This window comes from Micromonospora pattaloongensis, assembly GCF_900107255.1.
Lineage (GTDB): Bacteria > Actinomycetota > Actinomycetes > Mycobacteriales > Micromonosporaceae > Micromonospora_I > Micromonospora_I pattaloongensis.
The window spans coordinates 173015-287663 of the sequence record NZ_FNPH01000003.1 but is presented as its reverse complement, the minus strand read 5'-3'; the positions used below and the strand labels follow the sequence as shown (position 1 = coordinate 287663).

104 protein-coding genes, 1 tRNA gene, 1 other RNA gene and 2 pseudogenes (2 of these 108 cut by a window edge) are annotated in these 114649 nt (G+C 72.0%); 71 read left to right on the top strand and 37 right to left on the bottom strand.

Annotated elements, in window-relative coordinates:
- Window positions 1–394, bottom strand: partial view of a 2-phospho-L-lactate transferase gene (cofD, locus tag BLW47_RS10750; RefSeq protein WP_091555765.1) — the 5' portion only. Its footprint begins 557 nt before the window's first position; 394 of the gene's 951 nt are visible here — the first part of the coding sequence; it begins with the start codon at window positions 392–394; the stop codon falls past the left edge of the window.
- Window positions 395–538: 144 nt separating this feature from the next.
- On the opposite strand from cofD, the gene BLW47_RS10745 reads away from it, so the two are divergent.
- From BLW47_RS10745 to BLW47_RS10735, 3 genes are all read left to right on the top strand, one after another.
- On the top strand, window positions 539–1495 hold the full coding sequence (locus BLW47_RS10745) for a polyadenylate binding domain-containing protein (RefSeq protein WP_091555117.1): 957 nt from the start codon (window positions 539–541) through the stop codon (window positions 1493–1495).
- Window positions 1496–1597: 102 nt separating this feature from the next.
- A complete protein-coding gene (locus BLW47_RS10740; protein ID WP_091555115.1) occupies window positions 1598–4147 on the top strand; it encodes a bifunctional FO biosynthesis protein CofGH in 2550 nt (849 codons plus the stop codon).
- 567 nt (window positions 4148–4714) lie between these two features.
- Window positions 4715–4972, top strand: a complete 258-nt coding sequence (locus BLW47_RS10735) for a WhiB family transcriptional regulator (RefSeq protein ID WP_091555113.1) — start codon at window positions 4715–4717, stop codon at window positions 4970–4972.
- A 161-nt stretch (window positions 4973–5133) separates the two neighbouring features.
- On the opposite strand, the gene BLW47_RS10730 is transcribed toward BLW47_RS10735, so the two are convergent.
- Window positions 5134–5586 (bottom strand): metallopeptidase family protein, encoded by a 453-nt coding sequence (locus BLW47_RS10730; protein ID WP_091555110.1) that lies wholly within the window; start codon window positions 5584–5586, stop codon window positions 5134–5136.
- Between the two features lie 124 nt (window positions 5587–5710).
- Between BLW47_RS10730 and BLW47_RS10725 the strand changes: the two genes are divergently transcribed.
- Window positions 5711–6079, top strand: a complete 369-nt coding sequence (locus BLW47_RS10725) for a DUF3499 domain-containing protein (RefSeq protein WP_091555764.1) — start codon at window positions 5711–5713, stop codon at window positions 6077–6079.
- Window positions 6080–6097: 18 nt separating this feature from the next.
- Here BLW47_RS10725 and BLW47_RS10720 read toward each other — a convergent pair whose 3' ends face one another.
- Window positions 6098–7444, bottom strand: a complete 1347-nt coding sequence (locus BLW47_RS10720) for an aspartate aminotransferase family protein (RefSeq protein ID WP_091555108.1) — start codon at window positions 7442–7444, stop codon at window positions 6098–6100.
- 154 nt (window positions 7445–7598) lie between these two features.
- Window positions 7599–8111 (bottom strand): Lrp/AsnC family transcriptional regulator, encoded by a 513-nt coding sequence (locus BLW47_RS10715; protein WP_091555106.1) that lies wholly within the window; start codon window positions 8109–8111, stop codon window positions 7599–7601.
- Window positions 8112–8339: 228 nt separating this feature from the next.
- Between BLW47_RS10715 and BLW47_RS10710 the strand changes: the two genes are divergently transcribed.
- Genes BLW47_RS10710 through speB form a run of 6 tightly spaced genes read left to right on the top strand, consistent with a single transcriptional unit; the run spans window position 8340 to window position 14706 of the window.
- The gene (locus BLW47_RS10710; RefSeq protein ID WP_091555104.1) at window positions 8340–9566 is read left to right on the top strand and encodes an ABC transporter substrate-binding protein; all 1227 of its coding nucleotides are present in this window, start codon (window positions 8340–8342) and stop codon (window positions 9564–9566) included.
- 6 nt (window positions 9567–9572) lie between these two features.
- Window positions 9573–10724, top strand: a complete 1152-nt coding sequence (locus tag BLW47_RS10705; RefSeq protein ID WP_091555102.1) for an ABC transporter ATP-binding protein — start codon at window positions 9573–9575, stop codon at window positions 10722–10724.
- Complete coding sequence (locus BLW47_RS10700; RefSeq protein WP_091555101.1) at window positions 10721–11641, top strand: ABC transporter permease; 921 nt, start codon at window positions 10721–10723, stop codon at window positions 11639–11641. Before BLW47_RS10705 ends, BLW47_RS10700 begins: the two co-directional genes overlap by 4 nt.
- Window positions 11641–12438, top strand: a complete 798-nt coding sequence (locus tag BLW47_RS10695; protein WP_091555098.1) for an ABC transporter permease — start codon at window positions 11641–11643, stop codon at window positions 12436–12438. The genes BLW47_RS10700 and BLW47_RS10695 overlap by 1 nt, the downstream gene beginning before the upstream one ends.
- Window positions 12439–12463: 25 nt before the next feature.
- Window positions 12464–13690: a saccharopine dehydrogenase family protein gene (locus BLW47_RS10690; RefSeq protein ID WP_091555096.1), complete on the top strand. Its 1227-nt coding sequence runs from the start codon at window positions 12464–12466 to the stop codon at window positions 13688–13690.
- Between the two features lie 2 nt (window positions 13691–13692).
- Window positions 13693–14706, top strand: coding sequence for an agmatinase (speB, locus tag BLW47_RS10685; protein ID WP_091555762.1), 1014 nt, complete (start codon window positions 13693–13695; stop codon window positions 14704–14706).
- A 17-nt stretch (window positions 14707–14723) separates the two neighbouring features.
- On the opposite strand, the gene BLW47_RS10680 is transcribed toward speB, so the two are convergent.
- From BLW47_RS10680 to BLW47_RS10660, 5 genes are all read right to left on the bottom strand, one after another.
- Complete coding sequence (locus BLW47_RS10680; protein WP_091555093.1) at window positions 14724–15098, bottom strand: DUF779 domain-containing protein; 375 nt, start codon at window positions 15096–15098, stop codon at window positions 14724–14726.
- A complete protein-coding gene (gene adh, locus BLW47_RS10675) occupies window positions 15098–16603 on the bottom strand; it encodes an aldehyde dehydrogenase (RefSeq protein WP_091555090.1) in 1506 nt (501 codons plus the stop codon). The genes BLW47_RS10680 and adh overlap by 1 nt, the downstream gene beginning before the upstream one ends.
- A 37-nt stretch (window positions 16604–16640) precedes the next feature.
- Window positions 16641–17936 (bottom strand): GAF domain-containing protein, encoded by a 1296-nt coding sequence (locus BLW47_RS10670; RefSeq protein WP_091555087.1) that lies wholly within the window; start codon window positions 17934–17936, stop codon window positions 16641–16643.
- A 139-nt stretch (window positions 17937–18075) separates the two neighbouring features.
- Complete coding sequence (gene gabT / locus BLW47_RS10665) at window positions 18076–19353, bottom strand: 4-aminobutyrate--2-oxoglutarate transaminase (RefSeq protein ID WP_091555760.1); 1278 nt, start codon at window positions 19351–19353, stop codon at window positions 18076–18078.
- Between the two features lie 2 nt (window positions 19354–19355).
- Entirely contained in the window at window positions 19356–20792 is a 1437-nt protein-coding gene (locus tag BLW47_RS10660) for a gamma-aminobutyraldehyde dehydrogenase (RefSeq protein WP_091555084.1), read from the bottom strand.
- Window positions 20793–20951: 159 nt separating this feature from the next.
- Here BLW47_RS10660 and BLW47_RS10655 point away from each other — a divergent pair, with 159 nt between their 5' ends.
- Window positions 20952–22391, top strand: a complete 1440-nt coding sequence (locus tag BLW47_RS10655) for an aldehyde dehydrogenase family protein (protein WP_091555081.1) — start codon at window positions 20952–20954, stop codon at window positions 22389–22391.
- Here BLW47_RS10655 and BLW47_RS10650 read toward each other — a convergent pair whose 3' ends face one another.
- Window positions 22392–23657, bottom strand: coding sequence for an SUKH-3 domain-containing protein (locus tag BLW47_RS10650; RefSeq protein WP_091555079.1), 1266 nt, complete (start codon window positions 23655–23657; stop codon window positions 22392–22394).
- A gap of 155 nt (window positions 23658–23812) precedes the next feature.
- Here BLW47_RS10650 and BLW47_RS10645 point away from each other — a divergent pair, with 155 nt between their 5' ends.
- The 15 genes from BLW47_RS10645 (at window position 23813) to ahcY (ending at window position 41185) form a co-directional block, all read left to right on the top strand.
- Window positions 23813–24238 (top strand): YbaB/EbfC family nucleoid-associated protein, encoded by a 426-nt coding sequence (locus BLW47_RS10645; protein WP_091555076.1) that lies wholly within the window; start codon window positions 23813–23815, stop codon window positions 24236–24238.
- Window positions 24231–24557 (top strand): hypothetical protein, encoded by a 327-nt coding sequence (locus BLW47_RS10640; RefSeq protein ID WP_091555074.1) that lies wholly within the window; start codon window positions 24231–24233, stop codon window positions 24555–24557. Before BLW47_RS10645 ends, BLW47_RS10640 begins: the two co-directional genes overlap by 8 nt.
- A 42-nt stretch (window positions 24558–24599) precedes the next feature.
- Window positions 24600–30044, top strand: coding sequence for a WXG100-like domain-containing protein (locus tag BLW47_RS24675; protein WP_139307241.1), 5445 nt, complete (start codon window positions 24600–24602; stop codon window positions 30042–30044).
- Window positions 30045–30059: 15 nt separating this feature from the next.
- Window positions 30060–30383: a toxin-antitoxin system YwqK family antitoxin gene (locus BLW47_RS10615; RefSeq protein ID WP_175543589.1), complete on the top strand. Its 324-nt coding sequence runs from the start codon at window positions 30060–30062 to the stop codon at window positions 30381–30383.
- Between the two features lie 374 nt (window positions 30384–30757).
- Window positions 30758–31192, top strand: coding sequence for a hypothetical protein (locus BLW47_RS10610; protein ID WP_091555060.1), 435 nt, complete (start codon window positions 30758–30760; stop codon window positions 31190–31192).
- A gap of 101 nt (window positions 31193–31293) precedes the next feature.
- Window positions 31294–31755, top strand: a complete 462-nt coding sequence (locus BLW47_RS10605; protein WP_091555058.1) for a hypothetical protein — start codon at window positions 31294–31296, stop codon at window positions 31753–31755.
- A 405-nt stretch (window positions 31756–32160) separates the two neighbouring features.
- On the top strand, window positions 32161–32451 hold the full coding sequence (locus BLW47_RS10600; RefSeq protein WP_175543588.1) for a toxin-antitoxin system YwqK family antitoxin: 291 nt from the start codon (window positions 32161–32163) through the stop codon (window positions 32449–32451).
- A gap of 4 nt (window positions 32452–32455) precedes the next feature.
- On the top strand, window positions 32456–33127 hold the full coding sequence (locus tag BLW47_RS10595) for an endonuclease V (RefSeq protein ID WP_091555054.1): 672 nt from the start codon (window positions 32456–32458) through the stop codon (window positions 33125–33127).
- Between the two features lie 111 nt (window positions 33128–33238).
- Window positions 33239–34195 (top strand): hypothetical protein, encoded by a 957-nt coding sequence (locus BLW47_RS10590; protein WP_139307238.1) that lies wholly within the window; start codon window positions 33239–33241, stop codon window positions 34193–34195.
- A 75-nt stretch (window positions 34196–34270) separates the two neighbouring features.
- Complete coding sequence (locus tag BLW47_RS10585) at window positions 34271–35653, top strand: phosphomannomutase/phosphoglucomutase (protein ID WP_091555050.1); 1383 nt, start codon at window positions 34271–34273, stop codon at window positions 35651–35653.
- Between the two features lie 66 nt (window positions 35654–35719).
- On the top strand, window positions 35720–35950 hold the full coding sequence (locus BLW47_RS10580; RefSeq protein ID WP_091555047.1) for a Trm112 family protein: 231 nt from the start codon (window positions 35720–35722) through the stop codon (window positions 35948–35950).
- On the top strand, window positions 35950–37146 hold the full coding sequence (locus BLW47_RS10575; RefSeq protein WP_091555044.1) for an SIS domain-containing protein: 1197 nt from the start codon (window positions 35950–35952) through the stop codon (window positions 37144–37146). Before BLW47_RS10580 ends, BLW47_RS10575 begins: the two co-directional genes overlap by 1 nt.
- Complete coding sequence (locus BLW47_RS10570; protein ID WP_091555041.1) at window positions 37143–38168, top strand: cation diffusion facilitator family transporter; 1026 nt, start codon at window positions 37143–37145, stop codon at window positions 38166–38168. The genes BLW47_RS10575 and BLW47_RS10570 overlap by 4 nt, the downstream gene beginning before the upstream one ends.
- 2 nt (window positions 38169–38170) lie before the next feature.
- A complete protein-coding gene (gene manA, locus BLW47_RS10565; protein ID WP_091555039.1) occupies window positions 38171–39346 on the top strand; it encodes a mannose-6-phosphate isomerase, class I in 1176 nt (391 codons plus the stop codon).
- Between the two features lie 342 nt (window positions 39347–39688).
- Complete coding sequence (gene ahcY / locus BLW47_RS10560) at window positions 39689–41185, top strand: adenosylhomocysteinase (RefSeq protein WP_091555037.1); 1497 nt, start codon at window positions 39689–39691, stop codon at window positions 41183–41185.
- 54 nt (window positions 41186–41239) lie between these two features.
- On the opposite strand, the gene BLW47_RS25080 is transcribed toward ahcY, so the two are convergent.
- A complete protein-coding gene (locus BLW47_RS25080; RefSeq protein ID WP_175543587.1) occupies window positions 41240–41389 on the bottom strand; it encodes a hypothetical protein in 150 nt (49 codons plus the stop codon).
- A gap of 94 nt (window positions 41390–41483) precedes the next feature.
- Window positions 41484–42620 carry an RDD family protein gene (locus tag BLW47_RS10555; protein WP_245736575.1) on the bottom strand — a complete coding sequence of 379 codons (1137 nt, stop codon included), beginning with the start codon at window positions 42618–42620 and terminating at the stop codon, window positions 41484–41486.
- A gap of 41 nt (window positions 42621–42661) precedes the next feature.
- Here BLW47_RS10555 and BLW47_RS10550 point away from each other — a divergent pair, with 41 nt between their 5' ends.
- Complete coding sequence (locus BLW47_RS10550) at window positions 42662–43627, top strand: stage II sporulation protein M (RefSeq protein WP_091555035.1); 966 nt, start codon at window positions 42662–42664, stop codon at window positions 43625–43627.
- 70 nt (window positions 43628–43697) lie between these two features.
- Here the strand turns inward: BLW47_RS10550 and BLW47_RS10545 are convergent, their stop codons facing one another.
- The 6 genes from BLW47_RS10545 to BLW47_RS10520 form a co-directional block, all read right to left on the bottom strand.
- Window positions 43698–44390, bottom strand: coding sequence for a DUF559 domain-containing protein (locus BLW47_RS10545; RefSeq protein ID WP_139307236.1), 693 nt, complete (start codon window positions 44388–44390; stop codon window positions 43698–43700).
- Between the two features lie 188 nt (window positions 44391–44578).
- Window positions 44579–45883: a DUF58 domain-containing protein gene (locus BLW47_RS10540; protein WP_091555758.1), complete on the bottom strand. Its 1305-nt coding sequence runs from the start codon at window positions 45881–45883 to the stop codon at window positions 44579–44581.
- A 16-nt stretch (window positions 45884–45899) separates the two neighbouring features.
- Window positions 45900–46829, bottom strand: a complete 930-nt coding sequence (locus BLW47_RS10535) for an AAA family ATPase (protein ID WP_425435390.1) — start codon at window positions 46827–46829, stop codon at window positions 45900–45902.
- Window positions 46830–46888: 59 nt separating this feature from the next.
- A complete protein-coding gene (locus tag BLW47_RS10530; protein WP_175543585.1) occupies window positions 46889–48247 on the bottom strand; it encodes a DUF4350 domain-containing protein in 1359 nt (452 codons plus the stop codon).
- Window positions 48244–48891 (bottom strand): DUF4129 domain-containing protein, encoded by a 648-nt coding sequence (locus BLW47_RS10525; protein ID WP_091555028.1) that lies wholly within the window; start codon window positions 48889–48891, stop codon window positions 48244–48246. The genes BLW47_RS10530 and BLW47_RS10525 overlap by 4 nt, the downstream gene beginning before the upstream one ends.
- Entirely contained in the window at window positions 48888–49733 is an 846-nt protein-coding gene (locus tag BLW47_RS10520) for a hypothetical protein (RefSeq protein WP_091555026.1), read from the bottom strand. The genes BLW47_RS10525 and BLW47_RS10520 overlap by 4 nt, the downstream gene beginning before the upstream one ends.
- A 220-nt stretch (window positions 49734–49953) precedes the next feature.
- Between BLW47_RS10520 and mtrA the strand changes: the two genes are divergently transcribed.
- From mtrA to hpf, 5 genes and pseudogenes are all read left to right on the top strand, one after another.
- Complete coding sequence (gene mtrA / locus BLW47_RS10515) at window positions 49954–50643, top strand: MtrAB system response regulator MtrA (protein ID WP_091555025.1); 690 nt, start codon at window positions 49954–49956, stop codon at window positions 50641–50643.
- An 89-nt stretch (window positions 50644–50732) separates the two neighbouring features.
- A pseudogene (gene mtrB / locus BLW47_RS10510) lies at window positions 50733–52375 on the top strand (MtrAB system histidine kinase MtrB); the annotation flags it as partial.
- Window positions 52376–52399: 24 nt separating this feature from the next.
- Complete coding sequence (locus tag BLW47_RS10505) at window positions 52400–54172, top strand: LpqB family beta-propeller domain-containing protein (protein ID WP_425435389.1); 1773 nt, start codon at window positions 52400–52402, stop codon at window positions 54170–54172.
- Window positions 54173–54189: 17 nt separating this feature from the next.
- Window positions 54190–54903: a ComF family protein gene (locus tag BLW47_RS10500; protein WP_091555020.1), complete on the top strand. Its 714-nt coding sequence runs from the start codon at window positions 54190–54192 to the stop codon at window positions 54901–54903.
- Between the two features lie 242 nt (window positions 54904–55145).
- Window positions 55146–55793: a ribosome hibernation-promoting factor, HPF/YfiA family gene (gene hpf / locus BLW47_RS10495; protein ID WP_091555018.1), complete on the top strand. Its 648-nt coding sequence runs from the start codon at window positions 55146–55148 to the stop codon at window positions 55791–55793.
- 31 nt (window positions 55794–55824) lie between these two features.
- Here hpf and BLW47_RS10490 read toward each other — a convergent pair whose 3' ends face one another.
- Complete coding sequence (locus tag BLW47_RS10490) at window positions 55825–57021, bottom strand: GNAT family N-acetyltransferase (RefSeq protein ID WP_091555017.1); 1197 nt, start codon at window positions 57019–57021, stop codon at window positions 55825–55827.
- A gap of 161 nt (window positions 57022–57182) precedes the next feature.
- Here BLW47_RS10490 and secA point away from each other — a divergent pair, with 161 nt between their 5' ends.
- Window positions 57183–60041: a preprotein translocase subunit SecA gene (gene secA / locus BLW47_RS10485; protein ID WP_091555015.1), complete on the top strand. Its 2859-nt coding sequence runs from the start codon at window positions 57183–57185 to the stop codon at window positions 60039–60041.
- Window positions 60042–60115: 74 nt separating this feature from the next.
- Here the strand turns inward: secA and BLW47_RS10480 are convergent, their stop codons facing one another.
- Together BLW47_RS10480 and BLW47_RS10475 are read right to left on the bottom strand one after the other, a co-directional pair.
- A complete protein-coding gene (locus tag BLW47_RS10480) occupies window positions 60116–60712 on the bottom strand; it encodes an Rv3235 family protein (protein WP_091555013.1) in 597 nt (198 codons plus the stop codon).
- Window positions 60713–60847: 135 nt separating this feature from the next.
- Window positions 60848–61075, bottom strand: coding sequence for a helix-turn-helix domain-containing protein (locus BLW47_RS10475; RefSeq protein WP_091555754.1), 228 nt, complete (start codon window positions 61073–61075; stop codon window positions 60848–60850).
- A 246-nt stretch (window positions 61076–61321) separates the two neighbouring features.
- On the opposite strand from BLW47_RS10475, the gene BLW47_RS10470 reads away from it, so the two are divergent.
- On the top strand, window positions 61322–61822 hold the full coding sequence (locus BLW47_RS10470; protein WP_091555010.1) for a DUF6912 family protein: 501 nt from the start codon (window positions 61322–61324) through the stop codon (window positions 61820–61822).
- A gap of 28 nt (window positions 61823–61850) precedes the next feature.
- Here the strand turns inward: BLW47_RS10470 and BLW47_RS10465 are convergent, their stop codons facing one another.
- Window positions 61851–62858, bottom strand: a complete 1008-nt coding sequence (locus BLW47_RS10465) for a hypothetical protein (protein WP_091555008.1) — start codon at window positions 62856–62858, stop codon at window positions 61851–61853.
- Window positions 62859–63151: 293 nt separating this feature from the next.
- On the opposite strand from BLW47_RS10465, the gene pruA reads away from it, so the two are divergent.
- Complete coding sequence (pruA, locus tag BLW47_RS10460; protein WP_091555752.1) at window positions 63152–64780, top strand: L-glutamate gamma-semialdehyde dehydrogenase; 1629 nt, start codon at window positions 63152–63154, stop codon at window positions 64778–64780.
- 13 nt (window positions 64781–64793) lie between these two features.
- Here the strand turns inward: pruA and BLW47_RS10455 are convergent, their stop codons facing one another.
- Complete coding sequence (locus BLW47_RS10455) at window positions 64794–67196, bottom strand: helicase C-terminal domain-containing protein (RefSeq protein ID WP_139307234.1); 2403 nt, start codon at window positions 67194–67196, stop codon at window positions 64794–64796.
- A gap of 63 nt (window positions 67197–67259) precedes the next feature.
- On the opposite strand from BLW47_RS10455, the gene BLW47_RS10450 reads away from it, so the two are divergent.
- From BLW47_RS10450 to BLW47_RS10400, 11 genes are all read left to right on the top strand, one after another.
- Complete coding sequence (locus BLW47_RS10450) at window positions 67260–68078, top strand: tryptophan 2,3-dioxygenase (protein ID WP_139307232.1); 819 nt, start codon at window positions 67260–67262, stop codon at window positions 68076–68078.
- 548 nt (window positions 68079–68626) lie between these two features.
- On the top strand, window positions 68627–69142 hold the full coding sequence (locus BLW47_RS10445) for a PadR family transcriptional regulator (protein WP_091555751.1): 516 nt from the start codon (window positions 68627–68629) through the stop codon (window positions 69140–69142).
- Window positions 69143–69230: 88 nt separating this feature from the next.
- Window positions 69231–70352, top strand: coding sequence for a peptide chain release factor 2 (prfB, locus tag BLW47_RS10440; RefSeq protein ID WP_091555001.1), 1122 nt, complete (start codon window positions 69231–69233; stop codon window positions 70350–70352).
- A 303-nt stretch (window positions 70353–70655) separates the two neighbouring features.
- Window positions 70656–71336, top strand: coding sequence for a cell division ATP-binding protein FtsE (ftsE, locus tag BLW47_RS10435; RefSeq protein WP_091554999.1), 681 nt, complete (start codon window positions 70656–70658; stop codon window positions 71334–71336).
- Window positions 71337–71406: 70 nt separating this feature from the next.
- Complete coding sequence (gene ftsX, locus BLW47_RS10430) at window positions 71407–72282, top strand: permease-like cell division protein FtsX (protein WP_091554996.1); 876 nt, start codon at window positions 71407–71409, stop codon at window positions 72280–72282.
- Window positions 72283–72431: 149 nt separating this feature from the next.
- A complete protein-coding gene (locus BLW47_RS10425) occupies window positions 72432–73685 on the top strand; it encodes a M23 family metallopeptidase (RefSeq protein WP_091554994.1) in 1254 nt (417 codons plus the stop codon).
- Window positions 73686–73770: 85 nt separating this feature from the next.
- Window positions 73771–74247, top strand: a complete 477-nt coding sequence (smpB, locus tag BLW47_RS10420) for an SsrA-binding protein SmpB (protein ID WP_091555749.1) — start codon at window positions 73771–73773, stop codon at window positions 74245–74247.
- Between the two features lie 61 nt (window positions 74248–74308).
- On the top strand, window positions 74309–75019 hold the full coding sequence (locus tag BLW47_RS10415) for a cellulose binding domain-containing protein (protein WP_139307230.1): 711 nt from the start codon (window positions 74309–74311) through the stop codon (window positions 75017–75019).
- Between the two features lie 49 nt (window positions 75020–75068).
- On the top strand, window positions 75069–76157 hold the full coding sequence (locus BLW47_RS10410; protein WP_091554989.1) for an SRPBCC domain-containing protein: 1089 nt from the start codon (window positions 75069–75071) through the stop codon (window positions 76155–76157).
- 146 nt (window positions 76158–76303) lie between these two features.
- Window positions 76304–76677: a transfer-messenger RNA gene (gene ssrA / locus BLW47_RS10405) on the top strand.
- A gap of 237 nt (window positions 76678–76914) precedes the next feature.
- The gene (locus tag BLW47_RS10400; RefSeq protein ID WP_091554987.1) at window positions 76915–77613 is read left to right on the top strand and encodes an aspartate/glutamate racemase family protein; all 699 of its coding nucleotides are present in this window, start codon (window positions 76915–76917) and stop codon (window positions 77611–77613) included.
- 307 nt (window positions 77614–77920) lie between these two features.
- Here BLW47_RS10400 and BLW47_RS10395 read toward each other — a convergent pair whose 3' ends face one another.
- Window positions 77921–78754, bottom strand: a complete 834-nt coding sequence (locus BLW47_RS10395; RefSeq protein WP_091554984.1) for an alpha/beta fold hydrolase — start codon at window positions 78752–78754, stop codon at window positions 77921–77923.
- Between the two features lie 174 nt (window positions 78755–78928).
- Here BLW47_RS10395 and BLW47_RS10390 point away from each other — a divergent pair, with 174 nt between their 5' ends.
- Window positions 78929–79885 carry a sigma-70 family RNA polymerase sigma factor gene (locus BLW47_RS10390; RefSeq protein ID WP_091554981.1) on the top strand — a complete coding sequence of 319 codons (957 nt, stop codon included), beginning with the start codon at window positions 78929–78931 and terminating at the stop codon, window positions 79883–79885.
- Here BLW47_RS10390 and BLW47_RS10385 read toward each other — a convergent pair.
- The 3 genes from BLW47_RS10385 to BLW47_RS10375 all read right to left on the bottom strand — a co-directional run bounded on the left by BLW47_RS10385 (window position 79796) and on the right by BLW47_RS10375 (window position 81681).
- Entirely contained in the window at window positions 79796–80197 is a 402-nt protein-coding gene (locus tag BLW47_RS10385; RefSeq protein ID WP_175543583.1) for an STAS domain-containing protein, read from the bottom strand. The genes BLW47_RS10390 and BLW47_RS10385 overlap by 90 nt on opposite strands.
- Window positions 80198–80396: 199 nt before the next feature.
- The gene (locus tag BLW47_RS10380) at window positions 80397–80933 is read right to left on the bottom strand and encodes a VOC family protein (protein WP_091554978.1); all 537 of its coding nucleotides are present in this window, start codon (window positions 80931–80933) and stop codon (window positions 80397–80399) included.
- A gap of 4 nt (window positions 80934–80937) precedes the next feature.
- A complete protein-coding gene (locus BLW47_RS10375) occupies window positions 80938–81681 on the bottom strand; it encodes a helix-turn-helix domain-containing protein (RefSeq protein ID WP_091554974.1) in 744 nt (247 codons plus the stop codon).
- A gap of 139 nt (window positions 81682–81820) precedes the next feature.
- Between BLW47_RS10375 and BLW47_RS10370 the strand changes: the two genes are divergently transcribed.
- From BLW47_RS10370 to BLW47_RS10355, 4 genes are all read left to right on the top strand, one after another.
- Window positions 81821–82372 carry a GNAT family N-acetyltransferase gene (locus BLW47_RS10370; protein WP_091554972.1) on the top strand — a complete coding sequence of 184 codons (552 nt, stop codon included), beginning with the start codon at window positions 81821–81823 and terminating at the stop codon, window positions 82370–82372.
- Window positions 82373–82561: 189 nt separating this feature from the next.
- The gene (locus BLW47_RS10365) at window positions 82562–83074 is read left to right on the top strand and encodes a hypothetical protein (protein WP_139307227.1); all 513 of its coding nucleotides are present in this window, start codon (window positions 82562–82564) and stop codon (window positions 83072–83074) included.
- Between the two features lie 40 nt (window positions 83075–83114).
- Window positions 83115–84062 (top strand): hypothetical protein, encoded by a 948-nt coding sequence (locus tag BLW47_RS10360; protein ID WP_091554967.1) that lies wholly within the window; start codon window positions 83115–83117, stop codon window positions 84060–84062.
- 3 nt (window positions 84063–84065) lie between these two features.
- A complete protein-coding gene (locus BLW47_RS10355) occupies window positions 84066–84389 on the top strand; it encodes a response regulator (protein WP_091554965.1) in 324 nt (107 codons plus the stop codon).
- Between the two features lie 18 nt (window positions 84390–84407).
- Here BLW47_RS10355 and BLW47_RS10350 read toward each other — a convergent pair whose 3' ends face one another.
- Window positions 84408–85187: an S-methyl-5'-thioadenosine phosphorylase gene (locus BLW47_RS10350; RefSeq protein ID WP_091555747.1), complete on the bottom strand. Its 780-nt coding sequence runs from the start codon at window positions 85185–85187 to the stop codon at window positions 84408–84410.
- Window positions 85188–85301: 114 nt separating this feature from the next.
- Between BLW47_RS10350 and BLW47_RS10345 the strand changes: the two genes are divergently transcribed.
- From BLW47_RS10345 to BLW47_RS10330, 4 genes are all read left to right on the top strand, one after another.
- A complete protein-coding gene (locus tag BLW47_RS10345) occupies window positions 85302–85658 on the top strand; it encodes a VOC family protein (RefSeq protein WP_091554963.1) in 357 nt (118 codons plus the stop codon).
- A gap of 47 nt (window positions 85659–85705) precedes the next feature.
- On the top strand, window positions 85706–86260 hold the full coding sequence (locus BLW47_RS10340) for a YqgE/AlgH family protein (protein ID WP_091554961.1): 555 nt from the start codon (window positions 85706–85708) through the stop codon (window positions 86258–86260).
- A 99-nt stretch (window positions 86261–86359) separates the two neighbouring features.
- Window positions 86360–86432 (top strand) — tRNA-Ala (locus BLW47_RS10335).
- A gap of 554 nt (window positions 86433–86986) precedes the next feature.
- The gene (locus BLW47_RS10330) at window positions 86987–87142 is read left to right on the top strand and encodes a hypothetical protein (protein ID WP_245736574.1); all 156 of its coding nucleotides are present in this window, start codon (window positions 86987–86989) and stop codon (window positions 87140–87142) included.
- A gap of 40 nt (window positions 87143–87182) precedes the next feature.
- Here BLW47_RS10330 and BLW47_RS10325 read toward each other — a convergent pair whose 3' ends face one another.
- Window positions 87183–87509 (bottom strand): hypothetical protein, encoded by a 327-nt coding sequence (locus tag BLW47_RS10325; protein ID WP_175543582.1) that lies wholly within the window; start codon window positions 87507–87509, stop codon window positions 87183–87185.
- A 164-nt stretch (window positions 87510–87673) separates the two neighbouring features.
- Here BLW47_RS10325 and BLW47_RS10320 point away from each other — a divergent pair, with 164 nt between their 5' ends.
- Window positions 87674–87826, top strand: coding sequence for a helix-turn-helix transcriptional regulator (locus tag BLW47_RS10320; RefSeq protein WP_175543581.1), 153 nt, complete (start codon window positions 87674–87676; stop codon window positions 87824–87826).
- A 300-nt stretch (window positions 87827–88126) separates the two neighbouring features.
- Here the strand turns inward: BLW47_RS10320 and BLW47_RS10315 are convergent, their stop codons facing one another.
- Window positions 88127–88390, bottom strand: coding sequence for a response regulator transcription factor (locus tag BLW47_RS10315; RefSeq protein WP_091554955.1), 264 nt, complete (start codon window positions 88388–88390; stop codon window positions 88127–88129).
- A 300-nt stretch (window positions 88391–88690) separates the two neighbouring features.
- Here BLW47_RS10315 and BLW47_RS10310 point away from each other — a divergent pair, with 300 nt between their 5' ends.
- From BLW47_RS10310 to BLW47_RS10290, 6 genes are all read left to right on the top strand, one after another.
- The gene (locus BLW47_RS10310; RefSeq protein ID WP_091554952.1) at window positions 88691–92725 is read left to right on the top strand and encodes a LamG-like jellyroll fold domain-containing protein; all 4035 of its coding nucleotides are present in this window, start codon (window positions 88691–88693) and stop codon (window positions 92723–92725) included.
- A 29-nt stretch (window positions 92726–92754) separates the two neighbouring features.
- Window positions 92755–99048, top strand: a complete 6294-nt coding sequence (locus tag BLW47_RS10305; RefSeq protein ID WP_091554951.1) for an RHS repeat-associated core domain-containing protein — start codon at window positions 92755–92757, stop codon at window positions 99046–99048.
- 52 nt (window positions 99049–99100) lie between these two features.
- Window positions 99101–99634, top strand: coding sequence for a hypothetical protein (locus BLW47_RS10300; RefSeq protein WP_139307226.1), 534 nt, complete (start codon window positions 99101–99103; stop codon window positions 99632–99634).
- The gene (locus tag BLW47_RS24670; RefSeq protein WP_139307224.1) at window positions 99634–99813 is read left to right on the top strand and encodes a hypothetical protein; all 180 of its coding nucleotides are present in this window, start codon (window positions 99634–99636) and stop codon (window positions 99811–99813) included. Before BLW47_RS10300 ends, BLW47_RS24670 begins: the two co-directional genes overlap by 1 nt.
- A gap of 308 nt (window positions 99814–100121) precedes the next feature.
- Window positions 100122–100604, top strand: coding sequence for a nitroreductase family deazaflavin-dependent oxidoreductase (locus tag BLW47_RS10295; protein WP_217634829.1), 483 nt, complete (start codon window positions 100122–100124; stop codon window positions 100602–100604).
- Between the two features lie 31 nt (window positions 100605–100635).
- Window positions 100636–101268 (top strand): CG0192-related protein, encoded by a 633-nt coding sequence (locus BLW47_RS10290; protein ID WP_091554947.1) that lies wholly within the window; start codon window positions 100636–100638, stop codon window positions 101266–101268.
- Between the two features lie 88 nt (window positions 101269–101356).
- On the opposite strand, the gene BLW47_RS10285 is transcribed toward BLW47_RS10290, so the two are convergent.
- The 4 genes and pseudogenes from BLW47_RS10285 to BLW47_RS10270 form a co-directional block, all read right to left on the bottom strand.
- Entirely contained in the window at window positions 101357–101788 is a 432-nt protein-coding gene (locus BLW47_RS10285) for a VOC family protein (protein ID WP_091554944.1), read from the bottom strand.
- Between the two features lie 9 nt (window positions 101789–101797).
- Entirely contained in the window at window positions 101798–102256 is a 459-nt protein-coding gene (locus BLW47_RS10280) for a helix-turn-helix domain-containing protein (protein WP_091554942.1), read from the bottom strand.
- A gap of 38 nt (window positions 102257–102294) precedes the next feature.
- Window positions 102295–103389 (bottom strand): annotated as a pseudogene (locus tag BLW47_RS10275) (YibE/F family protein); the annotation flags it as partial.
- 350 nt (window positions 103390–103739) lie between these two features.
- A complete protein-coding gene (locus tag BLW47_RS10270) occupies window positions 103740–104681 on the bottom strand; it encodes a diacylglycerol/lipid kinase family protein (RefSeq protein ID WP_175543580.1) in 942 nt (313 codons plus the stop codon).
- A gap of 456 nt (window positions 104682–105137) precedes the next feature.
- On the opposite strand from BLW47_RS10270, the gene BLW47_RS10265 reads away from it, so the two are divergent.
- Window positions 105138–105422 carry an adhesin gene (locus BLW47_RS10265; protein ID WP_091555741.1) on the top strand — a complete coding sequence of 95 codons (285 nt, stop codon included), beginning with the start codon at window positions 105138–105140 and terminating at the stop codon, window positions 105420–105422.
- 65 nt (window positions 105423–105487) lie between these two features.
- On the opposite strand, the gene BLW47_RS10260 is transcribed toward BLW47_RS10265, so the two are convergent.
- A complete protein-coding gene (locus tag BLW47_RS10260) occupies window positions 105488–105772 on the bottom strand; it encodes a DUF427 domain-containing protein (RefSeq protein ID WP_091554937.1) in 285 nt (94 codons plus the stop codon).
- Window positions 105773–105840: 68 nt separating this feature from the next.
- On the bottom strand, window positions 105841–106389 hold the full coding sequence (locus tag BLW47_RS10255; RefSeq protein ID WP_091554936.1) for a hypothetical protein: 549 nt from the start codon (window positions 106387–106389) through the stop codon (window positions 105841–105843).
- Window positions 106390–106538: 149 nt separating this feature from the next.
- On the opposite strand from BLW47_RS10255, the gene BLW47_RS10250 reads away from it, so the two are divergent.
- From BLW47_RS10250 to BLW47_RS10215, 8 genes are all read left to right on the top strand, one after another.
- Window positions 106539–107666, top strand: a complete 1128-nt coding sequence (locus tag BLW47_RS10250; RefSeq protein WP_091555739.1) for a hypothetical protein — start codon at window positions 106539–106541, stop codon at window positions 107664–107666.
- The gene (locus BLW47_RS10245) at window positions 107663–109171 is read left to right on the top strand and encodes a hypothetical protein (protein ID WP_091554934.1); all 1509 of its coding nucleotides are present in this window, start codon (window positions 107663–107665) and stop codon (window positions 109169–109171) included. The genes BLW47_RS10250 and BLW47_RS10245 overlap by 4 nt, the downstream gene beginning before the upstream one ends.
- A 337-nt stretch (window positions 109172–109508) precedes the next feature.
- Complete coding sequence (locus BLW47_RS10240; RefSeq protein WP_091554932.1) at window positions 109509–110891, top strand: MFS transporter; 1383 nt, start codon at window positions 109509–109511, stop codon at window positions 110889–110891.
- 59 nt (window positions 110892–110950) lie between these two features.
- Window positions 110951–111661: an MBL fold metallo-hydrolase gene (locus BLW47_RS10235; RefSeq protein WP_091554930.1), complete on the top strand. Its 711-nt coding sequence runs from the start codon at window positions 110951–110953 to the stop codon at window positions 111659–111661.
- Window positions 111662–111810: 149 nt separating this feature from the next.
- Entirely contained in the window at window positions 111811–112251 is a 441-nt protein-coding gene (locus BLW47_RS25785; protein WP_281247251.1) for a gas vesicle protein, read from the top strand.
- Window positions 112244–113200: a gas vesicle protein gene (locus BLW47_RS10225; RefSeq protein ID WP_091554928.1), complete on the top strand. Its 957-nt coding sequence runs from the start codon at window positions 112244–112246 to the stop codon at window positions 113198–113200. The genes BLW47_RS25785 and BLW47_RS10225 overlap by 8 nt, the downstream gene beginning before the upstream one ends.
- Complete coding sequence (locus BLW47_RS10220) at window positions 113184–113507, top strand: gas vesicle protein K (protein WP_091554927.1); 324 nt, start codon at window positions 113184–113186, stop codon at window positions 113505–113507. The genes BLW47_RS10225 and BLW47_RS10220 overlap by 17 nt, the downstream gene beginning before the upstream one ends.
- A complete protein-coding gene (locus BLW47_RS10215; protein WP_175543579.1) occupies window positions 113504–114292 on the top strand; it encodes a GvpL/GvpF family gas vesicle protein in 789 nt (262 codons plus the stop codon). The genes BLW47_RS10220 and BLW47_RS10215 overlap by 4 nt, the downstream gene beginning before the upstream one ends.
- Before the next feature lie 110 nt (window positions 114293–114402).
- Here BLW47_RS10215 and darG read toward each other — a convergent pair whose 3' ends face one another.
- Window positions 114403–114649, bottom strand: partial view of a type II toxin-antitoxin system antitoxin DNA ADP-ribosyl glycohydrolase DarG gene (gene darG / locus BLW47_RS10210; RefSeq protein ID WP_091554924.1) — the final stretch only. Its footprint extends 830 nt past the window's final position; only the last 247 of its 1077 coding nucleotides appear in the window; the start codon falls outside the window, past its right edge; it ends in the stop codon at window positions 114403–114405.

Sequence of the window (114649 nt, the reverse complement as noted above, 5' to 3'; positions counted from 1 at the left end):
GCAGGCGTACTCCGGGTCGCCAACGCGCGCAGAGCGCCTCGGTGACGGCCGAGAGCGGGTATCCGGCGTTCATCATGGTCGTGCGGACCAGGTGCGTGGCGATGTCCCGGTCGCCCAGCCCGAACCAGGTGGGCTCGGCCCCGTACGCGGCGAGCTCCTCCTTCACCGTCCAGGTCTCGGCGGCGCGGCCCCAGCCGCGTTCCGGATCGGCGGCCCCGCCGAGCGTGTACATCACGCTGTCCAGGTCGGGGCAGATCCGCAGGCCGTGCATGATCGCGTCGTCACCGACGTTGACCACGGCGGTCACCTCGGCACCGATCTGACCCGCGTACGCGCGCACGCCGGTCAGGAAGCGGGCCCCGCCGATGCCCCCGGCAAGTACCACGATGTGCATGCCGCCCATCCTCGCCTACGTCGGGATCCGCGCCGCACGGCGGGTTGCGCGGTTTCGATGGCGCTCACTTCGGGGATTCAACGGACAGCCCGTCCGGCTACGCTCACGGGCGCATCCGTCCGCCATCTGTGCACAGGGGGATCATTGACCACCCAACCCGGGGCCGCGCCCACCGACGGTGCGCCGGCCAGTGAGATCACGAAGCCCCTCCGCGAGCTCGCCGCCCTGGTACTCCTCGGCGCCAACGCCGTCTTCATGTTCGTCGCGCTGCTCCGACTGCTCTTCTCGGACACCGAGTTCACCGCACCGTTCACGTTGCGCGCGGCCGGCAGCTTCGACGGCTTCGTCAGCCTGACCACCATCGCGCTGCCGATCGTGGCGGTGCTGCTCGCCACCCACGTCCGGCCGGCCGTCCGCCGGGCCAAGCTGATCACGCTGATCGCCCTGGTCGAGTACGCCGTCGCCGCGTTCTTCGGGGTGCTCTTCGGGGTGCTGATCGGACTGGTGGCGCTCATGGAGCGCAGCGTGTGGCTCGGCTTCCTGACCCTGCTGGTCCGGCTCGCCTGGCTCGCCGTTCTCGGCGTCGCCGCGTACGCCGTGTTCAAGCTCTGGCGCACCCTCTACTACGTGCCCAAGCCGAAGCCGCAGCCCGGTGTGTACGGCCAGCCGCACCCGTACGGCCAGCCCGGCTACCCGCAGCAGTACGGCGCACCGCAGGGCGGCCACCCGCAGGGCTACCCGTACGGTCAGCCCGGCTACCCCGCGCCGCCGTACGGGCAGTCCGGCGCGCCCGGTCAGCCGCAGTTCGGTGCCCCGTACCCGGGCGCCCCGCAGTCGTTCCCGCCCGCGCCCCAGTCGGCTCCGCCGGCGCCGCACGCCGCGCCCCCGGCGCAGCCGGGCGCGGCGCCTGTCTCGACGCCGCCCGCGGCCGAGCCGACCCAGTCGATCCCGGTGCCGCCGCAGCCGACCGGCGACGGCGAGACGGGGGAGCGCACGCAGGTCATCAAGCCGCTCGGCGCGCAGCCGGGCGGGGAGCAGCCGAGCGGGTCGGAGGACGACGGCCAGCGCACCCAGGTGATCAAGCCGGAGGATCCGCGGTAACGCCGGCGGTGACATTCGTGGCGGGTGCCCCGTGGGGCGCCCGCCACGTCCATGTGGCGTTCACCGCACTGCGTCGACGGTGGCAGGGCCTAGGCTTTCCGGGTGGCTGATCGCACGCAATCGGGATCGAACCAGGCACTCGCGCGGCCGGACGGGTCCGCGCCGACGGAAGCGGCGTTGCGGCGCGCGCTGCGGCGGGCGGCGGACGGCCGCGGGCTCGACGTGCAGGAGGCGGCGGTGCTGCTCGCCGCGCGCGACGGGCACCTGGACGAGTTGCTGGGTGTCGCCGGCGCGGTGCGCGACGCGGGGCTGCGCGAGGCGGGCCGGCCCGGCGTGGTGACGTACTCGAAGAAGGTCTTCATCCCGCTGACCCGGCTCTGCCGGGACCGCTGCCACTACTGCACGTTCGCGACGGTTCCGCACCGGCTGCCCGCGGCGTTCCTCGACCGCGACGAGGTGCTGGCGATCGCCCGCGCGGGCGCGGCGCAGGGGTGCAAGGAGGCGCTGTTCACGCTGGGGGACCGGCCGGAACAGCGGTGGCCGGCGGCCCGGCAGTGGCTGGACGAGCGGGGATACGACTCCACCCTGGACTACGTGCGGGCCAGCGCGATCGCGGTGCTGGAGGAGACCGGGCTGCTGCCGCACCTCAACCCGGGCGTGTTGTCCTGGGCGGAGCTGCAGCGGCTCAAGCCGGTCGCGCCGAGCATGGGCATGATGCTGGAGACGACCGCGACGCGGCTCTGGTCGGAGCCCGGTGGCCCGCACTACGGCTCCCCGGACAAGGAGCCGGCGGTGCGGTTGCGGGTGCTGGAGGACGCCGGCCGGGTCGGGGTGCCGTTCACCACCGGCATCCTGATCGGCATCGGCGAGACGCTCGCCGAGCGGGCCGACGCGCTGTTCGCGATCCGCCGCGCGGCCCGCGAGTACGGGCACATCCAGGAAGTCATCGTGCAGAACTTCCGCGCCAAGCCGGACACCGCGATGCGGGGCATGCCGGACGCGGAGCTGCGTGAGCTGGCGGCGACGATCGCGGTGGCCCGGGTGGTGCTCGGGCCGAAGGCCCGGATCCAGGCCCCGCCGAACCTGATCGACGACGAGTACGCGCTGCTGCTGCGCGCGGGGATCGACGACTGGGGCGGGGTGTCGCCGGTGACGCCCGACCACGTCAACCCGGAGCGGCCGTGGCCGCAGATCGACGAGCTGGCGGCGCGGTCGGCCGCGGCCGGGTTCACGCTGCGGGAGCGGCTGACCATCTACCCCGAGTACGTGCGGCGCGGCGATCCGTGGCTCGACCCGCGGCTGCTGCCGCACGTGTCCGCGCTGGCCGATCCGGCGACGGGTCTGGCGGTCGAGGCGGCGCGCCCGGTGGGGCGGCCGTGGCAGGAGCCGGAGGAGGCGTTCGTTCCGGGGGGTCGCACGGATCTGCACCATACGATCGACACGACCGGCCGCACCGGCGACCGCCGCGGCGACTTCGACTCCGTCTACGGCGACTGGACGGAGGTTGCCGCGCACCTGACCGGCGCGCCGTCCGTCGCCGCGCTCCCGGCGGATCTGCGGGCCGGGCTGCGGCTCGCCGGCGACGACCCGGCCGCGCTGCTGGAGCCGCGGCACGAGGCGGCCGCGCTGGCGCTCTTCGCCGCCGACGGGGCGGCGCTGGACGAGCTGTGCCGGATCGCCGACGACGTGCGGCGCGACGTGGTCGGCGACGACGTGACCTACGTGGTCAACCGGAACATCAACTTCACCAACGTCTGCTACGTGGGCTGCCGGTTCTGCGCGTTCGCGCAGCGGGAGCGGGACGCCGACGCGTTCCGGCTGTCGCTGACGCAGGTCGCCGATCGGGCGGAGGAGGCCTGGCGGGCGGGGGCGACCGAGGTGTGCATGCAGGGCGGCATCGACCCGAAGCTGCCGGTGACCGCGTACGCGGATCTGGTCCGGGCCGTCAAGGAACGGGTCCCCGGTCTGCACGTGCACGCCTTCTCGCCGATGGAGATCGTCACCGCGGCGGGTAAGGCCGGCGTTCCGGTGCGCGAGTGGCTCGGACTGCTGCGGGACGCGGGGCTGGACACGATCCCCGGCACCGCCGCCGAGATCCTCGACGACGACGTGCGCTGGGTGCTGACCAAGGGCAAGCTCCCGGCCGCCACCTGGGTCGAGGTGGTGAGCACGGCGCACGAGCTGGGGATCCGGTCGAGCTCGACGATGATGTACGGCCACGTGGACCACCCGCGACAGTGGCTCGGGCACTTCCGGGTGCTGGCCGACGTCCAGGACCGCACCGGCGGCTTCACCGAGTTCGTCGCGCTGCCGTTCGTGCACACCAACGCCCCGATCTATCTGGCCGGGATCGCCCGCCCCGGTCCGACGTGGCGGGAGAACCGGGTGGTGCACGCGATGGCGCGGCTGCTGCTGCACGGCCGGATCGCCAACATCCAGTGCTCCTGGGTGAAGCTCGGCGACGAGGGCACGGTGGCGATGCTGCGCGGCGGCTGCAACGACCTCGGCGGCACCCTGATGGAGGAGACCATCTCCCGGATGGCGGGCTCGGAGAACGGCTCCGCCCGCACGGTGGCCCAGCTGGAGGCGATCGCGGCGGCCGCCGGGCGTACCGCGCGGCAGCGCACGACGGCGTACGGCCAGCTGCGCTGAACGTCGCGGCGCCCGGGGGTCCGCGTCGGTGGCGCGGTGGCGCGGTCGCCGAGTTCGGCCGGTCGTTGCGGCGGCCGGTGCTCATCGACCAAATGGAGTGATCGGGTTACTGTCCGTGCCGGGTGCGGATCGGCCGATCGGGTGGAAATCGCGGGTTGCGGCGTGTTTTGCGGCGTCCCGGAGGCCGGCCCTTCGTCGTTCCGCTGACACCTCGCGGTGAGGTGTGCCAGCATGATCGCCGAACGTGACCTCATACTTACGGTCCGCCACGGCCGGTTTTTTGCGCGACTCGCCGGGGTAACCGTTACCGGTTTGGGGTTTCGGTCGATAGGGCAGATTGCGGGAGCGGTTTCGGCCCCGTCGCGGCTCCCCCCGGGACGGTGTCAGGAGAAGCCCCCCATTTATCAGGTTCCGCTTGACTACGCACGCATTACACGCGTGTAATTTCGGTGGGGTCGTTCGAACGGGACGGGCGAAACGCGGACCGTACGGACGAATTGGACACGCCTTCCGCGTGGGGGGTTGCGCCGGCGTACGACGCGGGCGCGCGATAAGGAGGCACTGACGATGGACGGCCGACTCGAAGTGGCCGACCTGCTCGGGAACGCGCCGGAGTGGCAGGAGCGGGCGCTCTGCTCGCAGACCGACCCCGAGGCGTTCTTCCCGGAGAAGGGCGGCTCCACCCGTGAGGCGAAGCGCATCTGTTCGCGCTGCGACGTGAAGGCCGAGTGCCTGGAGTACGCGCTGGGCCACGACGAGCGGTTCGGCATCTGGGGTGGACTGTCCGAGCGGGAGCGGCGCAAGCTCAAGCGGCGGGTCGCCTGAGGCGTCCGGCGACGTCGACGGCGGACAATGTCCGCGGGAGCCGCTGGCGGACATGACCGCGGGATACGCGTACCAAGTCGGACGTCGGCCGGGTGGCCTCCACCCGGCCGACCGCCGTTTCCGGCCCCGGTGCGCCGTCGCGGGGCGTCCCGGCGGGCGCGCTAGGCGAGTTCGTCCGGGTCCACCCCGAGCAGGTTCGCCACCTGCTCGATGATCACGTCGTGCACCAGGTCGGCCAGGTCTTCGCGGTCCATCGCGCGGAACTCCAGCGGTCGCCGGTACAGCACGATGCGCGGCGGCACCTCCTGCCGACCCGGCCGGCCGGGCAGCAGCCGCGCCAGCGGCACCTCGCCGTCCTCCAGCACGTCCGAGTCGTAGACGTTCAGGTCCGGCGGCACGTCCTCCACCGCGAACTCGACCCCGGCCAGTTCCTTGGCGAAGCGGCGTTCGAGCGTCTCGACGGTGTCCAGCACCAGGTCGTCGAAGACCTCCGCCTTCGTCCGCGCCAGCGGCACGGTCGCGGGCACCAGGCGGCCCCGCAGGCCGCGCCCGTGCCGGTCCCGCCGGATCCGCCGGGCCGCGTCACGGCGGCGGTGTTCTCCGCCCGTGGTCAATGCCTCGCTCACGAACGCCAGAGTAGTCCGGCGGTGGCGACGGAAATGTGGCGGATCACGGTTGCCGGCGTGTCGCAACGCCAAGCGGACCGCCGGAGGCGGCCGGGGCGATAACGTGCCCGCCGTGAGGTCACCACGGCGTTGCTCCCGAAACGGCTGCCCCCGTCAGGCCGTCGCCACGTTGACCTATGTCTACAACGAGTCGACGGCGGTCGTGGGGCCACTCGCGGCATTTGCCGAGCCACACACGTACGACCTGTGTGAGCCGCACGCCCGCAACCTGACCGCCCCGCGCGGCTGGGAGGTCGTGCGGCACGAGGGCGAGTTCGAGCCCCCGCCGCCGACCACCGACGACCTGGTCGCGCTCGCCGAGGCGGTGCGCGAGGCGGCGCGCCCGGCCCCGCCCCGCGCCGACGAGTTGCCCGAGGACCCGCAGTCCGGGCAGCAGACCGGCCGCCGCGGCCACCTCCGCGTCATCCCCCCCACCCACTAAAGGGTCGGATATTCGGCGTCAGAGCCGCTGCCACGCCTCGGTCAGGACCGCGCGCAGGATCTGCTCGATCTCATCGAACTGGGCCTGCTCGGCGATCAGCGGCGGGGCGAGCTGGACGACCGGGTCGCCGCGGTCGTCGGCGCGGCAGTAGAGCCCGGCCTCGAACAGCGCGCCGGAGAGGAAGCCGCGCAGCAGGCGCTCGGACTCCGCCTCGTCGAACGTCTCCCTGGTCGCCTTGTCCTTGACCAGTTCGATCCCGTAGAAGTAGCCGTCGCCGCGGACGTCGCCGACGATCGGCAGGTCGGTCAGCTTCTCCAGGGTGGACCGGAAGGCCCCCTCGGTGGCGCGCACGTGCCCGACCAGGTCCTCACGGGCGAAGACGTCGAGGTTGGCGAGCGCCACCGCGCACGAGACGGGGTGCCCGCCGAAGGTGATGCCGTGCGCGAACATGCTGCTGTCGTGCAGGAACGGCTCGATCAGCCGGTCTGAGGCGATCATCGCGCCGAGCGGGGCGTAGCCGGAGGTGATGCCCTTCGCGGTGGTGATGATGTCGGGTTGGTAGCCGTAGCGCTGGGCCCCGAAGTACTCGCCGAGCCGGCCCCAGGAGCAGATCACCTCGTCGGAGACGAGCAGTACGTCGTACGCGTCGCAGATCTCGCGGACCCGCTCGAAGTAGCCGGGCGGCGGCGGGAAGCAGCCGCCGGAGTTCTGCACCGGCTCCAGGAAGACCGCGGCCACCGTCTCCGGCCCCTCGCGCTCGATGGCCCGGCCGATTTCGTCGGCCGCCCACCGGCCGAACGCCTCGGGGGAGTCCCCGTGCTCCGGCGCGCGGTAGAAGTTGGTGTTGGGCACCTTGATGCCGCCCGGGACGAGCGGCTCGAAGTCGCTCTTGATGCCCGGCAGTCCGGTGATCGACAGGGCCCCCATCGAGGTGCCGTGGTAGGCGATGTAGCGGCTGACGACCTTGTGTTTGGTGGGCTTGCCGGTCCGCTTGAAGTAGGCGCGGGCGAGTTTCCACGCCGACTCGACCGCCTCGGATCCACCCGTCGTGAAGAAGATCCGGTTGAGGTCGCCGGGGGTCAACGCCGCGATCCGCTCGGCCAGCTCGACGGCGGTCGGGTGGGCGTACGACCAGAGCGGGAAGTACGCGAGCTCGGAGGCCTGCTTCGCGGCGGCCTCGGCCAGCTCGGTGCGGCCGTGGCCGGCGTTGACGACGAACAGCCCGGCCAGTCCGTCGAGGTAGCGGCGTCCCCGGGAGTCCCAGACGTACGCGCCCTCGCCGCGGACGATGGTCGGCACCTCGCCGTCGCGGTAGCTGGACATCCGGGTGAAATGCATCCAGAGGTGGTCGGTGGCGTTGGCCATGTCAGCCCCATCGCGTCGTCGGGCCGGTGCGGGTCAGCGCCGGCCGCTCTGGTCACGGTTATCGCACAGCGGTCCGCCCTGATGCAAGTGTTACCGACAGCCATAACGGCGACAGGCGACGAAATCAGTGGCCCAGCTCGCCTTCAGCCACGAATTACGCAGTGCCCCAGCTGTAGGTCTGCTTACGGAGCTTGAGGTAGACGAACGCCTCCGTCGACACCACGCCCTCCACGGCCCGCAGCCGCTGCAGGATCTCCAGCAGGTGGTCGTCGTTGCGGCAGACAACCTCGGTGAGCAGGTCGAACGACCCCGCGGTGATCACGACGTAGTCCACCTCCTCCAGCTCGGCCAGCCGGTCCGCGACCCGCTCCAGGTCGCCGGAGGTGCGCAGGCCGATCATCGCCTGCCGGGGGAAGCCGAGCTGGAGCGGGTCCGTCACCGCGACGATCTGCATCACGCCGGCGTCGAGCAGTCGCTGCACGCGCTGGCGCACCGCCGCCTCGGAGAGCCCGACCGCCTTGCCGATCGCCGCGTACGGCCGCCGGCCGTCCTCCTGCAGCTGCTCGATGATCTGTTTCGCGACGTCGTCGAGGAGCGCGTTGCTCCCCTCCCGCAGCACCACCCGGCGCCCGCCGCCGCGACGATCGTCGCCATGCCGGTTGATCATGTCGTTTCCCCCGTATGTCCCGGTCGTTTCGAGTGTGCTGCCCGGCGGCCCCGCGATCGCGGACGGCGCGTGCGATTGTGGCGCATTTCGTAGGCGGGAGCGATATTCACGACGGAATCCCTTGTGATGCCGGTTACAGCATGTCAAGATCGGGCCTCGGATCGCACCCTGGCTTACGCCGACCGGCACACCCCGTCACGTCTGTCGACCCCTCTCGGGAGCCCGCACATGCGCAAGCGACCTCGTCTGTCACCCTCACCGGAAACCGCGGCCGTGCTCGGCCTGGCGCGCGCGTCGCGGCGCGCCGTCATGCGGGGCATCCTCGCGTCCGGGGCGCTGCTCGGCGCCGGCGTCACATTGGCCGGCTGCGGCACCGCGGGCGCGCGCAAGGCCGAGGGCAGCTGCGTCAGCGACGACCTCTCCGCCGGTGAGAAGACCATCAACTTCTCCAACTGGCCGCAGTATATCGACGTCGACGAGAAGGACGAGTCGAAGCGACCGACGCTGCTCGCCTTCCAGCAGCAGACCGGCATCCAGGTCACGTACAACGAGGACATCAACGACAACAACGAGTTCTTCGGCAAGGTGCGCAACCAGCTCGCCGGCTGCCAGCCCACCGGACGGGACATCATGGTCCTCACCGACTGGCTCGCCGCGCGGATGATCCGGCTCGGCTGGCTGCAGAAGCTCGACAAGACCAACCTGCCCAACGTCGAGGCCAAGCGGCTGCTGTCGCTGCGGGCCCGCTCCTTCGACACCAACGACGAGTACGGCGTGCCGTGGCAGTCCGGCATCGCCGGCATCGCCTTCAACGGCACCGTCGCCAAGGACGTGCGTACCGTCGACGAGCTGCTCACCCGCCCCGACCTGAAGGGGAAGGTGACCGCGCTGTCGGAGATGCGCGACACGATGGGCCTGCTGCTGCAGTCGAACGGGCACGATCCGACCAAGTTCACCGACGCGCAGTTCGACGACGCGCTGGAGAAGCTGCGCAAGGCCGTGGCCGGCGGCCAGATCCGCCGGTTCACCGGCAACGACTACGCCCCGGAGCTCGCCAAGGGGGACATCGTCGCCTGCATCGGATGGTCCGGCGACGTCGTCCAGCTCGCCGCCGACAACCCGAAGATCCAGTTCGTGGTGCCCGAGTCCGGGGCGATCATGTTCTCGGACAACATGGTCGTGCCGAACAGGTCGAGCCACAAGAGCAACGCCGAGAAGCTCATGAACCACTACTACGACCCGAAGGTGGCGGCCGAGGTCGCGGCGTACGTCAACTACATCTGCCCGGTCGAGGGCGCGCAGGCCGAGGCCGAGAAGATCGACCCCGAGCTCGCGAAGAACCCGCTGATCTTCCCGGACCACACGATCCTCGCCCGCACCAAGGTCTTCATGGCCCTCGACGAGGCGCAGGAACGGTCGTACGAGCAGAAGTTCCAGCAAGTGATCGGGGCGTAGTCGACGATGGCGAACAACGGGCCGGCGGGCGACCTGCGCCTGGCAAACGTCACCAAGCGGTTCGGGATCTTCACGGCGGTGGACGATCTCAGCCTCACCATCCCCCAGGGATCGTTCTTCGCGCTGCTCGGCGCCTCGGGCTGCGGCAAGACGACCACGCTGCGGATGGTCGCCGGCCTGGAGCAGCCCACCTCCGGACAGATCCTGCTCGGCGGGGCGGAGATCAGCCGGCTGCGGCCGTACAAGCGGCCGGTGAACACGGTCTTCCAGAGCTACGCGCTCTTCCCGCACCTCGACATCTTCGAGAACGTGGCGTTCGGACTGCGCCGCCGCCGCGTGAAGGAGATCGCCGGGCAGGTCGAGCGGATGCTGTCGCTGGTGCAGCTGGAGGGGTACGGCAAGCGCCGGCCCAACCAGCTCTCCGGCGGCCAGCAGCAGCGGGTCGCGCTGGCCCGGGCGCTGATCAACCACCCGCAGGTGCTGCTGCTCGACGAGCCGCTCGGCGCGCTCGACCTCAAGCTGCGCCGGCAGATGCAGATCGAACTCAAGCGCATCCAGACCGAGGTCGGGATCACGTTCGTGCACGTCACCCACGACCAGGAGGAGGCCATGACGATGGCCGACACGGTCGCGGTGATGAACGCCGGGCGCATCGAGCAGCTCGGCGCGCCCGCCGAGATCTACGAGTTCCCCGCGACCGCGTTCGTGGCGAACTTCCTCGGCCAGTCCAACCTGCTCGCCGGGACGGTCACCGGGACGTCCGGCGCGGACCTGCTGATCGAGGCGTACGGGTCGCGGTTCTCGGTGCCGGTCGAGCGGGCACGGGTCCGGCAGGGCGACGTCCACCTGGGCGTACGCCCGGAGAAGCTCTTCCTGGCGCCGGCCGGCGACCCGCTCCCCGCCGGACACCAGGGCGTGAACGGCGTGGTGACCGACTCCTCGTACGTCGGGGTGAGCACCCAGTACCTGGTCCGCACCGCCTGGGGCGCGGAGCTCGCCGTCTTCGCCCCCAACACCGGGATCGGCGGCCAGGTGCCGATCGGCACCCCGGTGACCGCGCACTGGCACCCCGCGCACGCGTTCGTGCTGCCGCGCGAGGCCGGGGCCGGCGACCGGACCGCGCCGATCCTGCCGGACGCGGTGGCGGCGGCGTCATGAGCGTGCTGTCGCACGTCGGTGCGCCGGTCGGCGGGCCGAAGGACACCGTCCGGGAGCCGGTCGCCGGGCAGCGACGCCGCCGGCTGCTGCCGTACCTGCTGTTGCTGCCCGGCGCGCTGTGGCTGGCGTTGTTCTTCGCGGTGCCGGCGGTGCAGCTCGCCGCGACCAGCCTCTACGACCCCGCCGGCTCGCTCGACCTGGGTTACGCCATGACCTGGGCGTTCGGCAACTACCCGGACGCGCTGGCGGCGTACTGGCCGCAGTTCGCGCGCTCGTTCGCCTATGCCGGCATCGCCACGGTGCTCGCCGTGCTGCTGGGCTACCCGCTGGCGTACGCGATCGCGCAGAAGGCCGGCCGGTGGAAGAACCTGATGCTGGTCTGCGTCGTCGCGCCGATGTTCACCAGCTTCCTGCTGCGCACGCTCGCCTGGAAGACGATCCTGTCGGACAACGGCTGGCTGGTGGGCCTGCTGCGCGACCTGCACCTGCTCGCCCCCGACGGCCGGCTGCTCGCCACGCCCGCCGCGGTGGTGCTCGGCCTGACCTACAACTTCCTGCCGTTCATGGTGCTTCCGCTCTACGCCAACCTGGAACGGTTGGACTACCGGCTGCTGGAGGCGGCGAGCGACCTGTACGCCAGCCCCGTGCGCGTCTTCCGCCGGGTGACGCTGCCGTTGTCGATGCCGGGGCTGGTCGCCGGGACGCTGCTCTTCTTCATCCCCGCGTCCGGTGACTACATCAACGCCGAGCTGCTCGGCACCCCCAACGAATACATGATCGGCAACGTCATCGACTCGGCGTTCCTGGTGCGGCTGGACTACCCGCAGGCCGCGGCGCTCTCCTTCCTCTTCATGGCGGTGATCCTGGCGATCGTCTTCGTGTACGTGCGCCGGGCCGGTACCGACGAGGTGGTGTGATGAGGTTCGGACGCTGGATCGCGGAGCGCTGGGTGCTCGCGCTCGCGCTGCTCGTGCTCGGCTACCTGTTCCTGCCGATCGCCGTGGTGGCGGCGCTGTCGTTCAACCGCCCCTCGAACCGGCTCTCCTACGACTTCAACGAGTTCACGCTCGACAACTGGCGCAACCCCTGCGGCCCCGGCGACATGTGTTCGTCGCTGCTACTCAGTGTCCAGATCGGACTGCTCGCGACGCTCGTCGCCACGCTGCTCGGCACGCTGATGGCGTTCGCGATGGTCCGGCACCGTTTCCGCGGCCGGGCCGCCACCAACCTGCTGATCTTCCTGCCGATGGCGACGCCCGAGGTCGTGATGGGCTCGTCGCTGCTCGCGCTCTTCGTCGCCGCCGGGATGCCGCTCGGGTTCTGGACCGTGGTGATCGCCCACGTGATGTTCTGCGTCTCCTTCGTGGTGGTCACCGTGAAGGCGCGGCTGGCCGGGCTGGACGCCCGGCTCGAGGAGGCGGCGATGGACCTCTACGCCAGCGAGTGGCAGACCTTCCGCCGGGTCACGTTCCCGCTGGTCTTCCCGGGCATCCTCGCGGCGGCGCTGCTGTCGTTCTCGCTCTCCTTCGACGACTTCATCATCACCAACTTCAACGCCGGCAGCTCGACCGTCACGTTCCCGATGTACGTCTGGGGCGCCGCGCAGCGCGGCATCCCGCCGCAGGTGAACGTGATCGGCACCGCCATGTTCGTGATCGCGCTGCTGCTGGTGTTGGGCGGCTCGGTCCGGCGGCGGCGCGGCGTGGCCGCCTGAGCTCCGTACCCGGAAAGGTTTTTCCATGCGCATCCTGCTCGTCGGCGCCGGCGGCGTCGGCTCCGCCGCCGTCGCCATCGCGGCCCGGCGCTCCTTCTTCGAGACGATGGTCGTGGCCGACTACGACCCCGACCGCGCGCGGCGCGCGGTGGCCGGTCTCGACGACCGGTTCGTGCCGGCCACCGTCGACGCCTCCTCGGCCGACGCGGTGACCGCGCTCTGCCGCGAGCACCGCATCACGCACGTGCTGAACGCCGTCGATCCGCGCTTCGTGATGCCGATCTTCTCCGGCGCGCTGGCCGCGGGCGCCGACTATCTGGACATGGCGATGTCGCTGTCCCGGCCCGACCCGGAGGACCCGCACGGACGATGCGGCGTGAAGCTCGGCGACGAGCAGTTCGCGGCCGAGCCCGCCTGGGCGGACTCCGGCCGGCTGGCGCTGGTCGGGATCGGCGTGGAGCCGGGGCTCTCCGACGTCTTCGCCCGGTACGCCGCCGACGAGCTCTTCGCCTCGATCGACGAGATCGGCGTGCGTGACGGCGCGAACCTGGTGGTCGACGGCTACGAGTTCGCGCCCTCGTTCTCCATCTGGACCACGATCGAGGAGTGCCTGAACCCGCCGGTGATCTGGGAGGCCGACCGCGGCTGGTTCACCACCGCGCCGTTCTCCGAGCCCGAGGTCTTCGACTTCCCGGAGGGGATCGGCCCGGTCGAGTGCGTCAACGTGGAGCACGAGGAGGTGCTGCTGATCCCGCGCTGGGTGCCGGCGAAGCGGGTGACCTTCAAGTACGGCCTGGGCAACGAGTTCATCGAGGTGCTCAAGACGTTGCACAAGCTCGGGCTGGACTCGACCCGACCGGTGTCCGTCGGGGGCGCGTCGGTGTCGCCGCGGGACGTGGTCGCGGCCTGCCTGCCGGACCCGGCGACGCTCGGCGACAGGATGCGCGGCAAGACCTGCGCCGGCACCTGGGTCACCGGCACGGGTAAGGACGGCTCGCCGCGCGAGGTGTACCTCTACCACGTGGTGGACAACGAGTGGTCGATGGCCGAGTACGGCCACCAGGCGGTGGTCTGGCAGACCGCGATCAACCCGGTGGTGGCGCTGGAGCTGCTCGCCTCGGGCCAGTGGTCCGGCACCGGCGTTCTCGGCCCCGAGGCGCTGCCGCCCAAGCCGTTCCTCGACCTGCTCACCGCCTACGGCTCGCCGTGGGGCCTGCGCGACTCCGTCGGCGGCGGGGGCGTGCGCCGATGACGCTGCCGCGCTACGGGCCGATGTTCGGGCCGGACGTGACGTTCCTCGGGGTCGAACGCTGCGCCCTCGGCGAACCCGCGACGTACGCCGACGCGGACGTGGTCATCGTCGGCGCCCCCTTCGACGGCGGCACCTCGCACCGACCCGGCACCCGCTTCGGTCCGTCGGCGATCCGCCAGGCGTGCTACCTGCCGCACGACGGGTCCCGCCCCTCGTTGGCGCTGCGGGTCGACGCGCTGCAGGATCTCACCGTCTACGACGCCGGCGACGTCGAGATGTTCGCCGGCGACATCGAGGGCTCGCTGACGGCGCTGGAGGAGGCGGTGCACGCGGTCACCGCCGCGGGCGCGATCCCGATCGTGCTCGGCGGCGACCACACCATCGCGCTGCCGGACGCCACCGGGGCCGCCCGGCACCTCGGCTTCGGTCGGGTGTCGCTGGTGCACTTCGACGCGCACGCCGACACCGGTGACGTGGAGTTCGGCTCGCTGTACGGGCACGGACAGCCGATGCGGCGGCTGATCGAGTCCGGCGCGGTGCGCGGCGACCGCTTCCTGCAGATCGGGCTGCGCGGCTACTGGCCGGGTCCGGAGACGCTCTCCTGGATGGCCGGGCAGCGGATGCGGTCGTACGAGATGACCGAGATCGTGGCGCGCGGCCTGGACGCCTGCCTGACCGAGGCGTTCGACATCGCGACCGACGAGTGCGACGGGGTCTTCCTCTCGGTCGACGTCGACGTGGTCGACCCCGGCATGGCGCCGGGCACCGGCACTCCGGAGCCGGGCGGGCTGACCGCGCGACAGCTGCTCGACGCGGTGCGGCGCTGCTGCTACGAGCTGCCGGTGGTCGGCGTGGACGTCGTCGAGGTCTCCCCGCCGTACGACCACGCCGAGATCACCGCGTACCTGGGTAACCGCGTGGTGCTGGAGGCCCTCAGCGGCATCGCGCGCCGTCGCCGCGACGCCGCCGAGGGCACCCGCTGGGACCCCGCCCAGCCCCTCCTCGACGGCCGCTGAGACCCCCCGAGACGGGGTCAGTCCAGCGCCGCCAGTTCGGACGGGGTGAGGACGCGGGAGCGGATCAGGAAACGCACCCCCTCTGGCGCTTCCAGCGAGAAGCCGCTGCCGCGGCCGGGCACCACGTCCACGGTCAGGTGGGTGTGGCGCCAGCGTTCGAACTGCGACGCCGACATCCAGAACCCGACCGGCTCCGCGACCCCCTCGACCTCCAGGGAGGCCAGCAGCACGTCCGAGCCTCCGGTCCGGAACTCGCCGGCCGGGTAGCACATCGGCGCGCTGCCGTCGCAGCAGCCGCCCGACTGGTGGAACATCAGCGGGCCGTGACGGCCCCGCAGCGACCGGATCAGCTCGGCCGCCGCGGGGGTCACGTCGACCCGGGAGACGGCCATCAGAAGAAGCCGAGCTTCTTGGGGGAGTAGCTGACCAGCAGGTTCTTGGTCTGCTGGTAGTGCTCCAGCATCATCTTGTGGTTCTCCCGGCCGATGCCGGACTGCTTGTACCCGCCGAACGCGGCGTGTGCCGGGTAGGCGTGGTAGCAGTTCGTCCAGACCCGCCCGGCCTGGATGGCCCGGCCGGCGCGGTATGCGGTGTTCATGTCGCGGGTCCAGACCCCGGCGCCGAGGCCGTACAGGGTGTCGTTGGCGATCTTGACGGCGTCCGCGAAGTCCGCGAACGAGGTGACCGAGACGACGGGGCCGAAGATCTCCTCCTGGAAGATCCGCATCGAGTTGTCGCCCTCGAAGACGGTCGGCTGCACGTAGTAGCCCCCGGAGAGCTCGCCGCCCAGGTCGGCCCGCTCGCCACCGATCCGGACTTTCGCCCCCTCCTGGCGGCCGATCTCCAGATAGGACAGGATCTTCTCCAGTTGGTCGTTCGACGCCTGCGCCCCGACCATCGTGTCGGTGTCCAGCGGATGCCCCTGCCTGATCGCCGCCACCCGCTCGGTCGCCGCCGCCAGGAAGTCGTCGTAGTGGCTCTGCTGGACCAGCGCCCGCGACGGGCACGTGCAGACCTCGCCCTGGTTGAGGGCGAACATCGCGAAGCCCTCGAGCGCCTTGTCGTAGAAGTCGTCACGGTCGGCGCTGACGTCGGCGAAGAAGATGTTCGGGCTCTTGCCGCCCAGCTCCAGCGTCACCGGCTTGATGTTCTCGCTGGCGTACTGCATGATCAGTCGCCCGGTGGTGGTCTCGCCGGTGAACGCCACCTTCGCCACCCGCGGGCTGCTCGCCAGCGGCTTGCCCGCCTCCACGCCGAAGCCGTTGACGATGTTGACCACGCCCGGCGGCAGCAGGTCGGCCATCAGGCTCATCCAGACGTGGATGGAGGCCGGCGTCTGCTCCGCCGGCTTGAGCACCACGGCGTTGCCGGCGGCGAGCGCCGGGGCGAGCTTCCAGGTCGCCATCAGCAGCGGGAAGTTCCACGGGATGATCTGGCCGACCACGCCGAGCGGCTCGTGGAAGTGGTACGCGACCGTGTCGTCGTCGATCTCGCCGAGCGAGCCCTCCTGGGCACGGATCGCGCCGGCGAAGTAGCGGAAGTGGTCGATGGCCAGTGGGATGTCCGCGGCGAGCGTCTCCCGGACCGGCTTGCCGTTCTCCCAGGTCTCCGCGACAGCGAGCAGTTCGAGGTTCTCCTCCATCCGGTCGGCGATCCGGTTGAGGATGGTGGCGCGCTCGGCGACCGAGGTCCGGCCCCAGGCGTCGGCGGCGCCGTGCGCCGCGTCCAGCGCCCGCTCGACGTCCTCCGCGGTGCCCCGGGCGACCTCGGTGAAGGGCTGGCCGGTGACGGGGGTCGGGTTCGCGAAGTACTCGCCGCGGACCGGCTTGACGTATTCGCCGCCGATCCAGTGGTCGTAGCGGGACTCGTACGAGGTGGGCGGGTCGTACCGGGTCATGGGTTGCCTCCCGACGTGGTGCGGTGATGCCGGGAGGCTAGTGACGGCGACGTTGCAACCACGTTGCGTCGGGCGGCATCCCGTACTCGGCGGCCAGCTGGCGGGCCCGGTGCAGCGCGAGCGGCCGGCGCGGCGAGCCCGGCGGCAACGCCCCCGCCAGCGCCTCCCACAGCTGCAGGTCGTCGCGCCCCCACGGCGACCGCGCCGCGGCGTCCAACAGCGCCGGGTCGCGGCTGGCCAGGACCGCCGCGCGCAGCTGGCCGTCGACCAGCCGGCGCAGTCGCGTCACTCCCGGCGCGTCCGAGGCCGGCAGCAGCGGACCGGGGTACGCCGCCAGCGCGGCCGCCACGCGACCCTGTTCCAGCAGCCGGGTCACGGCGTGGAAGTCGGCGTCGAGCGGCACGCGCAGCCGGTACGGCCGGGAGTCCAGCAGCGCGGGTCCGAGCAGCCGCCGCAACCGGGACAGCTCGGCCCGCAGCGTGACCGGGTGCAGCAGCTCGTCGCCGTAGAGGTCGAGGCCGAGCTGCTCGCCGGTGCGTCCCTCGGGGTGGCAGAGCAGCAGCACCAGCAGCTCGCTGTGCCGGCGCCCGAGCCGCAGCCGCCGCCCGCCGACGATCAGCGTCGCCTCGTCGCGACCGAGCGCGGCGACGGTGGGGGTCTCCGGAGTCGCCGTGGCCGACAGATTGGCCAGATAGGACTCCGCGGCCCGGGCGGTCGCCTGCACCAGCGCGAGGCTGTGCGGGTTGGCGAGGTGGTCGCCGCCGGTCACGTCGATCGCGCCGAGCAGTCGCCCGGTCGTCGGGTCGTGGATCGGGGCGGCGGCGCAGGTCCAGCGCTGCACCGGCCGGCTGAAGTGCTCGGTGGCGAAGATCTGGACGGAGTGGTCGACCGCGAGCGCGGTGCCGGGCGCGTTGGTCCCGGCGTGCGGCTCGTCCCAGCGCGCGCCGGGCACGAAGTTCATCCGCTCCGCCCTGCGCAGCACCGCGGCGTGCCCCTCGACCCAGAGCAGCCGGCCGTGCGCGTCACAGACCGCCATCAGGTGTTCGCCGTCGTCGGCGATCCCGCCGAGCAGTTCGCGGAAGAGCGGCAGCGCCCGGGCCAGCGGGTGTCGCGCCCGGTGGTCCGCCAGGGCGTCATCGCTCAGGTCGATCGGCGCGGTCGTGTCGGGGTCGACCAGCGCGCCGGCCGATCGCCGCCAGGAGTCGGCGACCACGTCGCGGACCTGCGCGGGCATCCGACCGGCGGCGACGAACACGTCATGGGCGCGCCCGACCTGGCCGATCCGCTCGACCGGGTCGGCGCCGACCTGCAGCGCGAGCCAGGGGTTGGACATGGGCGATGTCCTCGGCCTCGGAGAAGGGGAGAGGTCCCATCGTGACCCAGATCACTCTCGATCGCCAACGATCGTCAGCCCCGTGCGACCGTGGGATGCGCGCGCGTCTGGGCCCGCGGCGCACCCCACGGTCACGTCCTCACGCGCCCGCGAACGCGGCGTCCAGAATGTCCAGGCCGCGGGTCAGGGTCGACTCGTCGATCACCAGCGGGGGCAGGAAACGCAGCACGTTGCCGTACGTGCCGCAGGTGAGGGTGAGCAGGCCGGCCCGGTGGCAGGCCGCGGAGACGGCCGCGGTGGCCAACGGGTCCGGGGTGAACCCGTCCGGCTGGACCAGCTCCACGGCGAGCATCGCGCCGCGCCCGCGTACCTCCGCGATCCGCGGGTCGCGGGCCGCGACCTGCCGCAGCCGGGCGGTCATCACCGACTCGATCCGCCGGGCCGCCGCGCAGAGCTCCTCCTCGCGCATCGTCTCGATCGCGGCCAGCGCGGCCGCGCACGCCAGCGGATTGCCGCCGTACGTGCCGCCCAGGCCCCCGACGTGTACCGCGTCCATCACGTCGGCGCGGCCGGTCACCGCCGCCAGCGGCAGCCCGCCGGCGATCCCCTTGGCCAGCGTCACCAGGTCCGGCTCGACGTCCTCGTGCTGGCACGCGAACCAGTCGCCGGTCCGGCAGAAGCCGGTCTGGATCTCGTCGGCGATCAGGAGCGCCCCGGCCGCCGTCGCCCACTCGCGCAACGCGGGCAGGAACCCCTCGGCGGGTACGACGAAGCCGCCCTCGCCCTGGATCGGCTCGATCAGCACCGCTGCGACGTTCTCCGCGCCGACCTGCTTCTCGATCACGTCGATCGCGCGCGCGGCCGCGGCCGGCCCGGTCAGCCCGCCGTCCCGCAGCGGATACGACATCGGCACCCGGTAGACCTCGCCCGCGAACGGCCCGAAGCGGTGCTTGTACGGCATGTTCTTCGCGGTCAGCGCCATCGTCAGGTTCGTCCGGCCGTGGTAGGCGTGGTCGAAGACGACCACCGCGGGCCGCCCGGTGGCGTGCCGGGCGATCTTGACCGCGTTCTCCACCGCCTCCGCGCCGGAGTTGAACAGCGCCGAGCGCTTGTCGAAGCCGCCCGGGGTGAGCCCGTTGAGCTCCTCGCAGACGGCGACGTACGACTCGTACGGCGCGACCATGAAGCTGGTGTGGGTGAAGCGCTCCACCTGCTCCTTGACCGCCGCGACCACCCGCGGCGCCGAATTGCCGACGTTGGTGACCGCGATGCCGGCGGCGAAGTCGATCCACTCCCGACCGTCGACGTCGACGAGGGTGCCGCCGCCGCCGCGCTCGACGTAGCACGGGATCACGCTGCCGACCCCGCGCGCGACGGCGGCCTGCCGCCGCTTGTGCAGCTCCTCCGAGATCGACACGGTCACACCTCGATCGCGTGCATGACGTGCTTGACCCGCGTGTAGTCCTCCAGGCTGTACATGGAGAGGTCCTTGCCGTGCCCGGAGTGCTTGAAGCCGCCGTGCGGCATCTCCGACACGAACGGGATGTGGGTGTTGACCCAGACGCAGCCGAAGTCCAGGCGGCGGGTCATCCGCATCGCCCGACCGTGGTCCTTCGTCCAGACCGAGGCGGACAGGCCGTACTGGACGCCGTTGGCCCAGCGCACGGCCGCATCCTCGTCGTCGAAGCGCTGCACCGTGATGACCGGGCCGAAGACCTCGTCCTGGATGATCTCGTCCTGCTGCCGCACGCCCGAGACCACCGTCGGCGCGTAGAAGTAGCCGCGGTCGCCGACCCGCGCCCCACCGGCGTGCACGGCGGCGTGGTCGGGGAGGCGCTCGACGAAGCCGCTGACCCGGGCGAGCTGGTTGGCGTTGTTGAGCGGGCCGTAGAGCACGTCCGCGTCGTCCGGCGCGCCGGTCCTGGTGTTGCGGGCCTGCTCCGCCAGCGCGGCGACGAAGTCGTCGTAGACGCCGGGGCCGGCCAGCACGCGGGTGGCCGCGGTGCAGTCCTGGCCGGCGTTGAAGTAGCCGCCGACCGCGATCGCCTCCGCCGCCGCGGCGATGTCGGCGTCGTCGAAGACCAGGACCGGTGCCTTTCCGCCCAGCTCGAGATGCGTCCGCTTCAGGTCGGGGGCGGCGGCCGCGGCCACCTCCATGCCCGCCCGGGTCGAGCCGGTGATCGACACGAGCTGCGGGGTCGGGTGCGAGACGAGGGTGCGGCCGGTGTCGCGGTCGCCGCAGACGACGTTGAGCACGCCCGGCGGCAGGAACTCGGCCGCGATCTCGGCGAGCAGCAGCGTCGACACCGGCGTGGTGTCCGACGGCTTGAGCACCACGGTGTTGCCCGCCGCGAGGGCCGGCGCGATCTTCCAGACCGCCATCATCAGCGGGTAGTTCCACGGGGTGACCTGGGCGCAGACCCCGATCGGCTCGCGGCGCACGTAGGAGGTGTGCCCGGCCATGTACTCGCCGGCCGACTTGCCCTCCAGCAGCCGCGCCGCGCCAGCGAAGAACCGGAACTGGTCCACGGCCGGCGGCAGCTCCTCCTCGGCGGTGAGCTGCCGCGGCTTACCCGTGTTGCGTACCTCCGCGTCCACCAGCTCCGCGGCGCGCGCCTCGACCGCGTCGGCCAGCTTCAGCAGCGCCTTCTGCCGCTCCGCCGGAGTCGCGTCGCGCCAGCTCTCGAAGGCGGCCGAGGCGGCCGTCATCGCGGCGTCGATGTCGGCGGCGCCGGAGATCGGGGCCTGCGCGAACACCTCGCCGGTGCACGGATCGATCAGGTCGCTGTACGCCCCGTCCACCGGGTCGACGTACGCCCCGTTGATGAAGTTGCGCAGCACGTGCTTGTCGCTCATGTCGGGTCTCCCGCAGGGTGGCCTAGGTCGAGGTTTGCGGAGGTAATCGCAGCCCTCCGGCCATCTTCGCGACTGAATTCGCGGCAGACAAGGGCACAAGCGACTGTTTTCGTGACGCGCGGCGGCCCATTCCGGCCCGGGGTCCATTAGGCTGCCCCCGTGGAGCCTGCCCCGTTCTTCGTCGCCGGCCGCCCGGCCAGCAGCGACGACACCGTGACCGTGCGGCACCCGTACGACGGGCGGGTCGTCGGCCGCACCAGCACCGCCACCGCCGACCAGGTCGAGGCCGCGGTCACCGCCGCCGTCGCGGTCGCCGGCCGGGCTGCCGCGCTGCCCGCGCACGCCCGCGCGGCGGCGCTGGACCATGTGTCGCGGCGCCTCGCCGAGCGCGCCGACGAGGTCGCCCGGCTGATCACCGCGGAGAACGGCAAGCCGATCAAGTGGGCGCGCGCCGAGGTCGGACGGGCCGTCTCCACGTTCCGGTGGGCGGCGGAGGAGGCGCGGCGCTTCTCGGGCGAGCTGCAGCGCCTGGACACGGACCCGGCCGCGACCGGGCGGCTGGCCCTGGTGCGCCGGGCGCCGCGCGGGCCCGTGCTCGGCATCGCGCCCTTCAACTTCCCGCTCAACCTGGTCGCCCACAAGGTCGCCCCCGCGCTCGCGGTCGGCGCGCCGATCGTGGTCAAGCCCGCGCCGGCGACCCCGCTCTCCGCGCTGCTGCTCGGCGAACTCCTCGCCGAGACCGAGCTGCCGGCCGGGATGTTCTCCGTGCTGCCGCTGCCCAACGACCGGACCGCCGCGCTGGTGCGCGACCCCCGGCTACCGGTCGTGTCGTTCACCGGCTCCGGGCCGGTCGGCGCCGACATCCGCCGGGCCGTGCCCGACAAGCACGTCACGCTCGAACTCGGCGGCAACGCCGCCGCCGTGATCTGCGAGGACTGGAACGGCGACGAGGACCTGACCTGGGCCGCGCAGCGCATCGCGACCTTCTCCAACTACCAGGCGGGACAGAGCTGCATCGCGGTGCAGCGGGTCTACGTGCACGAATGGCTCTACGACGCGTTCCTGCCGCGGCTCGTCGCCGCCGTCGGGGCGCTGCGGCAGGGCGATCCGAGTGACGAGGCGACCGACGTCGGTCCGCTGATCAGTGAGGACGCGGCGCGGCGGGTGGAGGTGTGGGTCGACGAGGCGATGGCCGCCGGGGCGACGCAGGTCGTGGGCGGCCGGCGCGAGGGCGCCTGCTACCCGCCGACCGTCCTCACCGGGGTGCCGGCCGGCGCGAAGGTCACCGCCGAGGAGATCTTCGGCCCGGTGCTCGTCGTCGAACAGGTCGCCAGCGACGCCGCCGCGTTCGACGCGGTGAACGACTCGGCGTACGGGCTGCAGGCGGGCGTGTTCACGCACCGGCTGGACACCGCGTTCGCGGCGCACCGCACGCTGCAGGTCGGCGGGGTGATCGTCGGGGACGTCCCGTCGTACCGGGCCGACCAGATGCCGTACGGCGGGGTGAAGGGCAGCGGCGTCGGTCGCGAGGGCGTCCGCAGCGCCATGGACGACTACACCGAACCTCGCGTGATGGTGCTGACCGGTCTGGAGCTGTGACTACCAGGTCCCGTCGTTGCCGACCCGCGGCACGGCGTGGCCGAGGAGCAGGTTCGTCAGGGCCTGGTCGATGGTCGCGCCGAGGAACCATTCGCCGGCCTGGTCGAGGGCGAAGACGCGGCCGTGCTCGTCGACGGCGAGGATGCTGTCGTCCTCCTCGGTGCCGAGGGGGAAGAGTCGGGCGCCGAGCACGGCGGCGAAGTCGGCAAGGGTGTCCGCGGTGTGCGCCGCGGCGCTCGGGCTGACCCGGAACGGCCGGATCCACACCTGCTCACCGGGCCCCTGTCGGTGGCTGACCAGGCCGGGGAAGGCGGTGAGTGTCTGCTCGGCCGCCGGAAAGGGCTCGTGTCGGTGGGCGAGACCCGCGACGCCGGTCACCTCGGCGATCTGGTATCTGGCAACCACCCCGTCCCCGAAATCCGGCCACCAACCCGCTTCCACCAGGGCGTGCGCGACCTGCGGCGGGAAGCGGTGGGGGTCGGGCGGGACCTGCGGCGAAAAGCGGGGGGGACCGGGCGCGGTCTGCGGCGGCGGCCGATGTTCCTCGGTCCAGGCGAGCTCCGGCCAGTCCAGCACCGCGAAGTGGACCAGCGCGATGATGCAGGACTCGCAGGCGTGCTTCGCCGGCCCGCCGACGGGATCGCCGGGCTCACGTACCCGGAAGACCTCCAGCTGCGCTCCGGCGAGCAGCTCGCGGGCGGTGTCGAGGGTGAGCGGTGGTTGGCCTGCCGCCGTCCGGCGCTGGTCGTGTTCGTGCAGCACGTCGGAGAGCACGATCAGCTCCGCGTGCCGTTCGCCCCCGCGGACGAGGTGCCCGGCCGGCAACTGCGCGAGATACTCCCGCACCAGCCGGTGGTGCCGCAGCTCCTGCTCGCCCTTGGCGCCGTGCGCGCGATGCACCCGGCCCTGCAGCGTCAGATGGGCGGCGATGCCGGGGGTGGGCAGCCGGGTGGTGTTGCGGCGCAGTTCGACGGCGGGGTCGGCGGTGAGTGGCACCGGCGGCCGCCGGGCGCGGTGGTCGCGGTACATCTGCTGGACGACCTGGGCGGGCACCGAGGGCCAGAAGCTGAGCTCGCCGGTCTCCCGGTCGATGACGGTGCGGAGCTCCTCTCCGGGGACGGGCGGCACGTTCGGCGGGGGAGTCGACCACACGACGTAACCGAGCTCGAACTCATCGAGGTGGGGCGTGTACTCCTGCCCGGAACGCAGCGAATCCCGATGTGCCCACACGGCGGCGATCCGCTCGGCCTCGTCGCGCAAGATCATGAATGTCGCCTTCCCTGACCGCGGTCGTGCCCCATGCGGTGCCGAAACTACCGGACACCGGAGTGTGATGACGGCCGGTATGGTCTGGCGGTACCGACGGGTCGATAGTCGCCAGTGACCGCACGCACTGGCCACAGCAGACGGGGGAGACGCCGGTGGCCCAGACCGCGGACCGGGACGCCAACCGCGCGCTGCGGGCGCGCTTCGACGAGGTCTTCGGACAGTACGAGCGGCTGCGCTCCGGGTTGGACGACCTGCAGCAGCGGCTGGCGCGGCTGCGCGTGACCGCGGAGTCCGAGGACCGCCACGTCAAGGCGACGGTCGGGCCGCGCGGTCAACTCATCAAGCTGGAGTTGGACCCGCGCATCTACCGGGACCACAACGTCGAGGCGCTGGCTGCGAAGATCACGTCGACGGTGCAGCAGGCGACGGAGCGGGCCACCAGCGACGTCCAGGAGTTGGTCCGGGGTTATCTGCCGCCCGGTTCCGGCGCCGCGGACTACCTGAGGGACGGCAACTTCGGCTCGCTGCTGCGACGCAGCGACGCGGCCCTGCGCGAGGAGGCGGAACGCGATGAGTGACGACCTGCTGTGGCTCGACCCGGCGCAGGCGCACCGCGGCGGCGTCGACCTGGCGTACGCCGGTAGGGCGATCACTGCGGCGCGGGACGGGCTGGGCGCCCGGATCGCGGCGGCCAGCGCGGATCCGCCGTGGGGCAGGGACGACATCGGGGCGGCGTTCGAGAAGACGTACCGCCAGTTCGAGACGCTGATCCTCGGCTCGTGGCGGAGCGTCGGCGGCTACGTGGAGGGACTCGGCGCCAACGTCGTGCAGTCGGTCAGGGCGAACGTGGAGACCGACGCGGCCGCGGCGCAGCGGGTGCGCGACACCGCGATCTGACCCTGCCGTCCAGCCGCGTCGTAACCGGGGAGGCGTTACCGCGTGACCGTCCTGCCGAGTCCGATCCCGCATCCACTCGACTACTCGCCCTGGGACCTTCCCGGGTGGGTCTACGAGGGCCTGGAGTGGGTCATCGGGGTGGAGTGGCCCGAGGGGAACGAGAAAGAGGTCTGGGATCTCGCGGACCAGTGGTTCTCGGTGGCGTCCGTGCTGGCCGGGCCGCGCGACGATGCCTTCGCCGCGGCGGGCGAGGTGTTGAGCGGGTACGGCAACACGGGTGCGGTCGGGGCGGCGTTCGACGCGGCGTGGCGCAAGGTCGCCGAGGGTGACGAGGCCGCGCTGCTCCTGCTGCTGACCGTCAGCCACGACCTCGGCCAGCTCGTCCAGGAGACCGGCTGCGACATCGAGGCCGCCAAGATCGAGGTGTGGATCCAGGTCGGCATCCTCGTCGTGGAGTTGCTCGCGCTGGCCGTCGCGGTCGCGCTCACCGCCGGTGCGGCGTCTCCGGCCGCCGCGCCCGTCCTGGCCGCGACGCGCACCATCATCCAGCAGATCTTCCGCCGGCTGATCGGTCAGCTCGCGAAGAAGACGCTGCGCAAGGGCGTGAAGGAGGCGGCGGAGAAGGCCGCGAAACAGGTCAGCGAGCGCGGGCTGAAGTCGTTCGCCAGGAAGGCCGGCATCGAAGGGCTCAAGGAGGCGGGCGAAGAGGTCAGCATCGACCTCGGTACGCAGATCTACCAGAACACCACGGGCCGGCGGGACGGCATCGACGTCGGTTCGGTGGGCATGTCCGCGCTCGGCGGTTTCGCCGGCGGCGCGGGCGCCTCGTTGGCCGGACTCGGTGGACACGCGACGACCCGTGCGGGGCGCGTCGGCGAGCACCTCGGCCGGGAGATGGGCGCCGAGGTGCTGGGGGAGAGCGCGGCCAGCCTCGCCACCGGAGGCGGGCTGCCGGGCTTCGAGGACCTGGCGCGCGCGGCGACCTCCGGCGCGAGCAGCTCCGGGATCAACCAGTCGACGAACGCGCTCAACGCCCGCGTCAACGCGCAGCTCTCCGGGCTGTCCAACGCCCCGTCGCCGCCGGCGAACTTCTCCGCTCCCGTCGACCTCTCCGGCCCGCCACCGGGCATCGAGGCTTCGCCGGTCGCGACGACCACCTCCGGGCCGTCCATGTCCGGTGCCCCCTACTCGGCGCCGTCGGTTTCCTCTTCCGGCCCGGCCCCGGTGGCGACCCCGACGTACGCCGGGCCGTCCCATTCCGGCGGTTCGGACGTGAGCCTCGCCGGCACCGTGACGGCGGATCCCGTCTCCACCGCCGCCGCACCGGCCCTTGGCGGCGGCTCGGTCGCGGCCCCGAGCGGCGGCGCAGCGGTGCAGACGGGGGCTTCGGCGGGCAGCCCGTCCGTGGCGGTCAGCGCGTCGAACCCGGTCGCGACCCCGGTGAGCACCGCGCCGATGACGGGTTCGGCTCCGCCGGTGACCGCGGCTCCACCAACCACCGGTGTGTCGGCCGGCACGTCTCTCGCCGCCGCCGCGGCGCCCGCGCTCCCGGCGACGACCTCCACGTCCGTGTCGGCCGGCGTTTCACCGTCGACTGTGGCCGCTCCGTCGACGCCGGCGCCGACGCCGGCCGTTCCGTCGACGCCGGCGCCGACGCCGGCCGTTCCGTCGACGCCGCCGCCGACGCCGGCCGTTCCGTCGACGCCGGTCGCGTCGTCGTCCACGCTGTCGCCGTCGACGAATCCGGCACCGTCGACGTCCCCCGCGACGTCGCCGACGCCGGCCGTCTCCACATCGGCCGTCACCGCGACATCCCCGGCCGCGTCGGCCTCCGCAGTGACGTCGACGACGCCCGCAACCAACGGCCGGTCGCCGGCCGTCGACACCCCGCCATCGACCGGGGGCACCGCGACACCGGCTCCGCACGGCGGCGGGCACCCGCCGCGTCAACCCGGCGACGGCTCGGGCGTCACGCCGGCCGACCGCAACAACAATGTGGCGCCCGTCGTCGCTCCGCCGCCCACCCGGCCCCCACAACAGCCGCCCGTCGACGACGGCCTCGAACGGCGTGGTTACCGCGGGTACGCGCAACACGCGCGCGCCACGTACGAGCAGAACCGCCGAGACAAGCTCGCGGCCGAGCTTCGCGCGGAAGCTGTTAAGGCGCGCGCGCAGGCCAGCGCCCACGGGGCCGAAGCCCTCCGGCTGAACCGTGCCGGCGACAAAGCGCAGGCGCAGCAGTTCTACGACGCGGCTATCGCCTGGGACGACTGGGCGCACCAACGGTCCCTCCAGGCGGAGGCCGTGCTGGCGGGCACACAGGCACCGGAACAGGTGCTCATCGACAACGACGCCGACTTCCAGCGCATCAACGACGACGTCGGCACTCTCGCGCCGGGCGCGGTCGGCACCGGCACCGTCTCCGCGCTCACCGGCACCGATCACCCGCCGTCGGTCGACAGCACCCGCCCGTACGGGCAACGCGGCGGACTGCGCCCGCCGCTGGCGCTGCACCAGGCGGACCTGGAGCGCGCGATGCCGCGCGACGCGGACGGCAACGTCATCCGCACCGCCGACCCGCGCCAGGGGAACTGGTTCGGGCTGGCCAACGACGGCGGCCCCGCCATGGACCCGACGCGCGGGATCAACTGCCTGGACTGCTCGCTGTCGCTCTACGAGACCTGGGTGCACGGCCGACCGCGCGTCTCGGCGCCGCGCACGTTCGACGGGTACGCGCTGGGCGATGTGAATCGACCACTCGGTGGCGAAGACGACGGGCCCGGACGCGTCGAGGACGTCACGGGTGGCCGGTTCCAGCAGCTCTCGCCGAACGTCCGCCACCTGGACCCGGCGGTGGCGCAGCAGACCGTCTACCAGGGGTACACCGCGCTGCACAACCAGTTGTTGACGGGCGGACACGGCTCGTACGCGTTCATCGTGAACCAGTGGGAGGGCGGCAGCGCACACGCCTGGGTGGCGATGAACCAGAACGGCACCATCCTCTACGTCGACCCGCAGGTCGGCGTCATCGGTGAGAACGACCCGCCCCACAAGCACTGGGGCGTGGCCTCCGACAGCAACGTGGTGTCGATCGACGCGCTCGTGCTGGATGGCAACGGCAATCCGATGCCGCTGAACGGATACCCGCAGGGGACGTACAGCGCGCGCCCGCCGGTCACGGGGGAGACCGCCGCTCCGCCCGCACCGCCGGTGAACGTCGGCCCCGTCACCGCGGACGCACCGCTGAACCGGATCTCGCCCGGACCCGTCACCACGGCCTCCGATCACGGCCTGCACGTCAACCGGCTGTATCTGCTCGACAGCCCCACGACGGCGACGACACCTGCGGCTCCCGCCGGTGGACCGCCGCCGGGCGACGTGAGCCCTGCCACCGCCGCTGACTCGGCGTCGACACCGAGCGGTCCGATGCAGTCCCCAATGCAAGACGGTGACGCGGCGCAGGCTGGGGAGCTCGACCCGCGGGCCGCAGAGCAGCAGATCCTGGAAGAATTGCGGTCCGATCACCGAGCGGCGCTCGAAGGGGCGGTCGCGGAAGCGCGGATCGTGGCGGACGCGGTGCTGCAGGACCTGTCCGGGGCGGTGGAGACGATCCCGGCGGGCCCGGACGATGAGCGTCCGACGCTGGTAGACACCGAGTACCGCACCAAGGAGTTGTCGTCCCTCGCCCGTAAGTTCGCTGAGCAGCACGAGGCGGTCGGTATTGAGCCGGACCTCTTCCTAGCCCAGGCAAACGACCTGGTGCGCTTCTCGGTCCAGACGCCAGAGGTGGGGTACAGCGCAACGCTTCAGGCAGTCTTGGATGGCCTGTCGGCGCAGGGCTACCGGCTAGAGGACGTGAAGAACTTCTGGCGGGACGGCAACCGATACAACGGCGTCAACGTGACGATGCGAACGCCGGGCGGTCACCTCATGGAGGTTCAGTTCCCAACCGAGGCATCCCGCCTACTCGGCAAACGGACGCACAAGTTGTATGAGGTCGTGCGGCTCGAAACGGCTACGCCGACCGCGAGGGTCGAGGCATTTCTGGACATCCTGCGGTTGAATAAGGAGACGGCCGTCGCGGAACGCATGCCCGACGACTTGGGTGGGCTGCCGGATGCAAAGGACACGTCCTTCGAGAAGTGGACACGGCAGGCGCCACACGTGTGGCATGCGTATCACCAATCACTGGCCGCGGAAGACCGTACGTTCGCTGACATAGTTGACGCCCGCGGACTTACCATTGACGACTTCCCGCGTGGAGAAAGGCTCGGTTTAGGGGATGACGTCGGACGAGTTCGGCTATCACGCGTTGTCGCAGACGGAAGGGGGCCCGCCCTCGGGGCTGATCGCCATGCGAGTGTGGATGGGTCCGTTGCAAGCAGTGATTTGGAGCGTGCCGAAGCGGGCTTGGATGTACAACCCGAAGATCGCGGCTCCCTGGATCTTCGACGACCAGTACGCGGACCGGCAGACGCCGGTGACCCGCGAGGAAGCGGAGCGGATCGCCCAGGAGTGGCTCGGGACCGAGCTGCCGGGCGAGGAGGAACTGTTCCGGATGTGCCTGGAAGGCGCAGGCTCCCAGGCATAGAAGAGGCGCCCCACGACACGTCGCGTGACCAGTTGCCTGCGGACTCGCGTCCAGCAGCGGGTCGGACACCGTCGCTGTCTCGTGAGGCCGTGAGCCCCGACCGCCGTGAGCACGTGGCCCCGTCATCTGCAATCGAGGAAAGCCCTGGGGCTCGTGGGGATGATTCTGCTGCGTTGCCCGGCGGGTCGGGATCAGCGGGCGATGCCACGTCGCTTGCAAGAGTCGCCGAAGCGCAACGCGTGCTCGAGCACCTTGCGCGTACCGAACTGTCGGAGATTCGGCCGCTGCCCGTCCTCGGCACGCCGGATCTACCCGTGCGTCGCGCGGACGACGGCCTGATCGATGACGTGCTGATAGATGGCGACTGGGTTCCGATTAAGGATTACCTCGGACGGGTGCTGGCCGAGCGGGTTGAGTTGTGGCTCGAATACGCAAAGGATGGGAATTTTCCGCAGATCAGACGTCAGACCGTTCAGCCGTGCGTGTCTGTTGCGGTGGACCGTCTCACCGGGCGGATCACTGAGGGACACAATCGTCTCGGCATCGAGGAAACACAGCTGCACCCACTTGTGCGTGCGCGCCTTGACGCTTACCGCGCGGAGTGCGTCGCGCAGGGTGTCACGTACGAGTGGGGAACGCCCTACCGACATCGCTCGACTCCTGGTCGGCATTCGGAGGTTTACTCGGTCAGTGAGCTGCTCTGGGTCCGGGAGGCAGAGGGCCTGCCGGTCGACGCGTCGGCGCTGAAGGAGTTGCGAATCGACAACTATTTTCCATGGATACGTGGTGGACTGGCAGCTCCGTGCTGTGCCAACTGCACGGGTATTATTTTCGATGTCCCCTGTAATGCCGGGAAGTTTCCAGGGGGCCCCGACGGCGACAAGTGGGAAGAGTAATCGATGAGACTAGGCATGGACGATGTCGAGTGGGACGAGAATCTCTGCGCACTCGCGGACGGCAGGCCTTTCACGGGGGAGCTGGTCGAGTACTTCGCAGATGGGACAGTTTCCGGAACGCAGGAATACCGACATGGGTTCCAGGACGGCATCGAGCGGCAGTATCATCCCAACGGCTCACTCAGTCAGGAAGGCCAGTGGGCGCAGGGCAGGGAAACCGGCGTCCATCGTTACTGGTATCCGGGCGGGCAGTTGAAGGAGCAGCGGGAGTTCGCAGACGACGGCCGCGTTCATCGCATCCTTCGCTGGGCAGAGGATGGCTCGCTCATCGAGCGGTAGCTGTTTCGGAACCTCCCAGTGAAACTGGGAGGTGAGGTCGACACCCGCGCTGGGAGTGCTGCGAGCGAGCTGATGATGACCCGCAGGGCCGCTTCACGGACGACTGAGACCAACTCCTTGGAGAGGTAGAGGTTGATGTCGCGGCGCACCGGTCACCCGCGGAGCCCGCATCGTCAGGCGGCACGTCTCTCGCCTCGTCGTCGCTCTCGGCGACGATGTCTATGCCCGTGGCGGCCCGCGTTTCCGCGTGGATCTCTCCCTCGACAAATCCGGCACCGCCGCGAGACCTCAAAGCTCTGGCAAGGGAAGGGAGCGTCACTTGGCGGTGGGTGAACGTGCGATCGGCAACAGAGTTGTAGGCGAGGATCTGGCGAGTGAGCGATGTGACTGGGATTAACCTCCCTGTCTTTTTTGAGTACTACACGTTCCCCGTGAAGATGGTTCGAACGGCGAGTGGCGGCCTAGCTGCATGGCGTTTGTCGGGAAGGACCGGCGGGTGGGAGGCGGTCAATCATTTAGCCGACAAGATCTTGTTTGCGCGCGGGGGTGAGGTCGACGTCATTTCGCGAGAAGAATTCGTACAGCTCGTCGAGAGAAACCGCGCCGAAGTGCTTAAAGGTGAAGGTTCGGTCTACGCGCTGTATGAGACGATGAAGTCGATCATGGACGTGGCGGATGCGGAAGATCGTGCATTGACGGCGGCGGAGCGCGCGCTCATCGAGGGCCTGGCACGCAAAACTTTTGTGATGTTCGAGGAGAAGTTGCGGCAGGACGGTGACCCGGCTGCCGACGCATCGCTTGCGGAGTGACCATGCGTAGCTCGGGTTTCCAGCCCGAGTTCGAGAGTGACGCCGGGCGGGGAGTCGGACGCCGACCGGGATGGCGCCGTGGGGCTCGTGACGATAGCCACGTGAGGATCGAGGCCGACTGGCCGACCACGGTCGCCGAGGCGCGGCAATCCAGGATCGTGCCGCTGGTCGACCTGGCCGGGCCCGGCCCCACGGCGCCCGAGACGATCGCCCGTCTCGATGTCGGCGGGAAAGGTTGGGGTTGGGACGTGGCCCTGGAGGAGTTCAGCTATCACGTGGTGTTCCAACTGCGGGCGACGGAACCGTCGGGCATGATCGCGGTTCGGGGCTGGAGCGGGGCACTTCACGCGGTGATCTGGGACGTGCCGGACCGGGCGTGGGGGTTCAATCCGACGCTCGCGGCCCCGTGGATCTTCGACGACCAGTACGCCGACCGGCAGAGGCTGGTGAGCCGTCAGGACGCGGAGCGGATCGCGCGGGAACGCCTCGGGACGGAGTTGCCGAGCGAGCAGGAGTTGCTCCGGATGTGCCTTGCGGACGGGCAGGGGCTCAACGGAACCTGACTGCCGCGAGTCGCCTCCCAATTCAGCGCCCGCGGGCCCGCCGCCGACTCCAGATCACTCGCCCGGCGACCTGGCCCGTGATCCACGATGAGCTTCATCCCCTAGTGCGGGAGAGGGCCGACGCCTATTGCTGTGGCAGCGGGAAACAGCTCGGCTATCGGTCGGTCCTGGTTCCTTTGCAGAAGGCGTATCGACAATCATTTCCCCTGGTGGAAAAGGGTGTGGGTAAGCCGGCCCCGTGCTGCGCCAATTACACGGGTACCATTCCGGACGTGCCGTGTAACGCCGGGAACTTCCCCACGTTCCCACCGGATCCCGAACGGCGTTTGGACGAGTGACATGCGTATCGAGTTCGACGATCTCGGGTGGGATGACGCTCAGCGCGCAGTGACGGCGGACGGACCGGTGACCGGAGAGGTCGCGGAGCACGACGGCAACGGCAAGACGGTCGCCCTGATCAGCTACCAGGGCGGTTTCAAGCACGGTCGAGAGCAGCGGTACTTCCCGGACGGGACGCTGCGGTACCAGGGCGAATGGACGCACGGCCGCGGTGTGGGGGTGCACCAGGCGTGGTACGCCTCCGGACAGCTGAAAGAGGAGCGGCACTATTCCGAAACGGGCAGGCTGATCCAGGTGCGCCGGTGGGCGGAGGACGGCACCGCGATCGGCCGTCAGCGGCCCAGGCCGTCACCATAAACACGTGAAGATCGAGGCTCACTGGCCGACGACCGTGGCGGAGGCCCTGGCCATCCAGGACCGGCTGCGGCCGCTGGTCGACCTGACCGGGCCCGGCCCGACCGAGCCGGAGACGATCGCCGGTCTCGACGTCGCGTACGCCGACGACGACAGTCGGCTCGCGGCGGCCGTGGTCGTGCTCGACGCCCGGACGCTGACCGTGATCGACTCGGCGGTCACGACCGGGCGACCCGCGTTCGACTACGTGCCGGGGCTGTTCGCCTTCCGGGAGCTGCCGGCGTTGCTCGCCGCGCTCGACCAGCTGCGCGTCGTACCCGAGCTGCTGGTCTGCGACGGGCACGGGCTCGCCCACCCGCGTCGCCTGGGTCTGGCCTGTCATCTCGGGGTGCTCACCGGGCTACCGACGATGGGGGTGGGGAAGACGCCCCTGATCGGGACGTGGGAACCGCCGGCCGGGCACCGCGGCGCGTGGTCGCCGCTGCGCGACGGCGACGAGACCGTCGGCCGGGTGCTGCGGACGCGGGAGGGGGTGAAGCCCGTGTTCGTGTCGGTGGGGCATCGGATGGGTCTCGACAACGCGTGCGCGCGGACGCTGGCGTTGACGCCGCGCTATCGGCTGCCGGAGACGACCCGGCAGGCGGACCGGATGTGTCGTGCCGCACTGGCGAAGTCGTAAGTACACGCCATTTCCGCGAGAAATGGGGACATCACGCCAGAAGGAGCGCAGGGTTCCGGGAGTACCGTGTCCGCCGAATCTGCGGGGACGGGAGGCCGGGTGAGGGTGTCGATGCGACGTGGGGCTGTGTGGCTGGCGACGATGTTCGCCGTGCTGGCCGCCGCGGTGGTGCTCGGCGCGACGCCGGCCCGGGCGGCCGACGACCGTGTGCAGCTGTGGCTGGGGGACGGCTTCACCGCCGGTGACTCGGCCCGTTCGGCGACGGTGACGGTGACCCGGCGCTCGGACGGCTGCGTGCGGGTGCGGACGGGTCTCGGGATCCAGCTGCCCGGCCTGTCGGCAGACCGCCTCACCGTGCAGGCGCGCGAGGGCGGCGACTGGGCCGACGTGGCGTTGACCGACCGGGGCGACGGCCTGGTGGTGACCGAGGGCACCGCGCCGGACCGGGACCGGCTCTGCGAGCGCAAGAGCGCGACGGTCCGCTACCGGATCGCGTTCCTGGACGGCGCGCCGGGCGGTACCGCGCACATCGTCGCGGCGGCGTACGCCGAGGACGGCGAGCTGCTAGGGCAGGCCGCCGCGGACCGTCGGGTGCGGGGCGTGCCGGCCACGCCGAGCCCGTCGCCCTCGGAGACCGCGTCGCCCACGCCGTCGCCGAGCAGCGAGCCCACGGAGGTGGCCGCCGCGCCGGAGCGGACCGGGGCGGCGTCGGCGCCGGTCGGCGCGCAGCAGCGGGACGGCGGATTCAGCTTCGTGATGCTGCTCGGGATCGTCATGGTCGTCGCCGGGATCGGCCTGCTCGTCTTCCTGCTGCGCCGCTGGCGCGCGGACCGCGGCGAGCCCGCGCCCGCGTTCGCCGGCCCCGGCTACGGGGTGCCCGCGTACGGCGGCCCCGGTTACGGGGGGCCCGCGTACGCCGGTCCGACCCCGCCGGTCGCGCAGGGCGTCGACCGGACGATGATCCTGCCGGCGGCGGGTGCGATCGATGACACACCGACGCAGATCCTGCCGCTGCCGGACGGCGTTGACGACGCACCGACGCAGATCCTCCCGAAGCTGCCCGACTGAGCGGTCGCCCGGGCACATCCGGGCGGCTCCGATACGCTCAGGCCGTTGGCTAGCGAACGGCTGAGGAGCGAGACATTGTCTGACCTGTCCCGGATCGTCAAGGCGTACGACGTTCGCGGCACCGTCCCGGATCAGCTCAACGAGACGGTGGCGCGTGCGTTGGGGGCGGCGTTCGTTCGGACGCTGAAGGAGCGCGGCGACAAGGCCGACCGTATCGTGATCGCGCACGACATGCGGGAGTCCTCGCCGGGGCTGGCGACCGCTTTCGCCCGGGGCGCGAACGCTGCCGGCGCGGCCGTGCTGTACGCCGGGCTCGCCTCGACGGACATGCTCTACTACGCCGCCGGCGCCCTCGATCTGCCGGGCGCGATGTTCACGGCCAGCCACAACCCGGCCGAGTACAACGGCATCAAGCTCTGTCGCGCGGGCGCGGCGCCGGTCGGTCAGGAGACCGGCCTGACGCAGATCCGCGACTACGCGCAGGCGCTGATCGACTCGGGTGAGGCGGAGACGCTCTCCGGGCCGGAGCAGATCGAGCAGCACGACCTGCTCCCCGAGTACGCCGCCCACCTGCGCACGCTGGTCGACCTGTCGCAGATCCGGCCGCTGACCGTGGTCGTCGACGCCGGCAACGGCATGGGCGGTTACACGGTGCCCGCGGTGCTCGGTGACGCGGAGCTTCCCGCGCTGCCGTTGAAGATCATTCCGATGTACTTCGAGCTCGACGGCTCGTTCCCCAACCACGAGGCGAACCCGCTGAACCCGGAGAACATCGTCGACCTGCAGAAGGCGGTCCGGGAGCGCGGCGCCGACCTCGGGTTGGCCTTCGACGGTGACGCCGACCGCTGCTTCGTGGTGGACGAGCGCGGCGAGCCGGTCTCCCCGTCGGCGGTCACCGCGCTGGTCGCCGCCCGCGAGCTGGCGAAGTACCCGGGCGCCACGGTCATCCACAACCTGATCACGTCGAGCGCCGTGCCGGAGATCATCCGGGAGAGCGGCGGAGAGCCGGTGCGCAGCCGGGTCGGCCACTCCTTCATCAAGGGCGAGATGGCGCGCACCAACGCCGTCTTCGGCGGCGAGCACTCGGCGCACTACTACTTCCGGGACTTCTGGTTCGCCGACACCGGGATGCTCGCCGCGATGCACGTGCTGGCGGCGCTCGGCGAGCAGGGCCAGCCGCTGTCGCAGCTCGCGCACAAGTTCGAGCGGTACGTCTCGTCCGGCGAGATCAACTCCGAGGTGCACGACCAGCAGGCGAAGCTCGCCGAGGTGAAGAAGGCGTACGCCGGGGCCGACATCGACGAGCTGGACGGCCTCACCGTCAGCTTCGACGACGGCGCCTGGGTGAACCTGCGCGCCTCCAACACGGAGCCGCTGTTGCGACTGAACGTCGAGGCGCCGACGACCGAACGCATGGTTGCGTTGCGTGACGAGGTGCTCGCTCTGGTTCGCCGCTAAGATCCCTCCGCCGGGTGGCCGTGCCGCCTCCCGCCCCCCGCCCGCACCCCGTGGAAGGAGCCGCACGTGGCCCTGGATCCGCAGTTGCTCGAGATCCTCGCGTGCCCCGACACGCACCACGCCCCGCTGGACTACGACGCCGCCGCGGCGACGCTGACCTGCACGCAGTGTGGCCGCATCTTCGAGGTCCGCGACGACATCCCGGTTCTGCTGTTGGATGAGGCGCGGGGTGGCCCGGGTGGCCCGTCCGGACCGGCGGGGGCGGGCGGCGCCGAGCGGCTGCGGGAGAGCGAGTAATGGCGGTCGACGGCACGGCGGGGGTGCGCGGGCGGCGTACCCCGGACGAGGCGCTGCTGGACGACGCGGCGACGCTGGAGGAGAACGACCCCGGCGGGATGCTCCGGTTCACCGCCTCGGCCGGCGCGCAGGTGCGCGAGTCCGCGGCGCTGGCGGCGGAGGCCAACCTCTCGGCGCTGTCCGACGAGGGACGCCCGCGCGCCGTCGTGATCGCCGGCATCGGCACCGCCGGCCGCACCGGTGACGTGCTCGCCACCGTCGCGGGCCCGCGCTGCCCCGTGCCGGTGATCCCGCACCGCAGCGCGGGCGTGCCGGGCTGGGTCGGGGCCGCGGACGTGGTGATCGCGGTCAGCGCGTCGGGCCGCAGCCCGGAGGCGCTCGGCGCCGCGGAGGCCGCCGCGCGCCGCGGTGCCCGACTGGTCGCCGTCGGCGCCCCCGACTCGCAGCTCCAGTCGGTCGCCGAGCGGGCCCGGGCGCCGTTCATCCCGGTGCCGCGGCGCGCGCCGGCGCGGGCGAGCCTGTGGGGCCTGACGGTGCCGGTGCTGCTCGCCGCCCGTACCCTCGGGTTGGTCAAGGTCAACGAGGCGGACCTGGCGGAGACCGCGGCCCGGCTCGACGCGGACGCCGACCGGTGCCGTCCGACCGCCGAGTCGTTCGTCAACCCGGCGAAGTCGCTCGCGCTGGGGCTGGCCGGCTCGGTGCCGATCGTCTGGGGCTCGTCGCCGCTGGCCACTGTCGCCGCGCGGCGCTTCGGGGACGTACTGTCGGCGAACGCGCGCTACCCGGTGGTGTCCGGGGCGCTCGGCGAGGCGGGGCGGGGCCGGGTCGGCCTGCTCGACGGCGTCTTCGGCGGTCTCGTCGAGTCGGCGCGGGACATCTTCGCCGACCCGGAGGACGAGTCTGACGCCACCCGGCTGCGGGTGGTGCTGCTGCGCGACGGTGGCCTCAACGCCGACGACGACACCGACGAGCCGCTGGCGGTGGAGGAGCGGCGCGCGGACGCGCTGCAGACCCTCGCCGAGCGCCGCGGGGTGCGCTGCGACGTGGTCACCGCGGAGGGCGGGTCGACGCTGGAGCGGCTGGCGTCGCTGATCGCCGTACCCGATTTCGCCTCGATCTACCTCGCCCTGGCTCACGGGTTGGACCCGATGGCGGTGCCCGCCGTCACCGAGATGAAGGAGCTGTTGAATCCATGAGCGCGTCCGGGGGCACGAAAGCCATCATCGCGGCGTTGATGGCGAACCTGGGCATCGCCCTGACGAAGTTCGTCGCCTTCTTCCTGACCGGCTCGTCGTCGATGCTCGCCGAGTCGATCCACTCGGTCGCGGACTCGGGCAACCAGGCGCTGCTGCTGCTCGGCGGGCGCCGGGCGCGGCGCCAGGCCACCCCGCAACACCCCTTCGGGTACGGCCGCGAGCGCTACATCTACGCGTTCATCGTCGCGATCGTGCTGTTCAGCGTCGGTGGGCTCTTCGCGCTCTACGAGGCGTACCACAAGTGGTCGCACCCGGAGCCGATCCACAGCTGGCACTGGGTGCCGGTGGTCGTGCTGGTCGTGGCGATCGCTTTGGAGTCCTACTCGTTCCGGACCGCGATCAAGGAGTCCAACCAGATCCGCGGCAACACGTCGTGGAAGGACTTCATCCGCCGGGCGAAGGCCCCGGAGCTGCCCGTGGTGCTGCTCGAGGACCTGGGCGCGCTGATCGGCCTCATCCTGGCCCTGTTCGGCGTCGGCCTGACGCTGATCACCGGGGACGGTCGCTGGGACGCCGCCGGCACCGCGTGCATCGGCCTGCTGCTGGTGACCATCGCGATCATCCTCGCGGTCGAGACCAAGAGCCTGCTGCTCGGCGAGGCCGCGAGCCCCGAGGACGTCCGGGCGATCGAGAAGGCGATCACCGACGGGCCGGAGGTCGAGCGGATCATCCACATGCGGACCCTGCACCTCGGCCCCGAGGAGCTGCTGGTGGCCGCGAAGATCGCCGTGCGGCGCTGCGACACGGGCGAGGAGATAGCCCGCAACATCAACGAGACCGAGGCGCGGATCCGCTCCGCGGTGCCGATCGCCCGGGTGATCTACCTGGAGCCGGACATCTACAGCGCGCGGAGCGCGCTCGGCGGGGTTTCCGTACCGGGCGCCACCGATCTGACCGAGGCGGAGGCGTCGGGGAACGGGTCCCGTCGCACCCAGGGGGGCAATGCCCCGCACGCGGGCTGACCGTGGAGCTGTTGTCCTGCCCGATCCGGAACTACGCGTGGGGGTCCCGGTCCGTCATCGCGCAGCTTCAGGGACGCCCGGTGCCGAGCGACGGCCCGGAGGCCGAGCTGTGGATGGGGGCGCATCCGGGGGCGCCCTCGATGGTGCGGCGCGACGGTGACGAGGTCAGCCTCGCCGAACTGATCGACGCGAACCCGCGGGAGTGGCTCGGCCCGGATGTGGTCGCGCGCTTCGGGCCGCGGCTGCCGTACCTGCTGAAGCTGCTCGCCGCGCAGACGCCGCTGTCGCTGCAGGCGCACCCGGACGCCGACCAGGCCCGCGCCGGGTACGCGGCCGAGGTCGCCGCCGGGGGCGACGGGCCGCGCAGATATGCGGACCCGCACCACAAGCCGGAGCTGCTGGTCGCGGTGACGCCGTTCGAGGCGCTCTGCGGATTCCAGGATCCGCTCGTCTCGGCTGAGGTCTTCGAGGCGTTCGGGGTGCCGGCGCTCGATCCGGTCATCGCGGCGCTGCGTACCGGGGTGAGCGGACTGCCGGTCGCCGTGCAGACGCTGCTGACCTGGCCGGAGGCGGAGCGGGCCGGGCTGATCGGCGCGGTGACCGCGGCCGAGCCCGCGGCCCGGTTCTCCGGTGCGGTGACGTTGGTGCGCCGACTGGCGAAGGAGTACCCGGGTGACCCCGGTGCGCTGGTGGCGTTGCTGCTCAATCACCTCGTGCTGAGGCCCGGGGAGGCGATCTGGATGCCGGCGGGCAACCTGCACGCCTACCTGCACGGGGCCGGCGTGGAGATCATGGCGGCCAGCGACAACGTGTTGCGCGGCGGCCTCACGCCCAAGCGCGTCGACGTACCGGAGCTGCTGCGGGTGCTGCGCTTCGAGGTGCTCGACGACCCGGTCGTGCGCGCCGTGCCGGTGACGCCGGGGGTGCGGACCTGGCCGGTGCCGGTCGACGACTTCGTGCTGCACCAGGTGCGCCTCGACGGCGAGGTGGAGCGGGCGCGGGTGGCGGCGGTCGGGCCGCGGTTGGTGTTCTGCCTCAGCGGCGACATCTCGGTGGACGACGGCCGCGGAGCGGTCTGCGTGCCGGCGGGCTGTGCCGCGGTCGGGGTGGCGGTCGGCGGGGAGTTGACGATCTCGGGACAGGGCGAGGTGTACGTCGCGTCCGTCGGTTCGTGCTGACGGACTCGTCCGGGATGGTCGGGGAGTGATGATTCGGCGCGTCTGGACACGCGTTTCGGAAATTTCTGGAAACGCTTGACATCACCGTCGCGCAGTGTGAGTCTATTGCCACGCAGCGTTATTGCGACGGAGATCGCGATCGACGCGCGGCGAGACCAAACCGGGGGGATGCGCGGGGCGGTGGGAGGCTGAGTATTCAACGCTCGCCACCCGCCGCCTCGTGCGCTATTTCCGGACCGGGCGCCCCCGGCCGCTGCTTCCACGCTGCTGTCCGCCGCCGCGTCAGCCCGACGGCGTATGGTGACTTGTTGCGCAGCATTTCCGTCGACAGGAGCTTTGTTCATGACCAGCACCCTCCCGGCGCCCTCCAGCGGCGTGCCGACCCAGGGCCGTCCCCACACCGTCGCCGAGGGCGACTTCAAGGTGGCGGACCTGTCGCTCGCCGCGTTCGGGCGCAAGGAAATCGAGCTCGCCGAGCACGAGATGCCGGGGTTGATGGCGATCCGGCGCGAGTACGCGGCGACGCAGCCGCTGCGCGGGGCGCGGATCACCGGGTCGCTGCACATGACCATTCAGACCGCCGTGCTGATCGAGACGCTCGTCGCGCTCGGCGCGCAGGTCCGCTGGGCGTCCTGCAACATCTTCTCCACTCAGGACCACGCCGCCGCCGCGATCGTGGTCGGCCAGGGCACCGCGGAGGAGCCGGCCGGCGTCCCGGTCTACGCCTGGAAGGGCGAGACGCTCCAGGAGTACTGGTGGTGCACCGAGCAGGCGTTGGTGTGGCCGGACGGGCAGGGCCCCAACATGATCCTCGACGACGGCGGCGACGCCACGCTGCTGGTGCACAAGGGTGCCGAGTTCGAGGGTGCCGGCGCGGTGCCGCCCGTGGAGAGCGCCGACTCCGAGGAGTACGCGGTCATCCTGGGCGTGCTGCACCGGTCGCTGGCCGAGGACAACCGCCGCTGGACCCGGATCGCCGCGGACATCAAGGGCGTCACCGAGGAGACCACGACCGGCGTGCACCGGCTCTACGAGATGCAGCAGAACGGCGCGCTGCTCTTCCCGGCGATCAACGTCAACGACTCGGTCACCAAGAGCAAGTTCGACAACAAGTACGGCTGCCGTCACTCGCTGATCGACGGCATCAACCGCGCCACCGACGTGCTGATCGGCGGCAAGGTCGCGGTGGTGTGCGGCTACGGCGACGTCGGCAAGGGCTGCGCTGAGTCGCTGCGGGGCCAGGGCGCCCGCGTCATCGTCACCGAGGTCGACCCGATCTGCGCGCTGCAGGCCGCGATGGACGGTTACCAGGTCACCACGATCGAGGACGTCGTCGCCACGGCCGACATCTTCATCACCGCCACCGGCAACAAGGACGTCATCACGGCCGAGCACATGGCCCGGATGAAGCACCAGGCGATCGTGGGTAACATCGGCCACTTCGACAACGAGATCGACATTGCCGGGCTGGCCAAGCGCTCCGACGTGCGCCGGATCAACATCAAGCCGCAGGTCGACGAGTGGAAGTTCGACGACGGCCACGCGGTCATCCTGCTCTCCGAGGGCCGGCTGCTGAACCTCGGCAACGCGACCGGGCACCCCAGCTTCGTGATGTCGAACTCGTTCGCCAACCAGACGATCGCCCAGATCGAGCTGTTCACCAAGACCGAGCAGTACCCCGTGGGCGTCTACACGCTGCCGAAGCACCTCGACGAGAAGGTCGCCCGGCTGCACCTCGACGCCCTCGGCGTCAAGCTCACCGAGCTCTCGAAGGAGCAGGCGTCGTACATCGGCGTGCCGGTCGAGGGCCCGTACAAGCCGGACCACTACCGCTACTGATCGCCCGCGCACGGGCCGGCCGAGTTCCTCGGCCGGCCCGGTCGTGTTTTTGCGCTACTCGCGCCGGCCGCGAGGGCGGACCCAGGTCCAGATGCAGTAACCCAGCCAGGCGACGGCGAGCGCGGTCGCCAGCGGACGCAGCTTGAGCGCGTTCAGCGTGATGATGGCGATCAACACGACCAGCCAGGGGATCCAGTTCCTCATCGCCGACGATCGTGTCACATCCGGTCGACGCCGGCCGCCCGGTCCTGCTCCGCGATCGCCACCGACCCGGTCACCGTTCCCGGAGCAGGTGCGCTCACCCGTCCGTCTGCTGCTCGGACGGCACGGCGCGGCGCAGCGCGCTGGCCACCGGGGGTGGCCGCATCCCCGTCCAGTCCGGGTGCGCGCCGTTGCCGCCCAGCCACGGCGGTGTCGGCCAGGGCTCGCGCGGCCAGTCCGGGTCCGCCCCGGCGCCCCCGGCCGGCCGCGACGATCCGCGCTCCGGGCCCGCCCCGGCGACGCCCGCCGGCCGCGGTGACCCCCAGGCCTCGGGCGGCGCCGGCGCGGCTGCCCGCGCCGGATCGGGCGGTGGCGACACCAGACCCGGCCACAGGGTCGCGGTCGCGGCGCGCACCCGGGCCAGCCGCTGCGCCGCGCGCCGGTGCCGTTCGGCCAGCACCGCCGCGAGGTACGCCCAGCCGGGCACGCCGGGTGGGGGCGGCGGAGTGGTGGCGGCCGCGACCTCGGCGGCGAGCGCGTGGCCGAGCCGGCTGCGCGCCGGCTCGGCGAGCTCGTGCCCGCGGGCCAGAAAATGGCGTACGGCGAGCGCCAGGTCGTCGTCGAGCCCGGTCAGATCCAGCGTCCGGGCCCACTGCACCAACGGCGGTGGCATGCCGGGAATCCAGCCCCACCCGGCCGGGGTGCGCTCGTGGATCACGATCGTGCCGGCGGCCACGTCCCCGAGGCGCTTGCCGCGCGGATGCCCCAGCATCGTTGCCAGACTGGCCACCCAGGTCAGCGGCGGCAGCACCAGCCCCGGCCACTCCACGGCCACGCTGACCAGCGCCCTGGTCAGCGCGTGCCGGAACCCGATCGGACCGCCGTCGTCGCGGACCACCCGCAACCCCAGCGCCAGCTTCCCGAGCGTGCGGCCCCGGCTGAGCGTCTCCGCGCAGACCGGATAGCCGACGAGCACCAGCACCATGCCCACGGTGATCAGCGCGCCCTGCACCGCCGCGTCCGTCCGCGGCCGGACGGGGTCGATGACCAGCGTGGCGGCCGCGAACAGGACCAGCGCGATCGCGGCCTGCACCACGATGTCGATCATCAGCGCGAGCGCGCGGGAACCGACCCGCGCGACGCGGACGTCAAGCTCCACGGCCTCGCCGCTGACCAGCCGCGGCTCCGCGGGCGGCGCGGGCCCGGGACGGGGCGGCGGAGGTTGCGGGGTCACCCGGACAGTGAACACTATGGCGGCGAACCCCGGAGGTGAGTGTGGATCTCGACGCGTACGTCGCCGAGCACGACGGTGAGTGGCGGCGGCTCGAGCAGCTGTCGCGGGTGCGGCGGCCGTCGGCGGCGGAGGCGGACGAACTGGTCGCGCTCTACCAGCGGGCCGCCACCCATCTCTCGGTGGTGCGCAGCCGCTCACCCGACCCGGCGCTGGTGGCCCGGCTGTCCCGGCTGGTGCTCGCCGCCCGCGCCGCGATCACCGGCGGCGCCGGCTTCTCCTGGCGGGAGGTGGGACGCTTCTTTACCGTCGGTTTCCCGCTCGCCGCCTACCGGGCCTGGCCGTGGTGGTCCGCCGTCGCCGTGGGCTTCACCGCGCTGTCGGCGTTTCTGATGTGGTGGGTCGCCGGCCACCCCGAGAGCGCCGAGGCGCTGATCGGACAGCGCGCGGCCGAGCGGCTGGCCGAGTCGGCGTTCGCCGACTACTACACCGAGTACGCGGCACCGAGCTTCGCGTTCCAGCTCTGGACCCACAACGCATGGCTGGCCGCCCGCTGCCTCGCCGCCGGGGTGCTGATCGTGCCGGTGCTCTATCTGCTGTGGAGCAACGCGCTGAACATCGGCGTCAGTGGCGGCGTGATGATCTACTACGACCGGGCCGACGTCTTCTTCGGGCTGATCACGCCGCACGGGCTGCTGGAGCTGACCGGCGTCTTCGTCGCCGCGGGGGTCGGCCTGCGGATCGGGTGGGCGTGGATCGCGCCGCCGCCGCACCTGACCCGCGGACGCGCGGTCGCCGAGGCCGCCCGCTCCGGCATGCTGGTCGCGCTCGGCCTGGTGGGCCTCTTCGGGGTGGCCGGACTGATCGAGGCGTTCGTGACCCCGTCGTCGCTGCCGACGGCGCTGCGGATCGGCGTCGGCGCGCTCGCCTGGCTCGCTTTCCTGGCGTACGTGCTCGTCCTCGGCGCGCGCGCCCACCGCGCCGGCGAATCCGCCGACATCCCCGCATGATCCCGACGATCTTGGGTTTATGGCGAGGTTGTGTCCCTTTCGTGGAGCCATAACTCCAAGATCGTCGGGATCATGTCGGGGAGAGGGTGGTCCGTAGGACCGCCGCTATGTGGTGGGGGCGGCGGTAGAGGTCCCAGTCCGTGAAGTAGCGCATGCGCCAGCCCTGCGCGGAGAGCCAGTTGTGTCGGGCCCGGTCGTGCCGCGCGCGATCCCGGTCCAGATGTGACAGGCCGTCGTATTCGGCGCCCACCTGCTGTTCCTCCCAGCCCAGGTCGATGACGTACCGCAACCGGTCGAAGTCGTCGAGAACACGGACCTGCGTTCGTGGCCGCGGCAGCCCGTCGAGCACCGGCAGCGCGTCCAGGCGCCGGCAGGTGCGCGCGAGGTCGACCGCCGATCGGGCGATCGAGGTGCAACGCACTCCATTCACCAGTACGGGCTCCGCGGGCAGGGCCGTCTCGTGCACGGTGACGCCGCGCAGTTCAGGCCGGGCAAGTCCGGCGGGTAGCAGGATGTGAACGGCGGTCGGGCGAGGCGCGAAGTCGCCGAAGCCGTGCAGTGCTGCCGCGGTGTGGCGGCAGACGATCGCTTCCGCGGGCAACCGCCGCAGCAATGCCCGTAACCGCGTCGCCTCGTCGTTGGCGCGGTCGACGTACACGTCGTGGAATGGGCGCAGCAGGCGTTTCCGGTCCAGATGTCCCCGCAGCTGCCCCCGCGGGAGCCCGCACGCGCGCAGCTCCCGATAACGCATCCCTTCGTCCATGGCCGCCGATGGTGGCGTACCCGCCACTCCGCGCCGCCCCCCAGCAGCCGCCCCCTGTGGACAACCCCCCGCATGTGGATAACTCCCGGCCCCGCGCCTCCCGCCATGATCCCGACGATCTTGGAGTTATGGCTCCACAAAGCGGACAAAACCTCGCCATAACTCCAAGATCGTCGCGATCATCGGGGTCAGAGGCGGCCGAGGGTTTTCAGGCGGAGGTAGGCGTCGGTGACGTCGGAGGCGAAGCGGTCGGCCGGGGCGTCGACCACCTCCACGCCGTGCCGGGTCAGTGCCGCGCGTACCCGGTCCCGCTCGGCGAGCGCGCGCCACGCCGCCGCCGCGGCGTACGCGTCCTCGGCGCGCGCCGGCGCGGTGGCGGTCAGCCGCGTCAGGACCGGGTCGTGCACGGCGGCGACGACGACGCGGTGCCGGGCCGCCAGCCGGGGCAGCACCGGCAACAGCCCCTCACCGAGCGCCCCCGGCTCCAGCGCGGTGAAGAGGACCACCAGCGCGCGCTTGCGTTCCCGGCGCAGCACCTCGCCGACGACCAGCTCGAAATCCGTCTCCACCAGCGTCGGTTGCAGCGGGGCCAGCGCGTTGACCAGCCGGGTGAGCAGCACCTGGCGGCCGGCGCCGGAGACGGCGGCCCGGACCGCGGTGTCCACGGCGAGCAGGTCGACCCGGTCGCCGGCGCGGGAGGCGAGCGCGGCGAGCAGCAGCGCCGCGTCCATCGCCGCGTCCAGCCGCGGCTCGTCGCCGATCCGCACCGCCGAGGTGCGCCCGGTGTCCAGCACGCAGAGCACCCGGCGGTCGCGTTCCGGCCGCCACGTGCGGACCAGCACGTCGCGCCGGCGCGCGCTGGCGCGCCAGTCGATCGAGCGCACGTCGTCGCCGACCACGTACTCGCGCAGCGTGTCGAACTCCGTGCCCTGCCCGCGCCCCCGCGTGACCAGCGCGCCGTCGAGCACCCGCAGCCGGGCCGTCTTCTCCGGCAGCAGCCGTCGCGACTCGAAGCGCGGCAGCACCCGCAGCGTCCACGCGGGGGCCGCCGGGCGACCGGCGCGTTGCCGGAACGCCAACCCGAGCGGTCCGGCGGAGCGCAGGCTCAGGCGTACGGCGGGCCGGTCGCCGCGTCGCGTCGGGGTCAGGGCGGTGACGACCCGTTCGGTCGCGCCGGGGGCGACGTGCAGCTCATGGGCGTACGGCGGGGCCGCGCCGGCCGAGGGCACCCAGGCGTCACGCAGGACGCCGCGCAGCCGACGGGTCGACCCGTTCCGCACGTGTAGCGTCACCGTGGCGGCCGCGCCGAGCCGTACCGTCCGGTCGCCGTCGCGGTGGACGCTGACCGCGTGCAGCGGCGCGGCCAGTGCCCAGTCGAGCGCCGACAGCGCCAGCACGGCGGCGGTGAGGAGCGCGACCGCCGGCCACGGCGACGGCCACAGCGGAAGGGTGAGCGCGCCGAGCCCGAGCAGCGCGGCGGCTCGCCAGGTCAGCATCCGGGGGCGCCGGTCACCGCGGCGTCGGCACGGTGCCCAGCACCGCGTCCAGCACCGCGTCGGTGGTCACGCCCTCCAGTTCGGCCTCCGGCCGCAACCGGATCCGGTGCCGCAGCGTCGCCCGGGCCACCGCCTTTACGTCGTCCGGCGTCACGTACTCCCGGCCGGCCAGCCAGGCCCAGGCCTTCGCCGTGCCGAGCAGCGCGGTCGCGCCCCGCGGCGAGGCGCCGAGCTCCAGGGAGGGGGAGACCCGGGTGGCGCGGCACAGGTCCACGATGTAGGTGAGGACGGGGTCGGCGACGCCGACCCGCTGCACGGCGGCGCGTCCCGCGGCCAGGTCGGCGACGCCGGCGACCGGGCGCACCCCGGCCGCGGCGAGGTCCCGCGGGTCGAAGCCGGCGTGGTGCGCCCGCAGCACGCCCAGCTCCTCGTCGCGGGTGGGCAGCGGCACGGACAGCTTGAGCAGGAACCGGTCGAGCTGCGCCTCCGGCAGCGGGTACGTCCCCTCGTACTCGATGGGGTTCTGGGTGGCGGCCACGATGAACGGGTCCGGCAGGGGCCGACGCCTGCCCTCCACCGAGATCTGCCGTTCCTCCATCACCTCCAGCAGCGCGGACTGGGTCTTCGGCGGGGTCCGGTTGATCTCGTCGGCGAGCAGCAGGTTGGTGAAGACGGGGCCCTCGCGGAAGGTGAAGGCGGCGCTGCGCGGGTCGAAGATCAGTGACCCGGTCACGTCGCCCGGCATCAGGTCGGGGGTGAACTGCAGCCGCTTCGAGTCGAGGTCGAGCGCGGCGGCGAAGGTCCGCACCAGCAGCGTCTTGGCGACGCCGGGCACTCCTTCGAGCAGCACATGACCGCGGCAGAGCAACGCGATCACCAGGCCGGTGACGACGGCGTCCTGCCCGACGACCGCCTTGGCGACCTCGGTGCGCAGCCGGTGCAGGGCGGCGCGGGCGTCGTCGGGCCCGGCGGACGGCGCGCCGGCCGGCGCGGCGGGTTGGGTCACCGGTCTCCTCCTTGTTCGGTGGCGTCGTACGGGGTCGGCGGGGTCCCGCGGGTGGCTCGGGGCGCGCTGACCGCGTGCGGCAGCGCGGCCAGGTCGCGGGCGAGCCGGAGCAGCGCCGCGTCGTCGTCCGGGGTCGCCCCGTAGAGCAGCTCCCGGACCGCCTCCGGCGGCTGGCCGGTCTGCACGGCGACGGCGGTGGCGACGTGTTCCGGCGGGCTGTCGGCCGGGAGGTCGAGCAACGGCAGGACGCGGGCCAGCGCGGCCCCGCGCAGAATGTCGGCGGCGGGGCCGCGGGCCCGGGCGCGCCGGTAGAGCCGACCGCGTCCGAGCACGGTCTCGGCGGAGCGGACGGTCACCGGCAGCGGCTCGGCGACCGGCGGCGCGAGTCGGCGCGCGCGCCACAGCGCGATGATCAACAGCGCGAAGCCGAGCATGGCGAGCAGCGCCCAGAACCACGACGGGAAGGCGTCGCGCAGCGGGTTGTCCGCCTGCGACGCCGACCCCTCGTCCGGACGGTCCGCGGGGCCGCCCGGCCCGCCGGACCCGCCCCGCTCGTCCGGGTACGGCTCCTCGTCGCCGCCCTCCGGCGGCGCGGGCGCCTCCGGCTCGGTCACCGGCTGCTGCGGCGTATCGGGCGGCGGCTCGGGGCCGTCGAGGTCGAGCCAGACCACCCGTGACCGGGTGCCGAGCAGCCCGGTGGCGAGCGTCGTGTTCCCGTGCTCGTCGAGCCGGTCGTTGCGGAACGGGTCGCTGGCGCCGATCACGACGAGCTCGGTGAGGCTCCAGCGCAGCCCGATCAGGCCCGAGTCGTAGCAGCGCCCGACCGTGGGCGACGCACCGGAGCGCACCGCGTAGCGCTGGCGCAGCGCGGCCGCGACCCCGGCCGCGGCGGCCTCGGGCAGCGGGCACGGCTGACCGGCGGTCTCCGGGCCGACCGGCCGGGCCGCCCAGCGCCGGCCGGTCGGCTCCAGCGGCACGCCGCCGCGGTCCAGCACCCGCGCGGGCGGGTCGACCAGGACCACCCGGCTGGTCGCCGGCAGCCGCGACAGCATGGTCAGGTAATCCGGATGCACCAGCGTCGGCGCCGGCACCAGCAGGGTCGACGGGGCCTCGGCCGCGGTCTGCAGCGCGTCCGGAGTGTGCCGTTCCCGGCGCACGTCGACGCCGCGCGCGGTCAGCGCCTGCGCCAGCCGGCTCCCGCCGTCGGAGTCGGCGTTCACGGGGGAGAGGAAGCCGGGCTCGCGCGGGTCCGGGTGCTCCAGCGCGTACGTCACGCCGGTGACGGCGAAGAGCAGCAGGACCAGACCCAACGGGATCGCCGCCCGGTGCCACCGTCGGCGGGTCGGTGACGTCACGGCCGGTCTCCCGTCGCCGCCGCGTGCGGCGCGCGCAGCGCACGGTCGAGCTGGTCGGCGAGCGCCCGCATCCGGGCGTCGTGCTCGGGCCCGGCGGGGCGCTGGCCGTACCACAGCTCGGAGAAGATCCCCGTCGCGGCCTCCAGCGGGGCGGCGACCGCCGGCGCCGCCCGTCCGGCGGCGCCGGCCAGCTCGGTGACGGTCCACCCGGGACGGTGCGCGACCACACGCCGGTCGACGAGCTGACGCGCCATCGCCCGCAACCGTTCCCGCACCGCCTCGGCGTAGCGTCCCTGCGCCGCCAGCCGGTCGGCGAGCGCGGCGAGCGTCGCCGGCGGCAGTTCGGGCAGCTGATCTGCGCCGGGCGCGGATCGAGGCGCCTCGGCGGGGGCGGTGGCGCGCGCCCGCCGTCGGCGCGGCCATCGCCAGCGCGGCCAGTGGATCCGCCACCGCGGTCGGCGCGGGCGCCACCGCAGCGTGGCCGCTCGCCAGCGCGGCAACCGGCGCGGCACCCACGCCGGGAACCAGAACCAGCCGGCCGCCGCGAGCGCGGCCGCGGCCAGCAGGATCAGCGCGACCAGCGGCAGGGGTACGAGGTCACCGAGCGACGCCACCGTCTCCGTCCACCAACGGCTGAAGGTCACGGGCGGGCCGCCAGGAGCGCCGGGGTCAGCGGTCCGTGGTGGCGGGCCCGCGAGAGCAGGATGTCGAGCCCTTCGGTGCGCATCCGGGTCTCCAGGTGCAGCACGGCGTCCAGGCAGGCCAGCGTCGGGTAGGCGATCGCGTTCACCAGCAGCCAGGTGACGGCGGCGGCGAGTGGGGCCCACCGCGGATCGACCAGGCCGACGGCGTCGAGCGCGCTGAAGCCGGCGAAGCCGAGCGCGAGCCGGAGCGCGAGCCAGGCCAGGTAGCCCAGGATCCGTACCCCGGCGGCGCGCAGCCCGGCCCGGCAGGCGAGCGCGGCGCCGCGCCGTACGGCCCGGACGGGTCCGACCCGGTCGAGGACCAGCGCCGGGATCGCGAGTCCGAGCAGCGCGTACCCGGCCATCCAGAGCGGGCCGGCGAGGGAGACCGCGAAGACCGTGACGCCCGCTACCACGGCGATGATCAGCACGGCGCCGAAGCGGCCGCCGCGCGGGTGGCACAGCTGGCCCGGGCGCAGCCGCTGACCGAGCAACTCGGCGCCGGCGGCCCGCGCGGCCAGCCCGCCGAGCAGCGCGATGATCGCGGTCTCGGTGGCGGCCCCGACGCAGAGCAGCAGCCAGAAACCGCCCAGCCGGTGCAGTTCGGGCAGGTACGCGGGAGGGTCGCCGCCGAGGGCGAGTCGCAGTGGGGCGAGCGCCAGCTGCTCGACGGCGGCCAGCAGCGCCCCGATCGGCACCAGCGTCCGGCCGTACGCGCGCAGCAACGACACCGCCGTGTCGAGAAGCTCACCGACGGTGAGCGGACGCAGCGGCAGCGTGGCGGACGGGGCGGGGTGGTCCACGCGGACTCCTGTTAGGAACGTGCGTGCGGATCAGCGATCAATCGTGGCACGAGCGGCCCGCTCGGGCGAACCGCGGCCGGGTCGGGTCGGCGTCCTGGGCGTGCACGGGCGCAGGGAAACGACGATGATCGTCCGAATTGTCGTACGCGCAGGTGGGCGTGGCGGCGGGTCGGGGTGGTCGCGATCGCCGGAATCCGAATCGGGATGGAATATTGGTGCCATGAGAGCACGGGTACTGGTGGTCGATGACGATCCCGCGCTGGCCGAGATGCTCGGCATCGTGCTGCGGAGCGAGGGCTTCCTGCCGTCCTTCGTCGCCGACGGCGAGCGGGCGTTGGCGGCGTTCCGGGAGGGCCGCCCGGACATCGTGCTGCTCGACCTGATGCTGCCCGGCATGAGCGGTATCGACGTGTGTCGGGCGATCCGCGCCGAATCGGGCATCCCGATCGTGATGCTCACCGCGAAGAGCGACACCGTCGACGTGGTGCTCGGCCTGGAGTCGGGCGCCGACGACTACGTGGTGAAGCCGTTCAAGCCGAAGGAGCTGGTGGCCCGGATGCGGGCCCGGCTGCGCCGTGGCGAGGACGCCGCCCCCGAGCTGCTCACTATCGGCCCGCCGGGCAACCAGATCACCATCGACGTGCCGGCGCACACGGTGAGCCGGGACGGCGAGGAGGTCAAGCTGACTCCGCTGGAGTTCGACCTGCTCGTGGCGCTGGCCCGCAAGCCGCGCCAGGTCTTCACCCGTGAGGTGCTGCTGGAGCAGGTCTGGGGCTACCGGCACGCCGCCGACACCCGGCTGGTCAACGTGCACGTCCAGCGACTGCGCGCCAAGATCGAGCCGGACCCCGAGCGTCCGGAGATCATCCTGACCGTGCGGGGCGTGGGTTACAAGGCCGGCACCGGATAGCCTGGGGGACCGTGACCCGCCCCCCGACCGCCGCCTCCGCGCTCGCCGCCCGCGCGCGCGCCGTGACGCGCGCCCGGTGGCTCGCCGCGCTGCACCGGTCCTCGGTGTTGGCCGCCGGGCTGCACCGGACGTGGCGGCGGTCGTTGCAGGTGCGGGTGGTCACGATCACCCTGGTCGCGTCCAGCCTGCTGGTCGGCGGCTTCGCCTACCTGGTGGCCACGCAGAGCAGCAACATCCTGCTCGCCAAGGCGGAGACCGACGCCCGCCGGCGGCTGCAGAGCGGGCGGGACTCCGCCGCCGAACAGATGAGCATCCACTCCCATCCGCGGGACCCGCTGCTGCCGTCGACCTTCCAACGCACGGTGCTCAACCTCGCCGGTGTCGGCGGCGATCCGGGTGAGGTGGGCGGCACGGTGGTCGCGCTGACCGCGGCGAACTTCCCGAACATCAACACGGAGACGTCCCCGCGCGTCGACGCCCGCCGCCTGATCGGTGACGAGCTGGCCCGGAGCGTGGCGGCCGGCAACCAGGCGCACCAGATCCGCACCTTCGACCTGGGCGCGGGGCGGGTGAAGTACCTGGTCTACGGATCTCCGGTGCCGACCAAGTTCGGGCAGGTGGAGCTCTACTACCTCACGCCGCTGACGACGCAGGACGACGCGGCGAACCAGATCCGGTCGATGGTGCTGGTCACCGGGCTGGCGCTGGTGGTCCTGCTCGGCGTGGTCTCGGCGCTGGTGACCCGCATGGTGGTCACCCCGGTACGGGTGGCGGCCCGCACCGCCCAGCGCCTCTCCGCGGGCCTGCTCGACCAGCGGATGGTGGTCGACGGCGAGGACGACCTCGCGCTGCTCGCGGCGTCGTTCAACCAGATGGCGACCAACCTGCAGCGGCAGATCGTCCGCCTGGAGGAGATGTCCCGGCTGCAGCGGCGCTTCACCTCCGACGTCTCGCACGAGCTGCGTACGCCGCTGACCACGGTGCGGATGGCGGCGGATCTGATCTTTTCGGAGCGCGAGGAGTTCAGCCCCGCGGTGGCGCGCAGCGCCGAGCTGCTGCAGGCGGAGCTGGACCGGTTCGAGAGCCTGCTGACCGACCTGCTGGAGATCAGCCGGTTCGACGCCGGCTTCGCGATGCTGGACGCCGAACCGACGGACCTGGTGCCGGTCGTACGGCGGACCGTGGACCGGCTGGACAGCCTGGCCCGCCGGCTCGGTGTCGAGGTGGAGGTGAACGTGCCGGACACGCCGGTGATCGCGGAGGTCGATCCGCGCCGGGTCGAGCGGATCCTGCGCAACCTGCTGGGCAACGCGATCGAGCACGGGGAGCACCGTCCGGTCGAGATCACGCTCGGCATGGACGAGGCGGCCGTGGCGGTCACGGTGCGCGACCACGGGGTGGGGCTGAAGTCGGGTGAGGAGAAGCTGGTCTTCAACCGCTTCTGGCGCTCCGACCCGTCGCGGGCCCGCCAGACCGGAGGCACCGGGCTGGGCCTGTCGATCAGCGTGGAGGACGCCCGGCTGCACGGCGGGTGGCTGGAGGCGTGGGGCGCGCCGGGCGACGGGGCACAGTTCCGGCTGACGCTGCCGGTCCGGGCCGGCGATCGGTTGACCTCCTCGCCGCTGCGGCTCGTGCCGGCCGACACGACGGCCGGGGCCCCATTCGCGGGGGAGCACCGGCCGGATCCGGCGCCGCCGGTCGCCGCCGGGGGGACCCGGTGACCCGGCGGCCGCTGGCGGTGTTCGCGGCGGCCGTGATGGTCGCCGCGGTCGCCGCCTGCGGCATCCCGGACCAGACCGATGTCGCGGTCGACGGGCAGAGGCCCGCGCCGGGGCTCGCCTCCGGGCCGCAGTTCGGGCAGCGGCCGCCGACGCGGATGGCGGCGCAGGACACCGAGACCTTCGTCGAGAACTTCCTCAAGGCGGCGGCGGGGGAGACCGGGCACGCGGCGGTGAACCAGGTCCGGGACTTCGTGGCGCCGAAGGCCCGGGACCGGGTGAAGGAGCAGAAGCCGGAGGTGACGCTGCGCGTGATCCGGCTGCTGGAGCGGCCGCGGATCACGGGCGCGGGCGCCGAGGCCGATGAGGTGCGGCTGCGGGTGCAGCAGCTCGGCGTGCTGAAGCCCAACGGCGCGCTCGAGCCGCCGGACACCCGGGAGACCGAGTACACCTTCACGGTCGGCTCCGTCGAGGGCGAGGCCGGGAAGTTCGTGCTCGTCCCGCCGCCGGTGCTGCTGCTCAGCGAGGACGGGTTGAGCACGCTCTACCTGCAGCAGGCCGTCTACTTCTGGGACCTCGAACAGCGCGTGCTCGTGCCCGACCTGCGGTACCTGCCGCTGGCGGTGCCGCGGGAGCGGCGCCGCAACGAACTGCTCGACGCGCTGCTCAGCGGCCCGTCGAGCGCGATCGAAAAGATCGTGCAGGCGCTGCCCGCCGGCACCAAGAGCGCCCGGAACGTGCCGGACACGAACGACGTACTCAAGATCAGTCTGACCGCCGACGCGGCGCCGGCGGGCGACGCGCGGCAGCTCGAACCGCTGGCCGCGCAGCTGATGTGGTCGCTCTGGCCGGACTTCGGCAAGAGCCTGGAGCTGACCATCGAGGGGCAGGCGCCGAGGACGTTCCGCGGCGTGGAACTGCTCGCGGCCAACCCGGCCCACGAGCTGGCGCAGACACCGGAACGGTTCTGTGTCTACCAGGGGCAGGTACGCCGGCTCACCAGCTCGACCCGCGCCGACGAGCCCGTCCCGCTGCTCACCCCGGCCGTGAACCGCAACGTCGTCTCGGCGGCGCTGCGCCGCGACGGGGACGTGACCTCGGCCGCGCTCGTCGTCCGGCACGGGCAGGCGCGGCGGATCGTGATCGGGTCGGGCCCGGCGCAGGGCGGCACGTTCCAGACGCTCGCGGGCGCGTTCGGGACCGTGGGCCGGCCGGTGTGGCTCAAGGGGCCCGGGAATGTCGGCCTGGTGCCGGCGGATGGACGGCTGCTCCAGTTCCAGGTCGGGAGTCCCGCGCTGACCGAGGTCAACCTGCCCGGACTGCCCGACCGGGTGACCGCGGTCGGGGCGGCGCCGGACGGGCACCGGATCGTGCTCGTCGTCGCCGGGCGGCTCTACGTCGCCGCGCTCAGCCGCGGCGAGGCGGCCGAGGTGCAGTCGGTCCGGGAGCTGCCCACCTCGTTGAACAGGCTGACCAGCGCCGACTGGACCACCGAGAACAGCGTCGTCGCGGCCGGCCTCAACCCGGAGCGGCGCCCCGTCCTCTACGACATCACCGTGGACGGCGCGATCGAGATCCGGCCGACGCGGGACCTCGGCACCGCCGACGTCACCCACCTCGCCGCCTACCCCGCGAGCCCGCTCGGCAGCACCGGCGGCTACCGGATGTACGTGGCCAACGGGATCGCGTACGACCAGTTGGGGCCGGGGGAGGAGATCCGGGCGGACGAGATCGCCGGGGCGACCACGGGGGCGAGCCCGACGGCGTCCCCGCGTTCCAGCGGCGCGACCGCCCCGTTCTTCCTGTCCTGACGGCGGGGAGCGCGCCGGTGGTGGAGGTGTGGGCGGGCCTGGCCGACCTGCTGCTGCCGGCCGGCTGCGCCGGGTGCCGGGCGCGGCACGTCCCGCTGCGGCACGGCGTGTGCGCGGCCTGCGCGGCGCAGTTGTCGACGCTGCGGCCCCGCTCCGTACGTCCCACGCCGGCGCCGATCGGGCTGCCGCCGTGTGTGGCGCTCGGTGAGTACGACGGGGCGCTGCGCGAGATGCTGCTGTCCTACAAGGAGCGCGGGCGTCACGGGCTGGCCCGGCCACTCGGGACGCTCCTCGCGGACGTGGTCGCGGTGGCCACCGGTGGCGCACCGGACGGCGTACTGCTGATCCCGGTGCCGGCCACGGCGCGGGCCGCGCGGACGCGCCACGGTGACCACCTGTGGCGGCTGGCGCGGCACGCCACCGGTTCCCTGCGCCGGGCGGGGTGGCCGGCGCTGCTGGCCCGGCCGCTGCGCGCGCTGCCGCGCCCGGATTCGGCGACTTTGGACAGCGCGGGTCGGGCCGCGGCGGCGGCGGGGGCGTTCCGGATCCGGGCCGGGCGGCTCGGCGCGCTGCGTCGGGCGGCGGTCGGCCGGCGGGTTGTCGTGCTCGACGACATCGTCACCACCGGCGCGACCCTCGCCGCGGTGAGCGCGCTGCTGGCCGGGGCGGGCGTGCCCGTCGACCGGGCTGCGTTGATCGCGGCGACCCGTCGGAGGACCGGTCCGGCATGACCTTTTCGCCTCTCTGCGTTCGATGGGCGAATCTGCTCGAAAAGGTCTTGCTAAGGAGTGATGACTCGTGGCCGAACAGGGGTTAACGTCGTCTTCATGGGGGTATGACCGGCGGTCAACAACCCCGTCCGATGGTCGAAGGAGGTATGCCGTTCGGTAGTGCCGGTCGACGCCGGAAACTTCGATCACCAGCGCGTCGACTGGATTCTGCAGGGGACCATCCGATCATCTGGAGGTCATGCGTGGACATCGTCGTCAAGGGGCGCAACGTTGAGGTGCCCGACCACTACAGGGTTCATGTCGCCGAGAAACTAGCCAAGATCGAGCGTTACGACCACAAGATCATTCGCGTGGATGTGGAGCTCTTCCACGAACGCAACCGACGCCAGTCCGACCACTGCCAGCGAGTCGAGATCACCTGTGTCTCCCGCGGGCCCGTCATCCGGGCCGAGGCGTGCGCCAAGGACTTCTACATCGCGCTCGACACCGCGATCAGCAAACTCGACACCCGGCTGCGCCGCGCCGCCGACCGCCGCCGCGTCCATCGCGGCCGCCACGCGCCGCTCTCGGTCGCGGAAGCGACCGCCGGGCTGCCGGTCGTGGGCCTGGACGAACCCGGCCTGTTCGGCAACGGCGCGCGAGCGCAGACCGCCGACGGCGACCGGGGGTCGGTCGCCGTGCTCGAGGCCGAGGAGCCGGACGACCAGCCGTGGCACATCGTCCGGGAGAAGGAACACCCGGCCGAGCCGATGACGGTCGACGACGCGCTGTTCCAGATGGAGCTCGTCGGCCACGATTTCTACCTGTTCCAGGACAAGGAGTCCGGACGCCCCAGCGTCGTCTACCGGCGTAAGGGCTACGACTACGGGATCATCTCGCTCGCCGCCTGAGGCGGCGGGACGCGGTCGGGCCGGGTCCGCATCACGCCGGGCCCGGCCCGACCGCGCCGCTGGAGCCGGGCGCCGCGGCCGTCACGTCTCGGGCCACCAGCGCGCCGACCCAGGCGTCGACGCGTTCCCCCCGGTGCGGCACCCCGGCGCGCGCCGTGCCCTCCACGACGAAACCCGCCTTCTCCGCCACCCGCCGCGAGGCGGTGTTGCCGACGTTGGCGTGCCACTCGATCCGGGCCAGCCCGAGGCTGGTGAAGCCCCACGCGGTCAGCGCGGCCAGCGCGGCGGGCGCGTACCCGCGGCCGCGCGCGGCCGGCGCCACCATGTACCCGACGTCGGCCACGGCCGGGTCGGCGGCGGAGATCCGCAGCTCCATCGAGCCCACGTAGCGGTCGGCGGCGTCCGCGACGGCGAAGACCGCGCCGTCGCCCCGCGCCCACCGCCCACGGGTGTGCGCGCCGACGAAGAATTCGGCGTGGCGCCGCTCGTACGGCTCCGGCACGGTGGTCCAGCGCAGCGTCTCCGGGTCCCGGCAGGCGGTTACCACCCCGTCGACGTCCCGGTCCTCGGGCGCGCGCAGTCGGATCTCCCCGTGCGGGGTGCCCGCGAAGAGCACCGGCTGCTCGGCGGCGAAGACCGCCGCCCGGCGCGCCACGACCGAACCCGGCCCGGCGGTCTCCGGCGGATCGGCCAGCTCCCCGCGCAGCAGCGACCCGACCCAGGCGTCCGCCCGCCGGCCGTCGCGATGCCGCAACTCGGCCCGGCGTACACCCTCGATCCGCACGCCGAGGCGGAGCGCGACCAGCCGCGACACGTGGTTGCCGATCTGCGCGCGCCACCCGATCCGCGCCAACCCCAGCGTGTCGAAGCCCCAGCCGGCCAGCAGCCGGGACGACCGCTCGGCGATCCGCCGGCCGCGCGCCCACGGCGCGGTCCAGTAGCCGATCCGCGCCTCCCCGCCGGCCGGGTCGACCCCGTTCAGCGCGCAGCTGCCCAGCAGCTCACCGGTCTCGGCGTCGAAAACCCCCAGGTGGTACGCGGTGCCCTCGGCGAGCCGCCGGCGGGCCCGCGCGATGAAGTCGACCGCGTGTCGCGGCAGGTGCGGCGACGGGAGCCCGGACCAGCGGCCGATCTCCGGATCCACGCACGCCCGGTGCATGGCGGGCGCGTCGTCCGGCCGCCACGGACGCAGCAGCAGGCCGTCCGCACGGATCTCCCAGGGCTCCACGCGGTCATATTGCCGGACGGTTCGCGCTCGGCGTAACCGGAATACCGGTGTCGACTGGGTCGATTGTCGTTTTCCACCAGATCGGCGGCAGCCGCGGCTGCCGATCCGGTCCACGGTGCGCCTACGATGGTTCGGCAGACTGTCTAGGGGAGCGCTGATCCGTGTCGATTCTGGAAAAGGTCCTTCGCGCCGGCGAGGGCCGCATGCTGCGCCGGCTCAAGGCGGTTGCGGCGGCCGTCAACTCGATCGAGGACGACTACGTCGACCTCACCGACGCCGAGCTGCGCGCGCTGACGGACCAGTACCGTCAGCGGCTGGCCGACGGCGAGACCCTCGACGACCTGCTGCCGGAGGCCTTCGCGACCGCCCGTGAGGCGGCGTCGCGGGTGCTGGGCCAGCGGCACTACGAGGTGCAGATCATGGGCGGCGCGGCGCTGCACTTCGGCAACATCGCCGAGATGAAGACCGGTGAGGGCAAGACGCTCACCTCTGTGCTGCCGGCCTACCTCAACGCGCTCTCGGGCAACGGCGTGCACGTCGTGACCGTGAACGACTACCTCGCCGAGCGGGACGCCGCGTGGATGGGGCGGGTGCACGAGTTCCTCGGTCTCACCGTCGGCGTGATCCTGCCCAACCGGCCCGCCGCCGAGCACCGCGCCGCGTACGAGTGCGACATCACGTACGGCACGAACAACGAGTTCGGCTTCGACTATCTGCGCGACAACATGGCGTGGTCGCGGGACGAACTGGTGCAGCGGGGCCACAACTTCGCGATCGTCGACGAGGTCGACTCGATCCTCATCGACGAGGCCCGTACCCCGCTGATCATCTCCGGCCCGGCCGAGCACTCGGCGCGGTGGTACGGCGAGTTCGCCGCCGTGGTGGCGCGGCTGCAGCCCGGCAAGGACGGCGAGGGCGACTACGAGGTCGACTACGCCAAGCGGACCATCGCGGTGACCGAGCGCGGTGTCGCCAAGGTCGAGGACCGGCTCGGCATCGACAACCTGTACGAGTCGGTGAACACCCCGCTCGTCGGCTACCTGAACAACGCGATCAAGGCCAAGGAGCTCTACAAGCGCGACAAGGACTACATCGTCAACGAGGGCGAGGTCCTCATCGTCGACGAGTTCACCGGTCGCATCCTGCACGGTCGCCGCTACAACGAGGGCATGCACCAGGCCATCGAGGCCAAGGAGGGCGTGGAGATCAAGCAGGAGAACCAGACTCTTGCCACGATCACCCTGCAGAACTACTTCCGCCTCTACGGCAAGCTCTCCGGCATGACCGGTACCGCCCAGACCGAGGCGGGCGAGTTCAACAAGGTCTACAAGGTCGGGGTCGTGTCGATCCCGACGCACCGGTCGATGATCCGCCTCGACCGGCCGGACGTCATCTACAAGACGGAGAAGGCCAAGTTCAACGCGGTCGTCGAGGACATCGCCGAGCGGCACGCGGTCGGGCAGCCGGTGCTGGTCGGCACCGTCTCGGTCGAGAACTCGGAGATCCTGTCGCAGCTGCTGCGCCGGCGTGGCATTCCGCACTCGGTGCTGAACGCCAAGTTCCACGCCAAGGAAGCCGAGATCGTCGCGCAGGCGGGCCGCAAGGGCGCGGTCACCGTCGCCACCAACATGGCCGGCCGCGGCACGGACATCTTGCTCGGCGGCAACGCCGAGTTCCTCGCCGCCAACGAGCTGCGGCAGCGCGGGCTGGACCCGGACGAGCACGGCGACGACTACGAGAAGGCGCTGGAAGAGATCCTGCCGGGGTGGAAGCAGGCGTGCGACGCCGAGGCCGAGGAGGTCGCCTCGGTCGGCGGGCTGTACGTGCTCGGCACCGAGCGGCACGAGTCGCGCCGGATCGACAACCAGCTGCGCGGTCGTTCCGGGCGGCAGGGCGACCCCGGTGAGTCGCGGTTCTACCTGTCGCTGCAGGACGAGCTGATGAAGCGCTTCCGGGCCGGGGCGGTCGAGGCGGTCATGGACCGCTTCAACATCCCGGAGGACGTGCCGATCGAGTCGAAGATGGTGACCCGGCAGATCAAGAGCGCGCAGGCGCAGATCGAGGGTCAGAACGCCGAGATCCGCAAGAACGTCCTCAAGTACGACGAGGTGCTGAACAAGCAGCGCCAGGTGATCTACGCCGAGCGCAAGCGCGTGCTCGACGGCGAGGACCTGCACGACCAGGTCGAGCACATGATCAATGACGTCGTCACGGCGTACGTGACCGGTGCGACGGCCGAGGGCTACGCCGAGGACTGGGACCTGGAGCAGCTCTGGGCGAGCCTGAAGCAGCTCTACCCGGTCGGCCTCACCATCGACGACCTGGTCGAGGAGGCCGGCGGCGAGCGCAGCGGCCTGGACGGCGAGTTCCTGCTGGCCCGGATCCTGGAGGACGCGCAGGCGGCGTACCAGCGGCGCGAGGAGCAGCTCGGCTCGGAGGCGCTGCGGCAGCTGGAGCGGATGGTCCTGCTGCAGGTGATCGACCGCAAGTGGCGCGAGCACCTCTACGAGATGGACTACCTCCAGGAGGGCGTCGGGCTGCGCGCCTACGCCCAGCGGGACCCGCTGGTCGAATACCAGCGCGAGGGTTTCGCGATGTTCGCCACGATGATGGACGGCATCAAGGAGGAGACGGTCGGCTTCCTGTTCAACCTGGAGGTCCAGGTCGAGGAGGCGCCCGCCGCGGCTCCGGGGCAGGGCGACGGCGGACCGGCGCCGATGCCGCTGCGGGAGGAGGCTCCGGTCGAGATCCGGGCCAAGGGGCTCGGTCGCTCCACGCCGTCGCAGGGTCTGCGCTACACCGCGCCGGCCGTCGACGGCGCGGTCGGCGCCGACGGCGGGGTGCAGGTGGAGCAGGCGCCGGCGCTGGGTGTCGGCCGTCCGGCCCCCTCGCCGTCGAGCTCGGCGCGCCAGCCGGCCCCCGGCCAGGCGGTGAGCGGCGAAGGCCCGTCCCGCAACGCGCCGTGCCCCTGCGGGTCCGGCAAGAAGTACAAGCGCTGCCACGGCGCCCCGACCGCCTGACGCGATTCACCGAAGCGGCTCCCCGCACACCGCGGGGGGCCGCTTCGGCGTTCGTGGATGGCGCGATGGGGCGGCTAGAGCAGGTGGGCGGCGGTGCCGACCCAGCCTCCGCCGCGGCGTTCGAGCCGGAACGCCATCGCCCAGGTCCGGTCCCGGGCGCTGAGCGCCGCCGCGCCCTCGGCGACGCCGCGCCGCGGCTCGCAGACCCGCAGCGACCGCAGCCGCACCGGCTCGGGTCGCCGGCCGGCGCCGCGGTGCCCGTTGATCCGGCGCAGTCCGGTCGCGAGCTGCTCGATGATTTCCTCGGCGTCGTCCCGGCTCGACAGCTGCCGGGCGTGCCCGATCGGCCGGTAGCCGTTGAAGATCTCCAGGCAGGCGACGAGGAACCGCCGGGCCGCCTGACGGGCCTCCGGGGAGGCGGCCGCGAGCGCTCCGGGCGGCAGGCCGGCTGGGTGATCACCCGAGCCGCCGTCGTGCCGCCGGTCCGTTGCGGCGCCGTGCGCCGCCGGTCGGCGATCGGGGCCGGGCGTGAGCGCGAAGTCGAGCGCGAGTTGACCGGGTCCGTCGCCCGCCCAGGTCTGCGGGGCGGCCTCGTCGTCGAAGGGCGGGTCGAGCGGGGGTGCGGCCCGCAGCCGCACGGCGGGACGGGCCGGAGCGCGGACAGCGGGCACGAGGCCTCCTACGAATGATCTTGCGTTTGCTTTCGTTTGCCTTCGACTCCTCCCAGTTCTAATCGACATGATGGCGTCCGTCAATGCCTTCGCGCGTCGCCGGAGGCGACGGACGGGCATCGTACGAGAGATCCTCTACTCCGGGTCGCGCTCGACCAGCGGGTTTCCCTGCACCCATTCGGCGGTCTCCGCGTACTTGCGCTGGATGTACTCCTCCAGCCGGGCCCGCTCCACCCGCCACTGGCCCCGCCCGCCGATCTTGATCGCCGGCAGCTCGCCGCTGCGCACCATGTGGTAGACCTGCGAGTCCGACACGTTCAGCTCGGCGGCGACGTCGGACAGCTGCAGGAACCTGGGCTCCACGGGCACTCCCGGCGACTCGGTTGAGGTTGCCTCAGTTTGCCATCGAACGGTTCCGCTGCGTTCCCCCGCGCGGGCGAGCATTGCGGATCGGACACACCGGACCGAATGCGCTTCCGACCGGCGGGCGCGGGGTGTAGGACAGGGGACGGCGCCGGCGACGGCGCCCGCGCGCGTGCGCCGTCGGAGAAGGCCAACGGCAAAGCGGCGGCCACCGCCGCGCGCCGACGTCGAGAGGGAGAGCGTGCCGTGCCAGAGCAGCTGATCCGGGTGTACGTACCGGCCACCGTGCCGATGCTGACCACGCTGCGGTCGACGGGCGAGTTGACCATCGCCACGGCGCACGCGGTCACCCCGACGCTGCGGGAGTGGTACGCCGAGGGCGACGAGGAAGAGCTGGAGTACGTGGCCTTCACCCGCGCCGCCCAGGACGCGCTGGTACTGCTGCGCGAGGATCCGGCCGCGCCCCACCGCCGCGTGGTGGTCTCCGCCGACCTTCCGGCGGCGGCGGTGCGCCCCGGTGACGGCGAGCTCGGGTCGAGCACGGTGCGCCTCGCCGGGCCGGTCCCGCTGCGCGCGGTCGCGGCGATTCACGTCGACAGCGTCGACGCGGCCGAGGACATCGCCGCGGCGGCGGCGGTGGTGACCGAAGCGGCGGCCGGTGACCCCGACGCGCAGTTCACCGTCGACGGCGCCGAGGACCACGAGCTGGAGTGGTACGACGTCTCGGAGCTCGACACGTTCGCGTAGCGACCGCCGACGGCGACAGGGTGCGCTGTCAGGGCGTCGCCGGCTCCTCGGCGGGCTCGTCGGCGGCGGCCGGCGTCAGGGTCCGGCCGAACGCGATGATCGCCGTGATCCCCCCGACGAAGAGGACGAGCAGCCCGGCGTTGATCCGGGCCGCGTCCGCCATGTCCTGGAACACGCTGTCGTGGTCGCTGACCGACCGCGCCAGCGCCAGCACCTGAGCGCCGCCGATCCGCGTGATCGCCTCGGTGAGCAGCAGCATCAGCCCGGTGCTCGCGCCGGCGAGCAGGTAGACCGGCCAGCGGGGCGGCGCAGCGGCGTGCCGGACCGCCCGGCGCAGGTACGCCACGGCGATCAGCCCGGCGACCAGGCCACTGAGCACCGCGCCGGTCAATCCGAGCCAGTGCTGGGCGTTCAGCATCGAGACCGGGTTGTCGCCGGCGCCGAAGATCCGGAGCAGGTCGGATTTGAACAGCTCGCGCAGGAAGGTCAGCAGGAACACCCCCAGCGAGGCGGCGACGCCGGCCCCCACGACGGCCGTGGCGCGGATGCCGGCCAGGGCGGCCCCGATGGTCGCGCCGGCGGCGATCGTGCCGCCGAGCACCATGACCGCCGAGCCGCCGTCGGGGTGCCCCAGCACGATCGCCGCCGCCGCGCCCATGCCGACGAGCAGGCCGGAGCCGAGCGCGATCACGAACCGCGCGGTCGGGCGCTCGTCCAGACTCCGCCGGACGAAGCCGCGGACCGCGAGGGCCACGCCCGCGCCCCCGACCAGCGCGGCGGAGACCACCGCCGGCAGCCCGATGGCGGCCGCGGTGATCCCGAAGGCGCCGTCGCCCGGGGACGTCAGCGACGCCTGGACCGAGCGCAGCATCACGGTGAGCCACACCAGGGCGAGGATCCCGAGCCACAGCGCGCCGATGGCGGTGGCGGACGGCGCGGTTTCGTCCGCGGCCGGCGTGCCGGGCGCGTCGGTCGGCTCCGCGTCGGCCGTGCGCGGCGGCGTCGAGAGGGCGGAACTGCCGGACTCGTTGGTCATCGTCTCCCCTTCGACGGATCACCGGCCGCGAGCGTGGGGGCGGCTGAGACAGCGGTCGGCTGCCCCGGCGGCACCGGTTCTTCAGGGTACGCGCGCCGCCGACGTGGCCCGCGCGCTGCTGGTCGGACGCCTCCGGCGCCGCTCGGCGGTGGCGGGACGGCTGCGCGGCGGCCCGACCGTGGCGGTGCGGTCCCCGTGCGAGGATGGGGCGCGGACCCGCCGTGGTGGTTCCCACGAAGAACCCCGGCCGGGCCGATTTCGCCAAAGCAGTCGAGATTACCCAGGAGCCTGTGATGGACGCCGTCTTCTCCGTACCCGAGCCGCGCAACGAGCCGGTCCGCGACTACGCGCCGGGCAGTCCGGAGCGTGCCAGCCTGCAACGGCGCCTCGCCGAGCTCGCCGAGGAGCGGCTGGAGCTGACGATGACCATCGACGGTCAGCAGCGGATGGGCGCGGGGCCGGCGATCGACGTGGTGCAGCCGCACCGGCACGGGCACGTGCTGGGGGTCACCCATAACGCGACCAACGCCGACGCCGTCGCGGCGGTGACGGCCGCGAAGAAGGCTGCCCCGATGTGGCGCGCTTTGTCCTTCGAAGACCGGGCGGCGATCTTTCTGCGCGCCGCGGAGCTGCTGGCCGGGCCCTGGCGCGACACGCTCAACGCGGCGACCATGCTCGGCCAGTCGAAGACCGCCTACCAGGCCGAGATCGACTCCGCCTGTGAGCTGATCGACTTCCTCCGGTTCAACGTCGGGTACGCCCACAAGCTCCTCGCCGAGCAGCCGCAGTCGTCGCCCGGCGTGTGGAACCGGTTGGACCACCGCCCCCTCGAGGGCTTCGTGTACGCGATCACGCCGTTCAACTTCACCGCGATCGCCGGCAACCTGCCGTCGGCGCCGGCGCTGATGGGCAACACCGTGGTGTGGAAGCCGGCGCCGACCCAGCAGTTCGCCGCCCACTTCACGATGCGGCTGTTCGAGGCGGCCGGGCTGCCGCCCGGTGTGATCAACATGGTCACCGGGCACGGTGTCGAGGTCTCCGAGGTCGTGCTCGCGGACCCGGACTTCGCCGGCGTCCACTTCACCGGCTCGACGAAGGTCTTCCAGATGCTGTGGCGGACCATCGGCGAGAACGTCGCCCGCTACCGCTCGTACCCGCGCCTGGTGGGGGAGACCGGCGGCAAGGACTTCGTGATCGCGCACGCCAGCGCCGACGTCGACGCGCTGCACACCGCGCTCGTCCGCGGCGCCTTCGACTACCAGGGCCAGAAGTGCTCGGCGGCCTCGCGGGCGTACGTCCCGCGGTCGCTGTGGGAGGGGGGCCTGCGCGACCGGCTCGCCGCGACCGCCGACTCGCTCAGCTACGGCGACGTCACCGACTTCCGGAACTTCGGCGGCGCGGTGATCGACGCCCGGGCGTTCGCCCGGCACACGAAGGCGCTGGAGTTGATCTCCGGCGACGACGCCTGCCGGATCCTGGCCGGCGGCACCGCGGACGACTCGGAGGGATACTTCGTGCGCCCCACGGTCTTCGAGTGCACCGACCCGGCCCACGAGTCGTTCACCACGGAGTACTTCGGCCCGATCCTCGGCGTGCACGTCTTCGACGACGACCGGTTCGAGGAGGCGGTCGCCCAGGCCGAGTCGATCGCGCCGTACGCGCTCACCGGCTCGATCTTCGCCACGGACCGCCGGGTGATCGACTGGGCGGGCGAGACACTGCGCTACGCGGCGGGCAACTTCTACATCAACGACAAGCCGACCGGGGCGGTCGTCGGGCAGCAGCCGTTCGGCGGGGCCCGGGCCAGCGGAACCAACGACAAGGCCGGTTCCTGGCACAACCTCGTCCGCTGGATGTCGCCGCGCACGATCAAGGAGACGTTCGTGCCGCCGACCGACCACCGCTACCCGCACATGGGCTGACCGCCCCGCCGCGTCAGGCGGGGGAGACGCGTTCGATGCGGTCCAACGCGAACGCGCGCTCCTCGTCGCGCAGGTGACACCAGCCCACCAGCAGGTGCCGTTCCACCTCGGTGGGCTCGACGACCCGCACCGAGAAGTCGCCACCGGCGTTGCGGTAGTTGATCCGTACCGCTTCACCGGTGGCGACCGCGGTCACCAGCAGCCGCTGCTCGCCGTCGCTGAGCTGCGTCGCGTGCTCCCGCACCGCCGCCTCGACCGCGTCGGTGACCAGCCGCGGGCGCAGGTCGAGCACGGGGGCCAGCTCCTGCTCCGGCACGGGTTCCGGGAGCGGGGCGGCGAGCAGCCGGCGGGCGAGCTCGGCGACGTCCACGCCGGCGGCGGCCGTCCGCTCCCGGCCCGCGGGAGGCCGCCCGCGGCGGCGCAGCGCCGGCGCGCGCCGCTTCGTCGCCCGCTCCACGAGCAGCTCGCCGTCGGAGTCCTCGGCGGCCGGCGCGTAACCGGCGGCCCGGAGCGCGGCGAGCGTGTCGGCCACCGGTTTCGCGCTGGCCAGCACCGTCGGGGCGAGCAGGGCCAGCCCGAGCGGGCGCAGCGCGCGGGACCGCACGATCTCGGCCAGCAGCGCCGGGTCGTCGGCGCGCAGCACGCAGCCCACCGCCCGTACCCGCATCCGGCCGTGCCGCCGCGCGACGTCGGCGAGCAGGTATTCCAGCGCCTGCGGCAGGGACCGGCCGACCGCGGCGTCGCGCAGCGCGTCGAGCAGCTCCGCCGGGTCGTAGCCGGCGTCGAGGGCGGCGCGCAGCGAGCCGGAGGTGATCCGCCAGATCGTCGCGCCGCCGCGCGACTCCCGCTCGGCGGCGGCGTCGAGCAGCTCGGCCACGGCGGCGGCCGGGATGCCCGGCACCACCACGGTCAGGTCGGTCTGGAAGACGGCCTCCCGGACGGCCGGCGGCAGCAGGGCCGCGGCCGCGTCGTCCAGGGCGGCGGGGTCGTCGGTCAGCGCCCGCCCGAGCGGGGTGAGCGCGCCGTGCGCGACGATCCCGAGCAGTCGCGCCTCCTCCCAGAGCCCGGCCAGCAGCTCCGCCAGCCCGCCGGTCGCCCCGATCAGCATCGGCAGCCGCCAGGCCAGCGCCGCGGCCACCTGAACGCCGTCGACCACGCCCTGCCCGTCGGGCAGCTCCGCGGCGACCCGCAGCAGCACCGGCCGCAGGTCGTACGCCGCCAGCCAGGCGCCGTCGCGCAGCAGCGGGGCGGAGGGCGGCCCGCCGTCCGGGCGGTGCTCGGCGAGCGGCGCGCCGGGCAGCTGCTGCCACGCCCGCAGCAGCGCGGGCAGCCGCGCCGCGGGCTCACCGTCGCACCACTCGTCGTACGCGTCGGTCGGCTGCGCCTGCCCACCCGCGATCCCGAGCAGCCCCGCCGTGTACGCGAGCTCCAGCCACAGCCGCGTCTCGGGCTCGGCGCAGTCGGTGGCCCTGCCCAGCCGGCGGAGCTCCCGGCTGCCGACGCCGCCGGCCTTGAGCAGCGTGACCGGGGTGGTGGAGGCGGCGTCGAGCAGCGCCGAGATCCGCTCGACGGCGGCGGTCGCGGCGGCCGCGGCCTCCCGGGCGACGGCGTCGGGGGTCGCGGGCGCCAGCGCCATCACCGGAGGGTCCGGGTCGAACGGGGCGGCCCGGTCCGGGCCGCGCAGCGCTATCGCGACCTCGCGGGGCATCTGCGCGTGGTGCCAGCCGTCCCAGACCAGCAGGCCGTGCCGCACCGCCCAGGCGATCGCCGGGCCGTCCGGGCTGCGTACCTCGAACTGCGGGGGCGCCGGGACCAGCGGGCCGGAGCCGGCGACCGCGCGCAGCAGCTCCCGCGCGTCCGGCGGCGCGGTCGCGACCAGCGCGGCGATCCGGTCGGGGTCGGCGAGCGCGGTCGCGACGACCGCGAGCAGCTCGTGACGGGTACGGGCGCGTGGCAGCCCGAGCGTGCCGGCGAGCTCGCTCAGCTCGCCGGCGGGCACCGTGCTCAGCAGCCGTGCTGCCGGCGGGCCGAGCCCCAGCGGATGCGCGAAGACCGACCACAGTGGGGCCGCCATCCGCAGGGCGGCGCCGTCCGGCCAGACCAGCGCGGACCCGGCGAGCGTGCCGAGCGCCTCGTCGAGCCGCGCGTCGTCGGGGGCGCGGCCGACCGCGGCGGCGAGCCGCTCCCGGTCGACGGTCGGGCCGCCGATGCTCTGGAGCGCCTCGACGAGCTGAACGGCGGGGCGGGGCAGCGACGCGAGCGCGGCGACGGCGGAGTTGCGCTCCTGGAGCCGGGCGGCGAGCGCCGGCAGGTCGGCCGGCGCGGGGTCCCGCAGCGCGTCGGGTCGCCGGGCGAGCAGCCCGGCGAGCGAGTCCGGGTCGAGCGTCGCGAGCCACCGAGCCAGGGGAGACGACACGTCCGCTCAATCTGCCGTACGCGGCAGCCGCAGGTCAAACGCGGTTGGCGGTACCGTGCGGGCGTGACGGAAGAGACCCTTCATGACAACGGTGGCGTCCCGGACCCGCGCTTCGGCGAGCAGGGTGGCGTCCTGACGTACGGCGCCTACCTGCGCCTGACCGATCTGCTGGGCCAGCAGGTCCCCGAGTCCGCGCCGCCGGCCCACGACGAGCTGCTGTTCATCACGATCCACCAGGTCTACGAGCTGTGGTTCAAGCTGCTGCTGTCCGAGTTGACCGACGCGCGGGACCGGATGCTCGCCGGCGACTCGTATCTGCCGCGGGTGCGGCTGGAGCGGTGTCACACGATCGAACGGGTCCTGGTGAACCAGGTCGACGTGATCGACACGATGACCCCGCAGGACTTCCTCGCGTTCCGGACCAAGCTGGCGCCGGCGTCTGGCTTCCAGTCCGCGCAGTTCCGGGAGATCGAGTTCCTCTCCGGCGCGAAGGACCCGGGCTACCTGCAGCGGTTCCGGGGGCTGACCGATGACGACCGCGCCCGGCTCGAGCGGCGGCTGGCCGAGCCGAGCCTCTGGGACGGCTTCCTGGCGGTGCTGGCGAAGGCCGGTTTCGAGGTGGGGACCGCGGAGCAGCGTTTCGCGGCGTACGCGGCGATCGCCCGGGACCGGGAGCGCTTCGGTCAGCTGTGGGACCTGGCGGAGGCGCTGGTCGCGCACGACCAGGCGTTCTGCCTGTGGCGGGCGCGACATGTGCTGATGGCCGAGCGGCAGATCGGCACGAAACCGGGCACCGGTGGCTCGGCCGGCGGCGCGTACCTCCGGTCCCGGATCGAGCTGCGCTTCTACCCCGAACTGTGGGAGCTGCGCAGCCGCCTGTGATGTCCGCGCGGGCACAACCAACTAAGCGTTGATCATGAGGTTCGCGGCACGGGGCCGCGGCGTTCGTGTCGCGAACCTCATGATCACGGAAGTGGGAGCCGGGATCGGGCCTCGGGTGTCACCCGTTCGGGGCATTCGCGACGCTCGTCACATCGCGTCACGAGGCGTGACGGTGTGCTGCCGTGGCGCGGTCGAGCTCCGCGTCGCCGATCGGCGGCGGCAGCCTACGGAGCGTCCGTGTCGGCTACCGACACCGTCCCGTCGTAAATCGGGTGATATGTCCGTGTCTGTCCTGGTAAAGAGCGTTCTCTCGGCCGCTCTGCGCGCTGAATCTGACCACCGCAGAGTGTCTGATCCGTGACGGAAAATGACCGACCGGGCGAGTGGGTTGGTCGACCGACCGGCCCGTCGCGGCCCGAAAGGCCAGCTCATCATATCGACAGTCCTCACCAGACTGTCTGCCACGGACAGTGCACATTGGAACACGCCACGCTGCCGATCATGCGAAATCCTGGACGCGCGGGACGCAAAGTGGCAGCGTGGAGGGCATGGCGGATGCTGGAATCAACCCTACCGCGGCGGCCCTGCTGGGTCTGCTCCACGAAGGACCCATGACCGGCGGCCAGCTGATGGCCGCCGCCGAGCGTCGTCTGGCCCCCTTCTGGTCCATGACGCGCAGTCAGGTCTACCGCGAGTTGCCGGTCCTGGCCGAGCAGGGCTATGTCCGGCTGGGCAAGCCGGGGCCGCGGTCCAGCCAGCCGTACGCGATCACCGCCGCCGGCAAGCGCACGTTCTCCCGCTGGCTGACCGAGTCGCCCGGCCGTGACGCCATCCGCAACCAGGTGGCCCTCCGGGTCGCGTTCGGCGCCCAGCACTCGGCCACCCAGCTGCGCAGCCTCTACGCCGAGGCGAACGAGTACCACGCGGAGGCCCTGGCCGCCGCCCGTGAGCAGGCCCGCGACGCGAAGAAGGCCGGCGACACGTACGCCGCCGCGTCCCTGGAATTCGCCGTCGCCTACCACAAGGCCGCCCTGTCCTGGCTCAAGAACGCTCCGGTCGAGTAGGGCCCCGGCGGCCCGCCCGCCGTCGGCGTGCGTCGCGTTGCCCACGGGAGGGACCTGCCCGTTCCCGGGCGACGTATTCTTGACTGTTGTGACCGCTGCCGACATCGCCGACCAGCTCAAAGATCTTGACGCCACCCTGCGCAACATCGAGGCCGTCCTCGATGTTGACAGGCTGCGCCGCGACAAGGCGGAGCTGGAGGAACTGGCCTCCGCCCCCGATCTGTGGAACGACCAGGCGCGGGCGCAGGAGGTGACCTCCAAGCTCTCGCACGTCAATTCCGAGATCGCCAAGCTCGAGGGCCTGCGCACGCGGCTCGACGACGCCGGCCTGCTGCTGGAGATGGCCGAGGCGGAGGACGACGCGGGCTCGGTCGCCGAGGTCGGTGGCGAGGTGACCGCGCTGCGCAAGGCCATCGAGGAGATGGAGGTGCGCACGCTGCTCTCCGGCGAGTACGACGCCCGGGAGGCGCTGGTCGCGATCCGGGCCGGCGCCGGTGGCGTCGACGCCGCGGACTTCGCGGAGATGCTGCTCCGGATGTACCTGCGCTGGGCGGAGCGGCACGGCTACTCGACCGAGGTCTACGAGACGTCGTACGCCGAGGAGGCCGGGCTGAAGTCGGCGACCTTCGCCGTGAAGGCCCCGTACGCGTTCGGCACCCTCAGCGTCGAGTCCGGCACCCACCGCCTGGTCCGGATCAGCCCCTTCGACAACCAGGGCCGCCGCCAGACCAGCTTCGCCGGCGTCGAGGTGCTGCCGGTGGTGGAGCAGACCGACCACATCGACATTCCCGACAACGAGATCCGGGTGGACGTCTACCGCTCCTCCGGCCCCGGCGGCCAGAGCGTCAACACCACCGACTCCGCGGTGCGGCTCACGCACATCCCCACCGGCATCGTCGTGACCTGCCAGAACGAGAAGTCGCAGCTGCAGAACAAGGCCTCGGCGCTGCGCGTGTTGCAGGCGCGGCTGTTGGAGCGCAAGCGGCAGGAGGAGCAGGCCAAGATGGAGGGCCTCAAGACCGACGCCGCCGGCTCCTGGGGTGACCAGATGCGCTCCTACGTGCTGCACCCGTACCAGATGGTCAAGGACCTGCGCACCGAGCAGGAGACGGGCAACCCGTCGGCGGTCTTCGACGGCGACCTGGACGGCTTCATCGAGGCCGGCATCCGGTGGCGCAAGCAGCGTCAGCTCGCCGGGGATGCCGCCTGACGGCAACGCTTCCGTTACGGACGGTCACGTCGTCCGGCGCGCCGTGACTCGCCCGCGACCCGGACCCGGCGCGCCGCGACCCCGTCGCGACACGCCGGGATCCGAATACGCCGCGTCACGGTGTGATCGCGCGGGGTTGCCGATTGCGGCCCGATGTTCTTCCTTCGAACGGTCGGCCCCGGTCGGCCGAACGGAGGGCGGGGGCCGTCCGGAGCAAAGACCTGAGGGGCGTTTCGGGCATACCTGGCGAACGCCTCCAGGGTGGACTTGGCGTTTCGGTTACACCGCGTAGACTCACCACCCGTGATTCAGCTTGAGCAAGTGACCAAGACGTATCCCAAGGCGTCCCGGCCATCGCTGGACAACGTATCGGTGTCGATCGAGAAGGGCGAGTTCGTCTTCTTCATCGGGCCGTCCGGCTCCGGTAAGTCCACGATCATCAAGCTGCTGCTGCACGAGGTGACGCCGAGTAACGGCAAGGTCATCGTCAACAGCAGGGACGTCACGGCGATGCGGTCGTGGAAGATCCCCCATTTCCGCCGCTCGATCGGCTGCGTGTTCCAGGACTTCCGTCTGCTGCCCAACCGCACCGCGTACGAGAACGTGGCGTTCGCCCTCGAGGTGATCGGCAAGACCAAGGCGGTCGCCCGCCGGGTCGTTCCCGAGGTGCTGGAGCTGGTCGGCCTCGGCGGCAAGGAGCACCGCTACCCGCACGAGCTCTCCGGTGGTGAGCAGCAGCGCGTCGCGGTCGCCCGGGCCTTCGTCAACCGGCCGCTGATCCTGCTGGCCGACGAGCCCACCGGAAACCTCGACCCGGACACCTCGATCGAGATCATGCGGCTGCTGGACCGGATCAACCGGACCGGGACGACGGTCGTGATGGTCACGCACGACTCGAACATCGTGAACCAGATGCGCCGGCGCGTCGTTGAGATTGAGAGTGGTCGCATCGTCCGCGACCAGGCTCGCGGCGTCTACGGCTAGCCCTTCACGGGGCCGGCCGGCCACGACCTGACGAACCCACTCGAAGCGGAGATCCGGAGGCAACCCCCCGATGCGCGCGAAATACGTCCTGTCCGAGGTGATGGTCGGGCTGTGGCGGAACGTCACGATGAGTATCGCCATGATCATCACCATGGCGGTCTCGCTGACCATGCTGGGCGCCAGTGGCCTGATGTACATGCAGGTCAACAAGATGAAGGACTTCTACTACGACAAGATCGAGGTCTCGATCTGGCTGTCGACCGACGCGACGGCGGAGCAGCGCACCAGCCTGGAGTCGTCGCTGAAGGCGGACCCGCTCGTCGCATCGGTGATCTACGAGAACCGCGAGCAGGCGTACAACAAGTTCAAGAGCATGTTCCAGGACGCGCCGGACTTCATCAGCGCGGTGAAGCCGGACCAGCTGCCCGAGTCCTTCCGGGTCAAGCTGAAGGACCCGGAGCAGTACGACGCGATCTTCAACAAGTACAAGAACACCGAGGGGATCGACGAGATCATCGACCAGCGCCGGCTGCTGGAGAAGATCTTCAACATCCTCGGCTCGGTCCAACAGATGGCGCTGGTGGCGGCCTCGGTCATGGCGGTCGCGGCGCTGTTGCTGGTCGGTAACACGATCCAGGTCGCCGCGTACAGCAAGCGCCGCGAGGTCGCGGTCATGAAGCTGGTCGGCGCCTCGAACTGGTTCATCCAGGCGCCGTTCGTGCTGGAGGCCGTCGCGGCCGGCCTGATGGGCGCGATCCTCGGCTTCGGTGCCCTGGTGCTCGCCAAGGTGCTGCTGCTCGACGGCCCGTTGCGGGATCTCACCGAGCTGCTGACGCCGCTCGAGTGGGGCGACGTGCTGATCATGTTCCCGCTGATGGCGGGCGCCGGTGCCCTGGTGAGCGCGCTGACCGCATGGGTCACGCTCCGGTTCTACCTCCGGGTCTAGCCCCTGCCGCGCCCCGTGTCGCCGCCCATCCGCTTCGTCGGATGGGCGGCGATCTGCGTTCTGTGAGGCATATGGCCGCCGAATATCCCGCTCTGCCCGATCTGACCGGAGTAGCCTGACCTCACGTTCACGTTTTACGGGGGGTGTCCGTGGGCTCGCATCGGAGATCGCTGCTGTCGCTGCTCGCCGCTGTCGTGGTGACGCTGCCGCTCGCGTCGGCGGGCGCGGCGCACGCGGATCCGCGGGGCGACAAGCGGCGCATCGACGCCGAGGTGGCCAAGGCGTCGGCGATCCTGGAGGGCGCAACCGGTCGGGCGCAGGCCGCGGCGCGGCGCCTCGTCGCGGCGACGGCGGCACTGCCGGCCGCGCAGAGCCGGGTTGCCGAGGCGCGCGGTCAGGTCGCGGCGGCGCAGGTCGCGGCGAACACCGCGCGGCGGAAGGTCACCGAGGCCGAGGCGGCGCTCGACGACGCCGAGAAGCGGTACACCGAGTCGGAGCAGCAGGTGGAGGGCGCCCGGGACCGGGTCGCCGCCGTGGTCACCAACACCTACAAGGGCGGCAACATCGTCAGCCTGAACCTGATGATGGGCTCGCGCGACCCGATGGACGCCGCGGACCGGTACGGCTACGTCGAGCGCCTCATGGCCTCGGAGCAGGAGGCGCTGGACACCTTCCTGAGCGCCCGGAGCACCGCCAAGCAGGCGCAGGACGAGGCCGGCGCGGCGCAGCGGCGCGCGGTGGAGGCGCGGACCGAGGCCGACCGGGCGCTGGCCGGCGCCAAGCGCGCGCAGGCGGAGGCCGAGGCGGCCGCCGCGGAGGTCGCGGCGCTGGTCGCGCAGCGGGAGAACGCGCTGCAGGTCGCCCGGCAGGAACGCTCGGCCAGCCTCGCGAAGTACCGGCAGGCCAAGAACGAGGCGGCGCGGATCGCGGCGGAGCTGGCCGCCTGGGAACGCCGGCAGCGGCCCTCCAGCGGCGGTGGCACGCTCCGGCCGGGCGCGAAGCTGCTGATGCCGACGAACGGCTGGAAGTCGAGCGACTTCGGCATGCGCTTCGACCCGTACTACAACGTGTGGCAGTTGCACGCCGGCATGGACATCGCCGCCAGCGGCGGTGCGCCGATCTACGCTGCCGCCGACGGCACGGTGATGCGCGCCGGCTGGAACGGCGGGTACGGCAACTACACCTGCATCAGCCACGGCAGGTCGGGCGGCCGGTGGCTGAGCACCTGCTACGCCCACCAGTCGAGCATCAACGTGTCGTCGGGGCAGCGGGTGCGCCGGGGACAGATCATCGGCCGGGTCGGCACGACCGGGGCGTCGACGGGTGACCATCTGCACTTCGAGGTGCGCCTCAACGGTGAGCCGGTGCAGCCCCTCGGCTGGCTGCCGGCCTGTCTCTGCTGACCGCCGATCGCTGTAGCGCCGATCGCGGTAGCGCCGATCGGTGTAGCATTGCGCGGCTGTCCAGAGCGCGGGGGAGGTGTCCGACATGCCACGGGAGAAGGGCCGCAAGGTCGTCGCCTCCAACCGCAAGGCGCGCCACGACTACGCGATCGTCGACACGTACGAGGCGGGCATGGCGCTGACCGGCACCGAGGTCAAGTCGCTGCGCGCCGGCCGCGCCTCCCTGGTCGACGCGTTCGCCCAGGAGAAGCAGGGCGAGATCTACCTCTACGGGATGCACATCCCGGAGTACGCCCAGGGCACCTGGACCAACCACGAGCCGCGGCGTACCCGCAAGCTGCTGCTCAACCGGATCGAGATCGACCGGCTGCTCGGCAAGCTCCGGGAGAGCGGGCTGACCCTGGTGCCGCTGTCGGTCTACTTCTCCGACGGCTGGGCCAAGGTGGAGCTCGGGCTCGCCAAGGGCAAGAAGTCCTACGACAAGCGGCAGGACCTGGCCAAACGCGACGCCGACCGGGAGATCCAGCGGGTCGTCGGCCGGCGCGGCAAGGGCATGGAGTGACGTCGCTGTAAATTCCCGCTACCCTCTCGTCGGCGTGCTCGGCAGGCGGGAGGGATCGCGGGTGGCCAGACACGCGTCGCAGCGGGGTGTCGAGTCGCCGCAGTCGCGATCGAGTCTCGCCCTGGGCGTGGTGATCGCTCTGATCATCGGGGCCGGCGTCTGGGCCGTCTTCCACGGCCGCGGGATCGCGCCGCCGATGCTGATCGTGCAGCCGGCCGCCGCGCTCTCCGCGCCGCCCGAAAACCTCCCGGCGTCCGACCCGGTCACCCCGGGTCCCACGCCGAGCCGCACGGGCTCGCCGTCACCCTCGGCCTCGCCGTCGCGCCCGCCGTCGCCGGCTCCGTCGGCGTCCCGGTCGGGTCCGGTCGCGCGTCCCGGCACACCGTTGCCGGTCCGGCCGGCCACGAGCGCTGCGCCGCCGCCCGCCCCGACCCGCGGCGCGGCGCCGCAGCCCGACTTCCGGGCGCGCTACTCCGTCACCAGCGACTGGTACGGCGGCTTCGTCGCCGCCGTCGACGTCACCAACCGCGGGGCCGCCGGCGGTCGCTTCGAGTTGCGGCTGACCTACCCCCGAGACGTCCGGATCACCGTCCGGCAGTACTGGGGCGACGTCACCGCCAGCGCGTCGGGGCGCACCCTGGTCTTCACGTCGAAGCAGCCGCTGACCGGCGGTGCCGCCCTGCAGCTGGGCTTCCGGGCCGACAGGAGCACCCGGCGGGCGGTCGCCCCGACCAGCTGCACGGTCAACGGCGTCCCCTGCGAACTGTCCTGATGTGCCCGGCGGGTCGGCGCGTGGGACGTTCGGCCCCTAAGGTCGCGTGATGGCGGAAATCCGGATCGCGCTGGACCTCGCCCATCCGCCCGAACTCGCCTGGCGGGCGCTGACCGAACCCGCCCTGCTGGCCTGCTGGTTCACGTCGCTGGAGCTGGAGCCGCGGATCGGGGCCCCGGTGCGGCTGCGGCCGCGCGGTCTGGCCGGATTCGACGCGCCGGTGGAGGGCGAGGTGACCCGGGTCGAGCCGCTGCACGTGCTGGCGATGCGGTGGCGGGGCCCGCAGCTGCACACCCACGTCACGTGGCAACTGACGCCGGCCGGCGCCGGCTGCCGGCTGGTCGTGACGCAGCGCGGATTTCTCGGGGTACGGGGCTCCGAGCGCCGCGCCGCGCTGACGCGGACGTACCGGACGCTGTTCGGTGGGCGGCTGCCCGCCGTACTCGATCGGGTCGTGGCCGGTGCCCCGCCGGAGCCGCCGCCGATCGTGGCGGCCGCGCCCCGCCCACCGGCGGACGCCGCCCGGGCCGGGGCGCGGCGGCGCGGATCGTTCGCGCTCGTGCTGACCGCGGTGCTGGCCGGCGCGACGGGCGCCGCCGTGGCCGGTCTGTTCCCGCCCCGGATCGACCCCGCGACCGTGCGGCCCGGCCCGGCCCCGGCGCCGTCGACGCCGCCGGTGATCGTGCCGTCCCACGTCGCCGCGCCGGCCCCGCAGCGGCCGGTCCCGCCGGCCCCCCGGCCGTCGCCGGCGGTTCGGCGCACGACGGCCGCCCCGCCCGCCCCGACGCCGCCGCCGACCGCCCGACTGCGGGACCCGGCGCCGTCCCTCACCGCCGAGTACCGACCGGTCGCGGCGCAACTGCTCGGCTACAGCGGAGCCGTCACCGTGCGCAACGACGGCACGGCGCCGGCGCGGAGCTGGACGGCGACCATCACGCTGCCGCCGCTGGCCGTGGTCGCCCGCGCCGACCTCGCATTCCGACAGACGGGCACAACCGTGACGTTCACCGGCACCCCGCTCGCCGCGGACGCCTCGACCAGCTTCGGGTTCACGGTCGCGCTGGACCCGACCGCGCTGCTCGGCCCGAAGGCGCCGCTGACGTGCAGCGTCGAGGGCGTCGCGTGCCGCGGAATGTGACGCCCGGCCGGGGCGTTGACGATCCCGGGTACGCCCCGCCCCGGCTCGCCGGCCGGTATCCGGAATGAAGTCGGTTGCGCGAGGCGTTACGCTTGGAGGGCTGCGGCAGTCGCAGCACCATCTCCGCCGGTCGGCGGAGACGTCGAGGGGGTGACTGGTTTCGACTTCGTACGTTGCGGCAGGGGAAGCGAGCCGAGGAAGCCGACGTCGTCTCGTGAATCGGTCGTCGGAAACCAATAAGCGCCAATTCTAAGCGCGCTGACTTCGCTCTCGCCGCCTGAGGCGAGTAGTGAGTCTGTCGGTCTGGGAGGGCCTTCGGCCCAGTAACCGGCATCAGTGAGAAGGCTGGCCAATCGAACCCGGTCGCGGGGTTCGTGCGGTGAGATTAATCGCGACTGGGCCTGTCACACCGTCTCGCTCGCGTGATCGGTGGGGCCGAGTAGAGGCATAGCGAGCTGCGCTCGGAGAAGCCCTGACAATGCGCCGAAGGACCCGGGTTCGATTCCCGGCACCTCCACGGTGGGGTCTTCGCAGAATATGCGGAGACACTTTGCAGAATGGCGAAGCGCCCCGGACCACATGGTCCGGGGCGCTTCGCGTTGTCCGGACGGGCGTCGCACCGACCGCGACCGTCACTCGTGAATCACGTTGCGAAGCGCAGGCGCGTCCGCGTGGTGAGACCACCATCATGCCGGTTGGCTCCGTGGGCGTGCGTGTCCTACCTGCGGTTCAGGTTCGTGTTCGTACGGTCGTACGCGTGAGGAGACTGGGCCTGCTGGGCGGGATGTCGTGGGAGTCGTCCATCGAGTACGAGCGCACCATCAATGAGCTCGTACGCGACAGGCTCGGCGGTGTCGCCTCGGCTGACCTGCTCATCCGGTCGTTCAACTTCGCCGACATCGAGGCGCTGCAGGAGTCGGGACGCTGGGACGAGGCCGGGCGCGTGCTGGCCGAGGCTGCGGCGAACCTGGCCGCCGGTGGAGCTCACGCCATCGTCATCTGCACGAACACGATGCACCGGCTCGCTGACACGGTGCAGGCGGCGGTGCCTATCCCTGTCATCCACATCGCGGACGCGACCGCCGCGGCGGTGAAGGCTGCCGGCGTGGACGTCGTGGCGCTGCTCGGCACCCGGTACACGATGGAGCAGGACTTCTATGTCGGGCGTCTGCGGGAGCGTCACGGGCTGACGGTGCTCGTGCCGGGTGAGCCGGGCCGCACCCGAGTGCACGAGGTGATCTACGGCGAGTTGGTGAGAGGTGTCATCAACCCGGACTCCAAGCAGGCGTACCTGGACGTCATCGGCGACCTCCTCGACGAGGGCGCGCAGGGCGTCATCGCGGGCTGCACGGAGATAGAGCTGCTCATCGGGGAGGACGACCTGCCGGTGCCGATGTTCCCGACGGCGCGCATCCACGCGGAGGCCGCGGTCAAATTCGCCCTTGACGATGCGTAGCCACCAGCCGCTCCGCGCGCAGTCGCCGCGGGTGACGCTGGAGAGTGCAAGTTGCGCTCGGCGTTCGTAGAAAGTCGCTCCTCACCTGCGGGTCCTTGATTCCGCGAACACCCCACGGTGGGGTCTTCGCAGAATATGCGGAGACTCTTCGTACAACGCGGTACGCCCGGACCACTTGGTCCGGGCGTACCGCGTTGTCTGGAGGCCCGGCAGCATCGGTCGGAGCTGGGCCAGGGGATCGTCGTCTGTAGGCGATCCAGAACCGCCACCCGGACGCCGCGCGTCCGAGTGCTCGAGGCCGAAGGGCTCAGGCGTGCTGCTCGTCGAGGTAGGCCAGGGCGACCGTGGCGAACAGCGGCGAGGCGAACATCGTGTAGTGGGTGATGCCGGGCAGGATCGCCAGCGCGTGCCCGCCCTTGGGCCGGCCCTCGCCCATCCAGCCGCCGTCCCGCAGCCCGCCGTCGAGCAGCTTGAAGACCTCGACGAAGTGGCTCGGCGGGGCCATGTCCGCGTCCCCCGCGACGATCATCGTGGGCACCTGGAGGCCGCGCACCTGCTCGGTCAGGTCGAAGTCCTCCGCCATCGCCGCCCCGATCTTGTCCAGCAGCCGGGGGAAGTCCTCCGGGCGCGGCGCCACCCGCTGGTACAGCTCGTACATCGGCGTGTCCTTCATGAACTCGGCGGCGGCGGCGTTCACCTGACCCTGCTGCCCCAGGATCTCCGGGTACGGCGCGTCCGAACGGATGTACGCCGAAGCCGCGACCAGCCTGCCGACCTTGTTCGGGTACCGCGACGCCAGGCGCACCGCCACCCCGCCGCCGAGCGAGTAGCCGGCGACGTCCGGCCGGTCCAGGCCGAGGTGGTCGACGAGCGCGGCGATGTCGTCGGCCATGAACTCCGGGTCGAGTGGCCGGTCGATGTCGGCGGTCCGGCCGTGCCCCTGCAGGTCGGGGAGAATGACCTGGCGCCGCTCGGCCAGCAGCGGCAGGATCGGGCCGAACATCTCGCCCGAGCCGAGCCCGCCGTGCAGCAGGATCAGCGGCCTTCCGGCCCCGTGCGTCTCGTAGTACAGGTTGAGGCCGTTGACCTCTGCGTACCGGCCGGTGCCCGGCGCCGCGCTCGTCCATTCCGTGCTGGTCATGTGGTACTCCTGCCTCCTCGTCGTGGCTGTCATGCCGGCAGACCCCGCATCCGCCCGAAACTCATCGGCGAGCGGAAAAACGTCGTCACGGATGCTTCCCGGTGGTGCCCGGCACTCCAGCCGGCTCGCGCCGGCCCGGCCGCGCATCCGTGCCGGCTCGGGTACGTTGTGCCGATGGGCGATGTTTCGATCGTCGAGGAGCCGGCTGAGCTTCGTCTGGAAGCGTTCCGGGGCGAGCTGACCGGCTACTGCTACCGCATGCTCGGCTCGGCGTTCGAGGCCGAGGACGCCGTGCAGGACACGATGATCCGGGCCTGGCGCGGCCTCGACCGGTTCGAGGGCCGGGCGGCGCTGCGGTCCTGGCTGTACCGGATCGCGACGAACGTGTGCCTCACCATGCTGGGCAGCGCCCAGCGGCGCGCCCGGCCGATGGACCTCGGCCCGGCCGGTACCGCGCAGTCGGCGCCGGGCGAGCCGCTGCCGGAGGACGTATGGGTCGGCCCGGTCCCCGACGCGCGGGTCGCCGCGGCCGACCCCGCCGAGGTGGCGGTCGCACGGGAGTCCATCCGCCTGGCGTTCGTGGCGGCCCTGCAGCACCTGCCGCCCCGGCAACGGGCGGTGCTGATTCTGCGCGAGGTGCTCGCCTGGTCGGCCGCCGAGGTCGCCGAACTGCTCGACACGTCGGTCGCCTCCGTCAACAGCGCCCTCCAGCGGGCCCGCGCCGCGCTGGCCGGCGCTGACCTCGGCGCGGATACCCTCAACCCGCTGGACCGTGACCAGGCCGACCTGCTGGAGCGCTACGTCAGGGCGTTCGAGGACTACGACATAACCGCGCTCACCGGGCTGCTGCACGAGGACGTGACGCTCAACATGCCGCCGCTGCCGCTGTGGCTGCGCGGGCGCGCCGACATCCGCGACTGGATGCTGGGCACCGGCAGCGGGTGCCGGGGTTCGCGCCTCGTGCCGACGGTGGCGAACGGGATGCCGGCGTTCGGCCAGTACCGGACGACCGGCCCCTGGGGGCTCACCGTGCTGGACATCTCAGCCGAGCGGATCCGCACGATCACCACCTTCCTCGACGTCGAGCGGCTGTTCCCGCTCTTCGGCCTGCCAATGAGGTTGGAGGGCTGAACCGAGCGGGGTGACCGCGCCGAGGCCGGTGAGTGCGAGGAGCTGACACAGGTTTGCGTGCGCCGCGTGCACGCGGATGTCGGCGCCGAGTCGCCGCGCGGTCAGCCGCAACCGGGCGAGGACGTCGAGGATGACCGCGCTCGGCTCGACCACCGCGCTCACATCGCACACGACCACGGCACCCTGCGCCGGCAACGGGACGACCAGCTCGGCGAGGCGGGCGCACAGCGCCGGAATGTCGGCGCGCCCGATGGCGGCGCCGATGACCAGAACGGGCGGGGCCGGATCCCCGTGCCACATTTCCGTTCCCACGGCGACTCCCATCCGGTTGTGGCCCTCATAGCTTGGACCGGACGACCGCGCCGGACTCACCGGAACGCGACCGATGAGTCCGGCTCTCGCGCGGCTTCACCATCACGGCCGCCGCACACCCACCTACTGCAAGACCTTCGCCACCAACTCTTCGACCCAGCCGCACCGGCAGCCGCGGGGCCGCCGAGACACGAGGGGTTCAGCGCACACACTCCCGTAGCGTGGGCAGGGTCTCCAGCAGGGTCCGATGGATGTACTCGAGCTCGGGTGCCGTCTGCGACCAATCGGCGTTCTGACCGCCGGTGTCGGTCTCCCACGCGGTTGAGCCGTCGTCCTCCCACTCGGTCGACCCGGCGTGCTGGTAGACCCACCACAGGTTCTTCCACGGGTCGACGAAGCGGGAGAACGTGGTGCCGTAGAACGGTGTGGGCTCGGTGACGACGTCCGCGCCGAGTCGTCGGGCCGTCGCCAGGGTGGCCTGAACGTCGTCGACATAGACCTGCAGCAGGCTGGGTAGAAACGGCCATCCTGGCTTGCGCTCGCCGAACATGAGGGTCGTGTTCCCGATCTGCAGCTCCGCGTGCAGCAGAAGGCCGTCGACGTCCACCGTGCGGGCCTGCGGATTCTCGGTTCCGCCGAACACCTCGGCCAGGAAGGCGATCAACCCGTCCGCGTTTTCGGTGATGATGAACGGGTTGATGGTGGCGAAGCCCTCGGGGGCCGCAGGCATGGTCATGGGGTCACCTCTCGTCGGCGGTGCCGCCAGTCCACACCTCGCTCGAGTCGGAGTCTTGAACGAATGCGTCTCGCTGCGCGGCACTGCGCAGGTGAGTGGCGATGATGCGGGCCGGTGTTTCGTTTCGGATCCGCCGTAGGGATCGGGTCAGATGCGACTGGTCGGCGAAGCCGGCCGCGACGGCTGCTTCAGCCGCGGGCATCCCGCTCTGCAGGAGCACGTACGCGTGTCGAGCCCGTTGCAGCTGCTGAACCTGCTTGGGGCTGAGCCCGGTGACCGCCCGGAATCTTCGCTGCCAGGTGCGCCGGGCAAGTCCGCTGTAGTCGCCGCGCAGCGCGCGACGGACGTCCTCGTCCGCCACCAGGGCGCCGGCCGCGAGGAGACTGTCCACGAAATCCTCAAGCCCGCCCCACCGGGGCACCGGGGCGTGACAGCCGCCGAGGAGGACGCAGTCGTCCGTCACAGGCAGCCGGTGTGTCGCTTCCAGGAGCGTCATCTTCTCGACACCCTGTACGAAGACGTGCGCCCGGAGCTCAAGCCCCCAGTAATCCTCCCCCCGCACGCTCGTGGTCGTGCGCGCCTGCACCGTGGGGCCGTCCAGCTCGGCCGAGACGGTGCCGTCCGTGTGCCGGATGAACGAGATGCCCCAGAACTCATTGGCCGCGAGCAGATACCTGCCCGGTTCCTCGACGTGCGCGCGCCAGATCGTCCGGATCGCTGGATGACGCGACGCGCCCTCTTCCCACACAGGTCGCGAGCCTAGGCGGGCCGGGAGCAGGAACTCTGCCGCCCGACTGGGGCGGCAAGGCCAGCGACGGCGCTCAGGTCCGGCAGCGTCCTCGTGAATCAGGTTGCGTGTCGCGAGCGCGTCCGGGCACGGTGGGCCGATGACCATGCTCGGCAGCCGCAGTGCCGGCCCGGCGACGCGGGGCCGGCTGGCCACGCCGAGCTCCGCGGTGCACGCGTCGTTCCTGGACGCGCTGGGGGAGCACCATGCGGAGGATCTTCACGCGGAGGTCGATGCCGAGGCGCTGGCCGACCCTGCCGTGTTCCGCCTCTGGATCGAGGAGCTGCGGCTGGCGGGCGTCAACGGTACGGCCGACTGCGCACGGGACCGGGTACCGCACCGGGTGCTGTGGTGGGTCGACGGGGACCGGTACCTGGGGCGGGTCCGAATCAACCTGGTCCTCAACGACGAACTGCGGGAGTTCGGCGGGCACATCGGGTACGACGTGAGGCCGTCGGCGCGGGGACAGGGGCACGCCACCGCGCTGCTCGGCGCCGCCCTCCGCCTGGCCAACGGATGGGGCATCAACCCCGCGTTGCTGACCTGCGCCCCGGAGAACGCCGCCTCGCGGCGGGTGATCGAGCGCAACGGCGGGACGCTTCAGGATGTGAGCAACGCGGGTCGTCTCCGGTACTGGTGCGCCACGGGTTGACGAGATCGGCGGCCGTTAGGCAGCCAGCTGCAAAGTCGCTCTTCACCTCACTTCGGCTCGCGGGTCCCGTGGTCCGTCCGGGGTCGGCGGTCCGCATTGCGCGGGTGGCGAATAGGCGCGATCGTGGGCTTTACACGCGATGTGACGTAGCCCACTATCGGCTCATGGGTTGAGCCGAGGAGGTGCGTCATGGCGCCAGGAGCGTCCCAGCAGACGGCGGCGTACGCGGAATGCGTGCGCCAATCCTCGGCGGCGGACGCGGCGCCCACGCCCACGGTCGCGCTGCGGGTGGTCCGGCCTCATCGCACCACCCTGCTCGGCGCCATCGCCGCCTTCGAAGCGGCGCTTGTCGTGCCGGCGGCCGATCCGCAGTGGCGGGAGTTCGTCGGCACCCGGTTGCACGCGCTGCGGGTGGCGTTCACCGAACACATCCTGCTCACCGAGGGCACGGACGGGCTCTACGCCGATCTGCTCGCGCACGCCCCGCGGCTCGCGCGCGACGTCTGGCGGCTGACCCGCGAGCACACCGCGATCGCGGCCGGCATGTCCGTGTTGCAGCACCGGATCGACTCCCGGGATCTCAGCATCGAGCAGCTGCGGGACTGGGCGGACGAGCTGCTGCGCGCGCTGTCGCGGCACCGCCAGCGGGGCGCGGACCTCATCTACGACGCCTACGGGACCGACATCGGCGGCGAGACCTGACCGTCGGGAACCGTCGGGGTCGGCCACGCGTCAGACCGACATGCGCCGTACTGCCGCCCTGGTGGGCCTTTCGCTGATGCTTCTCGCCGCCGGCTGCGCCCGGCCCGGCACCGCGCCGGCCGCTCCCGCGCCGTCGGCCGACGAGCGGGCCGACGCCTTCGCGCGGCACGCCACCGAGGTTGCCGAGACCTGGCGGACCGCGGTCGGCGCGGACAAATGGCGGCGGGGATACGTGCCGCTGCAGGACCGGACGGTGCTGACCGCGGATCCGGGCTTCACTAACGACACCAAGCAGGCGTTCCTGCAGGGGTGGTACCGCGACGGGATTCCGCTGCCCGCCGGGAAGCCCGCCGACGGGACCGTCCGGTTCCCCGACGGGACGCTGACCGTGCCGCTGGTCAGCGCGCGGGACGCGTACCGGGAGCTCGACCAGGGCGACCCGCCGCCGTGCGCCCGCCCGGCGCGGCCGGCGCCGACCGGCGCCGACCCCAACGGGGCGGTCTCCTCCGGGCCCGACACCGCCTGCATCCCGCTGACCGTGACCGGCGCGAAGCTCGGCACCGCCACCGTGCTGACCAGTCGCGGCACCGCGACCGTCCCCGCCTGGATCTTCACGATCGAGGAGCTGAAGGCGCCGATCGCCCGGCTCGCCGTGGCGCCCACCGCGATCACCGCGATGCCGACGCCGCCGGAGCGGTCCGGGCAGCTGCCGGAGGAGCTGGTGGCTGCGCAGGACCTCACCGCCGCCGAGGGCGCCAAGCTGACCTACCGACTGGGGGTCGGCGCCTGCGACAAGGACATCGAGCGGCTGGTGCAGGAGCACGACGACGTCGTCGTGGTCGGGGGATCGGTGCGCCGGTCGCAGGAGATGTGCACGCAGCAGTTGTTGCTGCACCCCGTCACCGTCACGCTCGACCGTCCGCTCGGCGCCCGCGCGGTGCTCGATGTGGCGACCGGGCGGCCGCTCCTGCTCACCACGGCGCGCTGAGCCATGCCCCAGCCGTACGCCGAACCGCCGGCCGTCTCCACGGTCGCCCCGCTGGCCGGGCGCGTGCTCGTCGTCACCGACGACCCGGCCGTCGGCGACGTGATCCGCGGATACCTGCGACGCGCCGGGCTGGCGGTCTCGGTCGCCCCCGACGGGCCCCGGGCGCTCGCCGCCGTCGACCCCGACGTGGTCGTCCTCGATGTGACCGTGCCGACCGCCTCCGCGCGGTCACGTCCGTCCACCTGTTTCTCGTCGATCAGGGACCTGTTCACCCGATCCGAGACCAATCCGGGCGAAGAACCCCCCGATCGGCGCCGAAACCCTTGATCGCGTCTCGACGCGCCGTCAGGGGAGCGCGAACGGCAGCCTGATCCCGTCCAGCGCGTCGCCGCACGGGCACTCCCGGTCCGTCGGCAGCGCCGCCAGCGCGTCGAGCAGCAGCGCGCGTAGTCGCGCGGTGTTCGCGGCGAAGACCCGCAACACCTCCGTCTGCGTGACGCCGCCGCCCTGCTCCACCCCGGCGTCGAGGTCGGTCACGAGCGCGACGGAGGTGTAGCAGAGCGCCAGCTCGCGCGCGAGCGCGGCCTCCGGTTGGCCGGTCATGTTGACGAGCGTGCCGCCCATCGCGGCGTACGCCCGCGACTCCGCGCGGGTCGAGAAACGCGGCCCATCGACGACCACCAGCGTGCCGCCGTCCACCGCGTCGATGCCGCGCCGGCGCGCCGCGGCCAGCACCGTCCGACGCCCCACCGGGCAGTACGGGTCGGCGAACGGCACGTGCACCGCCCCCCGGTCGTAGTACGTCCGGTCCCGTCCGCTGGTCCGGTCGATGAGCTGGTCGGGCACCGCGAAGGTGCCGGGGCCGAGCTCCGGGCGCAGCCCGCCGACCGCGCACGGCGCGATGATCTGGCGTACGCCCAGCGCGCGCAGCGCCCACAGGTTGGCCCGGTAGGGGATGAGGTGGGGCGGGTGTCGGTGGTCGCGTCCGTGCCGGGGCAGGAACGCCACCCGCCGACCGGCGAGCAACGCGACGGTGACCGGGTCCGACGGCGGGCCGTACGGCGTCGCCACGACGTGTTCGACGGCGTGCTCCAGCAGCGAATACAGCCCCGAGCCGCCGATCACCGCGACTTCCACCGGTCGGTCCACGCGGTCAACCTCCCGCCGCTGCCCGAGCTCGCGGCGTACACACGCCGCTAGACCTTAACCACACGCAGATCGCAGGCTATGGTGCCAGGCATGGCCTTGACTGCGCGCATGGTGACGATCGACTGCACCGATCCGGTGGGGCTCGCCAAGTTCTGGTCGGAGGCCGCGGGCTACCAGATCAAGTGGCGGCACGAGGACGAGTTCCTGATCCTCGCCCCGACCGACGGCGGTGCGACCAACATCGGCCTGCAGCGCGTCGCGGGGCAGCGTTCGGGTAAGAATCGCGTACACATCGACTGGGAGGCCGACGACCGTGCGGCCGAGGTGACCCGGCTGGTCGCGCTGGGGGCGACGCTGGTCGCGGAACACGGCACTCCGGGCTTCGCCTGGAGCGTGCTGGCCGACCCTGAGGGGAACGAGTTCTGCGTCTCGGACGCGCACGGATAGCGGAGGTAGCGGTGCACAGCGAGGGGCAGCGAATCGGGGGGCGGTCGATGGAGTCGATGACCGGGCAGCTGCTCGTCGCGACTCCCTCCCTCAAAGATCCCAACTTCGACCGGACCGTCGTGCTGCTCGTCGCGCACGAATCCGGCGGCGCCCTGGGGGTGGTGCTCAACCGTCCCACCGAGGTGCCGGTTGCCGAGGTGCTCGGCCCGTGGGGCGCGATGGCCCGCGAGCCCGGCGTGCTCTTCGAGGGCGGCCCGGTGCAGCCGGAGTCGGCGATCTGCGTGGCCCGGATGCGCCCCGGGGCGCGGCGCGCCCGCGGCTTCCATCCGGTCTCCGGTCTGGTGGGCACCGTCGACCTGTCGACCGACCCGGAGTCGCTGCGCGACAGCGTCGTCGGCATCCGTGTCTTCGCGGGCTACTCCGGCTGGTCGCCGGGGCAGCTGGAGGAGGAGATCGAGGCCGGCTCCTGGTTCGTGCTCGACGCGCTGCCCGGTGACGCGTTCATGGAGCGACCCGACGACCTGTGGCCGATGGTGCTGCGCCGGCAGGGCGGGATGATGGCGGCGGTCGCCCATTTCCCCTCCGACGTCACCCTCAACTAGGGGTATGACGACGCGGGTGTGACGTGGACCCCGCAAGATGACCTACGCCGTCGGCATGTGTACTATTGCGCGAGTGCCCGGGTGACCGGGAACAAGCAAGGGGCCGTGGCGCAGCTGGTAGCGCACCACACTGGCAGTGTGGGGGTCAGGGGTTCGAGTCCCCTCGGCTCCACCCAAGCACAACGCCCTGGTGAGGGATCACATCCCCCACCAGGGCGTTTGTCATTTCTGACCTCCTCGGCCGCTGTGTGCCAGATCAGGCGCTGATCCTGCCTCTCGCCTCCTTTACGCCATATCCGGTGGAAGTCGCGGCGGCGCGGAATTCCGCCTTGAACCCCGAGGAACAGTCGCCCGTCGGGGCCGCCCTCGGCGAACTGCGCCAGGTGCCATTCGACGTCGCCATGCAGTGCGGCCGGGGAGTCTGATTGGCCGCTTTCCCGCCACGAGCCGGCGCTGCGTGGGGAGGGCATGCCGGCCGCGCCGGCGGACTGGCGGCGGTCGCGGGTGGCGGTTAGTGCGCCTCCGGCGGGGGCGCTCGGCTCCAGGATGGCCGGGCTCCGTCGACGGGTCACTGTTCGTCTTGGTGGCGGTAGGCGATCCCGCCTGCCCTCGACCCGGAACGAGCCGAGCAGCCCGCTGCCCGACCTGCCAGCGTCCGTACGAGCCGTCAAGGTCTGCTTGACATGGCGGGCCGGGCGGCAGCCCGCTCCCCGGGAGGGCGGGTCGATGCGCATGCGCTACGGCCAGCGCACCCGCGACTACGTTCGCCGCCGCGTCACCGAAGGCCTCAGCAAACAAGAGATCCTTCGCTGCCGGAAGCGCTACATCGTCCGCGACGTCTACACCGCCCTGGTCGCCGACTTCGCCGCCCTCGCCTCTTGATGACCTGAAACCCAGAGACATGGCGGCAGCACCGCCCGCGTCAGCCCTTTCCGTGCTTACCGTGCCTCGCGAGTAATCCGAGCACTCCAGCGCCGATGATGAGACCGATGACGGCGAAGGCAAGGGTCTGAACCAGCCAGTGAACGCCGTTCAGTAGCGAGGTGGCCAGCCAAGCGCAGAGAAGACCGGCCGGCAGCGCTGCAACCAACGCCACGACGGTCGCCGTGAGTCGCTGCCCGCCCGTGGCGTCGGGGTACGTGTTCAACCTGCTGCTCGGAGACCGGTCCTGCTGCGGCATGTCGTCCCAACTACCCAAGACGTGGCCTTCGAGAAACTCTTTGCTGACGAACGGAGTGACGACCGGCACCGAAGCCACCGCAGTTTAGGTCGACGTGGGGCGCTGCGCGCCCAGACCACCCGTCGAGGACCCGCAGGTCGAGCTGCCGCCCCCGTTGCCTCACGGACGAGTGCTCGGCTTGACGGTCCATAGGAGCATCGGGATGGCTACGTGGCGGTTGACCCGTCAGGCACTTGGGCAAGCTTCGGTTGGCCGGGCTGGTCAGCGTGCGGCGGGAGGGCCGCCGGATCTTCTATCGGGCCAGGGGCGGGCATGTGCGCCGGCTGGTGACCGAGGTGTTGCAGGCGGCGTCGCATCGGGTGACCGGCGCGCCGGAGCACGACTGAGCGGACGGCTGCTCGGCGGGCTTGGAGCGCGGGGGCCGGCGAACCAGTCGCGGGTGAACTGGCGGACCGCCTCGATGTCGACGGCGTCGCAGACGGCGGTGTTGTAGGCGTGCAACTGGTGTAGCCGAGGTCTATAACACCCGCGTCACTACCTTCGACCGAGCCGCCCCGGATAGGTCGTTTATGGCTTCCGGTGCGCGAGTAGTACTGACAAATCTGATCATTTCCGTTGACGCGTCCATTATGGGCAAGACTGCTACGGTTACCCGTGCTTTCGGGTCTACATTGAGGTCGCGATCCCTAAGTGGCCAGTTCTTCCGCGGCCGACGCTCTGGTGGCGTCCATTACCGCCAGGAGACGGGCCGCGTCGAGCCAGCCGTGATGGGCGGCGATCGCGCCCAGACCCAGCCGGCTCTTCGCGCCGACCCGCGACATGATGCGGGCCACGTGCCGTTCGAGCGTCCGCGTGCTGACGCTCACTCGGCGCGCAATGGCGGTGTCGCTGTAGCCCGCCGCCATCATCGCGAGGATCGATATCTCGTATTCGCTAACGATGTCGTTCAAGTCGCTCCACCCAATTGTGCTCCCGTGCCCGACGCCATGATCACATTCTTTCGATCTTGGTGCGGTGGCGTCAACGGGGGTGGACGGGAGGGCCTACGGGGGGGGGTCCTACCCAGGGATACTTCTTGCCTTAAGTGCGGTTTGTGTCGCGTTGACGGGACACCGACAACCTTGTTTACCCGGACGTCTACACCGGAGTTTTGGCTCTAATCTCCGAGCCGGTCCCCTCCGAGGTTCGAGGTTCGGGAGTCTGAGTTGGACAAGCAGCTCGCACGTCGTCGGCACGCGTCCGCTTTCCTGATGACGACGGTGCTTGCCAGCACCCTGCTCGTGGCAGGTGCACAGGAGCTGGTTGCCGCGGCCCCCGCGGCGCCTGCGCCCTGCGCTGCTCAGGCTGCGGCCGAGCCCGCCGCGCTGAAGATGGCCCAGCGCTGCGGCACGCGGGTCGAGGCGGTCGCCGCACGCACTGAGACCGTGCAGGTCTTCGCCAACCCGGCCGGCTACCTCACCCTCGAGGAGTCGGTGGCTCCACGGTTTGCCAAGGTCGGCGGCAACTGGGTCGACGCGGACGCGACGCTCGTGCGCGCCGCCGACGGCAGCGTCGTGCCGCGTGCGGCGACGTTCCCGATGAGCTTCTCCGGCGGCGGCGCCACCCCGCTCGCGACGCTGCGCCAGAATGGCAAGGCCATGTCGCTGACGTGGCCGGCAGCGCTTCCACAGCCGACGCTCAACGGCTCGAGCGCGACCTACCCCGAGGTGCTGCCCGGAGTCGACCTCCGGGTCGACGCCACGGTAACCGGCTTCACCCACGTGTTCGTCGTGAAGAGCCGCGCCGCCGCGGCCAACCCCACGCTGCGCGAGCTGCGCCTCGGGGTCGCCGGTGACGGTCTGACCTTCGATACCGACGCGGCGACCGGCACGGTCAGCGCGCGGGACGGGTCCGGGGCGGTGCTGTTCAGCTCGGCCAGCCCGATGATGTGGGACAGCAGTGGTGCTACGGCCGGCGTTGCCCGGGCCGCCGCGGAGCCCGCCGCCGAGCCCCGCCAGGCCCGCGTCGGACTGGCGCTCAACCGTGGCTCCCTGCTGCTGCGGCCCGACACGGCGCTTCTGACCGGCGCCGCGACGACGTACCCGCTCTTCATCGATCCGTCCTGGGTCGGTGGCCTCAAGGACAACGCGTTCACGATGGTCTGGTCGCGCTCCGACGTCGCGGGCAGCAGCTTCTGGCAGCGTACCAACGCGATGAGCAGCACCGACACGGTCGGCGACGTGGGCGCCGGCCGCACCTGTGACAGCAGTTCCAACGGCGCGTGCACCAGCACGGAATACATCGTCCGCTCGCTGTTCCGGATGAACATCTCGGGCGCGGTCGGCAAACATATCCTCGGCGCGAAGTTCTACATCGAGCAGCGGCATGCGTGGCGCTGCTTCAGCGGTAACAACGCGACGCTGTGGATGACCGGTTCCATCAGCTCGTCGACAACCTGGAACAACCAGCCGAGCTGGGACAGCGCCTACACCGCGACGACCACCGGCAACCGGCGCTACTCCGCGCTGAGCGGCTGCTCCGGGCCCGGCAACATCGAGTTCGGGGTCAAGCACTTCGTCGACCGCGCGCTCGCCACCGGCTCGTCCGTCCTGACGGTCGGCCTGCGTGCCAGCAGCGAGTCGTCCGAGGATTACTGGAAGCGGTTCAACCACGCGAGCGTGCGGCTCTCGATCGACTACAACTCGTACCCGACCGTTGGCGCGCGCAGCAGCTCGCCCGCGACGAGCTGCGTCGCCGGAACCGACACCGCGCCGGCCGCCAACGCGCCGCTGATCAACGACACGACGCCCAACCTCATGGCGGTGGCCAACGACGCCGACGCCGAGACCGATCTCAAGGGCGTCTTCAACGTCCAGCGCTGGACCGGCACGGCGTGGGTCGCCTACACCTCGCCGGTCGACTCCATCGGCCGCGCCAACGGCGGCACCACCGTGGTCACGCCCGTCCTCGGGAGTAACGAGCACTACCGGTGGCGGGTGACCATCTCCGACCCGTGGTCCTACGGCGGGTCCAGCGGCACCGATTACTCGAGCGGCTCCTCGTGGTGCGAGTTCAAGGTCGACGCCACGCCGCCCCCGCTGCCCACGGTGACGTCGGACGAGTTCCCCGCAGGCTGCGACTCGTGCGGCGGCGTCGGGACCACCGGCCGGTTCAACCTGGGCGCGGGCGCCACCGATGCGACGGGCTACTGGTGGGGCTTCTCCGACCCGCCGGCGACGTGGGTCGCGGCGCCGGCGGGCGCGGCCCGCACGGTGACCTGGACGGCGACCGCTGGCGGCCCGCGCACGCTCTACGTGCGCACCGTTGACGTGGCTGGCAACAGCAGCGCGACCAAGGCGTACCCGTTCACGGTTGCCGGGGCGACGCCACCGGTGGCCCAGTGGCGGATGGCCGAGACCGAGGGCGTCCTGCTCGAGGACGCGACCGGCAACGGCCATACGGCCACGCTGTCGGGCGGCACACCGGGGGCCGAGGGGCGCCAGCCGGGCACCACGGCGGTCGCGTTCGACGAGGGCGAAGACGGGGCCGTCAGTGCCGCGAAGGTCGTCCCGGACACCAGTAACAGCTTCACGGTGTCGGCCTGGGTGCGCCTCGGCGCGAATGGCAACGGCTCACACACCATCGTCAGCCAGGGCGGCTGGAACACCAGTGCGTTCCTCCTCGAATATGTCAAGGGCGACGGCTGGGACGCCTGGAAGATCACCACGACCTCCGCCGACGTGGCGACCCCGACCTACTACGGCGCGCAGTCGACCACCGCGTCCCCGGTCGGGCGGTGGACGCATCTCGTCGGCACCTACGACGCCGCGGCCAAGACTCTGACCCTCTACGTCGACGGCAAGGCGGTCAAGACCACGGCCAACATCACCACCTGGAAGGCCGACGGCTACCTGCGCATCGGCGGTACGCCGGGGTTCGGGGGCGCGATCAGTGACGTGACCGTCTGGTCGCGGGTGCTCTTCCCCAGCGAGATCAACGACATGACCAGGCCGCTCGCGACCGGCAAGGCGGCGGAGTACCACTTCAACGAGGTCGACAGCCCGTTCGCGCTCGACTCGTCCGACTACGGGCGCGCCCTGACCCTGACCGGCGGCGCGTCGATCCCGGCGGCGATGTCCGGCTACGACGGCACCGGCCTGGTGCTCTTCGACGGCACGGGTCAGGCGGTCGGCACCGAGGCGCCGATCTGGACCGACCAGTCGTTCACGGTCTCCACCTGGGTGCGCATCGACGGCTCGGCCATTCCGACCGGTAACCGTACGGCGCTGGCGCAGCTGGGGAGCAAGGTGAGCCCGTTCTACCTCGGCCTCCGGCACGACAGCGGCACGCCCAAGTGGGCCTTCGCGGTGGCCGGGTCCGACACCGATCAGGGCAACAGTTGGACGGTGGCGTATTCGCCGGCGCTCGACCCCGGCGTCGTCGGCAAATGGGTCCACCTGGCTGGCGTCTACGACGCCCCCACCCGCGGCGTGCGGCTCTACGTCAACGGCGCACTGCTCGATTCCCTGTCGATGCCGCAGCCGTTGTGGCGGGCGGCGGGTCCGCTGACGGTCGGCGCGGCGCGCTGGACGCCGCCGGGCGGCAGCCCGGTGATGACCGACAACTGGCTGGGCGCGATCGACGAGGTGCGGGTCTACCAGGGCGTCGTGCCGCAGGCCGTCGGCGAGTGGCGGTTCGACTCGTGCACCGGGTCGCCCGTGGCCTGCGTCGACGCCGCGGCGCCGCCGCACCCGCTCACGCTGGCGGCCGGCGCGACGTGGGACCCCGCCGGGCGCGGCGAGGGTGCCGGCCTGAAGCTGGCCGGTACCGGCTCGGCCGCCACCGCGGGTGCCGTCGTCAACACGGCCCAGTCGTTCACCGTCTCCAGTTGGGTCAAGCTCGGCGCCACCGGCGGTGACCAGTGCGCGGTCTGCTTCGAGGGTGCCAGGGGCGCCGCCTTCCAACTCGGCTACGCCGGCGACGTGGGCGGCTGGCAGTTTCGGGCCACAAGGTCCGACGCGGACAACTCGGCGACGGTCCGGGCCGCCGCGCCTGCCGCAGCGTCCGTCGACACTTGGACCCATCTCACGGGTGTGTACGACGCGACCCGCGCGACCCTCAGCCTCTATGTGAACGGTGAGCTCGCGGAGGTCACGCCGTTCACCGGCGGCTGGCAGGCCAGCGGGCCGCTAGCGGTCGGGCGGGAGAAGCGCAACGGCGCCGCCACCGGCCACTGGCAGGGCTCCGTCGACGACGTCCGCGTTCACGCGGGTGTCATCGACAACCCGCGATTCCTGATGGACTAACCCGCCACCCCGTCACGAGGAGATCGTCAATGCGATACTGGCTCGCCGCGGGAACGGCCGCCGCCGTGTTCGCGGGCCTGCTTCACGGAACGCCCGCCAGCGCCGCCCAGCGCTACGAGGCGCCGCGCCCACAGACCGATTACGTCACCCCGGGCACTGTCGTACGGCCGGTGAAGCAGCCGAAGCCGCCGGCGCCGGCCAAGGCCCAGTTCCCGGCGCCGGCCTGGCCGGCGGCGCGCAGCGTCGACGTGTCCCTGCCAACCGTCGAGGCCCGCCTCCGCACCACCGCGGCCCCGGTCGCGGCCCCCGGTACGCCGGTCAGTGTCGCCGCGTCCGACAGTCGGCTCGCCGGCGCCCGGCTCGGCGTGCGGGTCTATGACCGCACGCGGAGCACCGCGGCCGGTCTCAAGGGCGTCCTGGTCGGCATCGAGCGGAAGCAGGTCGCCACGGCGAAGCAGGTGGAGGCGCCGGCCCAGGTCACCGTCGACTATTCGGCTTTCGCCGGCGCCTTCGGGGCCGACTGGGCGGTACGGCTGCGGCTGGTGCGGGTGCCCGAGTGTGCGCTCACCACGCCGACGGCGGCCGCGTGCCGGCCGACCCCGGTTCCCACGGGCAACGACACGCAGAACCACACTCTCACCACGACCGTCCCGCTGGCGGCCTCCGGCGCAACCCTGCTTGCCGCCGAGGCTGGCACGGGCGGAGGGTCCGGCGACTACGGCAACACCAGCCTGCAGGCGTCGGCGACCTGGACGGCGGGCAGCAGCACCGGCGAGTTCAACTGGAACTACCCGTTGCGCACCCCGCCGTCCCTCGGCGGGCCGGCCCCCTCGCTTTCCCTTTCGTACTCCTCGGCCAATGTCGACGGCCGCACCGTGGCCTCCAACAACCAGCCCTCGTGGGTTGGCGAAGGCTTCGAGTTCTGGCCCGGCTTCATCGAGCGGCGCTACAAGAGCTGCGGCGACGACATGGGTAACGGCGCCAACAACACAACCAAGACCGGCGACCTCTGCTGGGGCCGCGACAACGCGACGTTGTCGATGGCCGGCCACGCCGGCGAGCTCATCCAGGACGGATCCAACGCCAACCGCTGGCACCTGCGCAACGACGATGGCACGTACGTGCGCCACGTGACCGGCGCTGACAACGGTGACGACAACGGCGAGTGGTGGGTCGTGACCACCAGCGACGGCACGCAGTACTGGTTCGGCGGCCGGGCGGGCAGCAACGCCGTGTGGAACGTGGGCGTCGCCGGCAACCACTCGGGGGAGACCTGCCGGAAGGACAAGTTCGCCGACTCGTTCTGCAAGCAGGCATGGCGCTGGAACCTGGACCACGTCGTCGACCAGCACGGCAACACCATGAGCTACCAGTACGAGAGGGAGACCAACAAGTACGCGAAGGCTGGCTCGACCGACACCCTCGCCGAGTACGACCGGGGCGGCTACCTGACCCGGATCTCGTACGGCACGCGGACCGGCTCCACCGCCAAGCCGCCGATGGTCGTCGACTTCGAGCCGGGCGACCGGTGCCTTTCCAACTGCGGCACCGTCAACGCCGACACCTGGCCCGACGTGCCCAAGGACCTCGAGTGCACGGGCACGCCGTGCCTGACGGGCGGCCCAACGTTCTGGAGCAAGAAGCGGCTCAAGAGCGTCACCACCAAGCTCTACTCGGGCAGCGGCGACACCTACAACCCGGTCACCACCTGGACCTTCACGCACTCGTTCCCCAGCCCTGGCGATTCCACGCGGGCGGGCCTGCGGCTCGACAAGATCTCGCAGACCGGCCACACGCGGGTGAGCACGACGGTGCCGGACACCACATTGACGTACACGCAGATGAACAACCGGGTGGACCCGCACTTCGTGCCCGACCATTCGCCGCCGATGAACTGGTTCCGGATCGTCCAGATCCTGTCGGAGTCGGGTGGCCGCACCGAGGTCACCTACTCGCCGGAGGACTGCGTCGCCGGCTCGCGGATGCCCAACCCCGACGCGCTGCAGAACAACACCCTGCGCTGCTACCCGGTGAAGTGGGCACCCGAGGGCTACCAGAAACCGGTCTGGGACTACTTCCACAAATACGTGGTCACGGACGTGCACGAGGTCGACACGGTCACGACCGGCAACCCGACAACCGCCTACCACTACGACTACCTCGGCGACCCGGCCTGGCACTACACCGACGACGATGGCCTGATCAAGTCGGACTTCAAGACCTGGTCGGTCTGGCGCGGTTACGGCGCGGTCAAGACCACCACGGGCGTCGGCGCCGGCGCCACCGCGGTAGAGACCCGGTACTTCCGCGGGATGCACGGTGACAAACTTCCATCGGGTACGCGGCAGGTATCGCTCGCGGCCATCGACATGAACCGAGACGGCGACACGAGCGACGCGGTCGACGTGCCGGCCACGCCGGACGAGGACGCGTTCGCCGGCATGACCCGCGAGGTCGTCACGCTCAACGGGCCCAGCGGCGTCGAGCTCTCCGCCCAGGCGTTCGTTCCGTGGCAGTCGGCGGCGACCGCGACCCGTAACGTCAACGGATCGGTGGTCACCGCGCGGTTCACCGGCGTCAAGGAGACGCGCACGCGGTTGGCGCGAGACCAGGGCCGCGCCGTGCGCACCACGTCGAGCGTCACGACGTTCGACGCGTTCGGCGCCCCGAGCGAACAGGAGGACCGCGGCGACGACGCCGTCACCGGCGACGAGAAGTGCACGCTGATCGATTACGCACGTAACACCGACGCCGCCGACGGCGACGAGTGGATTTTTGCGCCGGAGAAGCGCAAACGGGCGTTCGCGACCACCTGCGCGCGGGCGAAGCAGCCCGGCCTGACCGCCGACCAGGTCATCGCCGACGTCAAGACGTACTACGACGACGGCGGCTTCGACACCCCGCCCACCGTTGGCCGGGTGACGATGACCGAGGTCATGGAGAAGTGGGAGAACGGCGCGCCCGTGCACATGACGGCTTCGAGGGTGCACTACGACGCGAACGGCCGGGTTGACTGGTCGACAGACTCGCGCGGTAACCGCACCGACACGGCGCGTCTGACCAACGCCGGCGGTCAGCTCGTCCAGGAGAAGCAGACCAACCACCTCGGCTGGGTGACGACCTCCAACATCGAGCCCGCTTTCGGCGCGCCGCTGTCCGACGTCGACGCCAACGGCCGGGTCACGTCCTACGAGTACGACGGCCTGGGTCGCACCACCGCGCTCTGGAAGCCGGGTCGCGACAAGGGCGTGCAGAGCCCGCACGAGAAGTACGAGTACAAGGTCTACAACGACCGGCCGACCGTCATCGTCACCAGCAAGCTGCTGCCCAACGGCGCCAGCTACCTGACGACATACGCCTACCACGATGGCCTCCTGCGGCCGCGGCAGACGCAGGCGCCGCGCGCCGACGCGCTCGCGGGCGTACTCGTCACCGACACCTTCTACGACTCGGCCGGGCGGGTCGACAAGGTGTACATGCCGTACGTCATGCCGCAGACACCGGGCCAGGGCCTGCTCACCCCCAACGAGCAGGGCGACGTGTCACGGCGGGTCGAGACGACGTTCGACGGCGGCGGTCGCGAGCTGACCAAGCGCACCTACGTCCGCGACCCCGTCAGCGGCGTGGTGTCCCTGTTCGCCACCGAGTCCCGGAGCTACGGCGGCGACCGGGTTGACGTCACGCCGCCGACGGGCGGATCGGCGACCTCCTCGTTCACCGACGCCGGCGGGAACGTCACCGCGCTGTGGACCTACCACCGCCCGACACCGACCCCGACGGTGCCCGGCAGCTACGACGCGGTGGCCTACGAATACACCAGCAAGGACCAGATGAAGAAGGTCACCGACGCCGGTGGCAACGTCTGGAGCATGGAATACGACGTGCGGGGTCAGAAGACCAAGCAGGTCGATCCCGACGTCGGCGCGGTCACGATGACCTACAACCGCTACGGCGACCTGGAGTCCACGAAGGACGCACGTGGCACGGTGCTGGTCTACACCTACGACTCCATCGGCCGCAAGCGTGAGCTCTACCAGACCTCCGTTGCGCCTGCCAACAAGCGCGCGGAGTGGATGTACGACGGGCTGACCAACTCGCGTGGCCAGCTCACCAAGACGGTTCGCTACGAGGGCGGCGCGGCCTACTCGCGGTCGATCGTCGGCTTCACCGCCGACTACCAGCCATCTGGGGTGACCTACAGCATCCCGGCGACGGAGACCGGGCTGCAGGGCGACTACACCTACTGGTACACGTACGCCAGCAACGGGTCGCCGGAGACGACGACGCTGCCTGACGTCGACGGGTCGGGCGGGCTCACCTCCGAGAAGCTCACCACCGAATACACCGCGCTCGGCCAACCGGTGCGGCTCAAGACGAGCCTCAACGGCGGCACGACGTACGTGTCAGGGACCAGCTACACCGGCTACGGAGAGATGGCGACCACGACGCTGAAGTACGGCGCCGGCAACACCGTGTCGATCGCGCGGACCTACGCCGAGGGCACCCGTCGGCTGAGCCGGCTGTTGACCAGCAAGCAGACCTCGCCCACCGCGGTCTCGGACATCTCCTACACCCACGACCAGGCCGGCAACATCGTGCGGATATCCGAGGCAACCAGCGGCGACCACCAGTGCTTCGCCTACGACTACCTACGCCGGCTGACCGAGGCGTGGACGCCGGGCGACGGCAACTGTGGCGCGGCACGCAGCGTCGCGGCGCTTGGCGGGCCCGCGAAGTACTGGACGTCGTGGGAGTTCGGCACCGACGGCAACCGGGCGAAGCAGACGGAGCAGGTGACGCCGACCGGTGTGAAGACCACCAAGTACGACTACGCCGGGGGCGGGCACCAGCTCGACACCGCGACCGTCAGCGACGGCACGGGCACCAGGACCCTCGACTGGTCGTTCCAGGCCGGCGGGTTCACTGCGTCGCGGCCGCTCGGGTCGGGCGCGGCGCGCCAGTCGATGACCTGGGATCCGGAGGGTCACGTCGCGACCCAGCAGGACGCGTCCGGCACGACGAGCTACGTCTACGACGCCGACGGCAACCGGCTGCTGCGCCGTGACCCGACCGGGAGGACGCTCTACCTGCCAGGGCAGGAGCTGCGCTACACCACCTCGGGCGGGACGAAGAGCTGCACCCGCTACTACAGCCACGGCGACCAGCTGGTCGCGACGCGTACCACGGCCGGCGTGACCTGGTTGTCGAGCGACCACCAGAACACCGTCGCGGTGTCGATCAACGCCAGCACCCAGGCGGTGGCGATCCGGCGCCAGGACCCGTACGGCAACGCGCGGACCGGCTCCGGGACCTGGCCGGCGTCGATGGATAAAGGCTTCGTGGGTGGCACGCAGGACAACACTGGCCTGACCCATCTGGGTGCGCGGGAATACGACCCGGTGATCGGGCGGTTCATCAGTCCCGACCCGGTCATCGACTTTCTCAATCCGCTGCACCTTGACAGCTACGCCTACGGGTTCCACAACCCCATCCGGTACGCGGACCCGGGCGGCAAGGACCCTGGTGTCGACTACATCTGGGTTGGCGCCGAGACCTACACCGGCGTCGACGGCAACTACCGCTACTACCTCCGCGTCGACTACTACGTCGCGTGCCGCAACCGGGGCGCGGAGTGTGTCGGCTACTACCGCGGGGCGATGGTGTGGGCACCGATTGAGGCCTTCTTTGCCGGGTTGCTGCCCTTCAAGCTGTTCGCCAGCTACAGCACCTGGCGCAAGCTGATCAACTTCATCGGCCCGCAGGTGGAGAGGAAAGTGCAGCTGACCGCGAAGCCGCCACCGGCCCCGTACTGCCTGACCCGCCCGATCGATCCGGAGCCGGCGAAGGACCCCACCAAGTGCGACTTCGTTGACATGGGCTGCCTGTTCAGCGGTGACTGGCACAAGTGGTGGAAGGGCAACAAGGACTGGGTGCAGGGTGCGATCATGGTCGGCGGCCTGGTGACCTGCGCGTTCACGGCGGGTGTCGGTTGCGCGGTCGCCGGGTACGTCGGGCTGGGCACGGCGCTCGGCGGCAGGGCGCTCGACTTCGAGACACAGCGGAGAGAGGGTACCAAGAGCTGGACCTCCGGCAACGACCTGATGCAGCTCGGCCTCGCCGTCGGCATCGACGTGGGCGGCTTCTTCGTGCCACCGCTGCGCAACGCGAAGACGGGGGCGTTCACCTGGACCGGCGCCGGCTCGCAGGCGGCCTGGACGATGTACTCGGCGCCAGGTAGCTGGGCGCCGTGGCACGGCGGCCGCCCGGTCAGCGACCCGCTGCAATGGAACTTCCTCGACGCGGTCCCGAGGCCGAACTCCTGACCTGGAACTGTGGAACGGGCTTGGGTCGTGCGATGATGCGACCCGGGCCCCGATGGAGGAGCGTGTCTCTGTGACAGAGTCGAAAACGGACTCCGGCGGGCACCCGTGGCCCTGGCTCGTTCTCTGCGGGCTGCTGGTCGTGCTCGGTCCGGTGCTGGCGATCGGCTCGACGGTCGTCAAGTTCGGTGACGAGTCGAAGAAGGACCGCCTCCGGTCGGTGGGCGTGCCCGTAATCGCCACCGTCATCGATTCCGACAGCTCCACCAACAAAACCCTGGACAAGACGACGATCAGCTACCAGGTCGACGGGGAGACGTTCACCAGCACGATCAAGGGGCTGCCGGCCGGGCCGACGATGTTGATCCTAATCGATCGGGACGATCCCACGTCGTTTCTGGCCGACAACGGCAGCACCGACGACTCCCGCCACCCGCTGAACCACTGGGCCAACATACCGTGGGGGGTCGTACTGGCGGGACTGGGCGTCGCGCGCCTCGTCACCCACCATCGGGCCCGCCGCAAGGCTGCTCCGTTTCCGGCGCCCCCGCGGAAGACCACCACGCTCAACAAGAGAGGCAAGCGCTGATGGCGGCTCGTCAGGAATTCCCATGGCCGCGCGTGCTGGCCGTGCTCGCCGGCCTCTGCCTGCTCATCGGCTGGCTCGCCGACTCCCTGCTGGTGACGGCGCTGGCTCCCGTGTTCGGCACGGTGGCGTTCGTGCTCAACCGCCGCCAGCCCGCGAAGGGTAGACCCGGCCGACGATGATGACCTGATTGCACAGCCGAGCCGCGCCGGCCTCGTTAGTACTCCGGTAGCCGTTGACGGCCCACACTGGCAGTGTGGGGGTCAGGGGTTCGGGTCCCCTCGGCTCCGCCCAAGCACAACGCCCTGGTGAGGGATCACATCCCCCACCAGGGCGTTCGTCATTTCGCGGTAGATCATGGCGGCGCGGGTGCTGGAGCGACCAATGCGCCATCAACTCTTTGGGGCCGCCGTCGTTGATCAGCGCACTCACCCGCATCGATGCGATGAGGCTAGGATTGGTGTCGGGCGCGCCGACGAGGAGGGCCTCCATGAGCGCGGAGAGGACCGTCAAGGAGTACAGACGCGGCCGATGGCTTCGGCCCGAGAACGTCCTGATGAGCGCGTTGGTGCGGGCCGGCCTGGTGCCGAGCTCCTACGTGTTGACGACGAAAGGCCGAAAGACGGGCCGGATGCGGTCGAACCCGGTGACCATCGTGGAGTACGACGGTCGGCGTTGGCTGGTCGCGCCATACGGTCCGGTGCCGTGGGTGCGCAACGCGCGCGCCGCTGGTCGGGTGAGCCTCAGCCGCCGGCTAGAGACGCGTCACTACGCGATTCGGGAGGCCTCGGCGATCGAAGCGGGGCCGGTACTGCGACGCTACGTCGCCGTGGCAACGGCGACTCGGCAGTACTTTCAGGCCGACAAGGATGCCCCCGTCGAGCAGTTTGTCGCCGAGGCCAACCGGCATCCGGTCTTCGAGCTCATTCCGGTCGGCGCGGACGCCGGGCCGCCGGCTCCGAGGGCTGTGTAGCGGGGGATGACGCACCACTACGATTCGATGCATGGCGATCATTTACCCGGCCACCGTGCACCCTACGAAGCTCGAGCTGCTGGCGGCGTGGCTGCCGGGCCGGGCCTGGTTCCGCGAGGACACGACCGCGGGGCTCGTCCGCGTCGGAAGCTACCGCTTCGATGACCCGGCCGGAGAGGTCGGGATCGAGAGCATCCTGGTCAGGGTCGGCGACGGGCCGGTGTACCAGGCGCCGCTGACGTACCGCGGCAAGCCGCTGGCCGACGCGGACGACTTCCTCGTCGGCACGATGGAGCACTCGGTGCTGGGGCAGCGGTGGATCTACGACGCCTGCGGAGATCCGGTGTACGCGTTGGCGATGGCCGCGGCCATCCTCGCCGGCGCCGGACAGGCGGAGGAGACGTGGGAGGTCGACGGCCGGCGCGAACGCCAGAAGCCGACCGTCGCCATCGCCACCACGGTTGTGCGCCACGTCGAGGCCCCGGCGGTGACCGCGGTCCGGCACGTCGTCGACGACGACCCGGCGCTCATCACGGCGGACTCGGTCGAGCTGCGCGTCGTGCGGCGCCTCGGCGGCCTCGACGCGCCGACCGGCAACGCCCTCACCGGCACGTGGGACGGCCAGCCGACTCCGGTGCCGCTGGCGTACGCGTCGCTGCGCTGACCGACGTACGTCCGCCGACGACGCGGTGCGACCAGCGGGTGTCCGCGCCCGCCGGCAGCGGCGGGCGCGGGCCCCGCGCCACATCGGCTCAGCCGAAGTCCGCCGGGGTGAACTGCCGCGGCTCGACGAGCACCATCCAGTTGCCGGAGTTGTCGCGGGCGACCGCTTCCACGCCGTACGGGCGTTCCTCGGGAGCCTGGATGAACTCCACGCCCTTGGCCCGCAGCTCGTCGTAGGTCTTCCGGCAGTCGTCGACGTTCAGGCCCAGCCCGTGCATGCCGCCCTCGTCGAGCGCACGGTTCATCGCCTCCACCATCTCGGGCGAGGAAGGGGGACCGGGGACGGTCAGGTGGACCTGCAGCTCGGGCTGGTTGGGATGCATGACGGTGCACCAACGGTACGAGCCGTCGCCGAGGGTGATGTCGGTGTGCTCGGCGAAGCCGAGAACGTCGATGTAGAACGCCTTGGACGCGTCGACGTCCTTCACGAAGACGCTGGCGATGGAGATGTTGGTAATCATGCGACCAGGCTAGGAGCGCCCGGTTGACCTGCGCTTCTCTTCGCTTGCGGACGCGCGGCGTTCGGCCAGGCCCCACATGAACACGAAGCACCCGGGGATGTGCGGCGCGCCGCGGGCGGCCCAGCGGCGCTGGAACTCGCTCGGCGTCTCGCCGACCAGCTCGCGGAACCGGCTGCTGAACGAGCCCAGGCTCGAGAAGCCGACCGCGTGGCAGATCTCGGTGACGGTGAGGTTGGTGGCGCGCAACAGGTCCTGGGCCCGCTCCACGCGGCGCTGCGACAGGTATGCGGCGGGCGAGAGGCCGTACGTGGCGGTGAAGAGCCGCTGGAAGTGGTACTTGCTGATGCCGGCGACAGCGGCGAGCGTCGCCAGATCCAGCGGCTCGGCGTAGTGGCGGTCCGCGTGATCGCGTGCCCGGCGTAGGTGTACCAGCAGGTCGCCCGGGGCGCGGCGCGGCGCCGCGCTCATGACGCGGCGGGCGCTCGGGTGCGGCCGGGCAGGGCGGTGGTGGCGACGAGGGTGGCCAGCGCGGTGGTGATCGGTACGGAGGCGACCAGCCCGATCGTGCCGACGGCGCTACGCACGATCTCCTGGGCGAGGTATTCGCTGGTGAGCAGCTCGACCACGCCCCGGTTGCCGGCCGCGATCAGCAGCAGCAGCGGCAGCGAGGCGCCGGCGTACGCGAGCACGATCGTGTTGACCGCCGACGCGACGTGCGCGCGGCCGATCCGGGTGGCGGCCCGGTAGAGCTGGATCCGCGGCATCGGCGTACGGGCCAGCTCGGCCACGGTGCTGGCCTGGGTGACGGTGACGTCGTCGAGCACGCCGAGCGAGCCGATGATGATGCCGGCGAGCAGCAGGCCGCGCATGTCGACGTTGCCCTGCGTGACGGCGAGGTAGGCGCTGTCCTCGCTGCCGATGCCGGTCAGCTTGGTGAACGCGGTGAACAGCGCCGCGAGCACGCCGGTCAGCACGAGGCTGGCCAGGGTGCCGAGGATCGCCACCGAGGTGTGCACGGTGACGCCGTGCGTCAGGTACAGCACCGCGAACATGATCGTCGCCGCGCCCACGATGGCGACCAGCAGCGGCGAGGCGCCGGTCAGGATGGCGGGGATCACGAAGAGCAGCAGCACCGCGAAGCTGACGGCGAGGCCGGCGAGGGCGCTCAGCCCGCGCCAGCGACCGAACGCGATGATCACCGCGGCGGCGAGAGCGATCAGCCAGACCATCGGTTGACCGCGCTGATGGTCGATGATGCTGTACCCGGTGCCGGTGAACGCCCCCTCGAGTTCGAGCAGCACCACCCGGTCGCCGACGGCGACGCGCGGCGCTCCCGGCCCGCGCGGCAGCTCGGTCTCGACGGTCTGCCCCGATCCGGGGCCCTCGTCGATCCGTACGGTCGCGGTGCCGCACGGACCCGTTCCGCTGCCGGCCGGTCCGGGCTCCGGCGTCGCCGGGCAGGCCTCTTCGACGACCCGCGACACCTGCCCGTACGACCGCTCCGGGGCGCCCGTCTCGGCGGGCGGCTCGGGGGCGGAGCCCGGCCAGAGCGCGATCAACGCCACGATGGTGGCGAGCATGGCGGGGAGCAGGACGGCCATCACGGCCTTGCGGGTCCGCGCCGACGCGGTCGGCACCGGCCCGCCGTGACTGTGCCCGTGCGGCGAGCCCTCGGATGCGGGCGGGGTCGGCAGCGGCGCCTCGGCGGGCGGCGGTGCCTCGGCGGGCGGTGGCGTGTCGGCGGGCGGCGGCGCCTCGGCGAAGACCGGCGCCCGGCCGGCACCGCGCTGCGTCGGCTCCCACCCGTCGTCGTGTTCCTCCCACGGATCGCCTCGCACTGCGGGTCCCTCCGGTCGGTGAGCCACTGCCGTTCGCGACGCACCACGGTAGCGCAGCCGCGGCGGGCGGCCGGGCATGTGTGATCAGGAGACCGGCGGCAGGGCTGAAGCGGTCACGGAGCCGTCGGCAGCAGGCATCGCCACGCCCGGGGGTGCAGCGTCCAGGTGCGGCGCGTGACCGGGCCGGCGAGTTCGCCGTCGGCGTTGGTGTGGAAGGGCTCGCCCTCGATGGTCAGCGTGCGGCCGGTGCGGTAGAGCACGTCCGGGCGCTCGGGGTGGCGGCCGCGCAGCAGCCGCAGCGCGTACCCGAGGCGGGCCAGCGGCGCGGTGGCGAACGAGACCGTCACGTCGAAGGCACCGTCGGTGGGGGCGGCGTCCGGGCCGAGGGTCGCGGTGCCGCCGGCGATGCTCGGCGCGTTGGCGAGCCCGGCCATCAGCACGGGCCGGGCGCCGCTGGCGAGGACGACCCCGTCGAGGGTGACGCGCAGCCGCCAGCCACGCGCCCGTACGCCGGCGAGCAGCGCGCCGAGCGGGAACGCGGCCTGGCGCAGGCGGCGCTTCAGCGGCCGGGCGGCCGCGGCGGCGTCGGCGCCGACCCCGACGTGGACGGCGTTGACGACCACGTCCCCGACATCGTCGGTGATCAGGTCGAGCGCGCGCGGCGTGCCGTGCAGGACGGCGCGGGCGGCGTCGCGGGGATCCAGTGGGATGCCGGTGCCGCGCGCGAAGTCGTTGCCGGTGCCGAGCGGGATCAGCCCGACGACGCAGTCCCGGCTTTCACCGCGGCGCCACAGGTGCTTCAGCGTGGTGTGCAGCGAGCCGTCCCCGCCGACCACGATCAGCAGCCGGTCCCCGCGCTGGTCGAGCAGCGCCGGCAGGTCGGCGTCCCGGTAGCAGGTTGCCAGCTCGACGTCGTCGCCGCCGCCGCGCAGCTCGGCCAGGACGGTGGCGATCGCGTCGGCCTGGGTGCGGCCTGCCGCGTCGTTGGTGAGGACCAGCATCCCGGCCGCGGCCGCTGACGCTGGATGGGTGTCGCCGGGTGCGGGCTCCGACATGGCACGACCCTTCGGACGGTTGATCGACATACGTCGACCATCGATTCATAACCCGTGGCCCCGGTCGGCAAACCGCCCGCGGTGTGCCAGCAAGGAACGCGGCGTCCACCAGGCTCACCGCCGCCATGGCTGCGGGGTGTGCGGAGCCGGTCCGACATCGCCGCCGTCCCACACTGTGGTCGGAGGGGCCGTGCTGGCCGCTGCTCCGGTTGACGTACCGGGCGAGACGGGGCAACGTGGGCGCGGACGGCCGTTGACCTACCCGATTTGCGGAGAAAACAACCTGCCGAACCGGCGTCGCCCGTACCGGGTGCGCCTCTCGTCCGGCGGCGGTTCGCCGCCTTCCCCCTGGCGCGGGGTTCCCGCGCAGCACGCCAGCTCCCCAGCGCCGGACCGGCGCGGAGTGGCCGGATGGGGGCACAGAACACGGACGACGACAATCACGAGGAGTTCTTCATGCTCACGTTGACCGACAACGCCGTGCTGGTGATCCGGGACCTGACCACGCAGCAGGAGGTGCCGCACGGCGCCGGGCTGCGCATCGCCAGCGACCAGTCGCCCGGTGCGCTGACGATCGGCCTGGTGACCGGGCCCACGCAGGGGGACGTGATCGTCGACGAGTCCGGCGTACGCGTGTTCCTGGATGCGGATGCGGCGCAGTTCCTCGACGACAAGGCGCTCGACGCGGCGGTCGACCCGCAGGGCGCGGTGCAGTCCGGCCTGGCCGAGCAACGCGCCTGACGTACTCGCCGCCGGTGGCCCCGCACCGCGGGCTCCCGCGGGGCGGCGCCACCGGCGGCGCGCATTCAGCCGACGACCTCGACGTCCTTCCAGAACGCGACCCGGTCGCGGATCATCTCCGCTTTCGGCTTCGGGTCGGGGTAGTACCAGACCGCGTCCTCGCTGCGGACGCCGTCGTGTTCCAGCGTGTAGTAGGAGGCGGTGCCCTTCCACGGGCAGACCGTGTGGGTGTCGGAGGGGCGCAGCACGTCCTCCCGCAGCGCCTCGCGCGGGAAGTAGTGGTTCCCTTCCACCATCACCGTGTTGGTGCTCTCGGCGAGCACCAGGTCGCGCCAGATTGCTTTCGCCATGCGTCGACTGTAAGTCGGATCGCACGGGCGGGATCGGGCTCGGCCCGCCGCTGCCGGTGGGAGCGGGGTCAGGCGGTGACCTTGCACTTGAGGACGGCCTTGGCGGCGGTGATGGACGCCTTCACCGCGTCGCGGTCGGCCTTGGTGAGCTTGCCGGTGAGGGCGGCGCGCATTTCCTTGATCTTCTTGATGAGCTCGGCGCGCTCGGCCTTGGTCAGCCGGGCCGTCTTCAGCTCGAGCACGATGGCGCGGATCTCGGCGCGGATCGCGGTGCGCTCCTCGGGGGTGGCCGCGGCCTCGAGCTTGGCCCGCAGCGCCCGCAGTTCGGCGATCTTGGCGGCCCGCACCTCGGGGCTCATCTTGGCGTCGCGGGCGGCCTGGATCAGCTCGGCGACGGCGTTGCGGAACGCCGTGCGCTCCGCCGCGCTGGGCTTGCGCCCGCGCAGCGCGTTGTGCCCGGCCTTCAGCTGGTCGAGGGCGGCGGCACGCTGGTCCGCGGTGACGGTGCAGCTGGTCCGGGGGGCGGCGGCCGCGGGTGCCGCGGGGGCGAGCAGCGCGCCGCTCAGGGCGGTCGCGGCGATCAGGGCGGCGGCGCCGCGGCGGGCGGTACGGGTCATGCGATCACTCCTTGGGCGGTTCCAGGGTTGACCCTGGCAGGATCGGCAGTCCCGGCGCGGACGTGAGGGGTTCACGCGCGTCACCTGGTCATCGCCGCGGCGCGGCTTGTACCGTGCTGGCGTGGCGAATCCGGTCGAAGTGGGCGCGCGTGACTGAACTCGAGCAGCGGCTCGCGCGGCTGCGCGGCCCGGTCCCGCCGCGCCGGCACAACGCCCGCACCATCGCCGCGCTGACCGGCAACCCCGGCTGCACCCGCCGGGCGGTGCTGGACAGCGCCGGCGTCGACAAGCAACGGATCGCGGCGCACGTCGGGTTCCCGGCGCAGTCCGGGCAGTCGCGCTTCGCGATCGCCCGCGGCAACGTCTTCGAGGCGCAGGTCAAGGCCGACGGCGCGGCCGAGCTGCTGCGGCTGCTGCGCGAGCGGCTCGGGCTGCCGATCCCGGAGGTCTCCTACGACGACCTGGACACCCCGGACGCGCCGGACGGCCCGGACGGGCCCGAGGCGCGGCACGCCCGGTCCCGCGAGCTGCTGACCGGAGCCGCCGGCCGGGCCGACGCCGCGGGGCTGCTCTTCGACCACCCGCTGCTGCGGCTCGACGTCGCCGGCCAGCCCGTCTACCTGGAGCCCGACCTGATCGCGCTGCAGGTCGAGGGGCGCTTCCACGTCGTGGAGATCAAGTCGTTCGCCGTCATCGACGACCAGGCCGACCCGGCCAAGGTCTCCGCCGCGGCCACCCAGGCCGCCGTCTACGTGCTCGCGCTGCGCCAGCTGCTGACCGAGGCGGGACACGACCCGGAACTGGTCTCGCACAACGTCGTACTCGTCTGCCCCCGCGACTTCTCCAACCGGCCCACGGCGGCCCTGCTCGACGTGCGCAAGCAGCTCGGCACGCTGCGCCGGCAGCTGTCCCGGATGGCCCGGATCGACGCGCTGCTCGACCAGGTGCCGGAGGCGCTGAGCTTCGACCTGGCCCCGGACACCGCCGGCGCGCCGACCCGCACCCCGGCCGAGCTGGCCGCGGCGCTCGCCGCGGTCGAGGCCCGGTACGCGCCGGAGTGCCTCAGCGCCTGCGAACTCGCGTACTTCTGCCGGCACGAGGCGGCCGGCGCGACCGCCGCGCTCGGCAAGTCGGTGCGCGAGGAGCTCGGCGGAATCGAGTCCGTCGAGGTCGTGCTGGCGCTCGCCGCCGGCGACCGCACCCCGACCGAGGAGCAGGCGGAGGCGGCCGCGCTGCTGCGGACCGCGGCGCGGCTGCGCGCCGAGGCGCTGTCATGAGCACGCTCACCGCGCTCGCCCGGGCTCAGGCACTCGCGACCGGGGCCGCCCAGCCGATCGCCACCGTGCGGCACCTGCACCTGGCCGACCGGCCGCTGGTCTTCGTCCCGCTGACCATGGCCGGCGAGGCCAACGCGCCGCTGGCCGCCCTGGTCGGCGCCGACCCCGAGCACCCGCGGCTGCTGATCGTGCCGCAGCCGCGCAACCGCGACCAGCGTTTCGCCTTCGCCGCCGCGCTCGCCGCCGAGCTACTGCCCTATGTGGATGGTCTCCGCGGCGTCGCCGAGGCCGTCCCGATCGACCGCGGCAGGGACGTCAGGCACCGGTACGTCGACGCCCCGCAGCTGCTGGTGCCGAACGCGGCCGGGATCAGCTTCGTGCGGCTGTTCGGCCGTTCGACGCGGTTCCGCCGCACCGACGGCGACTATCCGGTGCACCCGTCGGTGCCGCTGCTCGGGCGCTGGCTGACCTTCCTCGCCGACCGCGCCGAACACCCCGGATCGTCGACGCTGCTGGCGATGACCGACGCGCTGACCCTGCACTGGGCCACCGGGCAGAGCGCGATGGAGGACCAGAACCTGGCGGCGCTGCTCGGCTGGATCTCGCCGCCGCCCGGGGTCTCCGGCGTCGTCGCCGCGGCCGAGGCCGAGGACCCGGCGATCTGGCCGCCGGCCGGGCCGGTCACCGATCCGGGTTTCGACAACGAGCGGCTCGCCCCGGCGATCGCGGCCTACGAGGCCGCGCTGGACGACGAGGGGGCGCGGCTGCTGGCGTACGCGGAGCTGGAAAGGCTGCTGCGCGGTCAGCTGCAGCCGACCTGGGAGCTGATGTGGCGCGGCGTCGCGTTGCTGCGCGCGCTGCCGCCCGGCGCCCGGGTCGAGCCACGGTGGGCGGCCGACCGGGACGCGTTCACCGACTACGCCAACTACGTCGAATCCGAGGAGAGCTACCCGCAGCCGCGCCGGGACGGGGCGGTCGCCGCGGCCCAGCGCCTGGACCGGCTGGAACGGGCGCAGGCGTCGTACGCGGCGCAGCGCGCCTACGACGATCCGCTGGTGATGGCCGGCCACCGGCTGACCGGGGAGGCGTTCGCCGGGGTGGTGACGATGGCCAAGCCGGACCGGGTCGACGACACCGGCAAGCGGCCCGTGCTCCGTCCCCGGATCATGGTGCTCACCTCGGATCCGGTGCTGATGGCGCCGGGCGCCGCGCTGTACTCGCCGGCGCGGCCGTCGCAGAAGGGGACCGTCGTGTTCGTGACGCCGGCGCCGGACGGCGCGAAGACCGAGGTGGTGCTGGAGCTCTCAGGCGGGATGGGGCGGTCGCTGACGCCGCCGCCGGGCAGTGTGCCCGAGGTGGGGGAGCGGATCACGTACACGACGCTGAGCGAGGCGTACCGGCCGGGCGCGTCGTTCCCGGCGCGCGAGGAGACCCCCTGGACTCACGGCGGCCCGCCCACCGACCACGTCCCGACGGAACGGGACGCCACCGAGGACTGGTCGTAGGGTTCGCTGGCGTCGCGGTTGTGGGCGGGGCCGCGTCCCGTGTCATGACGCCGCCCCGCCCGGACCGCTTTACCGGCGGTGCTGATGCGCCGGATGCGGTGAGCCGTCGGTGGCCGGTCGCCGTCGCAGTCGACGCCGGACCAGACTCGCTCACCCATCAAACGCCTCAACCCCCCATCCGGCTACGCAAAGTGATCTTGCCAACTGGGTTCCGTGATCACGGAGTGCCCGTGAACGCCGGGAGCGAGCGTGCACGGCCACGGCGCCCGTCGTGGGTCCCGGGTGCGGGGACGCCCTCGCACGGCAGACTGGGAACGTCATCACCGGGGGAGAGTCGTTGCGCCATCATCCGGCGGTCGTTCTGGCCGCCATCCTGTTGTCCACGCTGTTGCTGCCGCTCACGCTGACCGGCGCCTCGATCGCGCTGCCGCAGATCGGCGCCGACCTGCACGCCGACCTCGCCTCCGTGCAGTGGGTGGTGAACGGCTACAACGCCACCTTCGCCAGCTTCATGCTGGCCACCGGCTCGCTGGCCGACCTGCTGGGCCGACGCCGGGTGTACGCCGCCGGCGTCGGCATCTTCACCGTGGCCGGCGGGCTGAGCGCGGTCGCCGGCGACATCGTGCTGCTCGACGTCGTGCGCGCCCTGGGCGGGATCGGGGCGGCGGCCGCGGCGACCAGCGCGTCGGCGATCCTGGCCGCCACCTTCCACGGGCGGGCGCGGGCACGCGCGTTCGGGGTCTTCGGCACGGTGCTCGGGGCGGGGCTGGCGTTCGGCCCGTCGCTGGCCGGGCTGCTGATCGAGGCGTTCGGCTGGCGGGCCGTCTTCGCCGTCCCGGCGATCCTCGGGGCGGTGGTGCTGGCGCTGGTGCCGCTGCTGCCCGAGTCGCGCGAGGCGACGACGCGCCGGATCGACTGGGCCGGTACGGCGTCGTTCACCGCCGCGCTGCTGCTGGTGATCTCCGGGTTCGTGGAGGGGCCCGTGCGCGGCTGGAGCGACCCGCTGATCGTCGCGGCGTTCGTCGGGGCGGTCGTGCTGCTCGGGGTGTTCGTGCGCGTCGAGCGCCGCCGCCCCGATCCGATGTTCGACCTCGGCCTGCTGGCCAGCCCGCGCTTCCTCGGCATGTGCGTCGCGGCGGCGACGATCGTCTCCGTCGTGGTGCCGCTGCTGGTCTACCTGCCGTCGTACTTCACCCGCGTGATCGGGTGGAGTCCCGCCGAGGCCGGCGCGGCGATGATCCTGCTGACCGCGCCCACCCTGGTGCTGCCGCTGCTGACCGGCGTGCTCATCCGCCGGATCCCGCCGTCCGCCATCGTGGTCACCTCGGTCGGCGTCATCGCGCTCGGCGCGGCCTGGCTGACCGTGCTCGGGCCGCACGCCGACGTGCTCACCCTGGCCGGGCCGCTGCTGACGATCGGGGTCGGCAACGGCCTGTCGATCGGCATGCTCGACGGCGAGGCGATCGGCAGCGTCGCCCCCGACCGGGCCGGCACCGCCGCCGGCATGCTCAACACCGCGCGGCTGGCCAACGAGACGATCGCGATCGCGGTGGTGGGGTCGGTGCTCGCCACCACCACCGCCGGCCAGCTGGCCGATCCGGGCTTCACGACTGGCCTGCGTACCGTGTTCTGGTCGCTGGCCGGTCTCGCGGCCGCCGCGGTCCTGCTCACCGCGACGCTCCTGCGCCGCCGCGCCCCCGTCCCGGTCCCCGTCTCCTGACCACCTGTTCGCGTCGCGCGTGCAGTTGTGGGTGTGGGCAGCGACGTAGACTGCCGTCTATGGTGCGCGCGGCGGCGGTGCAGGTCGCTCCCGATGTGTGGCGGATTCCGACGGTGGGCCGGGCATTCGTCAACTCGTACGCCCTTGTCGATGACGACGGCAGCGTGACGCTGGTGGACTGCGGGGTGAAGAAGGCGCCCGCGCGGATCGTCGCCGGGCTCGCCGCGATCGGCAAGACTCCGGCCGACGTCACCCGGATCGTGCTCACCCACGCCCACCCCGACCACGCCGGCGGGGCCGCCGAGCTGTCCCGCCGCACCGGGGCGCCGCTGGCGGTGCACGCCGCCGACGTGCCGTACGCCGAGGCGGGCCGGGCGCCGACCCCGGACCAGTCCCTGGCGTCGGGGCGGCTGTTCAGCCGGCTGCCCGGCGGCACGTTCCCGCCGGTGCAGGTCGGGCAGCTGCTCGCCGACGGCGACGTGCTGGACGTCGCCGGCGGGCTGCGCGTGGTGCACACGCCGGGGCACTCGCCCGGGCACGTGTCGCTGCTGCACGAGCCGACCCGGGTGCTGATCACCGGGGACGCGCTGTTCAACGTGGCCGGGATGCGCTGGCCGCCGGCGTTCTTCTGCGCGGACTTCCGGATGACGCAGGAGACCGCGCACGTGCTGGGCGAGCTGGAGTACGACGTCGCGGCGTTCACGCACGGCCCGGAGATCGGTGAGCGGGCGCGCGAGCAGGTGCGGTCGTTTCTGGCCCGGGTCAGCTGACGCGCCAGTGCTGCGTGTCGCTCGGTCAACGCGGCTCTGACCAGCATTTCCGGTGACACCGCGCACGCCGAGGTTTCCGGTGCGAGCACGGACGGTAGTAGTCGGGCCACCGACATACCGGGCGCACGGGGCAGATCGGAGGCGAGACCGTGAGGCAGTCACTGCAGCCGCAGCGCGACAGCGAGGGGACGCTCGCCCACGTGGTGGAGACGCTCCTGGACCGCGGCCTGGTCCTCAACGCGGACATCATGGTCTCGGTGGGCGGCGTGGAGCTGCTCGGCATCCGGATCAGGGCCGCGCTGGCGTCCTTCGAGACCGCCGCGCGGTACGGGCTGGAGTTCCCGTCCGGCACCGACACCGACACCCCCGCGTGGCGGGAGGCGGTCGAGGCCCGGGAGAGCTGCCCGGGGTGCGGCAAGCGCGTCGCGACACAGGAGCTGCTGGACGAGTCGTGCCCGTGGTGCGGCTGGCGCAGCGCGCGGTCGCTGCGCGCGGAGCGGTCGAAACCGCAGCTCGAGGCGGAGCCAGCGGATCGCACGGCGCCGCAGGCGTCGGCGTACGAGCTGCGGGAGCGGCATCCCGATGGCTGAGCCGGCGTCGTTGCAGCCCACCCGCGACCCCCGCGTCACCCTGCCGGACCTCGTCGAGGTGCTGCTGAACAAGGGGGTCTACCTCAACCTGGATCTGATCATCACCGTCGCCGACATCCCGCTGATCGGGGTCAACCTCCGGGCCACCCTCGCCGGGATGGAGACGATGCTCGAGTACGGCATGATGCGGCAGTGGGACGAGAAGACCCGCGCCTCGGTGCGGCGTTCCATCGCCCGGCAGGTGCCGTTGCTGCCGGATGAGGACGTCGTCGCGCGGATGCCCGGCGGCGTGTACGCCGACGACTTCCACCACTCGTGGCGCCCTGGCACCGTGTACCTCACCGATCGGCGGCTGTTCGTCTTCCGGCGGGAGCCGGCGGAGCTGCTCTGGCAGGCCCCGTGGGAGCACATCCGGACCGCCGGGCTGCACAGCGAGCGGGCGGTGGGCGGCGAGCAGCGCCAGCGCCTGCGGGTGGAGCTGGTCGACGGGACGTACCACCTGTTGTCGACCGCGGACCCGGAGCGGCTGCTGAATCTCGTGCGGCGCCACCTGCGCGGGGTCGGCGGGCCGCCGGGTGCGGGGGCGATCGCGGCATCGGCCGCGCCGCTGCGCGAGAGCCACGCCTGGTACCAGGAGCGGCGGGCGGGCTCCGCGGTCTGGCGCGGCGGGACCGCGCGGCTCGACCGGCGTACGGGGCTGACCTGGCGGTCCCCTCTGGACGGTCGACCGGCGGTGAACCTCACGCCCCGCGACATCACCGGGGTGGAGCTCCGGCCGGCCCGGACGCCCGCCGGAGACAGCGTGGTGATGGCGGTGGCGACCCGCGACGACACGGTGCTGCTCGCCCCGGACGACGCCACGGAGTGGGCGGCGCTGATCCGGGAGACGGTGCCGGAAGGCGCCCCGCGGCACGAGCTCACGGAGGTGCAGGTTGGCGCTCACCGTTGACGAGAAGAGCCTGAAACACGGCGTCCTGACGCTCGTCGTCACCCTCGTGGAGATCATCCAGGAGGCGTTGGAGACCCAGGCCGTGCGGCGGCTGGAGGGCGGCGACCTCACCGAGGAGGAGCAGAACCGGCTCGGCGAGGCGCTGATGGAGCTCGACGAGGCGATGGAGGAGATCAAGGCGGAGCACGGGATCACGCAATCGGTGCAGGACCTACGCTCCGGCCTGGACGACGTGGTCGACGACGTGGTGGACAAGCTGATCAACCCGGCCCGGTGGGCCGACGAGGCCGAACGGGGAACGCGGTGACCGCCCCCGACCTGTACGTGTACGCCATCCTGCCGGCCGGGCTCGCCGCCGACGCGCTCGGCACCGGCATCGACGGCGCTCCGCTGCGGCTGGTCGACGTCCCCGAAGGCGTCGCCGCGGTCGTCCACGAAACGACCTCCGGGCCCTACCAGGGGCCCGACGAGGACGCGAAACGCTGGATCCTGGAGCACAGCGCGGTGGTGGAGCGCGCCTGGGACATCACCGGCACCGCCCTCCCGATGACCTTCAACGTGCTCGTCCGGGCCGGCGACGAGGGCACCGCCACGGAGACGCTGCGCGGGTGGCTGCGGGACAGCGCGGTGCAGCTGCGTGGACGACTCGACGCGCTGCGCGACCGGGTCGAGCTGCGCGTGGACATCACCCTGGACCGCGACCGGGCCGCCCAGGATGAGCCGGAGGTACGCGCGCTCGCCGCCGAGCTGGACGGCAAGCCCGCCGGGGTACGCCGGCTGCTGACCAAGCGGCTGGAGAAGCTGCAGCGCGACGCCGTCGACGCGGTGGCGGACCGCGTCTACCCGGAGTACCGGCGGCGGCTGGTGGGCCTGGCCGAGGACATCTCCGAGGGGCGGCGCGGCGGCCGGGCGGAGGGGCAGGTGCCGGTGCTGTCCGCGGCGCTGCTCGTGCACCGCGACCGAGTGCAGGAGCTGGGGGCCGAGCTGGCGCGGATCCAGGACGAGCAGCCGGCGGCGCAGATCCGCTTCCTGGGCCCGTGGCCCCCGTACTCGTTCAGCGAACTGCGCGCGCCGGGGGCCAGCACCGCGTGAGCGTGGGCGCTGGCGTCAACCGCCGCGCCGAACCGCCTTGATGGTCAAGTGCGGGTGATGGCGGATGACCCGAGAAGGATCTGGGGGCACATGCTCTGCCGAACTCGGCGCTAACGAACGGCGGCGGGGAGGAGGTCGGCGGCCGCGAGCCGCTGGAAGGCCATCTTGATGTGGTCCGGCGTGAACAGTCTCGCCTTCCGCCCGCTCCACGTCTGGACTCGTTCGATCAGCTCGTCGATGTCGGCGGTCGGCGGCTGGCGCTCAGCGGCGTAGTGCACGGTGGCGAGTAGTTCGAGACTGTAGGGAGTCTCGAACCCTTTGACGAGTCGAGCGAGCCGCTCAAGCGTCTCTTCAAAT

Coding starts and splice junctions, on each gene's coding strand:
- BLW47_RS10395 (WP_091554984.1), bottom strand. CDS start 78,754: ATGACCAGCACGGAATGGACGAGCGCGGCGCCGGGCACCGGCCGGTAC.
- BLW47_RS10285 (WP_091554944.1), bottom strand. CDS start 101,788: ATGATTACCAACATCTCCATCGCCAGCGTCTTCGTGAAGGACGTCGAC.
- BLW47_RS10360 (WP_091554967.1), top strand. CDS start 83,115: ATGCGCCGTACTGCCGCCCTGGTGGGCCTTTCGCTGATGCTTCTCGCC.
- BLW47_RS10305 (WP_091554951.1), top strand. CDS start 92,755: ATGCGATACTGGCTCGCCGCGGGAACGGCCGCCGCCGTGTTCGCGGGC.
- BLW47_RS10710 (WP_091555104.1), top strand. CDS start 8,340: ATGCGCAAGCGACCTCGTCTGTCACCCTCACCGGAAACCGCGGCCGTG.
- BLW47_RS10380 (WP_091554978.1), bottom strand. CDS start 80,933: ATGACCATGCCTGCGGCCCCCGAGGGCTTCGCCACCATCAACCCGTTC.
- BLW47_RS10225 (WP_091554928.1), top strand. CDS start 112,244: ATGGCTGAGCCGGCGTCGTTGCAGCCCACCCGCGACCCCCGCGTCACC.
- BLW47_RS10290 (WP_091554947.1), top strand. CDS start 100,636: ATGGCGATCATTTACCCGGCCACCGTGCACCCTACGAAGCTCGAGCTG.
- BLW47_RS10670 (WP_091555087.1), bottom strand. CDS start 17,936: ATGTCCAACCCCTGGCTCGCGCTGCAGGTCGGCGCCGACCCGGTCGAG.
- BLW47_RS24670 (WP_139307224.1), top strand. CDS start 99,634: ATGGCGGCTCGTCAGGAATTCCCATGGCCGCGCGTGCTGGCCGTGCTC.
- ftsX (WP_091554996.1), top strand. CDS start 71,407: ATGCGCGCGAAATACGTCCTGTCCGAGGTGATGGTCGGGCTGTGGCGG.
- BLW47_RS10650 (WP_091555079.1), bottom strand. CDS start 23,657: ATGATCTTGCGCGACGAGGCCGAGCGGATCGCCGCCGTGTGGGCACAT.
- BLW47_RS10680 (WP_091555093.1), bottom strand. CDS start 15,098: ATGGCCGTCTCCCGGGTCGACGTGACCCCCGCGGCGGCCGAGCTGATC.
- BLW47_RS10300 (WP_139307226.1), top strand. CDS start 99,101: ATGGAGGAGCGTGTCTCTGTGACAGAGTCGAAAACGGACTCCGGCGGG.
- adh (WP_091555090.1), bottom strand. CDS start 16,603: ATGACCCGGTACGACCCGCCCACCTCGTACGAGTCCCGCTACGACCAC.
- BLW47_RS10705 (WP_091555102.1), top strand. CDS start 9,573: ATGGCGAACAACGGGCCGGCGGGCGACCTGCGCCTGGCAAACGTCACC.
- BLW47_RS10505 (WP_425435389.1), top strand. CDS start 52,400: ATGGTCGCCGCGGTCGCCGCCTGCGGCATCCCGGACCAGACCGATGTC.
- BLW47_RS10310 (WP_091554952.1), top strand. CDS start 88,691: ATGACGACGGTGCTTGCCAGCACCCTGCTCGTGGCAGGTGCACAGGAG.
- BLW47_RS10390 (WP_091554981.1), top strand. CDS start 78,929: ATGGGCGATGTTTCGATCGTCGAGGAGCCGGCTGAGCTTCGTCTGGAA.
- BLW47_RS10700 (WP_091555101.1), top strand. CDS start 10,721: ATGAGCGTGCTGTCGCACGTCGGTGCGCCGGTCGGCGGGCCGAAGGAC.
- BLW47_RS10570 (WP_091555041.1), top strand. CDS start 37,143: ATGAGCGCGTCCGGGGGCACGAAAGCCATCATCGCGGCGTTGATGGCG.
- ahcY (WP_091555037.1), top strand. CDS start 39,689: ATGACCAGCACCCTCCCGGCGCCCTCCAGCGGCGTGCCGACCCAGGGC.
- BLW47_RS10575 (WP_091555044.1), top strand. CDS start 35,950: ATGGCGGTCGACGGCACGGCGGGGGTGCGCGGGCGGCGTACCCCGGAC.
- BLW47_RS10345 (WP_091554963.1), top strand. CDS start 85,302: ATGGCCTTGACTGCGCGCATGGTGACGATCGACTGCACCGATCCGGTG.
- smpB (WP_091555749.1), top strand. CDS start 73,771: ATGCCACGGGAGAAGGGCCGCAAGGTCGTCGCCTCCAACCGCAAGGCG.
- BLW47_RS10545 (WP_139307236.1), bottom strand. CDS start 44,390: ATGGACGAAGGGATGCGTTATCGGGAGCTGCGCGCGTGCGGGCTCCCG.
- BLW47_RS25080 (WP_175543587.1), bottom strand. CDS start 41,389: ATGAGGAACTGGATCCCCTGGCTGGTCGTGTTGATCGCCATCATCACG.
- BLW47_RS10295 (WP_217634829.1), top strand. CDS start 100,122: ATGAGCGCGGAGAGGACCGTCAAGGAGTACAGACGCGGCCGATGGCTT.
- BLW47_RS10260 (WP_091554937.1), bottom strand. CDS start 105,772: ATGGCGAAAGCAATCTGGCGCGACCTGGTGCTCGCCGAGAGCACCAAC.
- BLW47_RS10615 (WP_175543589.1), top strand. CDS start 30,060: ATGGACGATGTCGAGTGGGACGAGAATCTCTGCGCACTCGCGGACGGC.
- BLW47_RS10695 (WP_091555098.1), top strand. CDS start 11,641: ATGAGGTTCGGACGCTGGATCGCGGAGCGCTGGGTGCTCGCGCTCGCG.
- BLW47_RS10590 (WP_139307238.1), top strand. CDS start 33,239: ATGCGACGTGGGGCTGTGTGGCTGGCGACGATGTTCGCCGTGCTGGCC.
- BLW47_RS10465 (WP_091555008.1), bottom strand. CDS start 62,858: ATGACCAACGAGTCCGGCAGTTCCGCCCTCTCGACGCCGCCGCGCACG.
- BLW47_RS10410 (WP_091554989.1), top strand. CDS start 75,069: ATGGCGGAAATCCGGATCGCGCTGGACCTCGCCCATCCGCCCGAACTC.
- BLW47_RS10365 (WP_139307227.1), top strand. CDS start 82,562: ATGGCGCCAGGAGCGTCCCAGCAGACGGCGGCGTACGCGGAATGCGTG.
- mtrA (WP_091555025.1), top strand. CDS start 49,954: ATGAGAGCACGGGTACTGGTGGTCGATGACGATCCCGCGCTGGCCGAG.
- BLW47_RS10330 (WP_245736574.1), top strand. CDS start 86,987: ATGCGCATGCGCTACGGCCAGCGCACCCGCGACTACGTTCGCCGCCGC.
- BLW47_RS10280 (WP_091554942.1), bottom strand. CDS start 102,256: ATGAGCGCGGCGCCGCGCCGCGCCCCGGGCGACCTGCTGGTACACCTA.
- BLW47_RS10370 (WP_091554972.1), top strand. CDS start 81,821: ATGACCATGCTCGGCAGCCGCAGTGCCGGCCCGGCGACGCGGGGCCGG.
- BLW47_RS10690 (WP_091555096.1), top strand. CDS start 12,464: ATGCGCATCCTGCTCGTCGGCGCCGGCGGCGTCGGCTCCGCCGCCGTC.
- BLW47_RS10235 (WP_091554930.1), top strand. CDS start 110,951: ATGGTGCGCGCGGCGGCGGTGCAGGTCGCTCCCGATGTGTGGCGGATT.
- BLW47_RS10245 (WP_091554934.1), top strand. CDS start 107,663: ATGAGCACGCTCACCGCGCTCGCCCGGGCTCAGGCACTCGCGACCGGG.
- BLW47_RS10265 (WP_091555741.1), top strand. CDS start 105,138: ATGCTCACGTTGACCGACAACGCCGTGCTGGTGATCCGGGACCTGACC.
- BLW47_RS10445 (WP_091555751.1), top strand. CDS start 68,627: ATGGCGGATGCTGGAATCAACCCTACCGCGGCGGCCCTGCTGGGTCTG.
- BLW47_RS10715 (WP_091555106.1), bottom strand. CDS start 8,111: ATGATCAACCGGCATGGCGACGATCGTCGCGGCGGCGGGCGCCGGGTG.
- BLW47_RS10720 (WP_091555108.1), bottom strand. CDS start 7,444: ATGGCCAACGCCACCGACCACCTCTGGATGCATTTCACCCGGATGTCC.
- BLW47_RS10340 (WP_091554961.1), top strand. CDS start 85,706: ATGGAGTCGATGACCGGGCAGCTGCTCGTCGCGACTCCCTCCCTCAAA.
- pruA (WP_091555752.1), top strand. CDS start 63,152: ATGGACGCCGTCTTCTCCGTACCCGAGCCGCGCAACGAGCCGGTCCGC.
- BLW47_RS10735 (WP_091555113.1), top strand. CDS start 4,715: ATGGACGGCCGACTCGAAGTGGCCGACCTGCTCGGGAACGCGCCGGAG.
- BLW47_RS10660 (WP_091555084.1), bottom strand. CDS start 20,792: ATGAGCGACAAGCACGTGCTGCGCAACTTCATCAACGGGGCGTACGTC.
- BLW47_RS10640 (WP_091555074.1), top strand. CDS start 24,231: ATGAGTGACGACCTGCTGTGGCTCGACCCGGCGCAGGCGCACCGCGGC.
- BLW47_RS10270 (WP_175543580.1), bottom strand. CDS start 104,681: ATGTCGGAGCCCGCACCCGGCGACACCCATCCAGCGTCAGCGGCCGCG.
- BLW47_RS10355 (WP_091554965.1), top strand. CDS start 84,066: ATGCCCCAGCCGTACGCCGAACCGCCGGCCGTCTCCACGGTCGCCCCG.
- BLW47_RS10255 (WP_091554936.1), bottom strand. CDS start 106,389: ATGACCCGTACCGCCCGCCGCGGCGCCGCCGCCCTGATCGCCGCGACC.